Source organism: uncultured Maribacter sp., from assembly GCF_963975365.1.
In the GTDB taxonomy this organism is placed as follows: domain Bacteria; phylum Bacteroidota; class Bacteroidia; order Flavobacteriales; family Flavobacteriaceae; genus Maribacter.
In genome coordinates, this window is the sequence record NZ_CAXBGF010000001.1 from 1 (window position 1) to 115343 (window position 115343).

At 36.4% G+C, this 115343-nt stretch carries 104 protein-coding genes (1 of these 104 running past the window's edge); 56 read left to right on the forward strand and 48 right to left on the reverse strand.

What is annotated here, in order from left to right; translation table 11 throughout:
- Positions 1–128: 128 nt before the first annotated feature.
- The 23 genes from AACZ49_RS00005 (at position 129) to AACZ49_RS00115 (ending at position 22488) form a co-directional block, all read left to right on the forward strand.
- Positions 129–587, forward strand: coding sequence for an AraC family transcriptional regulator (locus AACZ49_RS00005; protein ID WP_339650350.1), 459 nt, complete (start codon positions 129–131; stop codon positions 585–587).
- Positions 588–792: 205 nt separating this feature from the next.
- Positions 793–1560, forward strand: coding sequence for a 3-hydroxyacyl-CoA dehydrogenase (locus AACZ49_RS00010; protein ID WP_339650352.1), 768 nt, complete (start codon positions 793–795; stop codon positions 1558–1560).
- A 6-nt stretch (positions 1561–1566) separates the two neighbouring features.
- Positions 1567–2343 carry a crotonase/enoyl-CoA hydratase family protein gene (locus AACZ49_RS00015; protein WP_339650354.1) on the forward strand — a complete coding sequence of 259 codons (777 nt, stop codon included), beginning with the start codon at positions 1567–1569 and terminating at the stop codon, positions 2341–2343.
- A 17-nt stretch (positions 2344–2360) separates the two neighbouring features.
- On the forward strand, positions 2361–2891 hold the full coding sequence (locus AACZ49_RS00020; RefSeq protein WP_339650355.1) for a DUF3237 domain-containing protein: 531 nt from the start codon (positions 2361–2363) through the stop codon (positions 2889–2891).
- A 12-nt stretch (positions 2892–2903) separates the two neighbouring features.
- A complete protein-coding gene (locus AACZ49_RS00025; RefSeq protein WP_339650356.1) occupies positions 2904–4748 on the forward strand; it encodes a feruloyl-CoA synthase in 1845 nt (614 codons plus the stop codon).
- A gap of 6 nt (positions 4749–4754) precedes the next feature.
- The gene (locus tag AACZ49_RS00030) at positions 4755–6053 is read left to right on the forward strand and encodes an MFS transporter (RefSeq protein WP_339650357.1); all 1299 of its coding nucleotides are present in this window, start codon (positions 4755–4757) and stop codon (positions 6051–6053) included.
- A 117-nt stretch (positions 6054–6170) separates the two neighbouring features.
- A complete protein-coding gene (locus AACZ49_RS00035; protein ID WP_339650359.1) occupies positions 6171–7061 on the forward strand; it encodes an amidohydrolase family protein in 891 nt (296 codons plus the stop codon).
- 5 nt (positions 7062–7066) lie between these two features.
- Positions 7067–7603, forward strand: a complete 537-nt coding sequence (locus AACZ49_RS00040) for a DUF3237 domain-containing protein (protein ID WP_339650361.1) — start codon at positions 7067–7069, stop codon at positions 7601–7603.
- Between the two features lie 20 nt (positions 7604–7623).
- Positions 7624–8736, forward strand: a complete 1113-nt coding sequence (locus AACZ49_RS00045) for a hypothetical protein (RefSeq protein ID WP_339650363.1) — start codon at positions 7624–7626, stop codon at positions 8734–8736.
- Positions 8737–8750: 14 nt separating this feature from the next.
- Positions 8751–9740, forward strand: a complete 990-nt coding sequence (locus AACZ49_RS00050; RefSeq protein ID WP_339650365.1) for an alcohol dehydrogenase catalytic domain-containing protein — start codon at positions 8751–8753, stop codon at positions 9738–9740.
- A 10-nt stretch (positions 9741–9750) separates the two neighbouring features.
- Positions 9751–10818: a Rieske 2Fe-2S domain-containing protein gene (locus AACZ49_RS00055; protein ID WP_339650367.1), complete on the forward strand. Its 1068-nt coding sequence runs from the start codon at positions 9751–9753 to the stop codon at positions 10816–10818.
- Positions 10818–11798 (forward strand): PDR/VanB family oxidoreductase, encoded by a 981-nt coding sequence (locus AACZ49_RS00060; protein WP_339650369.1) that lies wholly within the window; start codon positions 10818–10820, stop codon positions 11796–11798. The genes AACZ49_RS00055 and AACZ49_RS00060 overlap by 1 nt, the downstream gene beginning before the upstream one ends.
- A gap of 30 nt (positions 11799–11828) precedes the next feature.
- A complete protein-coding gene (locus tag AACZ49_RS00065; protein ID WP_339650370.1) occupies positions 11829–13148 on the forward strand; it encodes an MFS transporter in 1320 nt (439 codons plus the stop codon).
- Between the two features lie 26 nt (positions 13149–13174).
- On the forward strand, positions 13175–13456 hold the full coding sequence (locus tag AACZ49_RS00070) for a chorismate mutase (RefSeq protein WP_339650372.1): 282 nt from the start codon (positions 13175–13177) through the stop codon (positions 13454–13456).
- Positions 13457–13668: 212 nt separating this feature from the next.
- Positions 13669–14625: an NAD(P)-dependent alcohol dehydrogenase gene (locus AACZ49_RS00075; protein ID WP_339650373.1), complete on the forward strand. Its 957-nt coding sequence runs from the start codon at positions 13669–13671 to the stop codon at positions 14623–14625.
- A gap of 239 nt (positions 14626–14864) precedes the next feature.
- A complete protein-coding gene (locus tag AACZ49_RS00080; RefSeq protein WP_339650374.1) occupies positions 14865–15812 on the forward strand; it encodes a restriction endonuclease in 948 nt (315 codons plus the stop codon).
- Between the two features lie 56 nt (positions 15813–15868).
- The gene (locus tag AACZ49_RS00085; RefSeq protein ID WP_339650376.1) at positions 15869–16348 is read left to right on the forward strand and encodes a DUF3592 domain-containing protein; all 480 of its coding nucleotides are present in this window, start codon (positions 15869–15871) and stop codon (positions 16346–16348) included.
- A gap of 187 nt (positions 16349–16535) precedes the next feature.
- The gene (locus AACZ49_RS00090) at positions 16536–17606 is read left to right on the forward strand and encodes a two-component regulator propeller domain-containing protein (protein WP_339650378.1); all 1071 of its coding nucleotides are present in this window, start codon (positions 16536–16538) and stop codon (positions 17604–17606) included.
- A 210-nt stretch (positions 17607–17816) separates the two neighbouring features.
- Positions 17817–18257: a hypothetical protein gene (locus tag AACZ49_RS00095; protein WP_339650379.1), complete on the forward strand. Its 441-nt coding sequence runs from the start codon at positions 17817–17819 to the stop codon at positions 18255–18257.
- 389 nt (positions 18258–18646) lie between these two features.
- On the forward strand, positions 18647–20137 hold the full coding sequence (locus AACZ49_RS00100; protein ID WP_339651425.1) for a GMC family oxidoreductase: 1491 nt from the start codon (positions 18647–18649) through the stop codon (positions 20135–20137).
- Positions 20127–21227 (forward strand): Gfo/Idh/MocA family oxidoreductase, encoded by a 1101-nt coding sequence (locus AACZ49_RS00105; protein ID WP_339650381.1) that lies wholly within the window; start codon positions 20127–20129, stop codon positions 21225–21227. The genes AACZ49_RS00100 and AACZ49_RS00105 overlap by 11 nt, the downstream gene beginning before the upstream one ends.
- Positions 21209–21781, forward strand: coding sequence for a gluconate 2-dehydrogenase subunit 3 family protein (locus AACZ49_RS00110; RefSeq protein ID WP_339650383.1), 573 nt, complete (start codon positions 21209–21211; stop codon positions 21779–21781). The genes AACZ49_RS00105 and AACZ49_RS00110 overlap by 19 nt, the downstream gene beginning before the upstream one ends.
- Entirely contained in the window at positions 21772–22488 is a 717-nt protein-coding gene (locus AACZ49_RS00115) for a galactosamine-6-phosphate isomerase (protein WP_339650384.1), read from the forward strand. Before AACZ49_RS00110 ends, AACZ49_RS00115 begins: the two co-directional genes overlap by 10 nt.
- Positions 22489–22622: 134 nt before the next feature.
- Here AACZ49_RS00115 and AACZ49_RS00120 read toward each other — a convergent pair whose 3' ends face one another.
- Positions 22623–23492, reverse strand: a complete 870-nt coding sequence (locus AACZ49_RS00120; protein WP_339650386.1) for a helix-turn-helix domain-containing protein — start codon at positions 23490–23492, stop codon at positions 22623–22625.
- A 205-nt stretch (positions 23493–23697) separates the two neighbouring features.
- Between AACZ49_RS00120 and pcaH the strand changes: the two genes are divergently transcribed.
- From pcaH to pcaF, 7 genes are read left to right on the forward strand one after another with little or no spacing between them, the layout of a single operon-like run.
- Positions 23698–24405 (forward strand): protocatechuate 3,4-dioxygenase subunit beta, encoded by a 708-nt coding sequence (pcaH, locus tag AACZ49_RS00125; protein ID WP_339650387.1) that lies wholly within the window; start codon positions 23698–23700, stop codon positions 24403–24405.
- Between the two features lie 6 nt (positions 24406–24411).
- Positions 24412–24954 (forward strand): protocatechuate 3,4-dioxygenase subunit alpha, encoded by a 543-nt coding sequence (gene pcaG, locus AACZ49_RS00130; RefSeq protein ID WP_339650388.1) that lies wholly within the window; start codon positions 24412–24414, stop codon positions 24952–24954.
- A 14-nt stretch (positions 24955–24968) separates the two neighbouring features.
- Positions 24969–26279, forward strand: a complete 1311-nt coding sequence (pcaB, locus tag AACZ49_RS00135) for a 3-carboxy-cis,cis-muconate cycloisomerase (RefSeq protein WP_339650390.1) — start codon at positions 24969–24971, stop codon at positions 26277–26279.
- A 3-nt stretch (positions 26280–26282) separates the two neighbouring features.
- On the forward strand, positions 26283–27413 hold the full coding sequence (gene pcaD / locus AACZ49_RS00140) for a 3-oxoadipate enol-lactonase (RefSeq protein WP_339650392.1): 1131 nt from the start codon (positions 26283–26285) through the stop codon (positions 27411–27413).
- 4 nt (positions 27414–27417) lie between these two features.
- A complete protein-coding gene (locus AACZ49_RS00145; protein ID WP_339650393.1) occupies positions 27418–28611 on the forward strand; it encodes a 4-hydroxybenzoate 3-monooxygenase in 1194 nt (397 codons plus the stop codon).
- A 9-nt stretch (positions 28612–28620) separates the two neighbouring features.
- Positions 28621–29967, forward strand: coding sequence for a 3-oxoacid CoA-transferase (locus AACZ49_RS00150; protein ID WP_339650395.1), 1347 nt, complete (start codon positions 28621–28623; stop codon positions 29965–29967).
- Between the two features lie 4 nt (positions 29968–29971).
- Complete coding sequence (gene pcaF / locus AACZ49_RS00155) at positions 29972–31177, forward strand: 3-oxoadipyl-CoA thiolase (protein ID WP_339650397.1); 1206 nt, start codon at positions 29972–29974, stop codon at positions 31175–31177.
- A gap of 57 nt (positions 31178–31234) precedes the next feature.
- Here pcaF and AACZ49_RS00160 read toward each other — a convergent pair whose 3' ends face one another.
- The gene (locus AACZ49_RS00160; RefSeq protein WP_339650399.1) at positions 31235–32551 is read right to left on the reverse strand and encodes a sugar porter family MFS transporter; all 1317 of its coding nucleotides are present in this window, start codon (positions 32549–32551) and stop codon (positions 31235–31237) included.
- Positions 32552–32668: 117 nt separating this feature from the next.
- Here AACZ49_RS00160 and AACZ49_RS00165 point away from each other — a divergent pair, with 117 nt between their 5' ends.
- Positions 32669–33379 carry an SDR family oxidoreductase gene (locus AACZ49_RS00165; protein ID WP_339650400.1) on the forward strand — a complete coding sequence of 237 codons (711 nt, stop codon included), beginning with the start codon at positions 32669–32671 and terminating at the stop codon, positions 33377–33379.
- A 3-nt stretch (positions 33380–33382) separates the two neighbouring features.
- On the opposite strand, the gene AACZ49_RS00170 is transcribed toward AACZ49_RS00165, so the two are convergent.
- The 4 genes from AACZ49_RS00170 to AACZ49_RS00185 all read right to left on the reverse strand — a co-directional run bounded on the left by AACZ49_RS00170 (position 33383) and on the right by AACZ49_RS00185 (position 41947).
- Positions 33383–36124, reverse strand: coding sequence for a PD-(D/E)XK nuclease family protein (locus AACZ49_RS00170; RefSeq protein WP_339650401.1), 2742 nt, complete (start codon positions 36122–36124; stop codon positions 33383–33385).
- Positions 36125–36194: 70 nt separating this feature from the next.
- The gene (locus AACZ49_RS00175; RefSeq protein WP_339650403.1) at positions 36195–37538 is read right to left on the reverse strand and encodes an OmpA family protein; all 1344 of its coding nucleotides are present in this window, start codon (positions 37536–37538) and stop codon (positions 36195–36197) included.
- A gap of 113 nt (positions 37539–37651) precedes the next feature.
- Entirely contained in the window at positions 37652–38845 is a 1194-nt protein-coding gene (gene kbl / locus AACZ49_RS00180; protein WP_339650405.1) for a glycine C-acetyltransferase, read from the reverse strand.
- A 6-nt stretch (positions 38846–38851) separates the two neighbouring features.
- Positions 38852–41947, reverse strand: a complete 3096-nt coding sequence (locus AACZ49_RS00185) for a UvrD-helicase domain-containing protein (RefSeq protein WP_339650407.1) — start codon at positions 41945–41947, stop codon at positions 38852–38854.
- A 119-nt stretch (positions 41948–42066) separates the two neighbouring features.
- Between AACZ49_RS00185 and AACZ49_RS00190 the strand changes: the two genes are divergently transcribed.
- Positions 42067–42675: a superoxide dismutase gene (locus tag AACZ49_RS00190; protein WP_339650409.1), complete on the forward strand. Its 609-nt coding sequence runs from the start codon at positions 42067–42069 to the stop codon at positions 42673–42675.
- 1057 nt (positions 42676–43732) lie between these two features.
- Here the strand turns inward: AACZ49_RS00190 and AACZ49_RS00195 are convergent.
- Positions 43733–45631 carry an amidophosphoribosyltransferase gene (locus AACZ49_RS00195; RefSeq protein ID WP_339650410.1) on the reverse strand — a complete coding sequence of 633 codons (1899 nt, stop codon included), beginning with the start codon at positions 45629–45631 and terminating at the stop codon, positions 43733–43735.
- Positions 45632–45676: 45 nt separating this feature from the next.
- Complete coding sequence (locus AACZ49_RS00200; RefSeq protein ID WP_339650411.1) at positions 45677–46603, reverse strand: PfkB family carbohydrate kinase; 927 nt, start codon at positions 46601–46603, stop codon at positions 45677–45679.
- A 280-nt stretch (positions 46604–46883) separates the two neighbouring features.
- Here AACZ49_RS00200 and AACZ49_RS00205 point away from each other — a divergent pair, with 280 nt between their 5' ends.
- Positions 46884–48578: a hypothetical protein gene (locus AACZ49_RS00205; RefSeq protein ID WP_339650412.1), complete on the forward strand. Its 1695-nt coding sequence runs from the start codon at positions 46884–46886 to the stop codon at positions 48576–48578.
- Positions 48579–48592: 14 nt separating this feature from the next.
- A complete protein-coding gene (locus AACZ49_RS00210; protein WP_339650414.1) occupies positions 48593–49039 on the forward strand; it encodes a hypothetical protein in 447 nt (148 codons plus the stop codon).
- A gap of 169 nt (positions 49040–49208) precedes the next feature.
- Here the strand turns inward: AACZ49_RS00210 and AACZ49_RS00215 are convergent, their stop codons facing one another.
- Together AACZ49_RS00215 and AACZ49_RS00220 are read right to left on the reverse strand one after the other, a co-directional pair.
- Entirely contained in the window at positions 49209–49844 is a 636-nt protein-coding gene (locus tag AACZ49_RS00215; protein WP_339650416.1) for a ribonuclease H family protein, read from the reverse strand.
- Entirely contained in the window at positions 49844–50419 is a 576-nt protein-coding gene (locus tag AACZ49_RS00220) for a phosphoribosylglycinamide formyltransferase (protein ID WP_339650418.1), read from the reverse strand. The genes AACZ49_RS00215 and AACZ49_RS00220 overlap by 1 nt, the downstream gene beginning before the upstream one ends.
- Positions 50420–50710: 291 nt before the next feature.
- On the opposite strand from AACZ49_RS00220, the gene AACZ49_RS00225 reads away from it, so the two are divergent.
- The 5 genes from AACZ49_RS00225 (at position 50711) to pyk (ending at position 55072) form a co-directional block, all read left to right on the forward strand.
- The gene (locus AACZ49_RS00225; protein WP_008269813.1) at positions 50711–50944 is read left to right on the forward strand and encodes an acyl carrier protein; all 234 of its coding nucleotides are present in this window, start codon (positions 50711–50713) and stop codon (positions 50942–50944) included.
- Between the two features lie 108 nt (positions 50945–51052).
- Positions 51053–52303: a beta-ketoacyl-ACP synthase II gene (gene fabF / locus AACZ49_RS00230; protein ID WP_339650419.1), complete on the forward strand. Its 1251-nt coding sequence runs from the start codon at positions 51053–51055 to the stop codon at positions 52301–52303.
- Between the two features lie 9 nt (positions 52304–52312).
- Complete coding sequence (rnc, locus tag AACZ49_RS00235; protein WP_339650420.1) at positions 52313–53047, forward strand: ribonuclease III; 735 nt, start codon at positions 52313–52315, stop codon at positions 53045–53047.
- 115 nt (positions 53048–53162) lie between these two features.
- Complete coding sequence (locus AACZ49_RS00240) at positions 53163–53627, forward strand: IPExxxVDY family protein (protein WP_339650422.1); 465 nt, start codon at positions 53163–53165, stop codon at positions 53625–53627.
- 2 nt (positions 53628–53629) lie between these two features.
- Entirely contained in the window at positions 53630–55072 is a 1443-nt protein-coding gene (gene pyk / locus AACZ49_RS00245; protein WP_339650424.1) for a pyruvate kinase, read from the forward strand.
- Positions 55073–55145: 73 nt separating this feature from the next.
- Here the strand turns inward: pyk and AACZ49_RS00250 are convergent, their stop codons facing one another.
- From AACZ49_RS00250 to dinB, 6 genes are all read right to left on the reverse strand, one after another.
- Positions 55146–55670, reverse strand: coding sequence for a PAS domain-containing protein (locus tag AACZ49_RS00250; RefSeq protein WP_339650426.1), 525 nt, complete (start codon positions 55668–55670; stop codon positions 55146–55148).
- Between the two features lie 300 nt (positions 55671–55970).
- Complete coding sequence (locus AACZ49_RS00255) at positions 55971–57422, reverse strand: TolC family protein (RefSeq protein WP_339650428.1); 1452 nt, start codon at positions 57420–57422, stop codon at positions 55971–55973.
- Positions 57415–60657: an efflux RND transporter permease subunit gene (locus AACZ49_RS00260; RefSeq protein WP_339650430.1), complete on the reverse strand. Its 3243-nt coding sequence runs from the start codon at positions 60655–60657 to the stop codon at positions 57415–57417. The genes AACZ49_RS00255 and AACZ49_RS00260 overlap by 8 nt, the downstream gene beginning before the upstream one ends.
- A 22-nt stretch (positions 60658–60679) precedes the next feature.
- Positions 60680–61765, reverse strand: a complete 1086-nt coding sequence (locus AACZ49_RS00265) for an efflux RND transporter periplasmic adaptor subunit (protein ID WP_339650432.1) — start codon at positions 61763–61765, stop codon at positions 60680–60682.
- A gap of 135 nt (positions 61766–61900) precedes the next feature.
- Positions 61901–62314, reverse strand: coding sequence for a hypothetical protein (locus tag AACZ49_RS00270; RefSeq protein ID WP_339650433.1), 414 nt, complete (start codon positions 62312–62314; stop codon positions 61901–61903).
- Positions 62315–62423: 109 nt separating this feature from the next.
- Complete coding sequence (gene dinB, locus AACZ49_RS00275; RefSeq protein ID WP_339650434.1) at positions 62424–63527, reverse strand: DNA polymerase IV; 1104 nt, start codon at positions 63525–63527, stop codon at positions 62424–62426.
- A gap of 52 nt (positions 63528–63579) precedes the next feature.
- On the opposite strand from dinB, the gene AACZ49_RS00280 reads away from it, so the two are divergent.
- The gene (locus AACZ49_RS00280; RefSeq protein WP_339651426.1) at positions 63580–64047 is read left to right on the forward strand and encodes a CYTH domain-containing protein; all 468 of its coding nucleotides are present in this window, start codon (positions 63580–63582) and stop codon (positions 64045–64047) included.
- A gap of 170 nt (positions 64048–64217) precedes the next feature.
- Here the strand turns inward: AACZ49_RS00280 and AACZ49_RS00285 are convergent, their stop codons facing one another.
- The 18 genes from AACZ49_RS00285 to AACZ49_RS00370 form a co-directional block, all read right to left on the reverse strand.
- Positions 64218–65621, reverse strand: a complete 1404-nt coding sequence (locus tag AACZ49_RS00285) for a TolC family protein (protein WP_339650435.1) — start codon at positions 65619–65621, stop codon at positions 64218–64220.
- Positions 65622–65628: 7 nt separating this feature from the next.
- Positions 65629–68775, reverse strand: a complete 3147-nt coding sequence (locus AACZ49_RS00290) for an efflux RND transporter permease subunit (protein ID WP_339650436.1) — start codon at positions 68773–68775, stop codon at positions 65629–65631.
- Positions 68776–68812: 37 nt separating this feature from the next.
- A complete protein-coding gene (locus AACZ49_RS00295) occupies positions 68813–69898 on the reverse strand; it encodes an efflux RND transporter periplasmic adaptor subunit (RefSeq protein WP_339650438.1) in 1086 nt (361 codons plus the stop codon).
- An 89-nt stretch (positions 69899–69987) separates the two neighbouring features.
- Complete coding sequence (locus tag AACZ49_RS00300; RefSeq protein ID WP_339650439.1) at positions 69988–70470, reverse strand: transcriptional regulator; 483 nt, start codon at positions 70468–70470, stop codon at positions 69988–69990.
- Positions 70471–70711: 241 nt separating this feature from the next.
- Positions 70712–71107: a hypothetical protein gene (locus AACZ49_RS00305; RefSeq protein ID WP_339650441.1), complete on the reverse strand. Its 396-nt coding sequence runs from the start codon at positions 71105–71107 to the stop codon at positions 70712–70714.
- 9 nt (positions 71108–71116) lie between these two features.
- Entirely contained in the window at positions 71117–72136 is a 1020-nt protein-coding gene (pheS, locus tag AACZ49_RS00310; protein WP_339650443.1) for a phenylalanine--tRNA ligase subunit alpha, read from the reverse strand.
- 133 nt (positions 72137–72269) lie between these two features.
- The gene (locus tag AACZ49_RS00315) at positions 72270–72896 is read right to left on the reverse strand and encodes a carbonic anhydrase (RefSeq protein WP_339650445.1); all 627 of its coding nucleotides are present in this window, start codon (positions 72894–72896) and stop codon (positions 72270–72272) included.
- 80 nt (positions 72897–72976) lie between these two features.
- Positions 72977–73603 carry a carbonic anhydrase family protein gene (locus AACZ49_RS00320; RefSeq protein ID WP_339650447.1) on the reverse strand — a complete coding sequence of 209 codons (627 nt, stop codon included), beginning with the start codon at positions 73601–73603 and terminating at the stop codon, positions 72977–72979.
- Between the two features lie 73 nt (positions 73604–73676).
- A complete protein-coding gene (locus AACZ49_RS00325) occupies positions 73677–75269 on the reverse strand; it encodes a SulP family inorganic anion transporter (RefSeq protein ID WP_339650448.1) in 1593 nt (530 codons plus the stop codon).
- Between the two features lie 70 nt (positions 75270–75339).
- On the reverse strand, positions 75340–75636 hold the full coding sequence (locus AACZ49_RS00330; RefSeq protein WP_339650449.1) for a hypothetical protein: 297 nt from the start codon (positions 75634–75636) through the stop codon (positions 75340–75342).
- Positions 75637–75693: 57 nt separating this feature from the next.
- Complete coding sequence (locus AACZ49_RS00335; RefSeq protein ID WP_339650450.1) at positions 75694–76455, reverse strand: tetratricopeptide repeat protein; 762 nt, start codon at positions 76453–76455, stop codon at positions 75694–75696.
- Positions 76456–76457: 2 nt separating this feature from the next.
- Entirely contained in the window at positions 76458–78182 is a 1725-nt protein-coding gene (locus AACZ49_RS00340) for a BatD family protein (protein WP_339651428.1), read from the reverse strand.
- A 59-nt stretch (positions 78183–78241) separates the two neighbouring features.
- Positions 78242–79102, reverse strand: a complete 861-nt coding sequence (locus AACZ49_RS00345) for a tetratricopeptide repeat protein (protein WP_339650451.1) — start codon at positions 79100–79102, stop codon at positions 78242–78244.
- On the reverse strand, positions 79083–80129 hold the full coding sequence (locus tag AACZ49_RS00350) for a VWA domain-containing protein (protein ID WP_339650453.1): 1047 nt from the start codon (positions 80127–80129) through the stop codon (positions 79083–79085). Before AACZ49_RS00350 ends, AACZ49_RS00345 begins: the two co-directional genes overlap by 20 nt.
- A gap of 1 nt (position 80130) precedes the next feature.
- On the reverse strand, positions 80131–81129 hold the full coding sequence (locus AACZ49_RS00355) for a VWA domain-containing protein (protein ID WP_339650454.1): 999 nt from the start codon (positions 81127–81129) through the stop codon (positions 80131–80133).
- Positions 81130–82737: a hypothetical protein gene (locus AACZ49_RS00360; protein WP_339650455.1), complete on the reverse strand. Its 1608-nt coding sequence runs from the start codon at positions 82735–82737 to the stop codon at positions 81130–81132.
- A gap of 59 nt (positions 82738–82796) precedes the next feature.
- Positions 82797–83663, reverse strand: a complete 867-nt coding sequence (locus tag AACZ49_RS00365) for a DUF58 domain-containing protein (RefSeq protein ID WP_339650456.1) — start codon at positions 83661–83663, stop codon at positions 82797–82799.
- 100 nt (positions 83664–83763) lie between these two features.
- A complete protein-coding gene (locus tag AACZ49_RS00370; protein ID WP_339650458.1) occupies positions 83764–84765 on the reverse strand; it encodes a MoxR family ATPase in 1002 nt (333 codons plus the stop codon).
- Positions 84766–84924: 159 nt separating this feature from the next.
- On the opposite strand from AACZ49_RS00370, the gene AACZ49_RS00375 reads away from it, so the two are divergent.
- The 3 genes from AACZ49_RS00375 to AACZ49_RS00385 are packed head-to-tail and all read left to right on the forward strand — an operon-like array spanning position 84925 to position 87745.
- Entirely contained in the window at positions 84925–85800 is an 876-nt protein-coding gene (locus AACZ49_RS00375; RefSeq protein ID WP_339650460.1) for an aldo/keto reductase, read from the forward strand.
- A gap of 12 nt (positions 85801–85812) precedes the next feature.
- Entirely contained in the window at positions 85813–86565 is a 753-nt protein-coding gene (locus AACZ49_RS00380) for an SDR family NAD(P)-dependent oxidoreductase (protein WP_339650462.1), read from the forward strand.
- A gap of 43 nt (positions 86566–86608) precedes the next feature.
- Positions 86609–87745, forward strand: coding sequence for an ATP-binding protein (locus AACZ49_RS00385; protein WP_339650464.1), 1137 nt, complete (start codon positions 86609–86611; stop codon positions 87743–87745).
- Here AACZ49_RS00385 and AACZ49_RS00390 read toward each other — a convergent pair.
- Both AACZ49_RS00390 and AACZ49_RS00395 read right to left on the reverse strand, forming a co-directional pair.
- On the reverse strand, positions 87742–89682 hold the full coding sequence (locus AACZ49_RS00390; protein WP_339650466.1) for an alpha-amylase family protein: 1941 nt from the start codon (positions 89680–89682) through the stop codon (positions 87742–87744). The two genes, AACZ49_RS00385 and AACZ49_RS00390, sit on opposite strands and share 4 nt — an antisense overlap.
- A 1-nt stretch (position 89683) precedes the next feature.
- Positions 89684–90628 (reverse strand): carbohydrate kinase, encoded by a 945-nt coding sequence (locus tag AACZ49_RS00395; RefSeq protein ID WP_339650468.1) that lies wholly within the window; start codon positions 90626–90628, stop codon positions 89684–89686.
- 183 nt (positions 90629–90811) lie between these two features.
- On the opposite strand from AACZ49_RS00395, the gene AACZ49_RS00400 reads away from it, so the two are divergent.
- The 4 genes from AACZ49_RS00400 to AACZ49_RS00415 all read left to right on the forward strand — a co-directional run bounded on the left by AACZ49_RS00400 (position 90812) and on the right by AACZ49_RS00415 (position 94863).
- Positions 90812–91945 carry an SPFH domain-containing protein gene (locus tag AACZ49_RS00400; protein WP_339650469.1) on the forward strand — a complete coding sequence of 378 codons (1134 nt, stop codon included), beginning with the start codon at positions 90812–90814 and terminating at the stop codon, positions 91943–91945.
- Between the two features lie 41 nt (positions 91946–91986).
- A complete protein-coding gene (locus AACZ49_RS00405; protein ID WP_339650471.1) occupies positions 91987–93069 on the forward strand; it encodes a DNA helicase PriA in 1083 nt (360 codons plus the stop codon).
- Positions 93066–93800, forward strand: coding sequence for a metallophosphoesterase family protein (locus AACZ49_RS00410; protein WP_339650473.1), 735 nt, complete (start codon positions 93066–93068; stop codon positions 93798–93800). Before AACZ49_RS00405 ends, AACZ49_RS00410 begins: the two co-directional genes overlap by 4 nt.
- A gap of 64 nt (positions 93801–93864) precedes the next feature.
- Positions 93865–94863: an acyl-ACP desaturase gene (locus AACZ49_RS00415; protein ID WP_339650475.1), complete on the forward strand. Its 999-nt coding sequence runs from the start codon at positions 93865–93867 to the stop codon at positions 94861–94863.
- Between the two features lie 51 nt (positions 94864–94914).
- On the opposite strand, the gene AACZ49_RS00420 is transcribed toward AACZ49_RS00415, so the two are convergent.
- The 8 genes from AACZ49_RS00420 to AACZ49_RS00455 all read right to left on the reverse strand — a co-directional run bounded on the left by AACZ49_RS00420 (position 94915) and on the right by AACZ49_RS00455 (position 101038).
- Positions 94915–95514 carry a hypothetical protein gene (locus AACZ49_RS00420; RefSeq protein WP_339650477.1) on the reverse strand — a complete coding sequence of 200 codons (600 nt, stop codon included), beginning with the start codon at positions 95512–95514 and terminating at the stop codon, positions 94915–94917.
- 154 nt (positions 95515–95668) lie between these two features.
- Positions 95669–95827, reverse strand: coding sequence for a hypothetical protein (locus tag AACZ49_RS00425; RefSeq protein WP_339650478.1), 159 nt, complete (start codon positions 95825–95827; stop codon positions 95669–95671).
- A 575-nt stretch (positions 95828–96402) separates the two neighbouring features.
- The gene (locus AACZ49_RS00430) at positions 96403–97956 is read right to left on the reverse strand and encodes an aldehyde dehydrogenase family protein (protein ID WP_339650479.1); all 1554 of its coding nucleotides are present in this window, start codon (positions 97954–97956) and stop codon (positions 96403–96405) included.
- A 78-nt stretch (positions 97957–98034) separates the two neighbouring features.
- The gene (locus tag AACZ49_RS00435; RefSeq protein WP_339650481.1) at positions 98035–98409 is read right to left on the reverse strand and encodes a DUF1304 domain-containing protein; all 375 of its coding nucleotides are present in this window, start codon (positions 98407–98409) and stop codon (positions 98035–98037) included.
- Positions 98406–98948 carry a 3-hydroxyanthranilate 3,4-dioxygenase gene (locus AACZ49_RS00440; protein ID WP_339650482.1) on the reverse strand — a complete coding sequence of 181 codons (543 nt, stop codon included), beginning with the start codon at positions 98946–98948 and terminating at the stop codon, positions 98406–98408. The genes AACZ49_RS00435 and AACZ49_RS00440 overlap by 4 nt, the downstream gene beginning before the upstream one ends.
- A gap of 110 nt (positions 98949–99058) precedes the next feature.
- On the reverse strand, positions 99059–99565 hold the full coding sequence (locus AACZ49_RS00445) for a CAP domain-containing protein (RefSeq protein ID WP_339650483.1): 507 nt from the start codon (positions 99563–99565) through the stop codon (positions 99059–99061).
- A gap of 286 nt (positions 99566–99851) precedes the next feature.
- A complete protein-coding gene (locus AACZ49_RS00450; protein WP_339650484.1) occupies positions 99852–100331 on the reverse strand; it encodes a CAP domain-containing protein in 480 nt (159 codons plus the stop codon).
- Positions 100332–100513: 182 nt separating this feature from the next.
- Positions 100514–101038, reverse strand: coding sequence for a CvpA family protein (locus AACZ49_RS00455; RefSeq protein ID WP_339650485.1), 525 nt, complete (start codon positions 101036–101038; stop codon positions 100514–100516).
- An 82-nt stretch (positions 101039–101120) separates the two neighbouring features.
- Between AACZ49_RS00455 and AACZ49_RS00460 the strand changes: the two genes are divergently transcribed.
- From AACZ49_RS00460 to AACZ49_RS00470, 3 genes are all read left to right on the forward strand, one after another.
- On the forward strand, positions 101121–101477 hold the full coding sequence (locus tag AACZ49_RS00460) for a hypothetical protein (RefSeq protein WP_339650486.1): 357 nt from the start codon (positions 101121–101123) through the stop codon (positions 101475–101477).
- Positions 101478–101647: 170 nt separating this feature from the next.
- A complete protein-coding gene (gene glpK / locus AACZ49_RS00465; RefSeq protein ID WP_339650488.1) occupies positions 101648–103135 on the forward strand; it encodes a glycerol kinase GlpK in 1488 nt (495 codons plus the stop codon).
- 156 nt (positions 103136–103291) lie between these two features.
- Positions 103292–104959 (forward strand): glycerol-3-phosphate dehydrogenase/oxidase, encoded by a 1668-nt coding sequence (locus AACZ49_RS00470; RefSeq protein WP_339650490.1) that lies wholly within the window; start codon positions 103292–103294, stop codon positions 104957–104959.
- On the opposite strand, the gene AACZ49_RS00475 is transcribed toward AACZ49_RS00470, so the two are convergent.
- The gene (locus AACZ49_RS00475) at positions 104956–105957 is read right to left on the reverse strand and encodes an NAD(P)H-dependent glycerol-3-phosphate dehydrogenase (RefSeq protein ID WP_339650492.1); all 1002 of its coding nucleotides are present in this window, start codon (positions 105955–105957) and stop codon (positions 104956–104958) included. The two genes, AACZ49_RS00470 and AACZ49_RS00475, sit on opposite strands and share 4 nt — an antisense overlap.
- Positions 105958–106066: 109 nt before the next feature.
- Here AACZ49_RS00475 and AACZ49_RS00480 point away from each other — a divergent pair, with 109 nt between their 5' ends.
- Positions 106067–106981: a nicotinic acid mononucleotide adenyltransferase gene (locus AACZ49_RS00480; protein ID WP_339650494.1), complete on the forward strand. Its 915-nt coding sequence runs from the start codon at positions 106067–106069 to the stop codon at positions 106979–106981.
- A 60-nt stretch (positions 106982–107041) separates the two neighbouring features.
- On the opposite strand, the gene AACZ49_RS00485 is transcribed toward AACZ49_RS00480, so the two are convergent.
- Positions 107042–107731, reverse strand: a complete 690-nt coding sequence (locus AACZ49_RS00485; RefSeq protein WP_339650496.1) for a hypothetical protein — start codon at positions 107729–107731, stop codon at positions 107042–107044.
- 85 nt (positions 107732–107816) lie between these two features.
- On the opposite strand from AACZ49_RS00485, the gene AACZ49_RS00490 reads away from it, so the two are divergent.
- Positions 107817–108878, forward strand: coding sequence for a hypothetical protein (locus AACZ49_RS00490; protein ID WP_339650498.1), 1062 nt, complete (start codon positions 107817–107819; stop codon positions 108876–108878).
- 9 nt (positions 108879–108887) lie between these two features.
- Here the strand turns inward: AACZ49_RS00490 and pafA are convergent, their stop codons facing one another.
- Positions 108888–110582, reverse strand: a complete 1695-nt coding sequence (gene pafA, locus AACZ49_RS00495; RefSeq protein ID WP_339650500.1) for an alkaline phosphatase PafA — start codon at positions 110580–110582, stop codon at positions 108888–108890.
- Between the two features lie 63 nt (positions 110583–110645).
- Positions 110646–111500, reverse strand: coding sequence for an AraC family transcriptional regulator (locus tag AACZ49_RS00500; RefSeq protein WP_339650501.1), 855 nt, complete (start codon positions 111498–111500; stop codon positions 110646–110648).
- 142 nt (positions 111501–111642) lie between these two features.
- Between AACZ49_RS00500 and AACZ49_RS00505 the strand changes: the two genes are divergently transcribed.
- The 4 genes from AACZ49_RS00505 to AACZ49_RS00520 all read left to right on the forward strand — a co-directional run.
- Positions 111643–112617, forward strand: a complete 975-nt coding sequence (locus AACZ49_RS00505) for a phytanoyl-CoA dioxygenase family protein (protein WP_339650503.1) — start codon at positions 111643–111645, stop codon at positions 112615–112617.
- 51 nt (positions 112618–112668) lie between these two features.
- On the forward strand, positions 112669–114348 hold the full coding sequence (locus tag AACZ49_RS00510) for a sodium:solute symporter (RefSeq protein WP_339650505.1): 1680 nt from the start codon (positions 112669–112671) through the stop codon (positions 114346–114348).
- 15 nt (positions 114349–114363) lie between these two features.
- Positions 114364–115158 (forward strand): SDR family oxidoreductase, encoded by a 795-nt coding sequence (locus AACZ49_RS00515; protein WP_339650507.1) that lies wholly within the window; start codon positions 114364–114366, stop codon positions 115156–115158.
- Between the two features lie 142 nt (positions 115159–115300).
- Positions 115301–115343, forward strand: the beginning of a protein-coding gene (locus AACZ49_RS00520; protein WP_339650509.1) for a Dabb family protein. Its footprint extends 281 nt past the window's final position; only the first 43 of its 324 coding nucleotides appear in the window; it begins with the start codon at positions 115301–115303; the stop codon falls past the right edge of the window.

The following is a 115343-nucleotide window of genomic DNA, read 5'->3' on the forward strand; positions in this document are numbered from 1 at the left end:
ATAGGCTGGTGATTGCCAATATTACGGGATTATGATACTAAACGGATAATCAGTAAGATTTTTCATTTTTCTCCATTACGGCAAGTCCTTTGTATAAAATTTTAAACGCAGCGCCCATCTTAAAAATCTTGGGGATTTTAGAACAGGAGTATAAGCTAGGCGAAAAGGATCGTTTTGAATTGATTCCTTTTTACTTGATTACCATGTTTATCGAAATAAATAAGCAATCCATGGTATCGGTCTTAAATAAGAAGAATCGAAAAGCCGCTAACCGTATCACGGAAAAATACCTGAATGCCTTGCAACAATTTGTGAACGAGAAAAAGACCGTTGCAGAATATGCGGCCTATTTAGCTATTTCTAAAAATCATTTACATAAATGTGTAAAGGCGGTTACCGGTAAGTCGGCACATAACTTACTAACAGAAATGCGCATTTTGGAGGCTAAGGTTTTGCTGAAACAAAGCAACTTATCCGTTGGCGAAATTGCCTTTAAAAGCGGAAATATGGACCAAAGTGATTTTTCCAGGTTTTTTAAAACCTGGACGGGAATGACTCCTACAGCGTATCGTAAAATAGAAAATTGATTGATTTTGCATAAAATTGGATACGATTTACCTAATAATCCTTTTAACTTTTTATTTTCTTTACCATAATAATTGAAGTTTTAAATTATAGTATTCATAACAGAGTAATTGAATATGTAGTAATTTGTCATATTCAAAGATTATTGGATTTCAATTATAGGCAGGTATACTTTTTTAAATAGATGATCTAATCCAAATTAAATAGATGGATATAAAGGATAAAGTATTTTTAATTAGTGGAGGCGCTTCCGGCTTAGGTTTGGCCACTGCAGAATTAATAGTAGCGAATAAAGGCTTTGTAGTGTTGTTGGATATCAATGAAGAAATAGGTAAAGCTGTTGCTAAAGACCTAGGTAGCCAAGCTTTGTTTGCAGCTACGGATGTCACCAATGAAGAGCAGGTTAATAAAGCGATAGATGCCGGTGTTAATGCATTTGGCACAATACATGGCGTAATCTGTTGTGCCGGTATCGGTCCTGCGCATCGTGTACTGGGAAAAGAAGGATTGCATTCCCTCTCTAGCTTCTCAAAGGTAGTTCAAGTAAATCTTATAGGTTCTTTTAACGTTTTACGTTTGGCCGCAAATGTAATGCAGGGTAATACCCCCGGTGAAAGTGGTGAACGTGGCATTATTATTACAACGGCCTCGGTCGCAGCCTTTGATGGCCAAATTGGGCAAGCGGCCTATTCGGCATCAAAGGGCGGCATTGTTTCCATGACCTTGCCCATTGCCCGGGAATTTGCCCGTTTCGGCATTCGGGTGATGACAATTGCCCCAGGTATTTTTGAAACTCCAATGTTAATGGGCCTGCCCGAAGATGCAAAAATATCCTTAGGCGCTCAAGTACCTTTTCCTTCTCGTTTGGGAAGACCTAATGAATATGCTTCTTTGGCCAAACATATCATTGAAAACCAAATGCTTAATGGTGAAGTCATTCGTCTAGACGGGGCTATACGGATGGCCGCAAAATAAAAATTTATGAAAAACAACTATACCAATTTATTGGTCAATGCCGATGGTGCAATACTTACTATCGCACTGAACAGGGAAAAGAAACGTAATGCCATAAATACGGAAACCATAGAAGAATTGGAACATGTATTTATACATATGCCAAATACCATAAAAAGTGTAATCATCTATGGTAAAGGAAATCATTTCTGTGCGGGTCTGGATTTATCGGACCTAAAAGAAACCAATTCTACAGAAGGCGTTTTTCATTCCAGAAAATGGCACAGGGCCTTAGATCAGATACAGAATAGTCCGGCTCCAGTAATCGCACTTCTTAACGGTGCCTGTGTAGGTGGCGGATTGGAACTGGCAAGTGCTTGTCATATTCGTGTTGCCGAACGAACAACTTTTTATGCCTTGCCAGAAGGGCAAAGGGGCATCTTTGTTGGTGGCGGTGGCTCGGTTCGCATTCCAAGACTGATCGGGGTGGCGCGCATGACGGATATGATGCTTACGGGCAGGGTCTATAAAGCAGATGAGGGTTATTTGGTAGGGTTTTCACAATATGTTGAAAAAGATGGTTTAGGCATGGAAAAAGCATTGGAACTCGCAAACAAAATTAGTGGTAACGCGCCAATGACCAATTATGCCCTTACAAATGTATTACCCAGAATTGTTGAAGGCGGACAAGATGTTGGCCTCATGTTGGAGTCTATGACCAGTGCAATTTCCCAAGATGCCCCAGAGGCAAAACAAAGATTAAAGGACTTTTTGGAAGGAAGGGCCAAAAAAGTTGGAGAATAATTTTAGCAAACAACACCATGAAGACTTTTTTTAATGTATTGACTTTTTTATTTGTTTTGAGCTGTCTACAGATAGCTGCTCAGAGCAAAGTACCAGAACCCGAATTGGAATTTCTATTTGAGGAGAACGTTCTCCTAGAACCTGCTATAGAAGTAGGTAATACAACCTATGGCAATCGCCGTATCATTAATATTGTTGGGGGCACTTTTGAAGGACCTAAACTTAAAGGTAAAATACTTTCTGGTGGTGCAGATTGGCAGACCGTTCGTGAAGACGGCACAGCAGATTTGGTAGCACAGTACACCTTACAGACAGATGATGGTGCACTTATTTATATCGTAAATAAAGGTATTCGGCACGCTTCCCCAGATATTTTGGCACGCATGAAAAAAGGTGAGTTTGTAGACCCCAGTGAGTATTATATGCGAACTGCGGCCACCTTTGAAACTTCGCACGAAAAATATAAGTGGTTGAACAAAATCATTGCAGTTGCCAGTGGAGCACGTTTGGAAACCGAAGTTGTTATTCGTTTTTACCAAGTAAATTAGAAGGTGTAAAACATGATACCTACTACTACAACCAATTACTTAAAAATAGATACCCTTCCCATTGACATTCAAAAACGAACGGGAAAGGACAATGCCATTTATTTAAAATCGAATATTCCTTTGGGGTCGCATCCCAATAAAATTACCGAATGTTTAGCCTATTGGGCACAAAATATTCCTGAAACCGTTTTCTTGGCACAACGGGGGAAAAATGGGAGTTGGATAACATTGACATATTTAGAGGCCTGGCAAAAAATTCAGCATATAGGTCAGTTTATAGTAGACAGTGGAGCTTCAAAAGAAAGACCCATCGCCATACTTTCTGGCAACAGTCTGGAACATGGTCTTTTTGCCTTGGCCGCAATGCATGTAGGCATTCCCTATGCTCCTATCAGCCCGGCCTATGCTTTAAAATCTACTGATTATGCCAAGCTGAAACACTGCATAGACTTCTTGACGCCCGGTCTAATCTTTGTTCAGGATATAGCTCTTTTTTCAGAAGCTCTACAGGCACTTTCAACAAATACGCCTATAATTACGGTAAAAAATGGCTCTGCCAATACCATTTCCTTTGCTTCGGTCCTAGAAACCCAAGTAACGAAAGAAGTGGAAAATGCCCATAATTTGATAAACCCCGATACCATTGCAAAAGTATTGTTCACCTCTGGGTCTACAGGATTACCAAAAGGAGTCATCAATACACACAAGAACATGACCACCAATTGGCAGCAGATTACGCAAACCTTTCCTTTTTTTAAAAATGGCGGTTTACAGCTCATGGATTGGCTTCCATGGAACCACACTTTCGGCGGGAATCATAATTTTGGATTAACACTTTATAATGGCGGCAGTTTATACATTGACGAAGGTAACCCGACACCAAGAGGAATTGAAGTAACCATTAAAAACCTGCAAGATTTTGCGCCAACGGTATACTTTAACGTGCCAAAAGGTTTTGAAGAATTAATAAGTTGTTTAAAAAAGGATAAAGCGTTACGAACGTTGTTTTTTTCTCGATTAAAAATGTTCTTCTATGCCGGTGCAAGCATGTCGCAACATATATGGAATGGCCTGGAGGAACTTTCCTTAAAAACTACCGGAAAGAAATTGTTGATAGCATCTGGTTTGGGTATGACGGAAGCGAGTCCATCTGCCATGTTCAATACACGATATGGTAGCATTTCTGGACTGTTGGGTGTCCCCGTGCCTGGTTTAGAGGTGAAACTTATTCCGGATGGGGATAAATTGGAAGCCCGTTTTAAAGGGGCCAACCTAACCCCCGGGTATTGGCGAAATGCTGAAGCAACCGCAAAGGCATTTGATGAAGAAGGATTTTATAAAACGGGTGATGCTCTAAAATTTATAAATAACGATGATCCAAACGAAGGAATGCTCTTTGATGGTAGAATTGCGGAAGACTTTAAATTAAGCTCGGGTACTTGGGTAAGTGTAGGCGTTTTGCGCTCTAAACTTATTACGGCGGGTAACGGAATGATACGGGACGTTGTAATTACGGGTCATGATAAGGATTATTTATGTGCCATACTATTTCCAGATGTCAACCATTGTTACAATTTAATGGGTTGTACAACAGAGACGGATTTAACGGCTTTACTTAACCATTCTATCATCATAAATGAAGTTCAAAATATATTGAATGCCTTGGGTAAGGAAAGAACGGGAAGTTCCACCTTCATTAAAAGAGCGTTTTTGGCCGATTTTGAGCTCTCTATCGATAAAGGGGAAATAACGGATAAAGGTTCCATCAATCAACGAAGTATCCTATCCAACAGAAAAACAATTGTAGAAAAATTATACTCGGACACCCTGCAAGAAGGGGTTCTTGAAACTAAATAGCCACTTATGCAACCGAAAATTAAAGATTTGATCGACCAAAGTGCCATGTCCAAATTGCAGTACACCACAATTTTGGTTTGTTTTCTAATGAATATTTTAGACGGTATGGACGTGCTGGTCATATCCTACTGTGCCCCTGCAATTGCAAAATCTTGGAGCGTAGGACCAGAGGCTTTGGGTATCGTTTTCAGTTCTGGTTTAGCAGGGATGACCATCGGTGCATTGTTTCTGGCACCTTTCGCGGATCACATGGGACGTAAAAAAATGATCCTGTTAAGTGCCTTGCTTATGGGTACCAGTATTATCTTAACCGCGTGGACCAACACGGTTCCTCAATTAATTTTATTGCGTTTTTTAAGCGGTATAGGCATTGGCAGTATGTTGGCCAGTACCGCAGCGTTAACGGCAGAATTTACACCGAACAAAACAAAGGATTTTTGGGTAAGTTTCGTTATCTCCGGCTATCCGGTTGGTGCGGTTTTATCTGGTTTGGTAGCGGCTTCGGTTGTACCGGCAAGTGGTTGGCAAACCATGTTCAAATTGGCAGGCCTGGCTTCTTTTGTGACCATTCCATTAATTTTGTTCTTCCTGTCGGAATCCATCGATTTTTATCTCAACAAACAGCCGGCTATGGCTTTGGAAAAAGCGAACAGCATTCTTAAAAAGATGAAATTGGCAGAATTGGCGCAACTCCCCGAAAGAATTTCAAAAGGTTCTGGCATACCGGTAAGCAAATTATTGAACTCCACATTTAAACGCTCCACTATACAATTATGGACGGCCTTATTTTTGGCCTTCGCCTGTTTGTATTTTTTGACGAGCTGGATTCCAAAATTGGCACAAACCACGGGTTTATCGCTGTCCTTAGCTATTTATGCTGGTACCGTTTTTAATGTCGGCGCATTTTTTGGAATCATTGTTCAAGGGTATTTCTCCTCTAAATTCGGACTTAAAAAGACGATTGCCGTTTTCTTGGTACTAACAGCGGTTTTAATGGTTGTCTTTAAATGGTTTATCGGGTCCGATTGGCTACTTTTTGTATTTGCACTCTTGGGCTTTACCCTACAAGGTGGTTTTGTTGGGCTGTATGCCGTTGCGGCAAGAATGTACCCGACGGAATTCAGGACAACCGGATTAGGTTGGGCCATTGGTATGGGACGTTTGGGTGGCGTTATTGGGCCAGCGGTCGGCGGCGTTTTAATTGGAATGGGTTTTTTAATGGCATCGACCTTTATGATTTTTGCCGTACCCATATTCTTTGCAGGAATAGTGACTTTTTATCTGTCATCCAAAGAGATTTCATAAGCTTAAATCAGTTTAAGTAGGGGTAAATGAAAGATCCCAATAAGTTTAAAGAAAGTAAAAGAGAATAAAGAATAACAGCGCACAGCGAATAGCAAACGAAAAACGAACACTACTACAATGATAGATATTGATAAAATAAGGGCTATAGATGTACATACCCATGCGGAGCGTTCCTGTTGCCAGCCCCATGATGATTTTAGACCCGAATTTGATGAGGCTTTTGCCAAGTATTTTAAGACCGATGAGCGACCTACCATACAAGAAACGGCCGATTATTACCGTGCCCAAAATATGGCTTTCGTTATGTTCTGTATCGATTCTGAGCATGAAGTCGGTAAGAAAAGAATTCCCAATGAGGAAGTTGCAGAAGGCGCCATGGCAAACCCCGATGTCATGATCGCTTTCGCAAGCATCGACCCACATAAAGGTAGGATGGGTGCACGCGAAGCGCGTAATCTTATCGAGAATTATGGCGTAAAGGGCTTTAAATTCCATCCAACCGTACAAGGGTTTTACCCAAATGACCGTATGGCCTATCATTTGTATGAGGTTATTGCGGAATATAAATTGCCCATGTTGTTCCATTCCGGGCACTCCGGATATGGTTCGGGTGTGCGCGGCGGCGGCGGTTTGCGATTGGAATATTCCAACCCGATGCACTTGGATGATGTGGCCATAGATTTTCCGGATAACCCCATTATAATCGCGCACCCTAGTTTTCCATGGCAAGACGAAGCATTGTCCGTGGCCATGCACAAGCCTAATGTGTATATCGATTTAAGTGGCTGGTCACCTAAATATTTCCCAAAACAACTGGTGCAATATGCCAATACGTTGCTAAAAAAGAGAATGTTGTTCGGTACCGATTTTCCTTTGATCACCCCAGAACGCTGGCTAAAGGATTTTGAGGAAGCCGGTTTTAAGGATGAAGTAAAGCAACTCATTTTAAAGGAAAACGCGATTGATATGTTGGGACTACGAAAAAAAGATAATACGAAAAAAAGATAAATAATATGAAAAATAAGCCATTATCACTTTTGCTTTTACTGGTCGTATTTTTTATGAACTGGGCTATTGCCCAAGAATATGAGCAACCTGATCTGGAATTTGTATGCGAGTTAAAAGTAACGACAAGCGACAGCTTTGTGGTAGGCAATACACCATATGGCGAACGTCGAATTATCCCTATAACCGGAGGAACATTTAAGGGCCCAAAATTACAGGGCACCGTATTGGCCGGTGGCGCCGATTATCAATTTGTAAATGCAGAAGATACCCGCACAGAAATTGAAGCTATTTATAGTATCAAAACAGATGATGGTATCTTTATTCATATCAGAAATGAAGGTGTTGTTTATAAAGATCCGGCAGTAGCAGAACAATTAAAAAATGGCGAGACAATAGATTGGAACCGAATTTATTTTAGGGCGGCCCCAAAATTTAATGCGCCGATAGATAGCCCGTACAACTGGATGAACAATGCTATTTTTGTTTGTAAAGGGGTGCCCACAAAAGAGTATGTTTCTATTCAAGTTTGGAAAGTTTTATAAGAATCGTTTAAATATCGAAAATGAAAAAGATCTTATTGTTTTTATTGGTGTCTTCCACTATTTGGTCACAGACTCCTGTTCAAGAAGAATCAGGTACCATTGATGGTGCGGCATTTAAAATTTTTATTCCGGATAATTGGAATAAAGGTTTGGTCATGTACGCACATGGATATGCCTTTATGGGTTCGCCTTTACAGAGCGAAAATCCCGAATTTGTAAAAAATATGAACGTCTTTTTAAGTCAAGGCTATGCCGTTGCAGCATCCGATTATGCGTACCAAGGTTTTGCCTTGTCGCAGGGTGTTGATGATACCGAGGCTTTACGTATCTATTTCATCGAAAAATACGGTCAGCCAAAGCAGACCATTATGGCCGGGCATTCTATGGGCGGTGGTATTACCTTGGCCACATTAGAGAATTTTGGCAAAAACTACCAAGGCGGTTTGGCCTTATGTCCGCTCTCTAGCAGGCCCTATTTACAATGCCGAAAGGAGTTTGATATGTATGCCACGTTCAATGGCCTGTTTCCAAATGTAATTACAAGCCTAACGGATATATTCGATTTAGAAAAACCGTACACGGCCCAGGATAGCCGCAAAATGGTTTCTAGGGCACAAGAAATTACCAAGGCCATAGTTACCAAAGATTCACTTTTAGGTGTGGCTTTTGCAAACCGATTTAATCTAAAATTCCAGGATTTGCCATTTTCGTTGTTCTTTAATGAAAATGTGTTGCGCGACCTGGCTCAAAAAGCGGGTGGTAATCCTTTTGACAATACCAATACGGTCTATAACGGTTTCCCAAATGATTGGGAGGTAAACCAAAAAGCGGAACGTGTAGCGGCCACCGTAGATGCCAATCTACTTTTTGAAAAATACGACCGAACAGGCGATATCAATGCACCGGTGGTTTTAATGCATACCATTTACGATCAATTGATCCCTCTTCAATATGGCGTTACCAATTTTGAGAATATGGTCATCAATAAGGATAAAACGGAATTTTTATCCGTACGATATACCAAGGGCCAAGGGCATTGCCAATTTACCCCGGAAGAAACCCAACAGGCGTTGGTAAGTTTATTAAAGTGGCTAGAAACAGGAGAAAAGCCTGCGCCTGGTGCTGTTGAATAAGTAAACTGATTTAAATGAACGCTGCATTTTTAGAAACACCGAAAACCATACAACAAAAGACGGTATCCACTCCAGATCCTGTGAAAGGAGAAGTGCGTGTAAAAATGCGACAAGTAGGTATCTGTGGTTCTGATGTACATCTGTTCTTGGGCCATAGGACACTTGAAAAACCTACGATAATTGGTCATGAAGGCTTAGGGGAAATAGATGCCGTTGGTAATGGGGTTCCTACCAATAGAATTGGCGAACGAGTGGTCATAGAACCCAATATCCCTTGCGGTGCATGTGCTTTCTGCACTTCTGCCCGTGGTTCTATTTGTCCCAACAAACGCACAATCGGGCTAACAGAAGCCGGTTGTTTTGCGGAATATGTAGTATTACCATCCCAATTTGCTTGGGCCATTTCTAAAAAGGTGTCAGATGACGATGCCGTTACCATTGAACCCATGGCCGCGGGTGTCCATGCCTTACAGGTATCATCGGCAAAACCGGGAAGTACCATTGCGGTTATCGGTCTGGGGGCCATCGGTCTATTATTGACCCATCTTGCCATTGCAAAGGGCTATAAAGTTTGTGTGTCGGATATCAATACCGATAAAATGAAATTGGCGGAATCGATGGGCGCTTTGCCAGCGGTCGGTCAAAATTTAAGTCAGATTTGGAAAGAAAATAACGTAGTCTCTATTTTTGAATGTGCCGGGGTGGCGACAACGGTCACCATGGCCGCTAAAAATGCCCCAAGAGGTTCAGAAATAATTCTTTTGGGACTGTCCGGTGATAAGGCCGAAATAGAACCGTTGCGATTGGTGCGGGAAGGTATCCGAATTTTACCTTCCTTGATCTATGACCATCCGCAAGATTTTAAAGAAACGATAGCACTGATCACCTCAAAAACAATTCAACCTAGTTGTATTATTTCAAAATATATGCCCTTGTCCAGCTTACAGTCCGCTATGGAACTCGCTGCGGAGGGCAATCAAACAAAAATTGTAATCAACATATAACACGAACACCATGTCAGCTCAAAAAACAACTTTTACCATGAACGAGTCTTTTCCCATGAATGCATGGTATGCTGCGGCCTGGGATGTGGAATTGAAACATAAGTTGCTTGCGAGAACCATTTGCAATAAGCCTTTGGTATTGTTTCGTAAAAAGGATGGTACGGCAGTTGCCCTAGAAGATGCCTGTTGGCATCGTTTATTGCCTTTGTCCAAAGGAAGCTTACGAGGAGATACCGTAGTGTGCGGCTACCATGGTTTGGAATATAATAGTGATGGCAGGTGCTCGTACATGCCGTCACAGGAAACCATCAATCCTTCTGCATGTGTACGTTCGTATCCCGTTATTCAGAAATACCGATTTATTTGGGTGTGGATGGGCGACCCCGCTTTGGCGGACGAAGCCAAAATACCGGATATGCATTGGAACGACGATCCGGAGTGGGCGGGCGATGGTAAATTGATAGAAGCCAAATGCAATTACCGATTGATCGTTGATAATTTAATGGACCTCACGCACGAGACATTTGTGCACTCCGAAAGTATTGGGGACAGAAATGTGGCCGAAGCTCCATTCGATGTACATTACGATGCACATACGGCAACCGTAATCCGTTGGATGAAGGGCATAGACCCGCCTCCATTTTGGCATGGTCAAATGAACAAAAAAATGAAGTACGACGGTTTGGTAGACCGGTGGCAGATCATAAAATTTCAAGCACCGGCAACCGTGAATATTGATGTCGGCGTAGCCATTGCTGATACGGGCGCTCCGGAAGGGGACCGCTCACAAGGGGTAAATGGGTATGTGTTGAATACCATGACCCCATCTACCAACCAGACCTGTTACTACTTTTGGGCCTTTGTCAGGAACTATAATTTAAAAGATCAAAGCAATACCACTGAACTTGTAAATGGTGTAACCGGTATTTTTGCCCAGGACGAGGAAATATTGGAGGCACAACAACAGGCCATAAACAGAAATCCAAATCGTGAATTTTATAATTTGAATATTGATGCGGGTGCCATGTGGGCCAGACGATTGACCGATAAAATGGTAGCTAAAGAAAACAACGGATAATGCGGTTTAGAAATACTTGGGAAGACGCTACAGTTATACACACAGAACAGGTTGCAGCCAATGTGATGCAAATTCAGATTGCACCCAATGGCGGCACCGAAAGATTTTCTGTAGGCTCACATATAGACGTATCGGTATTGATCAATGGTCATCCAGAGATAAGAAGCTATTCGTTAGTTGGGCAATATAGAACTAGTTCACCGTATAAAATTGCCGTTAAAAGATTGCCTGCCAGTCGTGGGGGTTCTGAATATATGTGGCGCTTGAAAGAGGGTAACAAATTGCGAATTTCTCAACCTACCAATCATTTTGAACTTAATTTTACTGCCCCAGATTATTTGCTGATCGCAGGGGGAATAGGTATTACACCCATTTTAGGTATGGCCAAGCAACTGGCGGCCCAAGCCAGTAGAAAGGTTCAGATGCTCTATTTGGGGGTGTCCAAAAAAGAGATGCCTTATGTAGAGGAGTTAAAAAATCTATTAAAAGATAGACTAACAATTCATTATAGCGATGAGCAAGGCCTGTATGACACCGCGCAAATATTAAAACTTGTAAATGATCAAACACTGGTATATCTCTGTGGACCTTTAGGACTCATGAACGCGGTAAGAAAAACGTGGGAAGAAAGTTCTTTTGACAACCAAAATTTACGTTTTGAGACCTTTGGTGCTTCGGGTCTATTTGCCCCACAGGCATTCACGTTAAACATACCCCGTTTTCAGAAAGAACTTCAGGTAAAAAAAAATCAAACCATTTTAAGCGCTCTGGAAGAATCAGGAATCGAGGTGATGTACGATTGCAAAAAAGGGGAATGTGGCCTGTGTCAAATAGATATTATATCCTATACCGGAGCTATTGATCACCGTGATTTCTTCTTTACAGAAGAAGAAAAAGGGGAGAATAAAAAAATGTGCGCCTGTGTAAGTCGGGTCGCAAACGGAAATCTAACCATTGATACCGCTTATCGCGGAAAATAAAAAAACCAAAATCCAACCAAAACACCAAACATGCAACTAAGAAAATTAATAGATACCACCCCCATGTCCGGTTACCAGATCATGGTAGTCTTCCTATGTTTTGTATTGAATATGAACGATGGCATGGATGTGCTGGTAGTCTCTTATACCGGGCCGGAAATTATTTCGGAGTGGGGCCTTACTAAAAGTGAAATGGGATGGATCTTTAGTATGGGACTTATCGGGATGACCTTGGGCAGTTTTTTTCTGGCTCCTTTTGGTGATAAAATTGGGCGTCGAAAACTCTTTATCATTGCATTGATCTTAAATACGGTCGGTATGCTGAGCTGTTACTATGTTTCATCGTACACACAAATGTTGGTGCTTCGGGTACTTACCGGCATAGGAATTGGAGGAATACTTCCTACCATGGCGGCCATAACGTCTGAATATTCCAATAATGCTTCCCGCGATTTTAATGTAGGTCTTATTCAAGGCGGTTGGCCTTTAGGCGCTATACTTACGGGAATTTTCGCAGCTTGGGCGGTACCGGAATTTGGGTGGCGTTTCGCCTATTTGTTTGCCGGTTCTATTTCCTTGGTCATGCTGTTGGCGGTTTACTTTTTAATGCCGGAATCCATCGATTTTTTAGCCAATAAAAAGGACGAAAACAAAATGACGGACATTAAGAAATTACTCGTTCGCATGCAGAAAGGGGAACATATTGCTACCGTAACGCTAGACCCACAAACCGAAAATGAACCGGAACATTCCAGAAACATCTATCTTAAAAAGGTACTCTCCGTTGAGTTGAAACCTTCTACGTTACGACTCTGGGGCGCAATTTTCTTTGGCTTCCTAACCCTGTACACCCTAATGAGTTGGGTTCCAAGCATAGCCAAAGATTCGGGCATGCCTTTTGAAATGGCCACCTATGCAGGTATGATGTTGAATTTGGGTGCATTATTGGGTGTTTTGGCCATGAGCTATTTCGCTAATAAAGTAGGGCCTAAAAAAACCATTTTGGTCTTCTTGCTTACGGCGTTCTTGATCATGTTGGTGTATGCCAATGTGGGGCTTACATATGTCATTATGTTCATATTGATTTTCTGTATCGGCTTTTTTGTGCAAGGGGGGTTCAATACCTTATTCCCAATTGCAACAAGAGTCTATTCGGCAAAAATTAGGTCTACAGGGGTAGGTTTGGCCATGGGCATCGGTAGGTTCGGTGCCATTTTGGGGCCTTTGCTATTTGGGGTTTTGTCAGATTGGCAATTGTCTATAGAAACCTTGTTTACTATCTTTTCGGTGCCGTTGTTGATTGCGGCGGTATTGGCCTATTCTATACCTTCAAAGAATCTGGATCTATAAATTAGTTGCTCTAAAATGTTATGGATATGAATTCACCGTTTATGCAAGACCAACGAAAAACCATTGATGCCATCGACGTTAAAATCCTAGAATTGCTAGGAAAACGTATGCGATGTTCACATGCCATTGGCCATTACAAGAAGCAGCAGAATTTGCCCATTGTACAAGGACAACGCTGGCAAGAGTTGTTAGCGGCCCGTATAGCACAAGGAAAGGAAGAAGGTTTATCCGAAGCTTATATTGGTACTATTTTACACACCATACATGACGAATCGGTTCGGGTACAAAAGCAGATCGTAGAAGGTTGATCTGTGGTAAAAAACCAAATGCATCGGCTCTAATTAAAAGTAACTCCACGTATCATTCAAATTAAAACGGGGTACTGTTTTATAGTAAGATTACCGGCGTACTAGCGTTCTTTGGCATAAACTTTACATAGGTAGGCTATTGCTTTTTGTAACAAATTCCCTTAAGTTACGTCCCATATTTACGTACCATACATCATTAATAATTGCAGGATATGAAAGCAGCCCTACGTAGAACATATGGCTCGCCAAGCCGAATAACATTAGAAAATATTAAAAGACCAGAACCAAAGGACAACGAGGTTTTAATACAGGTACATGCTACCACGGTCAATAGAACAGATTGTGCCAACCTAACGGCAAAACCGTTTATTATGCGGTTTATTTTGGGATTGTTTACCCCACGTAAAAAAATTATGGGAACCGATTTCGCTGGTGAGGTGGTTGCATTGGGCAGCCATATTAAATCTTCAAAAATTGGGGATAGGGTTGTCGGTTTTGTGGACATAGGCGCTGCGTCTCAAGCGGAATATGTGGTATCGGCAGAAGATGAAGTATTTCCAATCCCTGAAAATATCGATTATAAAGAAGCGGCAGCCAGTATAGAAGGCGCCCATTATGCCTACACCTTTATTCATAAAACGAATATACAACCGGGGCACAACATTCTAATCAATGGGGCAACCGGTGCCATAGGCTCTGCACTTTTGCAATTCGTACGGCAATATGATGTAAAAATAACGGCCACTTGTAACACAAAAAATAGGAGGTTGATAGAAAACCTGGGAGCCGATAAAATTTACGATTATACCAAAGAAGATTTTACGACCGATACGGAGAAGTATGATTTTATTTTTGATACGGTAGGCAAAAGCACCTTTGGGAAATGTAAGCCCTTATTGACCAACAAAGGCGTGTATATTTCCTCGGAGTTGGGACCATATGCCCAAAATATTTTTTATGCGATTTTTACCTCAAAGACAAGAAAAAGTGTAGTGTTTCCCATACCGTACAACAAGAAAATAACGCTACCCTATATATGCGATTTGTTGAAGAAGGGTGTTTTTACACCGGTTATTGACAAAACCTATACGCTTTATACTATTGCCCAAGCTTACGAATATGTACTTAAGGGCGAGAAAACAGGCAATGTGGTTATTACGATGTTGTGAGGAATTTTAATGTAATTCTTTTGCTTTTTTAAAAAACCGCCAAAAATTACGGAAAACCGTACTACCCTTCTTGTAAGTATTTCTATCTTGTGCAGTACAATTACAAAGCACTCCCCCTACCTTTTTAATTTAGAACAAAACAACTAGTAGATTACGTTTAGCCACCGATATTTGGTGATATAGGTAATTATACATATATCCGTACGTTGGCATTCATTTAAAAAACACAAATTGCAAATATGAATTTAACACCAAAAGAATTTGAACTACTTCTTTGTGAATTTAGCAGACAGGATTTACCAAAAAACTTTACAGTAGAACATGACATTAAAGACATTGGTGAGGAAAGTGAAAATCAAAGACAGATTGACACTAAAATTAAAGGAAAATTGGGCGTTTCAGATATCTTAATATGTGGCGAAGCAAAAAATTGGAATAAAGCAGTAGGAAGTGAAACAATAGACGGATTAGTCGGGAAATATCTATCTGGAGAAATTAGAGCGAATAAAGTTATAATATTTTCAAATCAAGGTTATACTGAACCAGCAATAAAAAGAGCCAAACAGATTGGAATTGAATTAATACAGCCTAAAGAATTAGGTATCCCAATAAAAAATATACCACATATTATCGGAGTTGGATATTTAGGACAGATGATGATTACGACAACTCATAAAAGTCCTCAACAAAATCTAATGGCTATAAATCCAGATGATTATATTATAATAAAAGGAGATGAACGGATTTCCTTTCAACAGAATATATTTAGGCTGATAAAATCAAAGTTGAGAAAAATAAGAGATAAAAGTATATACACTAATTATTCAGAATTTGAATTGATTGATAATAATGTGTTATATGAGCTAAAACAAAAACCTGGATATAAATACAATGCAGATTTAGAAATAAAAGTTTCAATGAAATGGATTTACTTTTATGAGTTTTTATCATCGGGAATATTACACCATTTAAACAGTAATGAAGATAAATTTGTTAACCTACAAAAGAGCAATGAAACACATTTACAGAATGTACTAATGTCACCAACTAAACAAGATTTTGGGGATAGAGGACAATGTATAAAGGAAGTTGTAGAAAAAAATACTGCATACACTTTTAATATGTGTTTGGTTGACCCAGACAGAAACAAAACACATCCACAAGAACCATTGTTTAGTTTAGTATAGAACGAAATGCCAAAACCGCAAAAGTTCATTCATTCAAAAACAAGACTACGATTAAAATGATAAAATCGACCAAAAACTACATAGTTATTTTCCTCATAACTTTTGCAATAAGCTGGTTATGTACAATCTTTTATTTTGACAAAAATGAATTCGATATTGAATTCAGGGAAAAAGCAATGACTACTGCAGAAATATTTAATTTTGGTACACAGGAAGTTGTTGAGGAATATAATGACGGAAGGAGTGTTAATGCATATGACATTGATTATATAGAATATTCCTATTTTGTGAATGGAAAAAATTATAAATACGGAAGTGAACATTTTCCAAAAGAACTTTCTATTGGCGACGAAATTGAAATAGAATATGTAAAAAGCAATCCGGCAAGTAGTAGATTAAAAGGTTTAAAACAGTACAGATTTAATTTTTTCATAAGAAATTTAATGATGGTGAGTATTTTTTCATTCTTAATTATGTTAGGTGCTTTTTATGTTTTTGACATCTTCAATAATAGGGATACTGGGTGGAGACATTAAATATAATAAAAGATAAAATCAACGCTAAAAAAAACGAAATGCCAACACCATATATAAGCTATGGCTTGGTCAGCACTCACTTGGAAAATCCTTCGGATTTTCCAAAGCCAGTTTTTATCAGGAAAGGTCTGTGCCGAGACACGCCACAGCTCATATACATAACCGTTAGCTGCAACCAAAAAACGAAATGATACCATTAATAAAAAATATATTTATAACGATTTTGGCTGCGTCTTTTATTTCTTGTAACGGACAAGTAAAAAAGGAAAAGCAATCTCTCCAGGCTGAGAAAGTTTCAGAAACGGTCAAAATACCGATTCCTGAGAATGGATTTTCAAATGCCTATCTCGACAAAGACGGTACTATTTGGTTTAGCAGTAATGGCGGTGGTATATATCATTATAATGGAAAAGCATTTAAAAACTATACCGAAGAAAACGGAATAAGCAGTAACCAAGTCTATTCCATTACCTCCGACGATAAAAATAATATGTGGTTCGGAACTCAAAACGGTTTAACCAAATACGACAGAAAACAGTTTAAAAATATTCCTTTACCATACCAAGACACCACAACAGGTTGGATTAGTACTGTTTACCCCACTCTAAGCCCGAATGCTGCACATTCTTTAGCAACAGATAATAACAATAACTTATGGATTGGTACCGCTGGTTATGGTGCATATAAATACGATGGGAAAAACTTCAAATCCTATTTAATAGAAATAGGCAAAAAACAAGAAGACAGTTTATATCACAATTGGATACCATTTATTAGAAAGGACAACAAAGGAAATATGTGGTTTGCTTCAATGACTCACGGAGGAGTCAATCAATTCGATGGTAAAAAGTTTACTCAATTTTCAATTAAAGATGGATTAAGTGACAGCCAAGTTAGAACCATTTACTCTGACCAATCTGGAAAAATATGGATAGGCTTCAATGGAAATAGAAATAGTGGGTTAACCGTATATGATGGCAAGTCATTTAAAACTTATTCAGAAGCAGATGGTCTTTGTAATAAAAGAGTAAGAGCCATTTACGAAGCCAAAAATGGTAATCTTTGGCTTGGAGCACAATTTGGGAATTTATGTATTTTTAATGGCGAAAAATTTTCTGAGTTTAACTATAACGAACAAACTTTTTCTGATGTGTTTTTTATAATAGGTGATTTAAAAGACAACATTTGGTTTGGAGGGGCAAATGGAATTTGGAAATATGACGGAGAAATGGTAACTGAAATGACAACGAACGAATAATAAAATGGCAGCAGTTAACAATGTTATAAAAAATAGGCGAAATAGTAGTAAAATAAAAGCTTTTGGCTCGTATCAAACTTTGTTCTTAACCGAATGTTTAGAGCTTCGAAATCGCCTACTTTTCATATACGAACCGTTACCAATTTAAATCTTTATTAAAGTAACATTAAAGCCTCTAATTCGTCAATAGGTTCACCCAACCCCTTTAAGATGCAATTCGTAACTTCCATTAAACGCATTTTTCGTCCTTCCGAAAAACACAAGGGTATTTGGCCCATAAAAATTTATGTGCTTAAACTATTTTTCTTTCTCATGTTCGTGTTCGTTGCCAAAGACGCTTGGGCAGAATTAATTAGCCATAAAGGCGATTTGAACGTGGAAGTAGCCATTGCTTGGTGCTCCATAGCTGCCTATACCACCTTATCCGGTCTGGGAATTTTCCACACCTTAAAAATGTTACCGATACTGCTCTTTATGCTTTTATACAAAGGCCTTTTTCTATTTTTCGTGGCCTATCCGTTATGGAGTTCGGGCACCTTAGAAGGCAGCGAAGCGGAAGGTTGGGCCCAAATTTTTATCTTGATCGGTATCCCAATTCTCTTTACACCTTGGAAATATGTTTTTAATACGTTTGTTTTAGGAAAAGACTAGGTTCATTTCTTTTAAAATTAGAGGTTAGAAGAAAATTAAGAATTCTCACGAACAACAATCACCAATAACCAAAAATTTTGGTCTTCGCATTTTCCATGGAAATGAGTATATTCATAGGAGGTAAAAACCAACACCTTCCCTAATGTTTATAAAACCCCCTTGGCCCTATGAAAACAACCGATACCATTTTTGATGCCATCGTAATAGGTTCGGGCATTTCAGGAGGATGGGCCGCCAAAGAGTTATGTGAAAAAGGTTTAAAGACCTTGGTGCTGGAACGGGGAAGGGAGGTAAAACACCCTGTAGACTACCCCACCGCAACCAAGGATATCTGGGAATTTAAGTACCGTGGGGAAATGGGCCGTGACTATAAGGAGGCCAACCCCATTATGTGCAAAACAGCCGGTCTGGATGCATCCAACGCCCATTTTTTTATTGAGGACAAAGATCAGCCCTATGTACAGGAAAAACCGTTCGATTGGTTCAGGGGCTACCAAGTTGGGGGCAAATCGCTTACATGGGGCCGCGCTTGCCACAGGTGGAGCCAACATGAATTTGATGCCCCTAAGAAATTAGGGTATGGTATGGACTGGCCCATAGATTATAAAACGGTGGCGCCTTGGTATTCCCATGTAGAAAAATTCGTAGGCGTTTGCGGCAATAAAGATGGTTTGGAGGCCATGCCAGATGGCGAATTTCTGCCACCGTTCGAGTTCAGTTGCGTGGAAAAGGCAATGCAGGAACGCATACGGGAACATTATCCGGATAGGCACATGGTGCATGCAAGATGGGCCCACCTTACACAGCCCACCGAGTTGCATTTGCAACAAGGGCGCGGTAAATGCCAGGCCCGTAACCTGTGCATGCGGGGCTGCCCTTATGGCGGCTACTTTAGCTCGGTTTCTTCTACCCTGCCCTGGGCCGATAAGACAGGGAATATGACCTTACGACCATTTTCAGTAGTACATTCCATTATGTACGATGAAAATAGCGGGCAGGCTTCCGGTGTAAAAGTCATTGATGCCGAAACCAAGGAGGTGATAGAATTTAAGGCCAAGATTATTTTTTTGAATGCTTCGGCCTTGAATACGAATATGATCTTGCTCAATTCAAAATCGGAACGTTTTCCAAACGGACTAGGTAACGATAATGGGCTTTTGGGCAAGTATATCGGTTTTCATCTGTACCGGGGCAGTGCATCGGCAAAAATGCCCGGATTCTTGGATGGCTATGTATTTGGCAGAAATCCTACCGACCCCATTATTGCCAATTACCGGAATTTAGGAAAAAAGGAAATGGATTATGTTGGCGGATTTACCACCTATTGCGGGGCCTACAGAGCACGTAAATCGAGCTTACCAAAAGGAGAAGTGCAATTAGGGGCTCCTTTTAAAAAGGCATTGACCGAAGCGGGCGATTGGCACATTTATATGTACATGCAGGGCGAGACCATCCCAAAGGCCACGAACCGCGTGTACCTAAGCAAAACCGAAAAGGATCCTTGGGGTATTCCACAATTGGTGACCGATGTAAGTTATGACGATAACGATGAAAAGATGATTGCCGATTTTTTGAGTGAAAGCAAGGCGATGCTAGAAAAAATAGGGGGTACCAATGTGGAAGTGCGTGACAATAAAAACTGGAACCCTGGACGTGACATTCACGAAATGGGCGGTGTACGAATGGGCAACAATCCGGAAACCTCACTTTTGAACGAATGGAACCAACTGCATTTATGCCCCAATGTTTTTGTTACCGATGGCGCTTGTATGACCAGTACGGGATATCAAAGTCCGTCTATCCTATACATGGCCCTCACGGCACGTGCAGCAAACTTTGCGGCAGAAGAATTTAAAAACGGAAAATTTGATGAAAAATAACATCATGGAACAGAAAGTTGGGGTAGGTATAATTGGTTCGCAATTTATTTCGTCCATTCACGTGGAATCTTTAAAACAGGTGCCAGAAGCGGTGATCGTTGCCGTAATGTCTCCCACACCTGGCAACGCAAAACAATTTGCCGAAACCCATAATATCCCAAAGTATTTTACCCAATTGGAAGATATGCTTGCTTTGGAGGAGGTGCACATGGTGGTGGTTGGCGCGCCCAATTACCTTCACTGCGATATTACCCTGAAAGCGGCGAAGGCCGGTAAACATATTGTGGTAGAAAAACCCTTATGCCTTAATATGGCCGAAGCGGACCAAATGATCGCTGCTTGCAAGGAGGCCGAAGTTAAATTGATGTATGCCGAAGAGCTATGTTTTACACCAAAGTATGTACGCCTTAAAGGTCTTTTGGATTCCGGTTCTTTGGGCGACCCCATCATTTTTAAGCAATCCGAAAAGCATGATGGCCCACATTCGGATCATTTTTGGGATGTAGAACGTTCGGGAGGAGGGGTTACCATGGACATGGGTTGCCATGCCATTCAATTTTTTAGATGGTTGAATGCGAATAACCCGGTGGTTTCTGTCTATGCACATATGTCCACCACGGTGCATCGTCATAGAACAAAAGGAGACGACAATGCCATTTTGATATTGGAGTTTGAAAATGGGGTAACGGCAATTGCCGAGGAAAGTTGGACCAAATTGGGAGGTATGGACGATAGGGCGGAGATTCACGGCTCGGAAGGTGTGGCCTATGCCGATGTGCTTCAGGGAAATTCCATACAAACCTATAGTAATAAAGGTATTGGCTATGCCGTGGAAAAAGCGGGCAATACCATTGGTTGGAGTTTTGTAATGTACGAGGAGCTTTGGAACTATGGATTTCCACAAGAAATGGCCCATTTTGTAGATTGCGTGCGGTATGACAAACAACCTTTGGTTACCGGGGAAGATGGCAAAATGGTGTTACAGATCATACAGGCCGCATATGAATCCGCAGGAACGGGAAAAAAGATAAAATTGCCTTTTAATACTACGATCGATAGACCTTATAAATTATGGAAACCTCAAAATTAAACCTCAACAGGAGACAGGCGGTAAAGATGACGGCGACCCTATTAGGGGTCGGTATTATCGGCGCCGATTTTTTTCTTTCGGGCTGTGCGCGTAAAGCAACGAAAATTGAGGGTATTACCGAATCAGTTATTAATTTGTTGGATGAGGTTGGTGAAACCATTTTGCCCGAAACTCCCGATTCCCTAGGTGCAAAAGCGGCACAAATTGGGCTGTTCATAAAGGCCATTGTAGAGGATTGTTATTCACCAGCGGAACAGCATATTTTCATCACCGGAATTAATACACTCGAAGAACGAGCTATGGACCAATACAACACGATTTTTGTGGATTTACCCGCAGAAACAAAATTGGAATTATTGTCGGTTATTGATGTGGAAGCATCCAAAAATGAAGCGGAAACACCAATACATTATTTTTCCATGATGAAACAATTGACGCTTTGGGGCTATTTTAGTTCGGAAATTGGCGCTACCCAGGCATTGCGATACAATAAGGTTCCCCAAGAATTCAAGGGCTGTATACCCTATAAAGAAGGCGACAAAGCATGGGTGTAAAACGATATTACTGCGAGGATTATGAAGCTATGTCGCAAAAAGCGGCCGACCTATTTTTAAGGATACTGGAGCGCAATAGAAAACAAATGGTATGCACCGCTACGGGTGCTTCGCCAACGGGAATGTATCGTTCTTTGGCCGAGGAACGGGAAGCAGAACTGGAATTATTTTCGAAGACACATATTGTCCCTTTGGATGAGTGGCTGGGACTTCCCGAAAACAGTGAGTCATCTTGCCATTTTTATTTACAGAAGCATGTGGTTTCCCCATGGGGAATAGCTCCTAACTGTTATCACGCAATAGACGTTTCAATTCCTTCAAATGAGGTGTGTAAAAAAATTGACGCCATGCTGCAGAACCATGGGCCATTGGATATATGTGTCTTGGGAATAGGGAAAAATGGACATCTTGGCTTAAATGAACCAGCGGATAAATTACAAGCTCATTGCCATATTGCACAACTTAGTGAAATGTCCAAAAACCACAACATGCTACAAAATATGGAAGCGAACCCAAACCAAGGAATTACTTTGGGTATGGCAGATATTTTGTGTTCTAAGGCCATTATCCTTTTATTAACGGGAAAGGGCAAAAAAGAAACGATAGACCAGTTTTTAACGGGACAAATTACTACCGAACTTCCCGCCTCTTTTCTATGGCTCCATCCAAACGTACATTGCTTTATAGATAAGGATAGTATAATCTAATGGGCTTTATATAAATAATATATACAACTAAATCCAATAGCAAAAAGGGAACAGCCAGATACGAATAACCGTCATGTTGAGCGCAGTTGGATTACAAAATCTATCAACCATCAACCATCTATCAAACAACAATTCTACCCCTTCCGAAACTCTCCCGGTGCTACGCCTACCCTCTTTTTAAAAAGGCGACTAAAATATCCAGGGTCGTTGAAATTGAGAAAATAGGCCACTTCGGCAATCGAATATGAGGTATTCAACAAGTATTTTTTGGCTTCATTGATCGTGAAATCCTGTACCACTTTTAAGGCAGAAGTACGGGTTACCGAATGGCATACGCGGTTAAGGTGGGTTTGGGTAATTCCCATGGCATCTGCAAATTTCTTTATGGAAGGCAGGTTTTGGGCGTGCTGCCGTATCAGCTCTTGAAACTGCTGAAAATAGGCAAGGTTGCGATTATTGGATAGTAACGCATCTGAGGTATTTCTAAATTTCTCTCGGTACAGTTCTAGGTACAGCAACTCAAAATACGTTTTTAGCGCCAATAGTTTTTCGGGGGCCTCTTCAAAGATTTCTTTTTGGATCTTGGTTTTCCAATACGTAAATTCTGCAAACATGTCCGTATTGTCCGCAAAAGGAAAGCAATACAACAGGTTGCTTTGCTGTTTAATGGGTGCTTTATCTTTTAACAGGGTATCGTAAAATGAAACGGAAAGGGTAATGACATCGCCCGTAATATGGGGCTCAAAATGAAAACCGTGCAATACATTGGCCGGGACGGTGATGACACAGGGCGAAATAAGTTCTAAGCGTTTACCTTCCGAAAATAAAATTCCACTCCCGGCCTCAATGATGAACAATTGTACCAAGTCCGTATGAATATGTTCTTCAATTTCCCATTCATAGATTTTACTGCGGTCCGCTAAGGGTTCTATATGTATAAAATCGGTTACTAGGGGCAATTGTTGTTCCCCATAGAGACCTTGATAGCGTAGTAAATCGTTCATAAATGTGTATTTAAAACAGGTATTTACTTACATCTAATTTTATTTAAACAACTGAAAAATAATAATTTATGATATAAATTCATGATATATTTGAAGTTAAATATAGTTATTATGTTTATTTTGTCCTATTAATTATTTAAAACGTCCAATCTAGCGTTTCCGTATTTCCCTATTTTCGGTGGCCCGTACTAATACAGTGTTAAACATGAGTGCTTCGACCAACAGTAAATTTGATATGGAGGTGCAACCGCCCTATCTGCATGAACCTTATAAATCAACCATCTTAAGGGCACCTTCACAGCCTTTAATTGTACCTAAAAAGAAAGAAATCACCTTATCGGGTCCACTTTTTAAAGAGTTTAAATTGGGTGCATTGGATCATGACCTTACCAAAAATTCGGTAAAGGATGGTGAACCTATAGGAGAGCGTATTGTGGTACATGGTACGGTAACCAATGAAAAAGGGCAGCCGTTACCCTATACATTAATTGAATTATGGCAGGCGAATTCCGCAGGAAGGTATGTGCATAAAGTAGATCAGCACAATGCGCCCTTAGACCCTAACTTTTTGGGCACGGGCCGTTGCATGACCGATGCTCAGGGGAAGTACAAGTTTTATTCGATAAAACCAGGAGCTTACCCATGGGGAAACCACCCAAATGCTTGGCGGCCAAACCATATTCATTTTTCATTGTTCGGCGGCGATATTGCTAGTAGGCTGATTACCCAAATGTATTTTCCGGGCGACCCATTGTTTGCCTATGACCCAATATTTAAGGCCGTACCACCAAAAGGTAGGGATTTATTAATATCGGAATTCGACCGCTCCATAACCGAACCCAATTTTGCACTTGGATATCGATTTGATATCGTATTACGCGGAAAAAATACAACCCCCTTCGAAAATCTGTAAACGACCATGAAGACATCAGAATTAAAAAAACAGACCCCTTCACAGACCATAGGACCCTATTTTGCCTACGGACTTACACCGCAACAATACGGCTATAATTTTGAAAGCTGGGTAGATAATGACATGACCAAAGGGGTACATGGCGCGGAAACCATTACGATAACGGGAACCGTCTATGACGGCAAGCATATACCTATCGATGATGCCATGATAGAACTTTGGCAAGAGGATGGCGATCATAAATTGTTCGGGCGATATGGAACGGGTACGGAAGAAGGAAATCTATTTAAATTTAAGACGATTAAGCCTAAGTCGGTTAACGGGCAGGCACCTTTTATACATGTAATATTGTTTATGCGTGGGCAATTATTACATTCCTATACCCGCATCTATTTTGCAGATGAGCAAACCTTGAATATTACCGATGAAGTTTTAAACGGTGTTGCAGACGAAAGAAAACAAACCCTAATCGCAAAGCAGAATGGGAACGGTTATACATTTGATATTCACATGCAGGGACCGAAGGAAACCGTTTTCTTTTCCCTATAATAACATTAGAACCTATGTCGCTCTATTCCAAAACCTTTTATGCCAGTGAACTGTACGAACTGTTTTCGGATAGAACGGCTATTGCCAAATTGTTGCAAGTAGAAGCCGCATTGGCCTTGGCACAGGCCAAAATTGGTATTGTACCCAGCGCGGCGGCAAGGATTATCTCAGATTGCTGTGTGGTTGAGGCTATAGACAGCAACGCCTTAAAGAACGATGTGGTGCTGGGCGGTAATGTGGCCATCCCCTTGGTAAAGCAATTGACCAAGGTCATCAAGAACCGCGATTTTGAAGCGTCTAAATATGTGCATCTAGGGGCAACGAGCCAAGATATCATCGATACGGCCACCATACTCACCATGAAGGAATATGTGGGTTGGTTGGAAGAAAAACTAACAGCCTTACAAGACGCCTTGGTAACACTGACCAAAGAACATGTACATACCCTAATGATGGGCAGAACATTGTTGCAACAGGCAAAACCGATGACGTTCGGTCTAAAATCGGCCGGATGGTTAGAGGGTATTTCTAGAAATAAAACGAGATTGGGCGAATTAAAAAAGCGTTTATTCTGTATTCAGTTGGGTGGTGCGGTAGGTAGCGGCAATGCCAATATTACCAGCGAGGTTCAAGTAGAATTTGCCAAAATTCTTGATTTGAACCCGTCATTTCCATGGCAATCGCAGCGCGATTCGTTGGCGGAATTCGCTTCTTTTTTAGGGGTGTTGTCCGGTTCTTTGGGTAAAATAGCAAAAGATATCTCCCTGTTGATGCAGACAGAAGTGGCTGAAGTTTTTGAAGGTGCCGCCGAAGGTAAAGGAGGGTCCAGTACCATGCCCCATAAACGAAACCCAGTAGGCTGTGCCCTCATATTGAGCAATACCACACGAACGCCAGGTTTGGTGGCTACCATATTGGCTTCCATGCCACAGGAACAGGAACGTTCTGCCGGACTCTGGCATGCCGAATGGGAAACGCTCTCAACACTGATGAACCTTACCGGTGGATCTATGGAAAAGGCGGTCGATCTGATTACAAATTTAGAGGTGGATAAAGAACGGATGCTTCAAAACATTGAAATTACCAATGGATTGATCTATGCCGAAAAAGTATCGCTGTACTTATCAAAATCCCTCGGAAAAATGCAGGCGCATGAATCCGTTAAAAAAGCATGTACCATCGCTATGCAACAACAAAAACACTTAAAAGAGGTGGTATTGGAAATGCATCCGCAACTAAAAAACAATAATGAACTGTTCGAGCCCAAAAATGCCATCGGTAATAGTGTGGCATGGGTAGAACACGTTTTAAAATCTTATTCGTAATACATGAAGACCAATTATAAAATTCAGGGTACACCCAACAGTCCCGTTTTGGTATTTTCCAATTCATTAGGGGCAACTATGGCTATGTGGGACGAATTGGTGCCTTACCTCTTGCCTTATTTTAGAGTATTGCAGTACGATACCCGAGGGCATGGTTTAAGTGAAACCACCGAAGGTGAATATAACGTGGCAATGCTTGGGCAAGATGTTATTGACCTTTTGGACGATTTACACCTGGAAAAGGTCTACTTCTGCGGGTTGTCCTTGGGTGGACTGATCGGGCAGTGGTTGGGCATAAACCATCCGGAACGATTGCACAAGTTGGTGATCAGCAATACCGATTCCAAAATAGGCACTGCAGATGGATGGAACGGTCGTATACATACAATTTCCGAAGAAGGAATGTCCGCCATTGTAGCAAGCACGATGGTAAAATGGTTTACCGATGAATTTAGAACCGACAATCCATCCCGCTTAGCGGAAATGACTACCATGTTTTTAAACAATAATCCGGAAGGCTATACTTCTTGTTGTGCCGTAGTTCGCGATGCCGATTTTAGGGCCGATCTAAAAAGCATTTCCGTAGAAACATTGATCATTACAGGAGATGAGGATGAAGTGACCACTAGAGCACAGGCAGAAATTATGCAGCAAGAAATACCGAATGCCATAATAAAGGTTTTTCACGCCAGACATTTACCCAGTACGGAACGTCCAAAAGACTATGTGGAAAGCCTCATTGATTTTCTAATTGGCACGAGCACTTTTGACCGCGGTATGCACGTAAGAAGAACTGTTCTAGGCGATACCCATGTAGACCGTGCCAATGGCACTAAAAATGTATTCAACGAAGATTTTCAAGAATTTATATCCAATTACGCATGGGGCGAAATTTGGACACGCCCAGGATTAACAAAACACAGTAGAAGCATGATTACACTGGCCATGCTGATTGCCCTAAACCGAAAATCGGAGTTTAAAATGCATGTGAAAGCTGCATTCAATAATGGATTAAGTGTTTTCGAACTTAAGGAATTGATTATGCAATCGGGAATATACTGCGGACTGCCCGCAGCAAACGAGGCATTGCATACCGCACAAGAAGTTATTCATGAACTAGGAATCGAATTGTAACGACATGATTAAGATTAAAACACAAGTAGGAATTATTGGCGCAGGACCGGCCGGATTAACTTTAGCGCATTGGTTAAAAAAGAACGGTATCAGTTCCGTAATTATAGAGTTAAGAAGTAGGGAATATGTAGAGGGACGTGTACGAGCAGGACTTTTGGAACAGAACACCGTTGATATCATCAATGATATGGGATTAGGTGAGCGCATGCAAAAAGAAGGCATTACCCACGACGGGGTATATCTAAGTTTTGACCAAGAACGTATACATGTGCCGTTTGCCGAACTGACGGGTGGAAGGCAAATAACCATTTACGGACAACAAGAAGTAGTGAAAGACCTCACGGATGCTTGGTTAGAGGACGGACAACAACTTTATTTTGAAGCAGGGGCTACCAAAATAACGAATTTTGATACGGACAATCCTCAAATACATTTTACGCAAAATGGTGAAGAAGGTATTATTTCTTGTGATTTTGTGGCTGCCTGTGACGGATTTCACGGAATTGGTCGTAAAACTATGCCGAAGGAAAGTTACCAGTCCTATGATATCACCTACCCATTCAGTTGGTTGGGTATTCTGGCAAATGTGGCACCCTCTACGGATGAGTTGATCTATGCCTATCATGAAAACGGCTTTGCGTTACACAGTCTTCGCTCAGAGACTGTAAGCAGATTATACCTGCAAGTGGATAATGATGAAAACATGGAAAATTGGCCAGATGAGCGTATTTGGGAGGAACTGTCCGTGAGATTGGGAACCGAGGGATGGAACTTAAAATCCGGTCCTATATTCGATAAGAGCATTACCCCAATGCGAAGCCACATGATCGATAATCTACAATATGGACGTTTATTTTTAGCCGGCGATGCAGGGCATATCGTTCCCCCAACTGGTGGTAAGGGTTTAAATCTGGCCGTAGCGGACATTAAACATTTGGTAGACGGTATCGTGGATTTTTACAAGCACAATAGTTTTGGGCAATTGGATAATTATACCAAAATGGCCTTGAGGAGAATTTGGCGGGCACAGGATTTTTCCAACTATATGACCCAGCTGTTCCACAAACAAGAAGCCCACGGCTCCTATTCCTATAAATTGCAGAAAGCAAAATTCAACTACATCAAAATGTCCAAAGCATATAAAACCACAATCGCTGAAAATTATGTGGGATTGCCCTTTGAGACGTATGACTTTTAATAATTAAAAATGAAGAAGGTTCCAGTAATAAGTGCGGCAGAAGCGGCAAGATTGGTAAAAGATGGTGATGTCATCTTAGGTGGTGGATTTGGAATGACAGGCAACCCCGTGAACATTATACACGAATTGGCCAAAACCGATACCAAAGAGTTAACCTTTGTGGCAAACAATGTAGGCGAGCCCAATATGGGTGGGGGTCGTTTATTGAACAACGGCCAGTTAAAAAAAATGATCGGGTCTTTTTTCACCTCGAACAGGGAAGCGGTTTTGGCGGCACAAGAAGGTCGTGTGGAATATGAACTGTTACCGCAAGGGACTTTGGCCGAGGCCATACGGGCCGGTGGCGCTGGTATTGGCGGATTTTTTACCCCCACATCGGCAGGAACCCAAATTGCGGATGGTAGGGAAACCAAAATCATCAACGGCAGGGAACAGGTTTTTATAGAGGGAATTCGTGGTCATGTAGCATTTATAAGGGCTTGGAAAGCGGATACGGCCGGAAACCTTCAATATAGAATGACCGAGCAAAATTTTAATAGGGCCATGGCAACGGCGGCAGACATTGTGGTTGCAGAAGTACAGGAAATTGTGCCTGTCGGCGAAATAGATCCAAACCAAATTCATACCCCTGGTTGCTTTGTAGATTATTTGGTAGAACGTAAATTAACGGAAGAGGATTTGGGCTCATCGGCATCTGTAGGATCTAGTAAGGTCATTGACGAAAAACGTATGAATATGGCCAAACGAGCCTTTGCCGAATTGGAACAAGGTGATGTGGTAAATTTGGGTATCGGGATACCAACTTTGGTAGCTGATCTTATACAACCGGAAGACGGAATTATTTTACATACCGAAAACGGAATGCTTGGTGTTGGCCCAGAACCAAAAGATGGTGGTGGGGCAATGTTTTATCCTGTAAATGCAGGTAAAGTTCCGGTTACTGCATTACCCGGTAGTAGTTATTTTGATAGCACCGATAGTTTTGCCATGATTCGTGGCGGTCATATTGATGTAGCCATTATGGGTGGATTAGAAGTGGATGAACAGGGAAATTTGGCGAATTGGGCCGTACCCGGAAAACCACTTTTAGGCGTTGGTGGGGCAATGGATTTAGCATCCGGGGCAAAAAAATTAATAATTACCTTGCAGCATACCGATCGTGAGGGAGCCTCAAAAGTGGTTAAAAAATGTACTTTGCCCATTACCGATTTTAAGTGTGTGGATATGCTGATTACCGAATTGGCTGTCTTTAAATTCATTAAAGGTCAATTAACATTAATTGAAATATTACCTGGTAGTTCTATAGCGGAAGTACGGGAAAAAACCGAAGCAAAATTTGTGGAACAATTAGCATAGCACTATGAAAGAAGCATATATCGTTGACGCCATACGTACACCCATAGGAAGTTTTAGAGGGGCTTTGTCGCCCGTTAGGGCAGATGATTTGGCCGCTATTCCTATAAAGGCATTGTTGGACATATACCCCAACTTGCCAAAAGAGGCCATTGATGATGTAATTCTAGGATGCCATAACCAAGCCGGGGAAGACAATAGAAATGTTGCCCGTATGGCATTATTGCTAGCGGGCCTACCCTATTCCGTACCTGGTGAAACCATAAATAGATTATGCTCTTCGGGCATGTCGGCCATAATTCACGCCAATAGGGCAATTAAAGCCGGTGATGGCGATGTTTTTATTTCCGGAGGGATGGAACACATGACTCGTGGACCATTAGTGGTTTCAAAACCTTCTGCAGCATTTGGCAATGATTCTAAAATGGAAGATTCCAGTTTCGGATGGCGTTTTGTGAACAAAAAATTACATGATTTATATGGTACGGATGCCATGGGGATTACCGCAGAGAATTTGGCGGAAATGTTCAGCATCAGTAGGGAAGACCAAGATTTGTTTGCCTATAATTCTCAAATGAAAGCTGTTAAAGCGCAACAAAACGGAATACTAGCGGAAGAAATTTGTCCAGTAGAAATTCCACAGCGAAAAGGTGAATCGATTATCGTTGATCAAGATGAATTTATAAGACCCGATACCACTCTTGAGAAATTAGCCAGCTTACGTACGGTTTTCAAAAAAGAGGGTACAGTTACGGCAGGCAATGCTTCGGGATTAAACGATGGAGCGGCGGCCATGTTGATTGTTTCAGAAGAAGCATTAAATCACTATGGCTTAACACCAAAGGCACGCATCATAACTTCGGCCGTGGTTGGCGTTGAGCCTAAAATTATGGGCATAGGTCCGGTGTATGCCACCAGAAAAGCACTGGCCAAAGCAGGATTGACCATAGGCGATATGGATGTTTTAGAATTTAACGAAGCTTTTTCCGCACAGGCTTTAGCCTGTACACGTGAACTAGGGTTGGCAGACAATGACCCAAGAATAAACCCTAATGGCGGTGCAATTGCTTTAGGCCATCCATTGGGAATGTCAGGAACTAGAATCGTACAAGCCGCTACAAATCAATTACTACGCAGCAATGGCACCTATGGCCTGGCGACCATGTGCGTTGGAGTGGGAATGGGCTATGCAATGATTATTGAAAGGATGTAAAAAAATAAAGCGCGTAAATTATTTAGTAATTGGCTTACTGTATACGCGCATCTTGTTCTATTTCTTAATCAGTTTTTTGCTAAGTTCTTCCAACGAAACTCCTTTTGTTTCCGGCATCATAAAATGCACCCATAATAGTTGCAATACCATCATAAATGCAAAGAATAGGAAAACTGTTCCTGCACCAATCGTGGAAAATAAGAAAGGTACAGCTGCCGGTATCGCTGCAGCTAAGATCCAATGTACGGAACAACCGAATGCTTGTCCGCTACCGCGAAGGTGGTTGGGAAATATTTCTGAAATAAATACCCAAATCACACTTCCTTGACCTATGGCATGAGCTGCTATAAATAAGAATAAAAAGATGGGAACAGCCATACCTTCCCACTGAAAAAAGAAAGCACATGCAACAAGCGACAGGGAAACAATATAACCTACGGAGCCTATATACATTAATTGTTTACGCCCTAATCGGTCAATTAAATTGATTCCTAAAAGAGTAAATAACATATTTGTTACTCCAATACCCACACTACTTAAAAGTGCCGTGCTCTCGCCTAGGCCCGCTTCTTCAAAAATACGGGGAGCATAATATAAAAATGCATTGATTCCAGATACTTGGTTAAAAAAGGCAATTAAAAAGGCAAGGATCAATGGAAAGCGATACTTTTTCATGAAAATAGATTCTCCGCTTACTGTATTTTTATCGTCTTGCTGTATTGATTCAATCTCTTTATCAATATCTCCATCTGGGTCAATAAGCTTAAGAACCTTACGTGCCTCATCAATTCTACCTTTAATAATCAACCATCTCGGACTTTTAGGTACTGTAAGTACAAAAAGTGTATATATAATTGCAGGAATACCTTCAACACCGACCATCCATCTCCATGAATTTTCACCTAAACCACTAAGCATATAATTGGAAAGGAAGGCTATAAGTATACCGAAAACTAAGCTAAACTGATAGAAACCGACCAATTTACCTCTTTTTTCCGCTGGTGAAATTTCAGAGATATACGCAGGAGCGGCAATGGTTGAGACACCAACACCAATACCACCTATAAACCTAAAAATTGCAAAAGTAATCGGATCATTCGATAAAGCGGAGCCTATAGCAGATACGCTAAAAAGTATACCAATCCAAATTAAAGTATTTTTTCTACCATATTTGTTGGTAGGATAACCGGCAAACAAGGCACCAAGTACGGTTCCCCATAATGCACTAGAAATAACAACCCAACCATGAAAAGAATCTGAACTGTGCCATAATGCTTGTAATTGTTTATCTGCACCGGAAATTACGACAGTATCAAAACCAAATAAGAAACCCGCTAATGCTACAGTAATAGACCAAATTAATATTCTGTTCATTTCTAAAATTTATGTTAATGTTAAATATAATAAATCGAATCGATTAAATCTTATTCTTTATCAACAACAATAAAATACTTTAAATGGTAACTTGTATTGATATTTAGAAATAAAAAAATGAAAGATTTAAAAAATAAGGTGGTTTATATTACTGGAGGTACTAAAGGAATAGGTTTCGGTGTAGCAAAAACATTGCTTAACAAAGGTATGAGAGTCGCTATAAGTGGAAGAACAAAGGGGAGTGTTGATAAAGCTTTAAAGGAATTCAACAATGATTCGGTTTTAGGAATTGTTTCTGATGTTTCTAAAATGGAGGATGAAAAGAAGGCAGTTTCTAAAATTGTAGATACTTGGGGCCAGTTAGATGCTGTTCTAGCGAATGCAGGAGTGGGTAATTTTGCACCTGTAGATGAAATGAGCGAGAAGGATTGGCATCAAATGATAGATACCAATTTAAATGGAGCTTTCCACACTCTAAAAGCTTCTGTAGAGCAATTAAAGAAATCAAAAGGATATTATATAACGCTAGCGAGTTTAGCGGGCACTAATTTCTTCGCAAACGGAGCGGGTTATAATGCATCTAAATTTGGTGTTGTAGGTTTTACCCAAGCCGCTATGTTGGACTTAAGAAAATATGATATTAAGGTATCTACGATTATGCCTGGTTCTGTAGCTTCTCATTTTAATAATCATGAGCCAGATGAAAGTGATGCATGGAAAATTCAACCAGAGGATATTGGGGAGTTGGTGTTAGATTTATTAAAAATGAATCCAAGAACACTGCCTAGTAAAATAGAGGTTAGACCTACTAGACCTGACAAAAAATAATTGTTACACCTCTTTTTCTATAAACGGAATATCAGGATTACAAATTTCTGTAATTAGTTGTCCAAGAATCTGTTCGAATTCAGAAATCACTTCTTTAGTAATAATGTGATTTTTGGCTCCTCGGGCAGATTCCTTTTGTGCAAAAAGTAATGTGCCTTCCGCGAAATTTTTTAATGAAATAATTCCTGCTTGTATCGATAAATGCTCTGAAGGATATGTTTTAAAAAACATTAATCCGTAACACAGTAATTGAAAGGCTTTACTGTACTGGTATTCCCCAGATAATGTCTCCCAGTCCATTATTTCTACATTCCTTCGTTCTACTTTACCTGTTTTGTAATCTATAATGCGGGTAATTCCATCAAACTCATCTACACGATCCAATTTTCCTTTTATCTTTATGGGAAAATCAAGTCCGTTTATATGAAACGGAATTTCTAAGGATTGTTCTAAAGCAATAATTTTTATTTTGTGATTAGCTATTAGTGCTATTTCGGCGTCAATAAATGTTTGAATGTATTTAAGGATAACGTGAAATGAAATATAATTCTTTCCAGAGCTAATATTCCCCTCTTTGTAGGTCTTTTCAAAGTTGTGTGATACTATTTGTGGGATATTCTTTTTAATGCCATTTAAAAGCGCAACAGTAAGATTTTTTCCAACTAATGGAGTATAAAGTTCTTCTAAGCTGTCATGTACAATGGTGCCAAATGTATTAGGCGCAAGAGTTTCCTCTACTTGTAAAACATCGTTAATGTTCAATAGGTTTTGTTTGTAGAAATCTATTGGGTTTCTAATGTAGTTGCTTAAAGAACTGGGTGAAAAGCCTTTATTTGCCTTTTCTTGAATTAAGGTAATTAGGCTTTTCGATTTAGAAATTGTTTCATTTTCTCTAGTAACCGACTGTATTTTTGGGGTAGCGATATACTCTTTGATATCGGTTCTATTTTCATCGGTTAGTAGTTGTGTAATCAACCTGCTTTTTTCACCACCCTCTAAAGCATCAGGTTCGGTGTTGTATACAATATAAATGTTCTTAGCTCTCTGAAGTAATCTGTAAAAATGGTAGGTATACACCGCATCTTTTTCTTTATACGTAGGTAATCCATTTTTAATTTTAAGATCAAAAGGGATAAACGAATTATTAGATTTACCAGAGGGTAAGACACCTTCGTTAACCGAGGTAATAATAATAGTTTCAAAATCTAGAAGTCTACTTTCTAACATTCCCATAATTTGAATACCTTCTATAGGATTACCTTGAAAGTCTAAAGTTTCGGTAGTTAATAGCTGCTTAAAAAGATGCTTAAAACTTTTGAGATTATTTATATAAGAAAAATTAGTGCATAAATCTTTAAGCTGATTGAATAACGTATAAAATCTATATAATTGTTCTAATAATAGAGCGTTTTCCTTAACTACGTCTATAGTTCTAATAGATTCAACAAGTACCAAAAAGTTATCAATTAAGGTATTTGGATTGTTGTTGGTATCCTTAAACAATAATGATAAAATGGCATTTGTTGGGATTAAATTTTCAATTTGAGAACTGGAGATATAAGACCAGTTATTTGTTTTTATTTTCGTTATTAATGCCTCGGCAGACACTTTGTTTGTATCAAAAAGTAATACAGCATAAGAATGCGTGAGTAAGTTTAATAGGTTTTTGTAAAACCACCCTTTCTCGGTTTTTTGTTCATGGAAGTCTATGAGATTTGTGAAAAAACTTGCTAATGGAGTTGATTCTAGTTTTTGGCCCATAGTAATATTAGTAGCCGGAATATTTTCAGGAATTGAATTTAATAAAGGGTTTAATAATTCTTCATTGCCCAATACAATAGCTGAATTCGTAAGCGCTTCTGGATGTTCATTTTGAAGTTTATAAAGTAAATCACCTACGTAGTTCACTTGCGATATATTCTTAGGCACGCCAATAATTTCAATATGCTTCTCAGTAGTATAGTAATTGGATGGTCCTTTAAGATTTTTACCTTTAAGAACTCCCCAAGTATTTTGGTAGTTTCTAATAAAATAGCCAGCATCGTGAATGGTGTCTTGCAAAAAGGAGGGATCTATATCCCAATAAATAGTTGCCCCTGTTTTTTCGAGAATGGTTTGGATAAGGATACTTTCTGCGCTGTTTAAGGCATTAAAACCAAGAAATATATGCTTCTTGGTAATGTTTGAAATATAGCTAGGTAATTGCTCAACAGAAGCTCGGTATATAAGCCCTTGATGACCTAGCCCTTGTTTAATTAAGTTGGCATTGAATAAGCTATAGATTTCTTCTAAATACTTCCAAAAATGAAGATAATTTTCGATCATTTCGGATTTTCCCGTATTCAAAGACCAATGGTTGATTTCTTGTATTGCCTCTATGTTTCTATATAACTTGGAAGCATCTACTAAATATCTATCTACTTCATTAAAATCTTGTAATAATATTTGGCCCCATTTTAAAAATGAATCAAATGATTCTTTATCATAATCACCAACACATAAATATGCATTATAGAGTTCAAAAAGCTGTGTGGTAGTATTAGCAGTAACCAAGTTGGAAACCTTTTCAATAAAGTCTTCAATACTATATATTTCTGGCGTGATTACCGTTTTAGTAATCGTATTAGATAATATCTTCTTTAGAAATACACCGGCACGTTTACTGGGTAAAATATAAATAACTTTACCAGTGTCTGGATTTTTACTAATAACATCTTTGATTACGTCTTCTATAAAGCTCTGCATATAGTAAAAATAAAAAAGCTCCGCTATATGCGGAGCTTTTGTTAATTAAAAACACTTAGGTTAGTCTAACTTATTTTACTAAGTTGATTTCTACCCTTCTGTTTTGAGCTCTACCAGCTCTTGTATTATTGGTAGCCATTGGCTTAGATTCACCATAACCAACTGCAGATAATCTAAACTCTTCTATTCCTTTGTCAACTAAGAATTCTTTTACAGAAAGAGCTCTTGACTCAGAAAGACTTTGGTTTAATTTTTCGCTACCTACGCTATCAGTATGACCTTCAACAGTAAACTTAGCGTTAGGGTATTCTTTAAGGATTGTGATAATGTCAACCATTACAGAAGTAGACTCAGCTTTGATAGAAGATTTACCAGTATCAAATAAGATAGTTCTAGCGTAATCATTCAATTGCTTTTGTACTTCTTCAGTTACTTCAGGACAACCAGCGTTAGCTACTGTACCAGCAACCTCAGGACATTGATCATCTTTATCAAGTACACCATCTCCGTCAGTATCAGGCCAAGGACAACCTTTGTTTTCAGCAGGACCAGCTTCAGAAGGACATGCGTCATCTTTATCAGCAACACCATCGCTATCAGCATCAGGACAACCAGCTAATGCAGGAAGACCAGCTTCGTTTGGACAAGCATCATCTTTATCAGCAACACCATCGCCATCAGCATCAGGACAACCGTTCATTTCTTTCGAACCAGCTTCGTTAGGACAAGCATCTTTGCTATCTTCGATTCCATCACCATCAGCATCAGGACAACCGTTGAATGCTTCAAGACCAGCAACTTCAGGACAAGCATCATCTTTGTCGTAAACACCATCACCGTCAGTATCAGTACCACCAAACTTAACTGAAATACCAGCTAAGTGTTGGAGATGTTTTACACCGTAATCTTCAAAAGCATGCTTGTAATTAGATTGTAATGTAAGACCTACATTTTCTGAAAACCAAATGTTGAATCCAATACCACCATTTGCAGTTCCAGCTCCGATTTCATCAACCCAAGTATAACCACCACCAATCTCAATGAAAGGATCAATTACCGTTGTTCTTTTGATTAAATCATATTTTATTGTACCATCTATAGCATAATGAGATAAATCATCAACGCTAACGTCACCTAATTTACTGATTTTGTTAAGAGAACCTCTTGCTCCAATAGAGAAGCCGTCTCCTATACTCTTAGATACTCCTACATAAGAAATAGAAGGTAAAATATTCCAGTGGTCGTTCACATTAAAGAATTCATTACCGAAAGAACTTACATCCCCAGTAGGATATACGTCAATGGCATTAACCCCGAATTGTATTTGCCAAGGGTTATTCTCGTCTTGCGCTTGTATGCTGTTGATACCTACCACAAGTAGGGCAACAACCAATAATTTGCTAAGATGTTTCATTTTCAAATTTTTAAGTTTAAGTGTTTATTAGAGACAAATGTAACTTGTTAAATATTATTAACAAAATCAATTTCCTATTTTTTTTTACGCATTTAATAGATTAAAAAGCACATTTAAATAATTTTCAGTTCTTTGCCAACTTCGGTAAATGCTTTAATTGCAGTGTCTATATGCTCCTTTGAATGGGCTGCTGAAAGTTGAACTCTTATTCGTGCTTTACCTTTTGGTACTACAGGATAGAAAAAACCGATAACATAAATTCCCTTTTCAAGTAACCTATTTGCCATTTCTTGTGATAATTTAGCATCATATAGCATTACAGGAACAATCGCAGAGTCTCCATCTACGATATCGAAGCCTGCTTCTTTTATGCCTTTTTTGAAGTATTCTGTATTTTCTTGAAGTTTATCACGTAGTGATGTATCGTTTTCTAACATATCAAACACCTTTATAGACGCACCAACAATGGCTGGAGCCAATGAGTTAGAAAATAGATAAGGTCTGGAACGCTGTCTTAGTAGCGTGATAATTTCTTTTTTACCGGTAGTATATCCACCCATTGCCCCACCTAAAGCTTTACCTAAGGTGCCGGTGATGATGTCTATTCTACCCATAACACCTTTTTCTTCTAGGGTCCCTTTTCCTTTTTCACCAATGAAACCTGCCGCATGACATTCATCTATCATAACCAATGCGTCGTACTTATCGGCCAAATCACAAATCTTATCTAATGGAGCTACGATACCGTCCATAGAAAATACACCATCAGTTACGATGATTTTAAATCTAGCTCCGTCTTCATTCGCTTTTATAAGTTGCTCCTCTAGATCTTTCATATCGCTATTTGCATATCTATATCGTTTAGCTTTACATAAGCGTACACCATCTATAATAGAAGCATGGTTTAGTGAATCTGAAATTATGGCATCTTCCGCAGATAGTAATGGCTCAAAAACACCACCATTTGCATCAAAAGCCGCTGCATATAATATCGTATCTTCAGTTTCGTAGAAATGCGCTATTTTTTTTTCGAGGGTTTTATGAATATCCTGTGTGCCACAAATAAATCTAACTGAAGACATACCAAAACCATGGGTGTCCATAGCATCTTTAGCGGCTTGGATAACATCTGGGTGTGATGAAAGCCCTAAGTAGTTATTCGCACAAAAGTTAATAACCTCTTGTCCCGTGTTAATTTTTATAACGGCATCTTGTGGGGAAACGATAATTCTTTCTTCTTTAAAAAGACCGTCATTTTTAATAGACTCAATTTCTTGCTCTAAGTATTCTTTAATTTTTCCGTACATAATTACTTATATATATTCTAATTGTATTTCTGTATTAATATACACAATGATTTTTTGGTCTATTATATAACCCATATTTGAAAAGCTCTCGGCATATGTATTCAGTTGATTGTGATAGTTAGCATTTTGTTCGCCTGTTTTATAGTCAATTATGGTAGCATGATTATTTTTAAGTACAACTCTGTCTGGTCTTTGAATAGTTCCATTGGGCATTAATAAATCTCGTTCGTTCAGCACTTCAAAACCTGTTTCGTAAAAATGATTTAAATCTTGATGGTAAATAACTCTTTTAACGATAGCTTTTATTTTTTGCTTTTCCTGATCTTTGATGAATCCTTTTTGAAGTGCCATTTGAAGCGCTTTTTCTAAATCAGCCGTTGTGTAAATAGCCCCTAAAACAGCATGAATAACATTACCTTGATTGATAGCATCATCTAAACCTTCATCCCATAAAATACCTGCCATTGCTAGAATTTTAAAATCAGGGCGATCTTTGTTGGTATATATATAGGGTATGTTTTTTTGAGTAGTATTTGAGGAACGTTTTGTTTCCATACTTTTAAATTCTCCAAAATCATATTCAACTTTATCTTGCTCATATAATCCTTTACTTTTTAAAAAATGAATAAATAAGCCTGAATAATAGTTTGGGTTATGGTCACCTTTTCTATCAAGATTATTTGAGCTTATAATGAATAAAGCGTTTACAGCTCTAGTTAGTGCAACGTATAAAAGATTGAATGCATCTAATTGTAGCTTCTGATGGTCAAGGGAATAAAGCAATGATTCAATTTCGCCATATTGCTGTACTTCTTGTTTTTTGTTAATGAGTACTTCTGTAAATCCAAGAAATTCATCTTGGTCTACCGGTAACCAAAGTTTTGGGTCAATTTCTTCAAATACATTAGAATTAGCATATGGGAATATTACAACAGGAAACTCCAAACCTTTAGATTTATGAATGGTCATAATTTGTACAGAGTCTAAATTCTCTGGAGTGCTAATACTAGACGTTTTTCCTTTTTTATCCCAATAATCTAGAAACGATTGCATGTCTGAACCATATTTTTGCTCAACATCGAAAACCAAATCCATAAATGCAGATAAATGGGCATCTGAATTCGGTATAAGGTCAAATGTTTTAATGGCATATGCTAGTCCGTCAAAAACAGAGGTCTGTCGTAATTTTGAGGCGTCAAAACCATATTGTTCTAATAGATGGGTGTCAAGATTATTTATATTTTCATAGATATATGCATGTTTGTCCTCTTTTTCCTTAGATAGAAAGTTCAGTATCTCGTATTGTATTTCCTGTTCTTTCGGTTGAACCATATATCGTATAAGCTGTACCAGAAAAATGGCTTTAGGGCTCCCACTTAATAACAAAGAATCTGAAGATACTACAGGTATTTTGTTTTGCATCAGAAAATCTGCCAATAGTAGTCCGTGTTTCTTTTTTCTTATAATGACACATATGTCATTATAAGAATATCCTTGAGCTAAACATTTATGGATAGCGGCCAAGGTTTCTAGTGAATATTGTTCATCATTCTCTTCGGGCAATAAAGTTAAGTTTACATAGCCGCCTTCTTTTAGGTTGACTTCTTGCTGATTACCAGTTTTAAAAAACTCTTGATACAATGTGTTTTCTAAAAAAGGACTTATGCTTTGAAAAAAGCTATTGTTGAAATTGATGATTTCTGCATAACTTCTATAGTTTTTTGGCAGCGTTACTAGCTCCGATTGTATGGTAAACGGATGGTTTTGATGTGTTGCCAATTCGAGAAATTGTTCTGCCTTGCCACCACGCCATCTGTAGATGGCTTGCTTAGGGTCACCTACTAAAAATAGTGATCCTGTATTGCCCAATTCGTCTTCCCCTTCCATGGCATTACCGATTAATGGAATAAGGTTTTCCCATTGCATCTGAGAAGTATCTTGAAATTCATCTATAAAGTAGTGCCTGTATTTTTCCCCTAGTCGTTCATAAATGAAAGGCGCAGGTTGATCTTTAATCTCTTTGGCGATTAAGCTATTAAATTCAGAAATTGATAACTGGTCTTTTTCTTCCTGAATTATTTTCAATTCTTTTCGAATGGCGTTTAATAATGCAAAAGGAACAATGTTTCTATTGATATTGGAGAAGAGTCCTCTTTTATAAATCAGCTGCTTTATATTTTGATAATATTGAAGCAATTGGGGAGCAAGTTCTGTGGGAGGGTTTTTGATGGTAGCTTTTAGTATTTTACCCTCGATAAGATTTTCTTCAAGCTTATTATTATAGAGTGATGTAGGGTTAAAATAACCATTCTTTATTTTTATAAAATGATTGGGTAAAGTCTCCCTGGGAAAGTCCTTGAATTCAACACCGTGATCGATTATAGTATCTAGTGAGGCGGAGGCAAGTTCAATAATTTTTTTCTCTATTGTTTTTATTTGGGTCTTTAGATGACTTTGTAGTTTTAAGAAATCTCCGAGCTCTACATCCTTCAAGTGTTTAAGATGTTCTTCGTTATTTTCGTCGAATATAAGCTTACCAATTTTTAATAAGTCAAAGCCAATATCCCAACTTCTATCATCTTCTATTTTTTCAATGGCAAAATCTAAAAGCACTTTTGTAAATTCAGGATCTTCACCAGCTTTGCCTATGACTCTTTCGACAGCTTCTTGTAATAATAGGTCAACATCTAATACAACTTCAAAATTTTGCGGAATTTTCAAGTCCTTTGCAAAAGTTCGTATAAGCCTATGTGTAAATTTATCAATGGTAGAAATATCAAAAAAAGCGTAATTGTGCAGTATTTGTTTTAATCTAAGTTTGCTTAAAGAAGGTAGGTCTTTAATAGTAAACAGGGTTTCATTGATTATGTCATTAAATAAAGGCGAAGCTTCTTCAATAGACTTAGTTGTAGAAAACTCGTAAAGGCTATTTAAAATACGATGCTTCATCTCATTTACCGCTTTGTTGGTAAATGTTATTGCCAAGATTTTTCTAAAACTTTGTGGAGATGCTAGTATGATTTTTAAGTATACTTTGGCAAGAGCATAGGTTTTGCCTGATCCTGCAGAAGCATTATATATGGTAAAAGAATTACTGGACACCGATTTTTACTGCAAATTAAGGATTCCAGTACAGTTCTTAACAAATTATTAGATGAATATATATGTTAAAACTCGTAACTTTGAAATACAATTAATATTAATTTAAAAACAAACAAATTATGGCTTTTCAACTACCGAAATTGCCTTACGCATATGATGCACTTGAGCCACATATAGATGCGAGGACAATGGAAATACATCATACAAAACATCATAACGGATATATCACTAAATTAAATGCCGCTATAGAAGGTACTGATCTTGAAGGAAAATCAATTGAAGATATCTTAACTGGTTTAGATATGAATAATGCAGCTGTTAGAAATAACGGTGGGGGTTTTTATAACCATTCATTATTCTGGACAATTTTATCACCAAACGGTGGAGGTAAGCCAAGTGGCGAACTTGCCAAGGCTATGGATAGTGCTTTTGGTTCATTCGAGGCTTTTAAGGATAAGTTTACTACTTCAGCAGGGACTAGATTTGGTTCCGGTTGGGCATGGTTATGTGTTCATAAAGGAGGCAAAGTAGAAGTATGTTCTACACCTAATCAAGATAACTCACTTATGCCTGGTGTAGGTTGTGGTGGACACCCCATTTTAGGTTTAGATGTATGGGAGCATGCTTACTATCTTCATTATCAAAATAGAAGACCTGATTATATTGAAGCATTTTTCAACATCATTAATTGGGATGAAGTGTCAAAACTTTATGCTAGCAACAAATAATATTTAGAAACGAAAGCGCCTTACGGCTTTTGTAGGAAACCACTTAATAAATAATTTTAAGTGGTTTTTTTGGTTTAAAATAGAAAAGGGCGGAGAAGTCTCCACCCTTTTCATCCCAAATCTTACCATAAACTTAACCTACTTATGCTATGGCGGGACTAAATTACTGGTATTGAGTAAATAAAAAAAGAAATTTTAAGAAAAAAATAACTTTAATTTAGTAAAACTTGAATTTCAGGAGGTTTTTAAGATATCTTATATGTGGATAGTTAACCCGATTGATAAAATAAAAAGATAAAGCATAACTCTGTCTCCTCCTCCCCCCAAATCTTACCATGACCTTAACCTATTTATGATTTGCCTCTGCTAATATATAGGTGGTTGGTGTTTTTAGGCATGTTAACCATTGAACTTTCTGAACAATGATTGTAATACTATTTGGTTTTTATTGAATATCCTGTTTAAAGAAAAGAAGCTACTCAGGCGTAAAATAAAAAGACGGAGCATAGCCCCGTCTTTTCCCCAAATCTTACCATGAACTTAACCTACTTATGCTATGGTCTTCCAAATATATGTGTAGTTTAGGTTTTAGGGAAAGCTTTCCGTTCAACGCCCCGAACATTGGTTGTAATACTACTATTGTATTCTTTTCAATTGATTTTTTCTAAAAATGGTGCAAAATAAAAAGACGGAACATAGCCCCGTCTTTTCCCCAAATCTTACCATGAACTTAACCTACTTATGCTATGGTTCTTCAAAAGTAATGCTGTATATGAAGATTGTAAAAGGTATTGGTTATACTTCCAGTAATAACGTTTAAAGGACAAATAAGTGTAATTTTTTGAAAGAATGCTGTTTGTTTTAGGAAAGGGTATTCAATAAAAAAGGTGGAGAAACCTCCACCTTTTTTGCCCCAAATCTTACCATGAACTTAACCTACTTATGCTATGGTAGCCCTAAAAGTAAAGCCGGTTAGTTCAATTCGACTATTCTATCGGTTAAATACATTTTTTGACGATGAAATACATAATATTTATGTATTTCATCGAAGTTTTATTTAATATGCTCTTTCGTTATTTCCTTCATAAAAATTAATGAAAGCTTTGTTTACAACTCTATTTCCGCCTGGGGTAGGGTAGTTTCCGGTAAAATACCAATCTCCTAAATTTTTAGGGCAAGCCTCGTGTAAGCTAGAAATTGTCTGATAGATTATAGTTACCTCAGCTTTAATACCTTCCGGACTTAATAACTCTCCAATTTTCTTTGAAATCTGTTTCGCAGAAAATGGCGTGTAGAAATCCTTTACATAATTTACTACATCTTTGTCCTTAGTCTGTACTTGGGTCAAACATTTTTTATAAATCTCTTCTACAATATGCATAGAGTTATTGTCTTCATGTAATGCTAATGCGGCTTTGAAGGCAATAAAGTCCTCTAATTTAGCCATATCAATACCATAGCAATCTGGGTATCTGATTTGTGGTGCAGAAGAGACAACAATAATTTTCTTAGGTGATAAACGATCTAAAATTCTAAGAATACTTTTCTTTAGGGTAGTACCCCTTACGATACTATCATCTATGATTACTAGGTTATCGCCTTCTTTGACAGAACCATAAGATATGTCATACACATGGGCAACAAGATCGTCTCTACTACTGTCTTGTGTTATAAAGGTTCGTAGTTTGGCATCCTTAATGGCTACCTTTTCAATTCGAGGTCGAACTTCTAAAATTTCATGTAATTGTTCACCAGTTATATTTGGGCCTAATGCTAGTATTTGTTCTTCTTTTTTCTTGTTCAAATAGTTTTGTGCCTCTTTTACCATTCCGTAAAAAGAAGTTTCAGCTGTATTTGGTATATATGAGAATACTGTATTCTTGATATCTTCATCTATAGCTTCTAGAATTTGAGGAAAAACCAATTTACCTAAGGCTTTTCTTTCTTGATAAATTTCTTTATCACTACCTCTAGAGAAATAGATGCGTTCAAAAGAACATGCTTTTCGTTCTTTCGGCTCTAGAATTTGTTTAATAGCACTAGTTCCATTTTTCTTAATGATAATAGCGGCGCCTGGATCAAGCTCCTTTACCTCTTCGTAAGGCACATTAAATACGGTTTGTATAGCAGGTCTTTCTGAAGCAACAACAACAACTTCATCGTCCTTATAATAGTAAGCAGGTCTAATTCCGCTTGGGTCACGTAACACAAAAGCATCACCGTGACCTAACAAACCGGCCATAGCATAACCACCGTCAAAATTTTTTGCGGCCCTTCTTAATATTTTATAAACCTTTAAACGTTCGGCAATGATAGGGGAAGCCTGTTGTTTTGTATGGCCTTCTTTTTTTATTTGCTTGTATAATTTGGCAACTGCATCATCTAAAAAATGGCCAATTTTTTCCATTACGGTAACGGTATCCGCCATTTCTTTGGGATGTTGCCCCAGCTGAATTAAATTGTCGAACAGTTCATGTACGTTGGTCATGTTGAAATTACCTGCAACAATTAGGTTACGGTGCATCCAATTGTTTTGTCTTAAAAAGGGGTGAACGCTTTCTATGCTGTTTTTACCAAAAGTTCCGTAACGTACGTGACCAAGTAGTAATTCGCCTATATAGGGAATATGTTTTTTCTGAAGCGCAACATTGTCTTCGTATTCAGGATGTTCTTTTAACTCTTTGTTAATGCGATCATTAATTTGAGCAAAAATGTCCTGAATAGGTTGCTGCTCACACGAACGAACACGACTCATGTATCGTTCACCTGCTTTTACATCTAATTTAATACTTGCGAAACCTGCACCGTCTTGACCTCGATTGTGCTGTTTCTCCATCATTAAATACATTTTATTTACACCATAAAATGCTGTACCATACTTTTCCTTGTAATACTCTAATGGCTTTAATAGTCGTATTACAGAAATGCCACATTCATGCTTAATAGCGTCACTCATTACTTTTTGGTATTAAAAAAACCCCAATAATTTAGGGCTAGGGGTTTATTGTAATTCAATATCAAACTGGGTCAGTCTTTTAAACTGATGCAGTCTTTCTGAAATCTCCTTGTGATTTAACTTAAGCATTCTCTCTGCGCCAAATTTTTCAACACTGAAAGAAGCAAGGTTAGACCCATGTATAACAGCCTTTTTCATGTTTTCAAAAGAACTATTCTCACTGGCTGCTAAATATCCTGCAAATCCTCCAGCGAATGTATCACCAGCTCCAGTAGGGTCGAAAACTTCCTCTAAAGGTAGTGCAGGAGCAAAGAAGATTTGGTCTTCATGAAATAATAAAGCACCATGTTCTCCTTTTTTAATAACTACATATTTAGGGCCCATTGTAAAAATCATTTGAGCTGCCTTAACCAAAGAATACTCTCCGGTCAATTGTCTAGCTTCCTCATCATTGATGGTTAAAACGTCTATATGTTTAATGACCTCCATTAAATCATTTAAAGCATTGTCCATCCAAAAATTCATAGTGTCCAAGATGATAAGCTTTGGTCGTTTTTTCATTTGATTAATTACACCCTGTTGAACAATTGGGTGAAGATTTCCTAACATAACTACATCGGCATCATTATAATCTTCTGGAACAACAGGATTAAAGTCTGCTAAAGTATTTAATTCGGTTACTAAGGTGTCCCGTGTATTTAAATCATTATGATATAAACCTTTCCAGAAGAAAGTTTTACCTCCTTTTACAATTTCTAAGGCAGATATATCGATTTTTCTATCGGTTAATAAGTCTAAATATTCTTGAGGAAAATCATCACCAACTACAGATATAATGGCCGAATCTACATCGAACTGTGAAGCTGCCAAACCTATAAAGGTGGCGGCACCACCCAATATCTTATCTGTTTTGCCAAACGGTGTTTCAATGGCATCAAAAGCGACAGTTCCTACAATTAAAAGTTTGCCCATAAAAATGTAAAAAATTTAAGCTGCAAATATACGGATTTGAAGGGCGAATTAAAATGGTTTAACGATTACTGAAAGGAATATTTGATAAAAGTGAGTTTGGTAATTTTATCAAAGGTTAAATGGAAATATTGAAATGGTCAAAAATAAGCAGTTGGTTGTCGATAAAAGTACACGCTTTATCAAAAAAATAGAATAACCTCCATTATTGTAAGGGTTTTGTGTGTGTGGGGGTAGCCTAATTATTTTTCTAATTTAAAGTCGTAACCATTTATTTTTTGAAATGAAAAAACCAACTGTTTTTAATTATTTGTTTGTATTTATACTATTGTCAATTTTTAGTTGTGAAAAAGAAGTAGAAGAAAATAAAATAGATTATATCAATTCAATTCTTATTAAAAGTAACCTAAGTTCTAGTATAGTAAACTTAGAAGATATACCAGAAATAACTGATTTTATTGCTAATGTATCAGGAGTAGACGTTTTCGAAAAAAAGGGTAAAGAAAAGCGTGATATAATTTTTTCAAAATTGAATATAACTAAGGTTAGTGACTCATTAGGTAAGGTAAATTACTCAATACCGTTTATTTATGATGACTCACCTGAAAACATATTTTACAATTTGATTGTACCTTTAAATTCAAAAGGAAAGCCTATGACTCCATTTGTTCTACAGTATAAAATGGATGAAAATTATATAGAACAGTATGAGAATAATGGCAGACGTTTCGAGGATTTTACTGGCGAGATAGGATTATTATCTCATAAGGACTTTTTTAAGGGCGCTAATCCTTTTGGGATGGTTTGTGAGACAAGATATGACCAATATGGGGATCCTATACCATGTGACATTGCCGTTGTAGCCCCTTCGGGAGGTGGTGGCGCAGCACAAACTGGTGGTGGGGATCCTAGTTCTACCGGAGGAACTTCACCTTTTGATTCAGGATCTGGTAATTGCACTTGGTATATGGAGGCCACTTGCTCATGTCATGGTGAATTGGTTGGGGTTCATGACCACACTGAACCTGCATTGATTATTGATTGTAGTAATAGTGGGGTGAATAAGTCAACGCTATCTTCTAAGGGCGAATGTGACTCCTGTTATTCTACAGGTGCTTCAGGAGCTGTCCTTTATCCCAAATCCGTTTTAAAGTTGGAGGGTCTTATGAATTATAACCTTACAAATGAAGAGTTAAGCTTTCTTTCAAATTATAGCGTACTTGCCAAAAGCTTGGTTCAATTATTTATCACTTATAATATTACAACTTCTGATATAGACTTGTTAAAAAGAGGATTGAATGTTGTTATGACTGGCAATGGTGGTATCGATTTTAATCATATTCTTAATAACAGAACTTCATTGGACTTAGATGCGGCGAATGATTTAAATAATAATAGTCCTGGAGGTTATGACACTAATGAATATGATGATTTCAATTCCCAGCAAGTTTGGCCTTCTATAGGTCCAATAATTCCTGTGAATGACTTTATAGGATGGAATCACCCGGGAGTAACAAAGAATTGTATGGATTATGCCAAGGCTCAAATAGCGAAAAAAGGATATTCAATATCAAATTATGGTGTTAGTAGTCAAACAATACAAGTTTATAAAGCATCAAATGGTTCTAATACAGTGGAAATGCGCAGAGCCTTGAGCTATTTATCGTATGCATTACAAAATGATATTCCAGTAATAGTTGGTGTAGATACACATGCAGGTAGTCCAAATCCTCTAACAGATAATACAACGGATCATTTCGTTGTAATTGTTGGTATGGGACAGGATAATAAGGGTAAATTTTTTCTTTTTTACGATAATGCATCAGGCTTAAAGCCTTATTCTGATTATGGAGCTAGTAATCAAAATAAATTATATTATGATTCAACCAATGATATTTTGACCGGCACCTCAAATACACCCTTTAGTCTTGACGCAGAATATCCATATATTGTAACAATGATTAGAAAAAGTAAATAAAAAAACTAAACGAAATGCGTTATATTTTAATTTTATTATTTGTTTTAAATAACAATTTATCCTTCGGTCAAAAAACTTCAGATATTACTATTATTAGTAATAATAAAAACTATCAATCTTCTATTTTATTGGGGCCCAAGGTAGATGTTATAAAATCTTTAAATAAGATTGTAATAGAGATTGGTCAAATTAGTTTAGGAAAGTATTATGACAGTAGCATTTCTGATTTTCTAGAAGTGGATTCAGATATTCTAAATACTGCTTTAGAATTCACTTTAAAATCCAATAAAAGAATAGTCTATTCTTATCCAGTAAATCCAAAATCCTTTGATTTTGTTGATTTTGACAATAAATTTATTAATGTAAAATGTGTTGAAATCTGTTTTACAACTTATGAGACAAATACGATTCCAATAATTGTAGTTGAAAGTATTTCACCAATACTAAATGGTTGTTATTAATAGAGTCATTGACTATAAAGGATTCAGTTTATAAGAATTAATTTTTTTGTTTTCTGGGTCCTTATTAAAGCTTAGGATATATAATATAGAACGAGTTTTTTTATAAAGTAAGACTATTTTGAAAAAATAAATAGTTTACTTTTTTTCACAAAAAAGGATTAATTCCATATCATTTTCTTCCAAAATCGGCAGGTATTTCACCCCAAGCCTTTGTTTCCCATTTTACAATGACTGTAGTGTATTGATTTTTTTTAAGCCAATCTACAGCTCTACGTATTAGTTCGAACAAATCTTTGTTTTTAGCGGATTCTGCCAGTTTGGTATTGCAGTTTTTTTTACGAACCCAGCTCATCGCCGTTCTCGAATCGGTATAAATAATACGGTCACTATTACGTTCCTTTAAGAATGCTAGACCATGAACAATAGCTAAAAATTCACCAATGTTGTTAGTACCTTGGGGAAATGGCCCTTGTCTGAATAGTTTTTTGCCAGTTTTGGTGTCTACCCCTTGGTATTCCATAACCCCAGGGTTGCCACTAGATGCGGCATCAACTGAAATAGAATTATAGTTGGGCAGGCCAATTTTTAATAGTTCTTCTTTTGATAGTGTCGATACTGTTTTCTTCTTTCCTTTATAATCAGCATAATTTCCGTTATAGGCTTTCTGTGCAACATCAAAAGATTCAAAAGATTTGTATTCTGCGCCTGCATAACCGGTAATAGCAGCTTTGCATTCTTTCCATGAATTATAAATACCTGGTTTTTTCCCTTTCCAGACTACATAATATTTTTCTTTTTTTGCCATTACATTTTAGATAATAAATCTTCAATGATTTTGGGAAAAAAATCATATTCTAGCTGATGTACTTTTGAAGCAATATCTTCGGCAGTATCGTTTCTTTCAATAATTGTTTTTGCTTGATGAATGATTGCGCCTTCATCGTAATTAGCATTTACATAATGTATGGTAATACCAGTTTCTAATTCTTTATTTTCTTTTACGGCATTATGAACATTCATGCCATACATACCTTTGCCTCCATATTTTGGCAATAGGGCAGGGTGTATGTTCACGATTTTATTGGGAAAGGCATCGGTGATCGCTTCAGGAATTTTCCATAAAAAACCGGCTAAAACTATAAGATCTGGTTTAAGGGATTGAAGCATATTTAGAATAAAATCGCTTTTAGAGAAGGCCTGACGGTTAAAAAAAAGAGCATTTAAACCTAGTCTATTACAGCGTTCTATGACTTTGGCATCGCTTTTGTTAGTTAGTACACAGGATATTGTAACGTCCTTACTGAATTTAAAATAGTTGGCAATGTTTTCAACATTAGACCCAGAACCTGAGGCAAAAAGAATAATTTGTTTGGTTTTCAATAGAAATAGTCTTTTAAAGAGGGCAATCAATGAATTAAGTTCGGTATTTGAGAAGTGAATAGTAAGCAAGACAGAAAATAGAAAAAAACGTATATTATTTATAGTTCTAATTAACTCCCCTTTTTACAAAACCTTTTTTCAACGTTACAGGAACAAAATATTAATGTGGTAAAATTACTGCACTTGTATTTAATTTTATTAAATTACAATACATTTTAACGACAATTAGTGTAATTAAACCAAAGTTTTTTATTTTTGCCAACAATTTAAATTTTTAAAACAAATATTATTATGTCAGACATTGCATCAAGAGTTAAAGCTATCATCGTTGATAAATTAGGAGTTGATGAAAACGAAGTGGTAACCGAAGCTAGCTTTACTAACGATTTAGGCGCAGATTCATTGGATACAGTTGAGTTGATAATGGAGTTCGAAAAAGAATTTGATATTCAAATTCCAGACGACCAAGCCGAAAATATCGCAACTGTTGGTCAAGCCATCAGCTATATAGAAGAAGCGAAGTAAAATCATGTATTCTTAAATAGAATTCAAATTATCCATGTGGTAAATGCTCCGCATGGATAATTTTTTTTAATTTACGCTTGGTTTAGATTTAAACAAATAAGAAGTTAAATGCAGTTAAAGCGAGTTGTAGTTACAGGTTTGGGGGCGCTTACGCCAATAGGAAATAATATTGAAGAATATTGGAATGCGCTGATTAGCGGTAAAAGCGGATCGGCACCTATTACATATTACGATACAGAAAAATTCAAGGTAAAATTTGCTTGCGAATTAAAGAATTACAATACAGAAGACCATTTTGATAGAAAAGAAGGTCGAAAGTTGGATAGATTTGCGCAGTATGCGTTAGTTTCTTCCGATGAGGCTATTCTTGATTCTAAATTAGATTTAGAAAAAATAGATAAGTTTCGTGTTGGAGTTATTTGGGGAGCAGGTATTGGAGGTTTAGAAACCTTTCAAAATGAAGTTATGAATTTTGCGAATGGAGATGGTACACCCAGGTTCAATCCATTCTTTATACCAAAAATGATAGCAGATATTGCTCCGGGAAACATATCCATTAAGCATGGTTTTATGGGGCCAAATTACACCACTGTTTCTGCATGTGCCTCTTCGGCAAATGCAATGATAGATGCCTTAAACTATATTCGATTGGGTCATTGCGATGTAATCGTAACGGGAGGTAGTGAAGCTGCGGTTACTATTGCGGGTATGGGCGGTTTTGGTGCAATGCACGCATTGTCTACTAGAAATGAAAGTCCTGAGTCTGCTTCAAGACCTTTTGATGCAACCCGAGATGGTTTTGTTTTAGGGGAAGGTGCAGGCGCATTGGTTCTAGAAGAATATGAACATGCAATAGCCAGAGGTGCTAAAATCTATGCAGAGGTAGCAGGTGGCGGAATGTCAAGTGATGCTTATCATATGACGGCTCCCCACCCAGATGGTATTGGTGTGGTTAGGGTAATGGAAAATTGCCTAAGAGATGCCGGTATGTCCATAGAAGATGTTGACGCCATTAATACTCATGGTACTTCTACACCACTTGGTGATGTAGCAGAATTAAAAGCGATTACCAAAGTATTTGGTGAACATGCAAAAAAGATAAATATTAATTCTACCAAATCAATGACGGGTCATTTGCTAGGTGCTGCAGGGGCGATTGAGGCGATTGCTTCAATTTTGTCTATGGAGCATGGTATTGTGCCACCTACAATAAACCACACTACGGTTGATGAAAATATAGATCCTAGTTTAAACCTTACATTGAACAAGGCGCAGAAACGAGATGTGAAAGTTGCCATGAGCAATACGTTCGGTTTTGGAGGACATAATGCCTGTGTAGTCTTTAAAAAATTAGATTAATTTAATTTTATGCATTTTCCCACAAACTTATTTAATTCCCATCCTAAAGAGGATGGGGATTTTTTTTTGGGGGTCACTAAAATTTTAGGATTTAAACCCAAAACATTATCCTTCTATAAGAAGGCCTTTTTACATCGATCTATGAATAAAAAGGATGAAAAGGGAAATGCTATGAATTATGAACGTTTAGAATTCTTAGGCGATTCTATGTTGGGTACCTTAATTTCTAAGCATCTTTATAATGAAGTCCCCGAGGGTGATGAGGGTTATCTTACCAAAATGCGTTCTAAAATAGTAAGTAGAGAACATCTTAATGAACTTGGTAAAGATTTAGGGCTTATTAATTTTGTAGAAAGTAGAATTCCTAAATCGAATTTCGGCCAAAACATTCATGGTAATGTTTTTGAAGCTCTTGTAGGTGCGATCTATTTAGATAGAGGTTACGACTACTGCGAAAAGTTTATTAAAAAGAGGGTGATTGAGCCCTATGTAGATATTGAGCAATTAGAGGGCAGGGTTATAAGTTATAAGAGTTTAGTTATTGAGTGGTGTCAAAAGCAAAAGAAAACTTTTGATTTCGATGTTTATGAAGACACAGGAAATGATGTATTAAAACATTTTGCCGTTAAACTTTCTATTGGAGGTAATGTAGTGGCAAAAGCTAGGGCAACTTCAAAGAAGAAGGCAGAAGAGAGAGCTTCAAAAAGAGCATTCTTTGCACTTCAAGACAAGATGGAGAATTAATCTTCAGTAAAAATTGTAAAATGCTAACATTTTAATAACTATTATAATGTTTATATCAATTTATGATACTAGGCTTTAAAGCTTATTAGTTTTATATTTACGCTTTTCTTGGAGTATGGCAGCTATTTATAAAATAAACGATGATTTTTATGATGAATCTTTTATACTAATAGCTTTACATACTACTTTAGACGATTACGCTTTAGTCTATGGGTTGAATAAAAGTTTAAAAGCAAAATTTGTAAGAGCAAGAAAGGATTTTAATCTTGCTGAAAATAAATCATTTCCAATTTTTGAATGGGATGATGAATTTCATGACATATATTGGGTGTTAGTTGCAAACCACGGAAGTGAACATGAACTTATCCCCAATAATGATTTATTCCAAAACGAAACAATATCTAATAAACCAAGGCTTATACGTGAATATAAGGATGTTGATTATTTATTAAAAATAGAAACGGAGAAGGAGTACGATACAAGTTTGTTGATTAAAAATATACTTATGATGCCAAGAATTATGGCAGCATATGAAATAAGTACAGAAAAACTAAAATCGAAGAACAATTTAATATTTTAAAAATGCCAACTGTAAAAAAGACGAAAATTGTAGCCACATTAGGGCCTGCAACTAGCAAGAAAGAGGTACTCAGGAGCATGATCAATGCAGGAGTAGATGTTTTCAGAATAAATTTTTCTCACGCCGATTATGATGATGTAGCCGAGCGCGTTAAGATGATACGTGAATTAAACGAAGAATTGGATACAAATACATCCATTTTAGCAGATTTACAAGGACCTAAATTACGCGTAGGTGTAATGACAGGTGATGTTGTAGTTAGTCCTGGTGATGAAATAACATTTGTTACAGGGAAACCTTTTGAGGGTACTGCTGATAGAGTTTACATGAACTACAAAGAATTTCCTAGAGACGTTAAGGCTGGGGAACGAATTCTATTGGATGATGGAAAACTAATGTTTGAGGTAGTTAAAACCAATGGAACAGATGAGGTTTTAGCTAAGGTTATACAAGGCGGGCCACTTAAATCTAAAAAAGGTGTAAATCTACCAAACACAAATATCTCATTACCGGCACTAACACCAAAGGATATTAAGGATGCCGAATTTGCAATCAGTTTAGAAGTGGATTGGATTGCTCTTTCGTTTGTTCGTTTCAGTCAAGATTTGATTGATCTTCAGAATATTATCAATAAACATTCTGCGCATAAAATTCCAATTATAGCAAAAATTGAAAAGCCAGAGGCGGTTGAGAATATCGATAAAATTGTAGCCTATTGTGATGGTCTTATGGTTGCTCGTGGAGATTTAGGTGTTGAAGTTCCTGCACATGAAGTTCCTTTAATTCAGAAACAATTGGTATTACGTGCCAAAAAAGCTAGGATTCCTGTAATTATTGCAACACAAATGATGGAAACCATGATTACTAGTCTTACACCTACTAGGGCAGAAGTAAATGATGTTGCTAATTCAGTTATGGATGGTGCAGATGCTGTAATGTTATCTGGTGAAACTTCAGTAGGTAATTATCCTGTTGAGGTAATTGAGAAAATGTCTAGTATTTTACAAAGTGTTGAAGGTTCAGATTTAATTCATGTTCCTCATGATCCACCACATGTTCGTACAAAAAGATTTATAACAAAATCTATTTGTTACCATGCAGCATTAATGGCAAATGAAATAAAGGCAAAGGCAATCTCTACATTGACCAATAGTGGATATACCGCTTTTCAAATTTCAGCATGGAGACCTAGTGCTCACATACTTGTATTTACGTCGAATAAAAGAATTCTTACTCAATTGAACCTTTTATGGGGAGTAAAGGCTTTTTATTATGATAAGGATGTTTCTACTGATGAAACGATTGAAGATGTAAACCGTATGGCATTTAAAAAAGGATTCCTAGAAGTTGGCGATATGTTAATCAGTCTAGCGGCGATGCCTATGAAAGATAAAGGTATGGTTAATACACTAAGAGTGTCAGAGATAGAATCTAGGGATATTTAGTCGTTCTATAGAAATAAATAAAAAAAGGGGTCACTGAAAAGTGATTCCTTTTTTTATTTGACTTGTAATTTCTTTAAGCAACTTCCTTCTCAAAGGCAATGAAATTAACCACCTTTCCTTTTTGGTCAAAAATTGGGTGACCTTGTATCCAACAATTATAGGTAGAACCATCTTTACGATAATTAACCAAGGTAACTTCAAAAGGCTTATTTGCCTTAACCGCTTCAGAGACTATTTTAAGAGTAGATTTTGAAGTTTTGCTACCTTGAAATATTTTAGGTTTTTTACCTAAAATTTCATTTGGGTGATATTGATTCATCGCCCAAATATTTTTAGTAGCAAAAACAATATTTAAATTAGTATCGGTTACCACCACTACGTTTTTATTGACCTTCAATTTCTCATCTAATACCTCAGTATCTATATTCCAAGAATTTGATGATCCTAAACTCATAAGAGAGCTCATGTCCTCTTCAGATTTATAGATACTTGCAACATTTTCAGCGTAAAAATCCCATGAAAGGACAGGCAAAACAAAATAATTTAAGCTTTTTCTAAACTTGACTACGGCGTTGTCGTAATCTTTTAAATCTATCATGCAATTTAGCTTAGAGTAATAAATAAATTTTCTTTTTCACAGCAATTTGTTACAAAGCTATAAAAACGTACAAAGCAACAATAATGTTAAGAGATGATTAACACAAATGTTTAATATAACGTCCCTAATAATACAAATTACAATTAAAAAGTTGAACATAAATTCAATGAAAATAGTTTAATTTATGGGACTTACTTAAGTTAAATTGGTTTATTTAGGTTATAATTTTTTTATAAATAAACCCTAATAGAATTTCTCTTATAGGGTTTGTGTCTTAATTAAAAAGTTGGTAAAGGTTTTTCAATTCCATCCACCACCTAAAGCTTGGTAAACATCTATCCTTGCCATTAATTGGTCTTTTTTAGTTTCCACCAGTTCCATTTTTGATTCTAATGCTTCACGTTGCGTTAACAACACTTCAATATATTCAATTCTTGCAGATTGAAATAATCGAGTAGACAAATCAATAGATTCTGTCAATGCCTGCACTTGGTTTTCCTTTAAATCATAACTCTTTTTAAGGTTTTCCATTTTAGAAAGCTGGTTCACAACTTCAATATAGCCTTTCAAAATCGCTTTTTCAAATTCAAAAACAGCTTGTGCTTGTTTTGCATTAGCAGTATTATAGTTTGCTTTTATTGCATTTCTGTTGATTAGAGTCCCCACGATATCACCAATAGCACTGTATATAAGCGATTCAGGAGCAGCCGTTAAATACTTCGGATTGAAAGCCTGTAATCCAATGCCAGCTTTTATGCCTATACTAGGATAAAAATTTGCTCTAGCGACTTTGATATTAAGCTTGGCTGCTTCCAATTCATATTCCGCTTGTCTAATATCAGGTCTATTTTGCAGTAACTGTGAAGGTACTCCCGAGTAAATGGTGTCCATCTGAGTTTCAATAAAACCTGCTGAATTACGAGCAATATGTTGAGGTTGACGCCCAATTAAAAAATTGAGTTTGTTTTCCATTTCAACAATTTCTTGTTGTACCTCAAACTTATGGCTTTGGTTTTTCAACACCTCTGCTTCGAACCTTTTTACAGCAAGTTCGGTAGCACGTGCAGCTTCTTTTTGCAACCGAACCATTTTAAGGGCATTTCCTTGTAATTCAAGGTTTTGCTCAATGAAGGCTAACTGATTATCTAGGGCTAAAAGCTCATAATAAGAATCTGCAATTTCAGCAATTATTCTAGTTACCATAAAATTCTTACCCTCAATACTTGAAAGGTATTCTAGAACGGCTGCTTTTTTAGAATTACGCAGTTTTTTCCAGATATCAAGCTCCCATGAGGCAAAAATTCCTGCAAAGTAATCTGTTAGTGGCTCAGGAAATTCTTCCCCTTCCTTTATTTCCAGATTTTTTTCAACAGCGCCATTACGGGTGTACTCACCAACTTTTTCAACCTCGGCTCCTGCGCCATAAGTAATAAAAGGTAAGTATTCTCCTTTTCTAGCTTTAACTTCATTCTGAGCTACATCAATTTGTTTCAACATGATGTTCAACTCTTGGTTATTAACCAATGCTGTATCAATAAGCTGTACTAAATTATCATCCTTGAAAAAATCTTTCCACTGAATGATTGCACTGTTAGTCGTATTAGTCGATTGTTGCGCATACTGCGACGGTAGGTTTTTATTTTCTTGTTTAAGTTCTTTTGTAGGAACACAAGAGTAAAAAACACTAACGCTTTGTATTAGCACCAAAAGCAGTTTACTACGCTTCATAAAGAATTTTATACTATTAATCATTGTTTTCTCTTTTGGTTAGTTTTTTAATCATTGACTTTAATTCTTTGATCGCTTGTTTGGTCTTGCTATCTCCTTCACTAGCTCTCATGAATTCTTCAGAAATAGGCTCGAATGATTCATCTTTAATAAGACTACGTCCTTCGGCAAGTTTTGCAAATACATAGTAGAGTCCAGGAATTACTATAACCCCGAAAATTGTACCGATAAGCATACCGCCAAGAGCAGAACCACCAATAGTTCGGTTACCTATGGCACCGGCACCTGATGCAACTATTAAAGGAATTAATCCTGCAATAAATGCAAACGATGTCATTAAAATTGGCCTGAACCTTGCTCTAGACCCTTCTATTGCAGCTTCTAAAACAGTTGCACCTTGTCTTTGTTTTTGAACCGCAAACTCTACAATTAAAACCGCATTTTTACCTAAAAGACCTACGAGCATAATTACACCAATTTGGGCATAAACGTCGTTTGCCAATCCCGTCATTTTTAATAGTAAGAATGAACCAAATATACCTGCTGGTAAAGAAAGTATTACAGCGAATGGTAGTAGAAAGCTTTCGTATTGGGCGGCAAGCACGAAATAAACGAATATCAATACCACGATAAAAATGTATAATGATTCGCTACCTCTGTTGGCCTCGTCATACGATAAACCTTCCCATGCAATATCATAACCTCTAGGTAAGGTTTCTTTGGCTACTTCTTTAATAGCGTTAATGGCATCACCAGTTGTAAAACCAGTAGCTGGTAATCCATTAATAGCAGCAGAATTATAAAGGTTGTACCTAGTGATTTCATTTGGTCCCAGTTTCTTCTCCATAGACATGAATGCTGAATAAGGCACCATTTCACCTTCTTCATTCTTTACGAACAACTTTTCTAAATCTGAAGGCAATGCTCTGTATTCAGGTGCAGCCTGCGTATACACTTTAAAGAATCTACCAAAACGAATAAAACCTTGTTCGTAGGTACTACCTATTAAAATATTTAGGTTTTCCATTGCCTTACCGATGCTAACACCTTTTTGCATGGCAATCTTATTATTTATTTTCAATTCGTATTGAGGATAATTAGCAGAGTAAAAAGTAAATAAACCTGTTAATTCTTCGCGCTCGCCTAGAGCTTTCATGAAATCGTTATTGATTTTTTCGAATACATGATAGTCGGTGTTCTCAGTTTTATCTAGTAGACGCATAGAAAATCCGCCAGAAGAACCAAAACCAGGTACTGCGGGAGGTTCAAAATATTCGATTACAGCCCCTAAATCCTTCGTTTCCTCTTCAAGCTCTTCCATAATTTCGTGTACAGAGAGTTCACGTTCGCCCCATGGTTTAAGGTTTATTAAACAAGTACCAGCGTTAGAGCCCCTTCCTTCTGTCATGATTTCATAACCGGCCAATGAGGAAACTGATTCCACACCTTCCATTTCTTCGCAAATTTTCTGCAATTTTCTTGCAACATCATTGGTACGTTCTAGCGTTGCACCTGGGGGTGTTTGAATAATCGCATAAATCATACCTTGATCTTCGTTGGGTATAAATCCAGCAGGAAGTGATTCATTGGTAAAGAATATAGCTAAGCAGAAAGCGATTAGAAGTCCAAAGGTTACCACTCTTCTCGCTACTATTTTATTTAAAAGCTTTACATAACTTCCTGTAAGGCGCTCAAATCCTTTGTTAAACCAGTCAATGAATTTATCGATGGGAGATTTACGTTTTGGCTTACCATGATTGTTTTTCAACATCATAGCACAAAGAACAGGGGTAAGAGTCAAGGCAACGATAGCTGAGATTATGATTGATCCTGCCATAGTTATTGAAAACTGCCTATAGAAAACCCCAACAGGGCCAGACATAAATGAAATGGGAATAAATACCGAAACCATTACCAAGGTTATCGCGACGATGGCACCACCAATTTCACCCAAAACTTCAGAAGAGGCTTTGTATGGAGATAGGTTTTCTTCTTCCATTTTTACGTGCACGGCCTCCACGACGACAATTGCGTTATCTACAACAATACCAATAGCCAATACCAATGCGAATAGGGTAATTAGGTTAATTGATAACCCGAACATCTGCATTACAAAGAACGATCCGATTAAAGAAACAGGTACCGCTATAATAGGTATTAGCGTAGAGCGCCAATCTCCTAAAAAGAGAAATACAACTATTGCCACAAGAATAAAAGCATCTCTAAGTGTATGCAAAACCTTTTCGATAGAGGCATCTAAAAAGTTCGACACATCATAACTTACTTGATATTCTAATCCAGGAGGGAGGTCTACTTTTAATTCTTCTAATTTAACTTTTACGGCATCGATAACATCCTTGCCATTACTACCTACAGTCTGTTTTAGAATCATAGAAGCGGAAGGATGCCCATCTAAATTAGAGTAAATATCAAAAAATTCACTACCCAATTCAACCTCGGCTACATCCTTCAATTTTAGAATTTCACCTTCATCGTTTGCTCTAACGATAATGTTTTCATACTGTTCAGGCTCATTATATCTGCCTTCATAGGTAAGTACATATTCTAATGATTGAGACTTTTTACCAGAACTACCACCTAATCTTCCTGGTCTTGCGATTATGCTTTGTTCTTGCATAGCCTCCATCACTTCTTCGGCAGAAACATTATAGGCGCGCATACGGTCAGGTTTTAGCCAAACACGCATGGCATATTTTCGGCTTCCTAATATCTGGGCACTTGCAATACCATCAATTCGTTGAATCTCAGGAACGATTTTAGTATACGCATAGTTATATAGAAAAAGCTCATTATCGTCTTCATTATTACTATACAGGTTTACGTACATTAACATACTAGGTTGTACAGGAGTAATTACAACACCTTCCATCTGTACCAATTCTGGTAAGTTGGGCATTACTTGGTCTACTCTAGTTTTTACCCTTACAACTGCCTGGTCAGGATCTGTGCCAGGCTCAAAAATGATACGTAATGTTCCTTCTCCAGCACTTGTAGCATCTGAAGCAACATATCGCATTCCTTGTACACCGTTAATAGCGGTTTCTAAGGGAATAATGGTTGAATTTATAAGCACGTCTGCACTTGCGCCTGGATAAGCGATGAAAATATTCACCGTTGTAGGGGCAATTTCAGGAAACTGGGATATTGGTAATTGTTTAATTGCCAATAACCCTGTAAAAACTATAATTACCGAAATAACAATAGCCAATACTGGTCTATGTATAAATCTTTTGAACATATCTTAATGTATTTGGATATTGTTATTCTGTGTATAGGTCTAAACTTGACAGCACTTTCTTAGGTGATACAAATTCAGATTCTATCTTTTGATTATCTTTAACCATACGTATACCGTCAAGAATAATTCTATCCTTTTCAGTTAGGCCTTTGATTACAACGAATAAGTTGGGCATTTCTGCTCCAATGAAGATTTCACGTTGTTTTACTACATTGTCTTTGTCAACAACAAATACGAATTTTTTATCTAAAATCTCGAAAGTTGCCTTTTGAGGAATAATCAATGCGTCTTTTAAAGGAACCGTCATAAGAATACTGCCAGTTTCACCGTGTCTTAGTATTTTGTCAGGATTTGGAAAAGTTGCCCTAAATGCGATGTTGCCTGTTGTATTATCGAATTCACCTTCTATAGTTTCAACGATACCTATTTGATTAAATGGCTTATTGTTGGCCATTAAAAGCCCAACCTCTTTTTTGGTGTCTTTGTCAGTACTGATGATATAATCTAAGTACTCAGCTTCTGGCACATTGAAATAAACCCACATTTTAGAGTTATCGGATAAGGTGGTCAATAATTCGCCCTCATCTAATAGACTTCCTTCTCGTACATGTAAGTGGTCCATAATACCATCAAATGGCGCACGAATATTTGTAAACCCTAAATGGGTTTGTGCTAAGGCAACCTCTGCATTCGCTTTGTCAAAACTTGCTTTGGCCATGGCCAACTCATTTTTTGATACAACATTACCATCTAATAATAACTGAGTATTTTGTAGCTCAATTTCTGCAACTTTCGCTTCTGCTCTTGCTTTTTGTAAATCTGCCTCGTAAATGTTGGGCATAATGTTGAACATCTGCTGGCCCTTTTTAACGAATTGGCCTTCATCAACATGAATTTGTTTTAAATAGCCCCTTTCAAGAGCCCTTACTTCAATATGCCGAATAGAGTGTATTTGGCTTACGTAATCTTTGGTTATTGATGTATCCTTTTTAAAAGGGCTTGTAACTAGGAATTTGGCATGTTCTTCCTTTTTCTCTTTTTTTGATTCGCAGCTTGTATACAAAAACAAGGCACACACTGAGGCGAACAGGAGAGTTCTCTTGGTCATAATTTTTAAATTAAAATTGATTGTTACTTTTAGTTTATAGAAATGCGAAAACGCATGAATTGTTGGGTATTAGAAATACTTATCTAACTAACCCAAATGAAGTAGTTTAGGGCAAAAGTTAATTGCCCAATTAAATTATAATCGAAATACTTGAAATAAGACGAAGCGCTTATTTACATAAAAGAAGTGGCTTGATAGTGTTTCAAAGCTATTTCTACTTTCAAAGTAAGTAAATAGGAACAGTAGAGATAAAAGATAAAATGATGCTGAAGCGTAGGTTACTTCTTCTCCTTTTTTAAAAGAAGAAGATTCACTTTCTTCTTCTTCGATTTTAGCAGCTTCTAGCTCTAAAACTTTATTAGAGTGGTCTATAGCGCCAGCTATGGTTGCCGTATTTTGGCTGGTTGGTGAGCCAATAACTATAGGGAACTGGTGTTCAGTAAGGTGTAATGAAAATTCCCCTGAATTGATGTTAGCAAATAGAGGGCTGTATACACTAGATATAAGTATACAAATAGAAAGAAGAAACTTAAAAAAACTCTTTTTCATTTAAGAGGTCAAAATTATTCTAGTGAAATGGTCTGTACAAGTAAAAGCAGTTAATTTTTGTTAATATTTGTAATTTTTAGATAAAAGTGCTCAATTGAGGGTTGAATACTCAGAAATCGAACTTTAATTGCACCAATATTGCTTTATTATCAATCTTTTTAATAGCCTTATTATCAGTATTTAAGTTGGTAAGTGAAATACCCAAGAGGCGAACTGAGTTTTGCAACTCTTCTTGATATAATAATTCTTTTGCAGTTTCTAATATTAGCGTTTTATCAGCAATAAAATAGGGTATTGTTTTGCTTCTAGTGTTTAGTGTGAAATCACTATATTTTATTTTAAGTGTAATAGTTTTACCAGCAATAGTACCTTTTTTAAGTCTTTTTTCAAGCTCTTCTGCAATATGCTCTAAACGCTCTAACATGAAAATTTCACTGCTTAAGTTTTCATTGAACGTACGTTCAGCACCTACAGATTTCGGAATACGATGGGGTTTAACTTCACTCGTATGAATTCCTCTAACCACATTATAATAGTAGCTACCACTTTTTCCAAATTTTTCTACCAAGAATGCAATGGGTTTAGTCTTTAGGTCGCTACCCGTAAAAATGCCAGATTGATACATTTTTTCTGCAGTAACTTTACCTACGCCATAAAATTTACGAATATCAAGAGCTTCTAAAAATGAAATTACTTCTTCAGGGTTAACTGTTTTTTGTCCGTTCGGCTTATTAATATCACTAGCTACTTTAGCAATGAATTTATTTATAGATATTCCTGCGGATGCATTTAATCCTGTTTCTTCCAGAATGCGTTGTCGAATTTCAGTAGCTAATAAAGTAGCCGAAGGATTCCCTTTTTTATTAATCGTAACATCTAGGTAAGCTTCATCTAGGGATAAAGGCTCTACTAAATCAGTATACTCGAAAAAGATGGACCTAATTTTTTTGGAGATCTCCTTATACCGCTCAAATCTTGGTTTTACAAATGTAATATGCGGACAGTTTTTTTTAGCCAAATAACCGCTCATGGCACTTCGCACACCGAATTTACGGGCTTCGTAATTTGCAGCAGAAACAACACCTCTCTTTTCGCTACCGCCTACAGCCAGTGGCTTCCCTTTTAAATCAGGATTATCCAGTTCTTCAACCGATGCATAAAATGCATCCATGTCGACGTGAATAATTTTCCGCAAAGGCATTTCATTGGGCATAAGCAAATTTAAGACTTATCTTAGTTTAAGGATAGTAGATGTAACTAATGATATGATGGAAATTGAGCGTAAATTTTTAGTAAAATCAGATATTTATAAATCTTTGGCAAGGTCTAAAACACGAATAGTTCAAGGGTTTTTAAATACCGATGCCAACAGAACGGTTAGAATACGAATAAAAGGGGATTTAGGATTTATTACCGTAAAAGGCAAATCTAATGAGGCGGGTACGTCTAGATTTGAATGGGAAAAAGAGATTTCTGTTGAAGACGCCGATAATTTGCTGGCGTTATGTGAAAAAGGAATTTTAGAGAAATGTAGATATGAAATTGTATCAGGAAATCATGTGTATGAAGTTGATGAATTCTATGGTGATAATGAAGGATTAACTGTCGCTGAAATAGAATTGAATTCTGAAAATGAAAGGTTTCAAAAACCTGATTGGTTAGGTGAGGAAGTTACAGGTGATGTTAAATATTATAATTCTCAATTAAGTAAAAAGCCTTTTAAGGCATGGTAGATATTTATTTTTTAAGGGTTTAATTGTCACGTTTTCAAAGTATACATAATCCTAAATTATTGGTAGTTTGCTGCCCATTCACTAAAAAGGGGAAGTCTTATTTTTTTAGTTCTTTTAGTCTCACCCTTTGTAAATTCAGTCTTTTCCTTGCATGTATCGTTTACTAATTTCTATTGCCATCCACCCCCAAGAGAACGGTATAGTTCTACCGTAGCAGACAATTGGGTGAATTTATTATTAATTAAGTTAAGTTCTGCGTTTAAAGAATTTTCTCTGGCAGTTAAAAGGTCTAAATACGTTAGGTACCCGTTATTCAATAATTCTTCAGAATTACTTTCCGCTCTTTTTAATGCTGCCACTTGTTTAGCTATAAAAACTTCTTTCTCAACCGAGTTGTTGTAATCATATAAAGCTTCGGATACTTCTTTTCCAGCAGTTAAAAGTGCTTTTTTAAAACTTAATAAAGATTGCTCTTGTTGTGCTTTAGCTACTTCATAGGCAGTTCTTATTTTTCTTCCATTTAAAATTGGTTGCGTAAGTCCGCCAACAAGATTGGCGAAAATAGAGCTCGAATCTAACCAGTTATCAAGCTCCAAACTTTGAAGTCCGCCTTGTGCTGAAAGTTTAATAGATGGGTAAAAGTTACTTCTAGCAACATTTGTCATTTCAAAACTATTGACTAAGCTATATTCTGCTTGCATAATATCTGGTCTATTTCGAAGTAAAAGGGCCGGCACGCCAAGTTTCATTTCATTTGCTAATGACTGTTCATTTAATAGATTACGAGTATACGATTTCGGTTGTTCACCCAATAAAAGACTAAAGGTGTTCTCTGTTTTATAAAGGGAGTTTTTAAGGTCTAATAATAGACCTTGCGCGCTATAGAGCTGTGCGGCAGTTTGGTCTACAGCAACCTGGTTGGCTTGCCCAGCTTCTTTAAGAGCAGTAATAGTCTCTACACTTTTAGAACGGTTTTCTATTGTTTCCTCTGTTATCGAAATCTGTTTGTCTAAAGCTAATATTTGGTAATAGGTAATGGCAATTTGTGCCACTAGCCTTGTTTTTACTGCTTTGTGAGCTGCTACAGTTTGTAGGTAATTTGCATCACTTGCTCGTTCAGTGCTTCTAATTTTGCCCCAAATATCTGCTTCCCAAGAAACATTACCTGAAGTTTCATATTGATTAAAAGGCCGTGTAAAGAAACTTCCAAATTGCCCATTTTCACTAGTTCTTGCCGTTCTTGTTGCGGTAGAAGTTCCATTTATGGTAGGTAAATACCCTGCCTTACCCTGTTTAACATATGCCTTAGCAGCTGCAATATTTTGTAAAGCGATACGAATATCTAGGTTGTTGTCAAGTCCCCTTTGTATATGCGTTTTTAAATGTGAATCAGTAAAAAGGTCTTTGTAAGAGACTGTTGCAAATGATATACTGTCTTGTGGCAAATTATCTGTTCTATAAAGACTTTCAATGTCAACCACTGGTCGCTTATAGGTTTTTGCTGTAAAACAAGATGACAGCAAAAGCGGAAGTACGGCTACCAATAAAAGTTTATTAGTTATGAATTTGTTCATGATTTTTCTAATTCTTTGATTCTTCAATAGTTTCTTGTGGGGCACCAGTAATGCGCTCTTGTAAAGTTTGGAAAAAGATATATAATACGGGAATTACAAATACCCCGAATATGGTACCTATTAGCATACCACCAACGGCGCTCATACCAATAGACCTATTGCCTATAGCACCAATACCTGTCGATAATGCTAATGGCATTAAACCAAAAATAAAAGCAAATGAAGTCATCAAAATAGGTCGAAGACGGGCCTTTGCGCCATCTAAGGCCGAATCTAGTATAGACATACCATGCTTTCTACGTTGAAGGGCAAACTCCACAATAAGAATAGCATTCTTAGAAAGTAGACCAATTAACATGATTAAAGCAATCTGAAAGTATATGTTGTTTTCAAGTCCTGCCAAGTTTATGAATGCTATAGCACCCAAAATACCTATGGGTAATGAAAGAATTATGGCAAAAGGTAAAATATACGACTCGTACTGGGCACTTAATAAGAAGTATACAAATACCAAACTCAGTATAAATATGATGATAGTCTGGCTACCTGCACTGTTTTCTTCTTTAGTAAGCCCCGAATATTCGTAAGTGTAATTAGTAGGTAAAACCTGAGCGGTAACTTCTTCAATTGCTTTTATGGCATCACCGGTAGAGTAACCAGGGTTCATGGCACCGTTAATTTTGACTGAACTTAAAAGGTTGAATCTACTAACGATTTCTGGTCCATAGATCTTCTTTAATGAAACAAACTGTGACACAGCAACCGATTCACCATTTCCGTTAGTCACAAAAATATGATTAAGCGATTGTTCATTCGCCCTATCTTTAGGTTTTGACTGAATCATAACGCGATATTGCTTTCCAAATTTGTTAAAGTCGGTAGTATACAATCCTCCATAGTACCCTTGCATTGCGCTGAAAACATCTGTAACCGCTAAGCCAGCAGTTTTAGTTTTTTCAACATCTACCTGAACTTCATATTGTGGGAAGTTTGGGTTGAATTGAGTTATGGCGTATTGTACCTCAGGTCTGGCATTTAATGCAGCCAATAATTCATTTGTGGTTTTGCCCACAGTTTGCCAATCATCAGCGTCTTTACTCTGTAGGTTCATTTCAAAACCTGTAGAGTTACCAAAACCTTGAATACTAGGTGGAGTAAAGAAGAACGCTTTTGCATCTTTTAAACCTGCAGTTTTACCGAAAAGACTACCCACTACTGCATCTACAGATTGTGATGGATCTGTTCTTTCGTTCCAGTTTTTAAGTTTAAGTACAGAGAAGGCATAAGAACCACCATTTACCCTATTTAATAAACTAAAACCTGTAATATTCATTCTAGCTTCTATAATATCCATTGAGTCATATATAGAATCAATTTTCTTTACTGTTAGTTGCGTTTGTTCTAACGTCGTACCTGGTGGTAAACTAATATCGGCAAAAACAAGACCCCTATCCTCATTAGGGATAAAGCCAGCAGGTGTTGTCTTAAATAGTAAAACGGTAATTCCAGTTATAATTATTAGTGATACTATGGTAATCCATTTTCTTTTTGTAATGAATTTTAGGGACCCAACATATTTGTTGGTAATAGCATTAAAACCAATGTTGAAAGCAGAAAAGAATCGTTTTGTAAGGCTTTTTTTATCTACTTCGGATGAATTGTGTGGCTTTAAGAAAAGTGCTGCCAAAGCAGGACTCAAGGTCAATGCGTTTACTGCCGAAATAAGAATAGCAATTGCTAGAGTGATACCAAATTGTTGGTAGAAAACTCCTGAAGAACCACTAATAAATGAAACTGGGATAAACACTGCTGACATTACCAAGGTAATCGATATGATGGCTCCAGAAATCTCAGACATTGCCGATTTGGTAGCAGTTTTTGCATTCGTTGCACCTTCTTCCATCTTAGCATGAACCGCTTCTACTACTACAATGGCATCATCAACCACAATACCGATAGCCAGTATCATAGCGAAAAGTGTTAACATGTTAATGGAGTAACCAAATAAGGAGAGAAAGAAGAATGTGCCTATAATCGCAACAGGTACTGCAATGGCTGGAATTAAAGTGGATCTAAAATCTTGTAGAAATAAGAAAACCACAATGAATACCAATAGGAATGCTTCAATAAGGGTTTGAACAACATGACCGATAGAAGCATCCAAAAAATCTTTAGTGTTATAAGGAATCACATAATCCATTCCTTTTGGAAAATCTTGTTTGCTATCTTTTAAGATGGTTTGAATGGAATTTATTATATCATTGGCATTAGAACCCGAAGTTTGAAATATACCAACAGCGGTACCGGGTTTACCCATACCTTCGTTTTTAGTACCGTAATTAAAGGCACCCAATTCAACTTCCGCAACATCTTTAAGCCGTAAAAACTGGCCATTTTCTTGAGCTCTAATGATAATACCCTCGTATTCTTTTTCTTCTGAAAGACGTCCCTTATATTTTAACACGTATTCATAGACACCATCTGCATTTTCACCGATTTTACCGGTAGCCGCCTCTAGGTTTTGTTCTCTAAGTGCATTTTGAATATCTGATGGCATGAGGTTATAAGATGCCATTTTATCTGGGTTCAACCATATTCTCATAGAGTAATCCTTGGCACCAAAAACTGTAACGTTGCCAACCCCTTTTATACGTTGCAATTTAGGTACTAAGTTGATTCTTGCGTAGTTTTCAACAAAGGTGGCGTCGTAATTTTCATTGTCAGAAAACAATGAAAAGAACATAAGTGCACTAGTTTGCGATTTCTGGGTGGTTACGCCAGTTTGTACTACAGCTTGGGGTAAAATACTATTAGCACGAGCCACTCTGTTTTGCACGTTTACGGCCGCAATATCTGGGTTTGTACCTAGTTCAAAAAATACGTTTATGGTAGCGGCACCGTCGTTACTCGCGTTAGAAGTCATGTATAGCATGCCTTCAACACCATTAATCTGTTCTTCAAGTGGAGTAACAACACTATTAAGTACGGTCTCTGCATTTGCTCCTGTGTATGTAGCCGTTACCTGTACTGTAGGAGGTGCAATTTCAGGGTATTGTTCAATAGGTAGTGTCGTTAAACCTAAAATACCTAGAATAACGATGATAATTGATATCACCGTAGAAAGTACGGGACGATCTATAAATTTTTGAAACATTATTCTCTATTTATCTATTAGGATGAATTTCGTATTCTTATTTGACCGGACTAATGATCATTCCGTCTTTAATTTTAGTTACACCCTCAAGAACAATAGTGGTTCCATCACTAATTCCTTTTTCAACGATATAGCCTTTTTGCGTATTCGCGACTATTTTAATGGGCATAGTGGTCACACTGTTGTCATCTTTTAGAACATAAACTAATTTCTTTCCTTGAAGATCTACTGTGGCTACTTGAGGAATTTCATATGCACCTGCATAAATGGTAGGAATTTTAATTTTTCCAGTACTACCACTACTTAATAAATTGCTTTTATTGTCAAAATCGGCTCTTACAGTAACACTGCCTGTTGTACTGTTTATGATGTTATTTATCATTACAATCTTACCAGGCTCAGCATATTCTTCACCATTAATCATAACTAGCGTAACTTTTGGAGCCTTTTCAATATCCATATGGTTTTTATCATCCTTAGGCATAGACTCTTTTAACTTTAAAAGCTCTTTTTCGTTTAAAGAAAAGTAGGCACGTACCTCGCTTATATCAGAAACTGTAGTTAATGGCTTGCCCATAGAAGAACTCACCAAAGCACCTATTTTAAAAGGGATTTCACCAATATACCCATCAACCGGACTTGTAATACGAGCGTAGGCAATATTCGAGGCAACGCTCTGGTAACTTGCCTTAGCTTGCTCAAGTTTAGCATTTGCAGTCTCCAGTTGTACGTCACTAATAATACCTTTTTCAACTAGCGGCTTAAGTTTGCGCACCTCAACTTCTGCAATATTTACTGATGCCTTTGCAGCATTAGCATCTTGATTTAAAGTTTGAGTTTCTAATTTGAATAGGAGTTGACCTTTTTCGATTTTTTGACCTTCTTCTACATATACTTCTTGTACAAATCCAGATACTTTTGGCCATATTTCTACATTTTGTTTGCCTTCTAGTGTAGTTGAAAATTCAGTAAAGACAGTGAGATCTTGTTTTTTTAATTCACCTACTTTTAAACTTGGTGGAGGTGGCAGAGCAACTTCTTGCGCGGGTTTTTCTGATGTTTCAAAGCAGGAACTTAAAAGTAGGGAAGCACTTATTATTCCTATAATTGATAATTTTTTCATTTTAGACGTATATTATTTGTTTTAATTTATTGACAGGGCCTTGTTATTTCGGAATGTTCGGTATAAAACGAACTTTTTTGTTAAAAAAATTATTCTTCTTGTTTTTTTAATTCAGCAATGGTTGTTTTAAGGGTTGCTGTCATTTCTTTTAAACATTTGGTATATACGGTTTTTTTATTTTTGTTTTCCTTATATTTTTCTGGTCGAAATTGCTCATTATACTCGGTAAGCTTATGTAGCATATTACTTTCCCTTTCGAGTTGTTTTAATGATCGATCAAGCTTCTTAATAAAGAAAGTATTTTTTTCAGCAATTTTAAAATAACGTTTACGATCACCAGATTTTGTAAAATATTTTACGAAATCCATTTGTAATAAAAGGTTTAACGAAGTCGAAATAGAACTTTTACTAGCACCTCTTTTAAGAAGACAATCTTCAAAAGTTAGTCCGTCTTCATCTGTCAGTACCAAGTTTGCAAATATTCTAGCGGCCAATGGTGGAATATCGTACTCAGTTTCAAAATGAACACCAAGTTCTTCTATTAACTTGTTTTTTATCTCTTCTTTACTCATTATTTTAGGAATGAAGTAGTAAAGGTAATATTAGTTCGGAAGCAAACAAACTAAAAGAACCTAAATTTTCTTTAAGAGCGTTAAAATTTTGTTAGTATATTTTTGAGCCTAAGATTTGTTGCTAAAATTAGCGATTGGCATATTTCTTCAAGTATAAAACGTTCTTGGTGTTTAATGAGATTTTACAATTGAGGGTTCTTTGAAAACTTAGAATCTAATAAAAATGTATTTAAAGTGCAGTTTATTTAGCGTAGATTCCTTCCTTATCCATAATAGGAATGGAAACAAGATCACTTTCTTTTACACTATTTTGTTCGAAAAGAAACCGTTTTTCATATAACTTGTTGTCTGCGTAATAGGTGACGTAAAATTCATTGTTTAATGCAAGAACATCCTCTTGCACTACCTCAATCTTCTTATACGATTTACCCTCTACCTTACCAATAGCATGTCTCATAATAGAGGTTTTGCGGTCGCCTTCATATCCTTTTGAAACAATCATTGTCAATTCTATGGGGTTAACTCGGCTGTTAATGATATAAGCATTCCAGTCCTTGTCCAAAAATTCTTCGTTCCATTCACGAATAATGGCTACATAAACATCCTTGACAACAGGTATTTCAATATCTTTTTTCACAACTTTCTATTACAGAGCGCTTCTAAATTGTTCTAGAAAACGTAAATCATTTTCACTCAATAATCGTATATCTGAAATTTGATGTAACAAAAGGGCTATACGGTCAATGCCCATACCAAATGCAAAGCCTGAATATATTTCTGGGTCGATACCACAATTTTTAAGCACATTAGGGTCTACCATACCGCACCCCATAATTTCTAACCAACCAGTGCCTTTAGTCATTTTATAATCGGTCTCGGTTTCTAAGCCCCAATAAACATCAACCTCTGCACTGGGTTCCGTGAACGGAAAATAAGATGGTCTAAGTCTAATTTTAGATTTTCCGAATAGTTCGGTAGTGAAATATTGTAGCGTCTGTTTTAAATCGGCAAAAGAAACATCCTTATCAATATACAAGCCTTCTACTTGGTGAAAGAAACAATGTGATCTTGCTGAAATTGCTTCATTTCTATAAACTCTACCTGGAGATATAGTACGAATAGGAGGTTTGTTGTTTTCCATATATCGTACTTGAACCGATGAGGTATGCGTACGTAACAGAATATCTGGATCTGTCTGAACAAAGAAAGTATCTTGCATATCACGTGCCGGATGATATTCTGGCAAATTTAATGCGGTAAAATTATGCCAATCATCTTCAATTTCCGGACCTTCTGATACGTTGAACCCTATCCTTGAAAAAATATCGATTATCTGATTTTTTACAATAGAAATAGGATGTCTTGAGCCAATTTGAATTGGGTTTCCTGGTCGAGATAAATCACCAAACACCTTTTCATCAGAGTTTTTGTTCTCTAATGTTTCTTTTAACGCTTCTACTTTTTCGGTTGCAGCCTGCTTTAATTCGTTTATCGTTTGACCGAATTCTTTTTTCTGTTCATTTGGAACATTTTTGAATTCAGCAAAAAAGTCGTTTAAAATTCCTTTCTTACCTAAATATTTAATTCTAAACGATTCTACATCTGCTAAATTATCAGTTGTAAAAGCATTCACCTGAGAAATCCGTTCCTTTATTTTATCAATCATGTTATGCTACTAAAAAAGCAAATTTATAACATTTACCACAGTAAGTCCTGTTTTTTTATGGGTTTGATTAGGGGCTTGGTTTATAATATTTAATGGAATGTAAGTACTTAGGAAACAAAATAACCTACATGTATCAATCTAAATGGTATATTTCCATGATATCATGTAATATTCCCTCAAAGTCTATTTTTAGATCGACTAGTTTGCCGGTATGAACGTCAAACACCCAGCCATGAACTTTTAGCTCACGGTCTCTATAGGCTTTTTGTACTACAGCAGTCTTTATCAAGTTTACACATTGTTCTTGAACGTTCAATTCTACCAACCGATCATATTTCGTTTCTTCATCCTTAATTGCATTCAACTCCTCTTTATGAAGTCGGTAGACATCACGTATACAACGTAACCAAGGGTTTAGAAGACCAAGGTCTGCAGATTGCATAGCGGCTTTTACGCCACCACAGGCATAATGGCCACAAACCACAATATGATTCACTTTTAAATGTTCTACCGCATATTCCACAACAGACATAGAATTTAGGTCTATATTGATGACCATATTCGCTATGTTCCTATGAACGAAAACCTCACCAGGTTTAAGACCCATAAGCTCTTCTGCGGTTACTCGACTATCAGAACATCCTATATATAATAGCTCTGGGTTTTGTCCTTTACCCAGTTCTTCAAAATAATTTGATTCCGTATGAAGCTTTTTCTGGATCCAAACTTTATTATTTTCAAATACGTGGGTTAAATCCATAACATTGTATTAAGTATTTATTGGGTAGAAAGATAGTTTATAAAACTATTAATAGTCAATAATCTATTTATGAGTTCAAATTAATAGAAAGTCACTTCACCGTTTGAAATATCATACATGGCGCCCACAATCATCACTTCACCTTTTTCTTCCATTTCGGCTAAAACTCGGCTACGCTCCCTTATATTTTCTATGGTAATCTCAACATTTTTTGCAGATACCGCATCCACGAATTCTAGGTTTTGAGAGTTTCTTAAACGTTCATCCTTAGGTTCTTTCACAGCTGCTACTGCAGGCTCTATTTTGTTGATCAATGCAGTTAGGTTTCCTAAACGTGCATGGTCACAAGCACCTTTTATAGCGCCACAGCTGGTGTGTCCTAATACGACTACTAGTTTTGTTCCAGCTAGTTTACAGCCAAACTCCATACTTCCTAAGATATCTTCGTTTACGAAATTACCTGCAATCCTTATACTGAAAATATCGCCAAGACCTTGATCAAAAACCAACTCTGCAGAAACCCGTGAATCGATACAGCTTAAAATTGTTGCAAATGGGAATTGCCCATCACTCGTATCATTTACCTGTTCTAAAAGATTACGGTTCGCTTTTAAATTATTTTGAAACCTTTGATTTCCTTCCTTTAAAAACTGCAATGACTTTTCTGGGGTCATCGTAGCTTGTGTTTCTTTAGTATGTGCTTTCATAATTTTTTTACTTTTAGTGCTTTGTTGTTAGAATAAGAGGACCAATTTTATTTCTTTTGATCGGCATCAATTTTCAACTTAAGCTTTTTTCTGATTTGGGTCTTTTTTCAAAAAATTCAATATAACTAGAAGGGTTTTCAACTGCACCTCGTTTAGAAATTAGCTTTATATCAATATTTCTTTCCTTAGCTTTAAGCGAAAAGTCTTCTAAAATTTCGATAATATCATAATCTAAATAGCGTGTATTTAGTAAGTTCAATTCCAAATAGGTATCTCTGGGTAAACTATCCAGTTCTTTCAAAATAGCCCCTTTGTTAAAGAATGTCACCTCTTCTGCAAGGGTCATTTTTATTCTGTGCTTTCCATCACTTTTATCTTCAATATGTAGAAAGTGCGAGTTTTGATAACTTTTAATCATTATAACTAAAATGCCTACGGCTAAGCCCAATAAAATACCCATAAGCATATCGGTAAAAACCAAACCAAGAACGGTTACGATAAACGGTAGAAATTGTTTCCAACCTAATTGATACATTTTTTTGAATAGGGAAGGTTTTGCCAATTTGAACCCAACTACAAAAAGTATAGCCGCCAATACAGATAGTGGAATCATATTAAGTAGTGTCGGTATTAGGATTACGGAAATAAGCAATAGAAAACCGTGAATAATGGCCGATAATTTACTTCTACCTCCAGATTGAATATTCGCAGAACTACGCACTATAACTTGGGTAATTGGTAAACCACCTATTAAACCTGAAATAATATTACCGGTGCCTTGAGCTAATAATTCCCTATTGGTGGGGGTTACATTTTTATGTGGATCCAATTTATCGGTAGCTTCAACACAAAGCAGTGTTTCGAGACTGGCCACCAATGCCATGGTAAAGGCGGTAACCCAAACTTGAGGGTTGGTGATGGCGCTGAAATTTGGAAAACTGAACTGTGCGAGAAATGAAGAAATTCCTTCAGGTACCGGTACACTAACCATATGGTCTTTAGATATGGATAGTACTTCATGATCTTTGGTCATGATATAATAAACAATACCAACAACTACCGCAACAACGGGACCTTGAATCAATTGAAATATTTTCCCTTTTTTAGAAAGTACATTACTCCATAAAATTAGAATTCCTAAACCTATTATCGCTATTAATGTAGCTCCCGGGCTAATATTATTTATGGTATTTAAGATTTCAGTGAAGGTGTTTTGTCCATCTACCTGAAAAAATGCCCAATCTCCTTCCGGATCAGAATCATATCCGAAAAAGTGAGGAATTTGTTTTAATATGATAATAATACCAATACCTGTCAACATTCCTTTGATAACGGAAGATGGAAAATAATATCCTATAATACCTGCTTTTAGAATACCAAAAATAATTTGAATTATACCCGCCAAAACGACTGCTACCAAAAAATTTTCATACCCACCAAGAGATCCAATAGCAACAAGAACAATAGCAGCTAAACCTGCAGCGGGTCCACTTACACCAATTTTGGATCCACTTAAGGCACCTACAACAATACCACCTACAATACCAGCAATTACTCCTGAAAATAATGGGGCGCCACTAGCAAGCGCAATTCCCAAACACAAGGGTAGGGCTACAAAAAATACAACAATACTCGCTGGAAAATCACTTTTTAAATGTTTGAACATATAATGTATAAATAATGTCTTATATAAATTTATAAGACAGATTAGTTAATTAAAAAAAATAAATAAACTACTAAGCTAAATGTTCAGGAGGGGGGGAAAGTATTTCGAATGAAAGATTGAAACTCCCTAAAATGGGAACGTTATTCACCGATAATTTTTTAACTATTGGGATTAAGGCAAAGTCAAGAAAATTTTCCTTAACATATTTTTCCTCACCCATTGATTTTTTGCTTGACTCTTGTTGTTCCTCTTCATTGAGGTTAGTCACGATTATAGGATTTTCAATATCGCATAATGTTATTATGCTAGGTGCAGTAACTGCAAAAAGCCAAAGTAGTAAAATAGTAATGCGTGCTAGAAATATCATGTTCTAAAATCGTTGACGAAGATAATATTCTAACGTTTAAATACTGTTAACAAATTTCTAAAAATCCTTTAACAATTTCAACTCATTTTTTTGAATCCATCCTGTTTTACCATCTGCCAGCTTTATTTTATTCCATTCATCTAATTGATCTAGAACGTTCACTTTAGTGCCGGCATGTATCACAAATATCTGTTGACTGCTAGCATTAGGTTCTGATTTTATGGAGCTTTCTTCTGCAAAAATTATAGCAGGTTGTAAATCTTTAAAATCCCTTCGCTGTATATATGCAAAAACAATTGCAATGATACATATGAATAAGGCAAGTATACTGCCAATGAATGACCATCGTTTAGCAATAGATAAGTTAGCATAATAAAAAAGGATATACAGAAGAACAAATAGGAACATGAAGGCAATAGCAATATAAGCCCATTGGTCGAATGTTAATTTACCCGTTATACTTTTGTATAGTTTAGACAATCCAGTTTCAGGCATTGTATCAATGGCATCGAGTGTCATATTCTGAGCATAGCTAAGATTGGTTTTTACTTCTTCATCATCAGGTGATAACAATAATGCCTTCTCGTAATAATAAATGCTCTCAGCTATTTTGTTAAGCTTATAAAATGAGTTGCCCAAATTGTAATACACTGCAGTTGAGTGCTCACCATTATCTAGAATATCGGTGTATAATTCAATAGCTTTTTCATATTCGCCAGAATTATATGCAGTTGTAGCCTCGTCGAACAATTTATTATTCTGCCCATTGCACAATAGAACTGTAAAGAGGCTAAAAAATATAGCTAGATTTTTGAACATGCTTATAATTGTTTATCCATTTGGGAAATTACCTCGCTTGCCGTTTCATAATCGGCCTGCATTTGCACATCGGAAAAAGGACTATATCTTGCCGCTTCACAATTTTCTAATAATGCAATAAAGCCTTGTATTGTACCTTTTTCTATTTCTTTTTTATGTAATAATTCGACAATTTTATCTTTACTGAAATCAGAAGTCTCGATCTTTAATTTTGCTTTCAGATAATTATGTAGAGCTCTTTCTAAAGCAACATAGAAAGAGTCTTTATTGCCTAGTTCTTTCTTAGCTGCAGAAAGGTATTTTCTAGCTAATTTATTCGCTCTTCTTATTTTATTGCCAGCCACATCGCTAGCAAGGGCATCTTTTTTCTTTCTAAATACAATGGCCAATGGAATTAATAAAAGTGGACATAATAACCAAAGATAGAATGACGTGGAGCCGAAAAAATAAGATATTGATTTAGTCGTTAGATTTGGGGTCAGCTTTATGAAATTAAACTGATTTTTACTGGCAATAACAGTTTGTTTTAAACTATTTGTGGAAACTGACGAATTGATATCTGCACTTAACGGACCCTCTAAGACGTTAATAACAATTTCATCTGAAGTTAGTGTTGTATATTTTTCGGTTGTTGGATTAAAAAAGCTAAAACTTAACGGTGCAATTGGGTATTTGCCCCTAAATGAGGGTACAATAGTGTATTGATTACTAACCTTGCCTTGCATACCGGCCAATGTAGTTCTAACTCCTTCGGTAAATTCTGGCTCATAGACTTCTAACGCACTTGGTAGTTCAAGTTCAGGAAGTTTAAATAGCTTAAGGTTTCCTTTTCCGGTTACTTCAACGGTTGCTTGTAAAGATTCGGTTGCGTTTAAACTATTCTTAGTAGTTGTAACGGCAAAATCAAAATCGCCTACTGCTCCATTGAAATTAGATGGTTGGTTAGCCAATGGTAATGGCTTTACGTTAATAGTTCTATTACCAGCAGATACCGTTTTATTGGTTTGGGCATACATTCTTTGTCCAAAAAAGTCACGTCTTCCTGTTGGCACATCTACGGTAACATCTAACGAAAGAGGTTCAATATCCAATTCTCCAGATTTTTGAGGATAGAGTACTACACGTTTTAAAATTACATATCTGTAAGGCTTGCCCTTATAGGTCCCATTTTGGGCACTTAAAGCTGAAACTTTAATGTCTTGACTCCAGAAATTATTATAGGTAGGATTATCTAAAGGTTGATAATTCGATACGCTAATATTCGGACTCACATATAATTTATAGATGACCGTAATAGCTTCGTTCAAAAATGGATCGGTCTTAGAAATTTCTGCAACTAAATGTAAGTTTTCATCAGCCACATCATCTACGGTCATTTGATCACTAGGTTTATCCACTGCTGAGGTTACCTCTACTTCGCTTGCAAGCGATTTATAGGTTTCGCCACCAATGACAATTGTGGCCTGCTTAATGGTGAATTTACCTTTTGCGGTTGGTGAAAGTGTGTAAGAGTAAGATTTAGAATAACTTCTTACTCCATTGATCCATGAAGAGCTGATTGACTGTGATGGCCCCATAATTACTTTAAAGCCTGAGAAATCTGGTGGATTAAAATTGTCGCCATCACGGTTCATTACAAAGTCTACCCTAAGTCTTTCATTTAAACCAAGCTTAGGTTTGCTCAGTTTCATTTCAAAAGTTACGGCATCATTACCTTGTGCCATCATCAAAAATGATGATAGAAATACCGTTAGTACTAACGTAAGTTTAGTTATAGCCTTAAAGTCTACCAATCTTTTTCGTTTTTAATTTTAGCACCTTTTACTTTCTTGGCATCAATTTTATCTTGAACCTTTTTCTCTGCATTTTGCATAGCTCTTAACAGGTTTTCAACCTGTTGTTTCGAAAGTTGATTAGGTCTAGGCTGCTGTTGTTCCTGTTGATTGTCGCCTTGCTCAGGCTTTTTCTTTTGATCTTCCTTATTATCGCCTTCACCTTCCTTGTTCTCGTCTTTTTTCTCTTCGTTCTTGTCACCTTCATCACCCTTGTCACCTTCGTCTCCTTTATCCTTCTTATCCTCGTTGTCTCCCTCGTCTTTTTTATCCTGGTCTTTATTTTCGTCCTGGTTCTCTTTATCCTTATCGTCTTGATTTTGTTTTTTCTCTTCTTCGTCTTTTTTCAAAAGTTCTTTTGCCAAGGCAAGGTTGTATCTTGTTTCTTCATCTGAAGGGTCATTTCTTAAAGCTTCTTTGTAGGCTTCTACTGCTTTAGCGTAATCTTTGCGCTTCATAAATACATTTCCCATATTATGATAAGCCTTGTGCTTTCCCTCCTTTGATGTTGATGCTTCTCCAGCCTCTTTAAATCTGCCAAAAGCTTCATTATACGTTTCATTGGAATAATAGGCATTTCCTAAATTATATGGGGCTACGCTATTATCTGGACTCTTTGATATTGCCTTTCTATAATCAACTTCGGCAGCGATAAAATTATCTTCGGACAATGCTTTATTGCCGTCCCAGGTTAGGTTGGTTGAAGACCTTAATGCCTTTTCTTTTTCTTTCCCGTCAGCTTCTTGTGCAAAAGAAGAGAAGCACACAAAAGCTGATAAAAATACTATGCCTATTTTATTCATGTCTTTTCTCATTGAACAAATTAAGTTTCTTTAACCACTTGGTCTTACGGTCCAATATAAAAATATCTAAAAAGAGAAGCAACAATGCTGCTCCAATAAACCATTGAAACTGGTCCTTATATTCTGCGAACTGCTTGGCTTCAAATTCCTTTTTATCCATTTGTAACAATTCATTTTTAATAAATTCTACAGCTTCATCTGTATTTGAGCCATCAATATACTCACCATTGCCTTCGCTTGCAATATCGATAAGAACCTCTTTATTTAGTTTTGTAATCACGGTTTCACCTTCACTGTCTTTTTTTAGACTTTCTAATATTCCGTTTCTTTTAATTGGTATAGGGGCGCCTTTTTCTTTCCCTACTCCAATAGTATAAATAGTGATGCCTTCATCAATAGCATCTTCTACCGCATCTAATGTAGAACCTTCGGAATGGTCCTCGCCATCAGAAATAATGAACAATACCCGATTGGTTTGTTCGGCATCATCATAATAGGTAGTTGCAAGTTCAATGGCTTGGTCGATGGCCGTACCTTGTGACGTAAGCATATCGGTATTCATACCCTGCAAGAACATCTTTGCAGCACTATAATCTGTAGTTATGGGTAATTGAGGATAAGACTGACCTGCGTAAGCTATTATGCCAATACGGTCGCTGGCCAATTGATTTATAATTTCTGAAACTAATCTTTTTGCTTTTTCAATTCTATTTGGTGCAATATCTTCAGCAAGCATACTTTTAGAAACATCCACAGCAAAAACAATATCTACCCCTTCTCTTTTTACGGTTTCTAATTTTGTGCCAATCTTAGGGTTCACTAGACCAACAATTAAAGATGCCAATCCAAGAATTAATACCATAAGCTTTATTACAGCCTTGTTAGAAGAACGATTAGGCGTCAATCTTTTTAATAGCTCGGTGTTCGCAAATTTCTTTCTTGTTTTCTTCTTCCACACTAAAACCAACAGAAACAGTGCCACTATCACCGGTATGATAATGAGCAAGTAGAAATATATTTTTTCGTCTAACTGTACCATATTATACAAAACTTCTAAATAGCGTATTTCTTAAAATCCATTCTACTAATAGGAGCGCGCCTGCCAATAAAACCCATGGTCTAAATTTCTCTTCGTATCGGTAATATTTGAATTCTTCTATCTCCGTTTTTTCCAGTTTATTGATTTCGTCGTAGATTTCTTCTAAAGATTCGTTATCGGTAGCTCTAAAATATCTACCACCAGTAGCCAGCGCTATATCTTTTAATAAATCTTCATCTATTTCAACTTGGCGCATACCATACCTAAAAGAGCCGTCCGCATTATATGCAATAGGAGAAAGGGCATTGCCATTTGTTCCTAAGCCAATAGTGTAGGTCTTAATGCCGAATTCAATAGCCAGGTCTGATGCCGTTTGTGGTTCTATAAAACCTGAATTATTGACTCCATCGGTTAATAAAATAATGATTTTACTTTTTGCAGTACTTTCTTTTAAACGGTTGACAGAAGTGGCTAATCCCATACCAATGGCCGTACCATCTTCCAATTGGCCGTATGTGATTTCAGAAAGGGCATTTAGTACAATTGATTTGTCGGTGGTAACCGGTGTTTTAGTATAACCTTCTCCCGCGTAAACCACAAGTCCGATACGGTCATTTGGTCTTTTCTTGATAAAATCTGCCGCAACATCTTTAAGTGCTGATAACCTGTTTGGCTTTAGGTCTCGTGCTAGCATACTAGAAGACACATCAATAGCCATAACAATATCGATACCTTTAGTTGTTTTCGTTCTAGTAGAAATATCTTCAGTTTGTGGCCTTGCCAATGCAACAATAATGGCGCCAAGTGCCAAAAGTCTTAATAAAAAAAGGCCTGGTTTTAATTTAGGCAAAATGGTTTTATAACTAAAACCTTTTGTACTAGAAATGCGAAGCGAAGCAGTCTCTTCTTTTTGTTTAAAGATATACCACACTATAGCTATTGGCAGTACTAAAAACAGCCAAAAGAAATCTGGATTTGCAAATGATATATTCTCTAACATTTATGATTCTGTTTTAACTTCTACCGATGCCAAAATTCGGTCTACTATTTCTTGGGCATAAGTATCATCTTCTAGCCACGTGAGGATAACATACTGCTGGAAACCTTTTCCGCCAAAAAGCAGTACGGTGTATTTCCCATCTATTAATTCTTTTGATTCGGGTATTAAAAACTCTCCACTACCAAAAACTTTCACTCCCTTAACTCCACTAATAGTAGAAAATTCCTCTTGTTTGGTGATAATATTTTTAGCGCCTTGCCCTTCGAAATTAGATAATATTTGTTCTATCGTTTTATCAAAATCGGGTTCAGCGTCCTGTTGATTAAGTGTTATTGAAGTTGTACCTGCTGTAAATAGGCCAATAGCGCTCGTATATCCAAATGCTTGTATGTCTGCAATTGCTGCTTTTGCTTCTAGTGGCAGTTTAACTTCTTGTCGCACTAAAACCTGTGGTGTCTCTAATTGTACTGGTGGGAAACCGTAACTGCTGCGTATCCATTCACCTTCTAATAACTCTTTAGTTGGATGTCCAAAAACAGAATCTTTTAAATAGCCAAAGCCATATTTTACACCAGCTATAGTGGTGCCTATAAGAATAATGGCTACAATAGAAACAATGGCAACCATTATCTTTTTCTTTTTCGCCTTACGTTTAAGTTCCTCTTGGTATTCAGCTTGCTCTAATAATTCTTCTTCGGTAGGCTCTGGCAGGGCGTCATGGGTTTTAACCACAATTTGCTCTACCATCTTTCTATCTTGCTCTGCTACTAAAGTCGAAGGCTTATTTTTAGCAAATTTCACTAAATCGGCCGTTTGTAATATTTGTTGAAATTGTTTAATGGTGTCATCGTCCAATTTTAACTCCCCCGCATCTTTTAATAGCTCTAATTTTTCAATTAACTGACCTGTAGTACTTTCTAAAGCGGTTACATGTGCATCTTCCTCTAAATAAGAACGAACAATAGAAGTAAGCTCAGAGTAATATTGTTTATACTCGTCTTGAATTAAATATTTAGAATTTTCTAAACGTTTTAGTTCTAATAACGCTCTATCATAAGGTGGCAAAAGAGCTACTTTCTCCTCTTCTGTTAATGGTTTTTTGCGCAATAGGAACCAGTAGAAAAGTGCTCCAAATACAAGAAGGGCCAAAATGCCAATGAGTATATATTTCCAAAATTCGATATTGCTTTTCTCAACATTAATCAGCGGTTTAATATCGTACATTTTTTGATTCAAAGTATCTACAGGAATAGTAGCTACATTAATCAACATAGAATCGGTCATGAAACCCATTCCGTTTATTTCAATTCGTTGAGAGGGTAATTTATATGCCCCAGAATCGAATTGAGTAAGTGCGTATATTTTTTGTAATGTTAAACGGTCTTTTTTTCTGGTTGTATCCGTTGCAAACGCTTCCACAGTTTCTAATGGAGAAAAAGTTTGCCCTTCAGGAAAAATAACTGTTGACGTGGTGTCAATTTCAACGGTTACTGTCCAATGTACCTGTTCACCTATTTTAATATATGTGGTGTCTATTTCAGTGCTTACAGTGGGTCTCTCTTGAGCAAAACCTTGAATTATGAAAAGAATAAATACGAACATAGGCATGCTTCGCCGTAAATTTGAAATGCCTTTTTTAGTTATACACGTATTATACATCATTTGTATCAACCTCTTCTTTTAAAGTAACCCAATAACTTTTTTACATAACTTTCGTCAACCCTACAATCTAATGTTCCACAGCCAGATTTTGTAAACGATTCTTTAAAATACGTAACCCGTTCTCTATGAAATTCTGCATAGGCATTTCGCACTTTTTTAGATTGGGTATTTACCAATTGTAATTTTCCGGTTTCAGCATCTTCAACTTGTATCATACCTAGATTAGGTATTGACTCTTCACGTTCATCGAAGACTCGAATTCCTGTTAGGTCATGTTTACTACCTGTAATTTTCAGTGTTTTTTCATACCCATCATCAATAAAATCAGAAAGCACAAAAACTATAGCTTTCTTTTTCATTACGCTGCTCAAGAATTTCAATGCTTGTGCAATATCCGTTTTATTGCTTTTAGGTTTAAATTCTAACAGCTCACGTATAATGCGTAAAGCGTGTGTTTTACCTTTTTTTGGTGGTATAAATAGTTCAATCTGATCAGAGAATAAAATGATGCCAACTTTATCATTATTCTTTAAAGCACTAAATGCTAAAGTTGCCGATATTTCGGTAACAATTTCGTTTTTAAATTGATTGGTAGTTCCAAAAAGTTCTGAACCACTTATATCGACCAAGAGCATCATGGTGAGTTCTCGTTCTTCTTCAAAAACCTTTATGAAAGGTTCATTGTAACGAGCGGTAACGTTCCAGTCAATGTTTCTAACATCGTCACCAAATTGATACTGACGTACTTCACTAAATGTCATACCCCTACCTTTAAAGGTGGAGTGATATTCCCCACCAAATATATGGTCAGATAGACGTCGCGTCTTTATCTCTATTTTCCGTACTTTTTTGAGTAGCTCTTTGGTATCCATTTTGTTTTTAAAACAGGAGTTGACTTTTTAGAAATCAGCATTGAAAATTATGCAATTGAAATAGAATTGTCAATCACGAACTGATTACTGCAAGATAACTTTATGGTACTTCTATCTCGTTTACGATTTTATTTATAATATCTACAGAGGTGATATTTTCGGCTTCTGCCTCATAAGTAATTCCAATTCTATGCCTAAGAACATCATGTACAATGGCACGTACATCTTCTGGAACTACATAACCTCTTCTTTTAATAAAAGCATAACATTTGGCGGCAATACCTAAGTTGATGCTTCCCCTTGGTGAAGCGCCAAAACTAATTAGAGGTTTTAAGCTTTCTAAATTATATTTTTCTGGATATCTAGTCGCGAAAACAATATCAAGAATATATTTTTCAATTTTCTCATCCATATATACTTCGCGAACAGCCTTTTGTGCACTTAATATCTGTTCTATGGATACTACGGCATTTACCGTTTCATAATTGCCTAATAAATTCTGACGCATTATCAATTGTTCCTCGTTGATTTTCGGATAATCGATAACTGTCTTCAGCATAAAACGGTCAACTTGCGCTTCAGGAAGTGGGTATGTTCCTTCTTGCTCTACCGGGTTTTGAGTAGCCATTACCAAAAAGGGCTTGTCCAAAATAAAAGTCTCGTCACCAATCGTCACTTGCTTTTCTTGCATCGCCTCTAAAAGAGCAGATTGCACCTTTGCAGGAGCACGGTTTATTTCATCGGCTAAAACAAAATTTGCGAAAATAGGACCCTTCTTTATGGAAAAGTCGTTCAACTTCATGTTATAGATCATTGTTCCTACAACATCGGCAGGTAATAGATCTGGAGTGAATTGTATTCTGCTAAAACTTCCTTTAACTGCTTTTGAAAGGGTGTTGATCGCTAATGTCTTCGCTAAGCCAGGAACACCTTCCAATAAAATATGTCCTTGTCCTAAGAGACCAATTAATAATCGTTCGACCATATATTTCTGGCCTACAATTACTTTATTCATTTCAAGCATCAATAAATCGATAAAAGCACTTTCTTGAGCTATTTTCTCATTTACGGCACTAATGTCAATTGAGGTATTTTCTTCCATTTAAAACTATATATTATTGATTGTTAACGCTTCTAATTTTAACAGGCATGCAAATTGAAAATTTATTCAGTCAGTAGCTGTTAATGATAGGTTAAAAAATGCGAAAACCCCTTATTTTTATGAAGCTTTTAAGGGAATTCTTTTTAAATTCATTAACCTATGAACAATACATTGAAATATTCGAGAATAATCGCCGGTACTATGACTTGGGGAAAATGGGGAAAACAACACTCCACCAAAGAAATGATTGAGCTAATGAATTATTGCTTAGAAAACAATATCACGACATTCGATCATGCAGATATTTATGGCGATTATACCACTGAACAACAATTCGGAAAAGCATTTGCAGAAAGCGCTATTAACAGAGAAAATATTCAAATTATAAGTAAATGCGGAATTCAGTTCGATGCTGAAGGACGAGCCAATAAAGTAAAGCATTACGATTATAGCAAAGAATATATCATTTCGTCGGTAGAAAGGTCATTAAAAATGCTACGGACTGAATATTTGGATCTACTCTTATTACATAGGCCTAGTCCATTAATGAACCCTGTGGAAATAGCAGAGGCTATTAATATATTAAAGAAAGAGGGGAAAATCAAACAATTTGGTGTGTCGAATTTTACGCCTTCACAGATTAAGCTAATGGAAAAAGAAACTAGGGTCGATGCGAATCAAGTAGAATATTCACTATCATCTAATGAGGTAATGAATAATGGGACTTTAGATGATTGTATGGTTCATGATAGGCTCGCAATGAGTTGGAGTCCGTTAGGTAATTATTTTAAGAAAAAATCGCAAGCGAACAAGAGGATTAAGAATGTTCTAAACGATTTAATTAAGAAATATAATGCAACCGAAGACCAATTATTATTAGCTTGGATTTTAAAACACCCATCAAAGATTCATCCTGTGGTCGGTACTGCAACGCAGAAAAGATTGAAAATGGCTATGGAAGCTGTTAACATTGAAATGGAATTGCAAGATTGGTTTATATTATTAGAAGCAAACGAAGGATATGAAGTTGCTTAATTTAAAACAAAAATGAAAAAAATAGCATTTATAACAGGAGCTACTAGCGGAATTGGTAAGGCTACAGCGATTAATTTTGCCTTCAACGGTATAGATTTAGTTTTGTGTGGGAGACGTCAAGAAAGATTAGATGCTCTAAAAGAAGAACTGGGTAAAGAGGTGAACGTACACACCTTAAATTTTGATATTCGAGATAAAGAATCGGTAATGGAATCGATAGCATCACTGCCAAAAGAGTTTGCTAAAATCGATATTTTAATCAATAATGCGGGAAACGCCCATGGGTTAGATACTATACAAGAAGGTAGTGTTGAGGATTGGGATGCCATGCTAGATATTAACGTGAAAGGTTTGTTGTATGTCTCTAAAGCTTTGATCCCACAAATGGTAGAACGAAAATCTGGACATATTATAAATATTGGATCCACTGCAGGTAAAGAGGTTTACCCCAAAGGGAATGTCTATTGTGCAAGTAAGCATGCTGTAGATGCTATAAACCAAGGAATGCGAATAGATTTGAACCCTTATGGGATACGTGTGGGTGCTGTAAACCCTGGCCTTGTGGAAACCGAATTCAGTAATGTTCGATTTAAGGGCGATGAAGATAGGGCGGAAAATGTGTATAAAGGTTTTCAGCCACTAAAACCAGAAGATATAGCAGATATAATTCACTTTGTAGTCACAAGGCCCTATTATGTAAATATTGCCGACTTGGTCGTTATGCCCACTGCTCAGGCTTCTTCAACTATAGTAAATAAATCTTAGTTTTTTTAAATTCAACAAACGATAAAAGTCAAACACCTATAAAATGATTAACAAACGCTTATTGGTAAAAAACTTACTCGCACATAACGACGAGAATAGTTTTTACGATAAAAAGCGCTTCATTAATATTGGGGAAAAGGAAGGTAAAGCAAAATTTTTAAAACATGTTTGTGCATTGGCCAATAGTAACCCTACGAACAATTCATTTATTGTTTTGGGTGTTGAAGATGAGGATAACAAAATAGTAGGTGTAGATTTTTTTGATGATAGTAAGATTCAAAATTTGGTCAATGCTTATTTAAATAATCCTCCTCTTATATCTTATGAGAATATTCCATTTCCAAACTTACCAGAAGGTAAGGTCGTGGGTCTGGTTACCATTAGGTCTATTGGAAAATTATGTTCATTAAGAAAGAATATTTGGAAGTATTATGGTGGTTCGGTTTTCTTTCGAGAGGGCAGCATTAGTTTACCAAAAGCCTACGATATTGAGCTTAAGAGCACTAATGTCGAAGCTGTGGCCACTATTGAACAACATGCCAAGAATAATATTGAGCTCACTTTAGATGGTGTAATTGACTTTCTAAACTTTCGCCACAAAGATTTAGAAAGTGATTATAAAGTATTTAAGGAACAATTTGTAGTCTGTTGGGCAGGCAATAGAAAAGTAGTTAACGGCGAAACGTATTATTATAGAGTAGATATTGAATTGATCAATGAACAAGTGAAATTGTTCTATTCAAACTTAGATGAGGTTAAAATAAGTATTGATGATAATTCTTTTACTATAATAGAGTTTGTTGAGTTAGGACTAGGGGCTAAGCAAAAATATTACCCTTTAGAAAAAGTAGTCATCAATTTTAGTGAGAACGGCACCTATCAAATTAATAGCGATTTGCTTTTTAACCCACCAAAACATAATCGAAAAAAACTCGAAGAAATAATTAAAAACAACAATGCTTTAGTTGCAAAAGCCAAGAGTGGAATAGCTTTGGAACCTAATGAGGTTAAAAGCCTAATTTATCTTGCAGATACCTATCTGATTTGTTATTTAAATGGTTTTGAGGAAGCTAAAGATCAAATGGAAAAGGCTAGGCAAATCTTAAAGCCCAACTATCCTAATATAAATGCATCGTTCAAAGAGGCGCTTCGGGTGCTTAGAAAGGTTAAGTATAGTTAGATATTCTTAATCCAGAGCTGTTGAAAAGGTTTCAGGGGCAATTCATTATGAATAAGTTCAAAGGAATTTCCTGTTAGTAAATCAATGGAGTTCTTACCAGTGTGAATTCCGATTGAAAGTAACCAGCCAATATCTAATGTTTCGGTAACCTCATTGAAATTAGATAATACCCAAATGCTTTCGGTTCCATTTGTTCTTTGATAAGCAAAAATATGTTGGTTAAGGCAGCCATGTATTTTTACATCATTTAAATCTTGAAAAATGACATGTTCTTTTCTCAAGTGAATCATTTTTTTTAAACCCTGATAAATAATCGAAGACGGACTATCTTCGATTTTTTTCAATTCAGAAACAACATCCCAATTGTGCATAGGTCTATTGACCCAGCGATTGTCATTTACATGGTCATCGTTTTGCTCGTAAGCATAGTCATTTAATGTGCCAATTTCATCACCGGCATATATCATAGGTATTCCACCATAGGTCAAAATGATGCCATGCATCATAAGAATTTTAGCGATCGCATAATCGATGATATTCATATTTTTCAGTTTCAATGCGGTTTCCAGTCCTAACAAAGAAGCTGCACTACCCGTAATTCTACCATCTCCGTTTTTGGGATTGTACATGAACATTAGCCCTTTTGCTGGTGACCATTCTAATTTACCAGTATAATAACTTAGTATAAATTGTTTATGGGCCGTAGGGTCTGAACCTATCGATCGCACAAAATCATCATCATAACCAAGTCCTATATCATCATGGCAACGTATATAATTTATCCAAGTAGCATCGTTCGGTTTATTAGGAATTTCTGTCAAGCTCATTAGCATTAAAGAGGCTTTTTTGGTAGCAATTGAATTCCATAATAATGCCATTAAAGAGGCATTGTAGGCAACCTCACATTCATTGCCTTCTGTAATATTTTCACCAAAATATTTAATAATATTTCTAGGCGCAACAATAGCTTCTGCCAATAGAATAACCCCTGGGGCGATTACTTGTAGGCACATTCTAAAGAGTGAAATAAGTGTATGGGCTTCTGGTAGGTTTTGAGAAAGTGTGCCTAATTTTTTCCATAAAAATGCAAGTGCGTCAAAACGGATAACATCTACCCCTAAATTAGCCAAGGACATTAAATTGCCTAACATTTCAATAAACACTTCAGGATTTCTATAGTTTAAATCCCATTGATAATTATTGAAACAGGTCATTACCCATTTTTCCATTTCCTCATTGTAGGTGAAATTACCTGGTGCCGACTGAGGGAATATTTCCGGTAATGTTTTCTCGAACTCATCTGGTATAAGGCGATCAGAATAAGTGTAATAATAATTTTGATGATGTAGGCTTCCATTTTTTGCTTTCTGAGCCCATTCAAATTGATCGGAGGTATGGTTAACGACAAAATCTAGCATTAAGAATATTTTTTTCTCCCTAGCTTTTTTAGTCAAAGCAAGAAAGTCATCCTTAGTACCATATTTGCTATCAATTTCATGATAGCTATTTACCGCATAACCACCATCATTTTCCCCAGAAGGTCGAGTAGTAATTGGCATTAAGTGCAGAAAATTGATGCCAAGATTTTCAAAGTAGGGCAACTTCTCTTTTAGACCGTTAATGTCTTTATTAAAACGATCTACATATAACTGCATACCCACCATTTTCTCACTTTGATACCAGTTTCCAGAATTTAAACGTTCAATGTCCTGCTGTTTTAATTCAGAAGGTCGTTCTTTATAAAGATGGTTTAATTGATCTAAAAGCTTAAAAAAATATTCTTTATGTTCAGTGTCTTTGTATAAAGAAAAAAACTGTGTCTTAATAAGAGTAAGATTGGTTGACAATCTTTGGTCGTATAAAGATTTTAGGGGTAACGCGCCTTTTTTTGTTTGACTTTTTGAGGCCAATAAGCGGTGTAGTTCAGCTTGGTTCATTTTAAGAATCTAATTGTTGTAATGTAGGTAACGATTCAATGGCACCAAAATTAGTGGTGGTGATAGCACCGGCTTTGTTCGCCCTAGCTACCATATTGGTAAGGATGCTTTCATCTGCCAATAATGCATCGATACTAGAATGTTTGGCAATTTGTTGCAATAGACATCCAATAAATGCATCGCCCGCACCAGTAGTGTCTTTTGGAGTTACTTTAATACTGGGTATAGTTTTTTGAAATTTTTTGGTACTTAACCATGTTCCTTCACTACCAAGTGTAATAACGATAATTTCAGTGCCTATTTCATGAAGCACTTTACAAGCTTCTTTTACATCTTCTTTGCCCGACAGAAGTTGAGCTTCTTCTAAACTAAATTTACACAAATGTGATTTTTCAATGAAAGATTCACATTTACGTTTAAAACTATCAACTTTATTTTTCCACAGGTCTACTCTATAATTTGGATCAAAACTGATAAAAGCATTTTTGGTTAGTCCATCAAATAAATACCTACTGTAGGCATCCTCTAATGGGCCTCCTAAAAGAGCGGTAGCAGCACCAAAATGTATGATGTTGTTTTTGAAATAAGATTTATGAGACGAATCATAGGTAAGTTCTCTATCTGCACCACGGCTAAAAACAAAATCACGTTCACCATCTTCATCCAACGAAACAAAGGCTAAGGTGGTAAATGTGTCAGATTTTTGTGCTAACGAAATATCCACTTTTTCATCTTCTAAAATTCGTAATAAAAAGGTGCCAAACGGATCGTTGCCTACACAGCCAATAAATACACTGTCACCTCCTAGTTTACTAATGGCGCACGATACGTTTGCAGGAGCGCCACCCGCTTTTTTTGTAAATTCCTTCGCTTTTGTTAAATCTTTACCTTGGTTTTCAGCAACAAAATCAATTAGCAATTCGCCAATGCAAAATATCTTTTTCATAGATATAAATGAAAATTAGAAGGTCTAAGTTAATTAGAATTTGTTGCTACTACCTAAATAATCTTAAGGAATTATTAAATTTTGGTAGTAACAGATTATTTTTTAGAATTAAAACGCATCTTTTTTTGGGTCTGAGGATGAAATCCATATCTTGAATTACATATTTAAAAAAATATTCTGACCATGAGCATATTTGACGAAATTAAACAAAAACTAAGTCACGAATTTATTGATATAATCGAATGGCTAGATATTAATAATGAAACCATTGTTCATCGTTTTGAACGTTATCAAAATGAAATTAAGAATAATGCGCAGTTAATTGTTCGCGAGGGGCAAACGGCAGTATTTATTAATGAAGGGCAATTGGCAGATGTTTTTAAACCGGGAACATATACCTTAAATACAAATAACCTTCCTATTCTAACTACTTTAAAAGGGTGGAAATACGGATTTGACAGTCCATTTAAAGCTGAGGTTTATTTTGTAAATACCCGCTTGTTTACAGAAGAGAAATGGGGAACCAAAAACCCAATTTTGTTAAGCGACGACAGGTTTGGTTTAGTTGAGATAAGAGCTTTTGGAACCTATAGTTTTAGGATTAATGATCCAGGTAAATTTATAATAGATGTAGTAGGCACCGATGGTAATTTCACTAATTATGAAATTAATGAACACTTAAAAAGTTTAATTGTTACTCGCTTTACCGATACAGTTGGTGAGGCTAATTTACCGATTGAATTGTATGCGGCAAATACCAGTGAGCTTTCAGAAACGTGCCAAGTGGTAATGCAGCCCGAGTTTAATAGAGTTGGCATTGAGTTAGAGAAATTCTACATCGAAAATGTATCGATGCCGGAAGAATTGAAAAAAGAAATTTTTGAATATAGCCGGTTAAATAAGTTGGATATGGCCAAATTAGCACAATTTAAAGCTGCGAAAGCGATGGAATTGGCTGCTAAAAATGAAGGTGGTACAGCGGGTGCAGGCATGGGTATTGGAATGGGTTTCGTATTGGCACAACAAATGGGAAGTATGATGGGTCAGCCAGGTGCGCAACCATTCGGCGGTCAAGCAATACAGACACAAGCTCCACCACCGGTTCCTTTACAGGTAAGTTATTTTTATGCAGTTAACGGCCATCAATCTGGTCCTGTTTCTTTTGAAAAACTAAAAGAACTTTTTGCTAGTAGAATAATCAATAGAGATTCTTTAATTTGGAAACAAGGTATGGCCAGTTGGGCGGAGTTAAAAGAAATAGAGGAACTAAAATCGTTTTTAGGAGGTAATACTCCGCCACCATTACCAAAAGCATAAAAGCAGAAAAACACACTCTTTAAGCATAAGGGGTAAGGACTATGGACGATATTCAAAAATCGGAATATAAAAAAGCATGCCCCAATTGTGGCGCCGAGTTAAAATTTAAACCAGGCTCACATCAGCTTACGTGTGAATATTGCGGCTATGAAGAATTCATTGAACAATCTAAAAGTAGTTTCGAGGAGCTTGAATTAGAACACTACTTAAAAATTGTTGGTGAGAATGCATATACAGAAACTATTGAGCTCTTACATTGTAAAAATTGTGGAGCCAATCAGCATGTAGAGGAAAATTATAAATCGCTTAACTGTGTATATTGTGGAGAGCCATTAATTCGTGAAGACATTGAAAAAGAAGGATGGATTTTACCTGGAGCATTAGTGCCTTTTCAACTCAATTCAAATAAAGCTCATTCTATTTTTAAAGATTGGGTAAGTAAAATATGGTTTGCCCCAGATAACCTTAAAAAGGCTGCTCTTGATCCAGATGGATTGCAGGGACTTTATTTGCCTTACTGGACTTTTGATGCAAACCTATTCGCCTCTTATCAAGGTCAACGTGGCGATTATTATTATGAGACTCAAACTTATAATAGTGATAAGGGTAAACGCACAAGACAGGTTAGAAAAACTAAATGGACCTATGCTTCTGGTAATGTTGAAGGTTTTATAGATGATATTTTAATAAACGCTTCTGAGAAAAAGAGAAAAGAAATTCCAGCTAAAGTTGCATTTTGGAACTTGAGAGATTTAGTTGTTTTTAATTCAAAATATCTATCGGGTTTTGTAACAGAAAAATATTCCGTTTCATTAAAAGAGGGACATCATAAATCTTTTCAAGAGGCTAAGAATATTGCTTATAATTGGATTCGGAGCGATATTGGAGGCGATACCCAACGAATAGCCAATGCGGATATTAAATTATCGGATGAAAAATTCAAACATATTTTGCTTCCAATTTACCTAAGTTCATATAGATATGACGGTAAGGAATTTAACTTCTATATTAATGGACAAACAGGTGTTTTAAGTGGGAATAGGCCATATTCTTTTTGGAAAATTTTCTTTTTAGTGCTTTTTATTCTTGCGGTCATAGCAGTATTTGCGATTTTTGCTAAATGAGTTTAAAAAGAACGCTAGTCGTAGGTGATATCCATTCCGGATTACAGGCTTTGAAACAAGTACTTCAAAAAGCGGCTGTTACAGAAAATGATACTCTTGTGTTTTTAGGAGATTATATTGATGGATGGAGTGAGGCCGTTGAAACCATAAATTATCTAATACAGCTTAGGGAAGAATATAATTGCGTATTTCTAAGAGGTAACCATGATGAACTTTGTTATGAATGGTTGACAGGTGCGGGCAACAACCCAACTTGGTTTATGCATGGTGGTGAAGCAACTGTAAATTCTTATGCCAATATTACTGAAGAAGCCAAATGTATGCATCTAAAGTTTTATGAAAGCTTAGAGAATTATCATCTAGATTCAGAAAACAGGTTGTTTTTACATGCTGGTTTTACTAATTTAAAAGGAATAGAATTCGAATATTTCAAGAAGACTTTTTATTGGGATCGTACCCTATGGGAATTGGCACTTTCATTAAATAAAGAATTAGATAAAGAGCATATACATTATCCTAAAAGGCTTAAAAATTACTCAGAGATTTATATTGGGCATACCCCAGTAACGCGAATTGGAAAGACTACGCCGCAAAATGCTGCAAATGTTTGGAATATTGATACAGGAGCAGCCTTTAAAGGTCCATTAACGGTGTTTGATATAAGCACTAAAAGATATTGGCAAAGCAATCCTGTTTATACGTTTTATCCCAATGAAAATGGCAGAAACTGAGAAAACCATTAACTTTACATAAAAAGGAGTTGTTTTATTAACGAACTTTAATAAAAATAATATTATGCCGATTAAGAATATAAGATTGGAAGTGATGCAGGCATTAGAGCCACAGGTGGAGGGTTTTATGAAATCTTTCCTTATAAAGCCTGAAGATATATGGCAGCCAACAGACTTTTTGCCTAATTCTGAAAAAGATACTTTTTTGCAGGAAGTAAAAGAACTACGAGAAGAATCTAAAGATTTAGGATATGATTTCTGGGTTACCATGGTTGCGGATACAATAACAGAGGAGGCATTGCCAACCTATGAATCTTGGTTGATGGATGTAGTTGGTATTGACCAACATGGTGATCATAAAACTAATGGTTGGGCTAAATGGGTTCGCGCTTGGACTGCAGAAGAAAATAGACATGGAGATGTATTAAATAAATATCTTTACTTATCTGGAAGGGTAAATATGAGAGAAGTAGAATTAACCACTCAACATTTAATTTCAGATGGTTTTGATATAGGTACTGATCGTGACCCATATAAAAACTTTGTTTATACCTCATTTCAAGAATTGGCAACCAACATTTCGCATAAGCGTGTTGGTCAAATGGCCAAGAAAAAAGGGAATGTACTTTTAGGTAAAATGTGTACTATAATTGCGGGTGATGAAATGAGACATCATTTGGCGTATAGAGAATTTGTGAAGACCATTTTTAGTGAAGACCCTTCAGGTATGATGATTGCTTTTGCAGAAATGATGAAGAAAAAAATTGTAATGCCCGCTCATTTTTTACGAGAATCAGGTGGAACGATTGGTTCAGCATTTGAAAATTTCTCTAATTGTGCACAGCGTTTAGGGGTGTATACAGCACAAGATTATGTTGACATTTTGAGCAAATTGAATGCTTTCTGGGAATTAGACGGAATACGTTCATTGAATGAAGAAGCTGAGAAAGCACGTGATTATTTAATTAAGCTACCTGAAAGATTGGAAAGAATTGCAGAACGAATGAAGTTTCCACAAGATCAATACCATTTTAAATGGGTTGAAGCAAACGGAGCATTATAAAATAAAAAAATCCCGATCAGTTATGATTGGGATTTTTTTGTGTATACAATATTACAATTTACCGTGTTTGTGCTCATCTTGCCATTTGGCCAATTCTTCCCATTTGCCTTCATAGCACATTTTAGACTGCATTGGCCAAGAAGCTGGATCGTGAATTTTATATCTGGTTCCACCGGTATCCAATATCTTTTGACAATCGGCAAGACTTGTTTCAGAAAGCGCTTTCCATGTTTTTATGCCATGATCTTTAAACATGCCTTCAATTTTAGGACCAATGCCTTCTACTAGTTTTAAATCATCTTGCTTAATGTTCTTTCCAAATGCAGCCTTTGCAGCAGAGGCATCAAAGGCGATAGTATTACTTGTCTTAGCACTAGCAGCGAAAGAGGCGGCAGAAGCGCCAGTATTTGTACTTGTGGCACTAGGGGCTACCGGGGTAGGTTTTACAACTTTACTAGCAGCAATAACTTTTTGGTTACAAGTATCTAAATCAGTTTTTAACTTACTGTTGCTTGCTTTAAGGTTTGATATTTCTATGGAATTATCTATTACTTTAGAAGATCTTTTGCCAATAAGATAGCCTAATACACCACAGATGATTCCAACTAAAACCGGTAATACCCAGCACCAATTTATATTTTCTAAATTCATGTTTTACTTATTTATAAGATTAGTTTATGTTTTAATTTAAAGTAATTAGGGTTCTTTTGTTTTATCTCTGTCTTCTTCTGTGTCATTATTTGTAATTGGTTCTGTTTGGCCTATAGATATTGACACTATTTTATCTGAAACAATCCATTATCCATTAGCTAATCTTTTGCAAAATCTGCGCGGTATTGTCCCAATTTCTTACTTGTTCTGTGGTAGTTGATGCACCGCATTCGCTACAACAGGTTATGTAAAAGAATGTGAAAGCTACAATGGTAATCAACATCAATAATAAATTGGTTGTTGTTTTTGTCATTGTAAAATTTGTTTAGTATTTATGGTACAATGTATTAAAAAATCTTAAAACATTACGACCTAATTACCTTACAGTCAACGATTATGTGAATTTCCAAATATACTTAAATGTATGCCAACTATACAATCATATTGTTAGCTGGCGAAAATTGTAGGGTATAGAACAAATTTTATTTGCAATTTTAGGTGAATATTTAAATAGGTATACTTCTCCCCACAACGTTAGGGCATTGAGTATACACTTTAGAGTTTTGAGTTAGTTGGTTTAAAAATCCTGTGGACTTTAATGAATACAGGATTTTTTTTATGCCTAAAATTCACCAGACAAGAATTCCGATTATACAATATTTAGGTATAGCTGTACAACTCTTGAAAGAATGAACAGGATATTTTGGTAGTTTAATGCTGAGGATAATACACTATACCAATGAAAAGAAAAATAAAAGGTATAATAAATTTCCTTTGCATGTTTGTAATATTAGGCATTCAAACCCTATTACACGGCAGCTGGTCTAACGAATCATCGAATGGAAAAACAGCCTAACGTGTAAACATGCAAAGGAAATAATATTTAAGTTATAAATCGAATTTTATACCTTGGGCTAATGGTAGCTCAGTGGTATAGTTAATTGTATTGGTCTGTCTTCTCATATAAACTTTCCAAGCATCTGAACCACTTTCTCGGCCACCACCGGTTTCCTTTTCACCGCCAAAGGCTCCGCCAATTTCTGCACCTGAAGTACCGATATTAACATTCGCTATTCCACAATCACTTCCCCAAGCAGAAAGAAACTGTTCTGCATCGCGAAGATTATTGGTCATTATTGCTGATGATAGACCCTGAACAACACCATTTTGTATAGCTATGGCATTTTCAACGTCGCCAGAGTATTTTAAAAGATATAAAACAGGAGCAAAAGTTTCGTGTTGTACAATTTCAAAATTGTTCTTCGCTTCTGCAATAGCTGGTTTTACATAGCAGCCACTCTCATACCCTTTTCCTTCCAATACACCACCCTCTACAATTAGTTTACCACCTTCAGCAACTACTTTTTCTAATGCTTTTTTATACTGTACTACAGCATCTGTATCTATTAACGGACCTACATGATTGTTTTCGTCCAATGGGTTTCCAATTCTTAATTGTTGGTACGCAGCAACTATTGCTTCTTTTACTTTACTATACATTGATTCATGAATAATTAATCTACGGGTCGAAGTACAACGTTGACCAGCAGTACCTACAGCACCAAATACAGCACCAATGACGGTCATTTTTAAATCAGCATCTGGAGTTACAATAATGGCATTGTTTCCACCAAGTTCTAATAATGATTTACCAAGACGAGCTGCTACCGCTTGTGCAACAATTTTTCCCATACGAATAGAACCGGTGGCAGATACTAAAGGAATTCTTCTATCTTGTGTCATTAGTTCGCCAACTTTATAGTTACCATTAATTAGACAAGAAATACCTTCTTGTAAATCATTAGCTTTAAGAACTGAAGAAGCAATATTTTGACAGGCAATACCACATAGTGGTGTTTTTTCTGATGGTTTCCAAACACAAACATCACCACAAATCCAAGCTAATGCTGTATTCCAGGCCCAAACGGCCACTGGAAAATTAAATGCAGAAATTATACCCACTACACCTAAAGAATGATATTGTTCGTACATTCTATGGCCAGGCCTCTCAGAGTGCATGGTTAGCCCGTGTAATTGTCGAGATAGACCAACAGCGAAATCACAGATATCTATCATTTCTTGAACTTCACCTAAACCTTCTTGATAACTCTTACCCATTTCAAAGGAAACTAGCTTGCCTAATGGTTCTTTTAGCTCCCTTAGTTTGTCTCCAAATTGTCTTACAATTTCACCACGTAACGGTGCCGGTTTTGTTCTCCATTCTTTAAAAGCAACGGTAGCTGTACTCATTACTTTTTCATAATCGGCTTTGGTGGTTGTTTTCACTTTAGCTATTAACGAACCGTCTACTGGGGAGTATGATGAAATGATATCTCCTGATGAAAAATTATTGGAACCTGTTGAAGTACCTTCATTAACATCCTTGATACCTAATTTTTTTAGGGCATCATGTATTCCAAAATCTGTTGCTATTTTTGACATTTTATAACTTTTTATACGTTTTCTGTTAGATATATTACAAAAATACGAAGAATATTATGCTTTATGCGAACCTAATGCCTACAATGAAAATTTTATGATACTCCAAAGTACGATTCCTATTAATGAGGGAATACTCTGAATATAGAAAATCTTTTTAGTGACCGAAATGGCACCATACAATCCTGCTACGAAAACGCAGCCCAAAAAGAAGAGGGCAACGTTACCTGACCAAACGGAGTCGTTAATCAATAAAGACCAAATTAAACCTGCGGCTAAAAATCCGTTGTAAAGCCCTTGGTTAGCGGCCATTTGTTTTGTAGGTTCAAACAAATCTTGAGGAAAATTTTTAAATACTTTTCTTCCTCTTGTTGTCCATGAAAACATTTCCATCCAAAGAATATAAATATGCATCAATACTACAAATATGGTAATTATTTTGGCTGCTAATATCATTCGTCTTTTGCAATAAAGCGTTCATCTATAGGCATTACTGTGCCGCAGTTATCACAGGTTCTTAATTCTTTAGAACTATAGAAGTGTTTGAAATGTGATAAAAAATCTTTCTCAATATCATTGAGGGTGAAATAAGCTTCATATAATTTGTGGTTGCAATTATCACAAAACCATAATAACCCGTCATCAACGTTCATATGTGCTCTCTTACGCTCAATGACCAAGCCTATAGATCCTTTATTCCGTACAGGAGAATGTGGCACTTTCGCAGGGTGTAGATACATATCCCCTGGCCCTAATTTCATTGTTTTCTTTTGACCGTCTTCTTGAATATGAACTTCTATATTTCCTTCTAACTGGTAAAAAAGTTCTTCTGTTTCGTTATAATGATAATCTTTTCTAGCATTTGGCCCAGCTACTATCATTACTATATAATCGCCTGAATCTTTGTAAAGATTTTTATTGCCTACAGGGGGTTTAAGCAGCGCTCTGTTATCTTCAATCCATTTGTTTAGATTGAATGGTGCTTTAATACTCATCTAATTAATTTTAGCTGAAAGTTAAATAAACCGATGGCTCTCACCTAAAAAAATTAAGCATAAAAAATGCCTTTGAATAACAAAGGCATATAATAATAAGTTATAATTGACTATCTAAAGAATATCTGGGTAAAGTAAAGGTCACCATTACTATTTGGTTTTATGCTTATAGCTGTATAATCATAATCACCTTCAAGATTTTTTCGATGGCCTGGGCTATCCAACCATGCTTCGAAAGCAGCTTCTAAAGTATCATAGTTTCTAGCTACATTTTCTGCTACAAAAACGGCTCCTGTTCTTTTCGAAATATTTTCTGCTCGTTCATCAAATTTTTCATGACTTGTATTTTCCTTTTCAATCATGTAATCGGTATGAAGACCTGCATAATAATATGTAGTGCTTTCAAACTCCATTTCATTTAAACCAATACTAGATCTATAGTTATTGATCATTTCAAAAAGTTCTGTTTCAATAGTATTATGAGCGTCAGAAGAAATTAAGGTAACTTTAGATGTTAAGTCATCAGAACTTTCTTCGTAACCTGCAAAATTTTCGTAATTAGAACAAGATGATAAAAATGTAATGATTAATACTAATGTAGGTAATGCTAATCTCATGCTGGGAAACATTTTTTATTATTAATATTTCAAAAGTAAACCTAGGAGTTATTTATTGAAGAATAATATCTATAGGTGTGCTGAAATCATCGTTAAGCTGCCAAATAAGTGTCTATGAGCTGTTATAGATAAAATACACTTGGAGTTTCATCGTGAAAAAACGCATTTAATATGATTTTTCCCACTTAATCCTTGAAACAAAACACATTAACCTAGTTCGGTTAAAATGACAATGCTAAACGTGGTCATTTTTCAGTTTATAAACTGAATTTGGGATTAACTATGCTTATTGCTTATAAAAAAGTTGGGTAAAATAGTAATTACCTTGTTTATCCTTCTTGACACTAATACCGGTATGCGTAAAATCGCCTTCCATTGTTTTCTTATGACTACTACTCGTGTACCAACCTTCAAAAGCATCTATTGCCGATACATAATCTTTGGCTACATTTTCCGCTACCATTTTAACTTCAACTTCAGAGTTTATATTAGTAGCTCTAGAGCTAAAATTATCGTGGCTAATACTGCCTTTAGCAATCATATAATCGGTATGAATGTTGGCGTATTTATAGGCTATATTACTAAATACAAGAGTATTAGTGTTTAAAGTTAACCTGTGTTCATTTACAATGTCCAATAGGTCCTGCTCTATAGTTATAACATTTTCTGCTTCTACAATGGTCGTATCTTCAAGAGAATCGCTTGTACAAGAATTAAGAAAAAGCAATAAAAAGACAGGGACCGCATAAAGCAATCTCATTTTCATATAGTGTCTCTTTTTTGTAGCCTTTAGGCTTAGCGCAGTAGGTAAATAAGACGAGAGCGTTCTAAGTTCTCTATCGAAAGGGGTATCGATAGAGTAATATTATTAAAAAAATATATGCAGTCTAAAAACAATAAAGATTATTCGATGAAGTGTGTAAAAAGTTAGATTAGTGTATTATTCGATTATATTGAAATAGGATCATTTAAAGACTCCTTTGGTAGCATTTCAGTCTTAAGAACGTTTTCAAAAATTAAGGCCCCTATATCCTTAATAGGTTGATATAAAATAGATTGCCTTTTTGTTTCGTCTTCCAGTAGGTTAAATGTATTGTCCATTCTATCAAAAAAAATGAAGACAGCACCCAAAATAATTGCAACCTTTAAGATGCCAAAAATGCCTCCTGCAAATTTATTTAATAGACCTAACATGGCAATATTTGCAACTTTTGTTAATAGTTTACCCGCCAAGTGAACGATTATTATGATAAGTACAAAGGTGATTATAAATGCAATAATACTCATATTATGTTCATCCCATTCTAAGTGTTCAGATAAATAATTTCCTGTGATGTACGAAAAATGAATAGCTCCATAAATACCTGCAATTAATGCAACTATAGAGGCTATTTCCATAAAAAGACCATTTTTTAGACCTTTCCATAAGCCCCAAATTAAAGGTATTCCAAGAAGTATATCTAAAAGCCCCATTCGTGAAGTGTTTTAACAAATATAGAACTTTGATTTGTACCTTTGAAATGTCTAAAGATAAGTACAGCAAGACATAAATAATATGGCAAGGGATATACAATTAAAAGAACGATGGGATTATTTGGTCGAAAAGCTTTCTATAAAGTTTTCGGATGGAGACCCTTTAGAATTAGATGCAATTATATATTTGGTAGGAGTTCAAGAATTAGGACAATACCATAAAAAATATAAGAAAGATGACAAACTAGATTTAATGCATATTGCTATCTGTAGACTATTAGAACCTTACGGGTTTTATGAGTTTAGTTATTTTGATGAAGATGGATGGCCACATTACACCTTCAACGAAGAATTACCTCCTTTAAAGGCTGGCGAGCAAACTGTTCTTATGAAAGAGGCTATTGTAGGTTACTTTTTAGAAAAAGAGTTTATAAAATAAAACCGTAGCCTTTGTTGGCCATTAATTCCCCCGCTATAGGGCCTAGTAATTTTTTTTCATTTAGATTTCAGATTCCTGAAGTGGATTATTTTATCCTTTCATCGGTTTAATTATTTCCTTTTTGAAATAGCTTTTAAATCCGCTATATTTAGAAAAATAACTACACTCAAATGTCAAGGCAATTTATTATATCATTAGATCAAGGAACTACAAGCTCTAGGGCCTTATTGGTAGACCATGCAGGTGCTATTAAAGGAATGGTTCAGAAGGAGTTCAAACAAATTTTTCCAAAATCTGGATGGGTAGAACACGACCCTAAGGAAATATTATCCTCGCAAATGGAAGTTTTGCAAGAACTGTTAAAAAAGGAAAAGGTTAAACCCTCAGAAATACTGGGTATAGGGATAACCAACCAAAGGGAAACTACAGTGGTTTGGGATAAAAATTCTGGAGAGCCAGTCTATAATGCGATTGTTTGGCAAGATAAACGGACAGCTGATATTTGTGAACATCTTAAAAAAATTGGACTTACTGAGCATGTTAAGAAAACGACTGGGCTGGTAATAGATTCTTATTTTTCGGGTACTAAGGTTAAATGGATTTTAGATAACGTAGAAGGCGCAAAGAAGAAAGCTGAAGCGGGAGATTTATTAATGGGGACCATAGATACTTGGTTGGTCTGGAATATGACGAAAGATCATAACCATTATACAGATTATACGAATGCATCTCGAACAATGATTTATGACATTGTTAATTTAAAATGGGACGATAAGATGTTGAAAGCGTTGAGCATTCCTAAAGGGATGCTTCCAGAGGTAAAACCATCGGCAGCTGATTTTGGTAATTTTGAATATGAGGGTGTTAAAATACCTATTGCTGGTATAGCGGGTGATCAACAAGCGGCGCTTTTTGGCCAAGGTTGTTTTAAAAAAGGCTCAGCAAAAAATACTTATGGTACAGGTTGTTTTATGTTGATGAACACAGGAGAAGAACCGCAATTTTCAAATAACGGCCTTTTGACAACGATTGCCTACGGTTTAGATGGTAAGGTGAATTATGCATTGGAAGGGAGTGTTTTTATAGCAGGCGCTGCTATACAATGGTTAAGAGATGGTTTAGAACTAATAGAAGATGCTAAAGAATCTGAAGATTTAGCTAATTCAATTCAAGGTGAGAATCCTGTTTATGTAGTTCCTGCATTTGCGGGTCTTGGCGCTCCATATTGGGATATGTATGCCAGGGGTGCAATCTTTGGATTGACACGTGATACGGGAAAAGCGCATATTGCTAAGGCGACATTAGAATCACTTGCTTATCAGACCAAGGATATTTTAAAAGCTATGGAGGATGATTCGGGTATTCAGTTAAAAAATCTTCGCGTAGATGGTGGTGCATGTGCTAATAATCACTTAATGCAATTTCAGGCTGATATTTTAGATTCTGAAGTTCATAGACCAGAGATTATAGAATCAACAGCAATGGGTGCTGCTTTTTTAGCAGGTATTCAAGTTGGTTTTTGGAAACAGTCTGATATTGATGAAAACAGACCAATGAACCGAATTTTCAAACCTACTTTTGATCGGGTGAAAAGAAAACGATTGTATAAAAAGTGGCAAAAAGCCGTTGAGCGTTGTAAAGGTTGGGAAGAAGATTGATTCTCAAACATTTAAATTTTACAATTAAATAATTTTATTAAGCAAAAATTAGTGAAATGCTACTCCTATCTTTGATGTTGAATCTGGGTTTGTTACTATTTAATAGTCTATTTATTTAGTAAAAACTTTCCTTAATAATTAAATAAACATCTACTGATGAAAAACATAAAATTCACCAATTTAGAACGTCAAAAAACAATCGATTCCTTGGAAGGGGAAATATTTGATTTAGTAGTAATTGGAGGAGGAATAACAGGTGGGGGTATAGCTTTAGATGCTGCATCTCGCGGTTTGAAAATTGCCTTGCTAGAAAAAGGTGATTTCGCTTCGGGTACAAGTAGTAAGTCTACAAAATTAATACATGGTGGTCTTCGCTATTTAAAGCAGTTTGATTTTTGGTTGGTTAAAGAAGTTGGTTCTGAACGTGCTATTGTACACAAACTAGCTCCACATTTGGTGCTGCCCGAAAAAATGTTGTTACCCTTAATTGAAAATGGTTCATATGGTAAATGGCTTACTTCAATTGGTCTTAAGGTGTATGATATTTTGGCGCAAGTAACAGGAGACGATAAACGGAAAATGTTAGAAAAGAAAGAGGCCATGAAATTGGAGCCTCTTTTGCCAAAGAAAATTCTGAACGGCGCAGGTTACTATGCAGAATATAGAACAGATGATGCCCGTTTAACCATTGAGAATATTAAAACAAGTTTACTTTTCGGTGCTCAAGCTTTGAATTATGCTAAGGTAAATGAGTTTATATATGATAAGGATAAGGTTGCAGGTGTAAAGGCTACTGATGAAACTACAGGTAGAGAATTTATCATAAAATCTAAGTTTGTAATCAGTGCAGCTGGTCCTTGGGTTGATGAATTAAGAAGTTTGAATAATTCAAAAAAGGGAAAGCAATTGCATCTTACCAAAGGTGTGCACTTAGTTTTTCCTTATGAGAAACTTCCAGTAAAACAATCTTGTTATTTCGATATACCAGATGGTCGAATGATGTTTGCTATTCCAAGAGGTAAGATTACGTATGTGGGTACCACGGACACCAATTATAATGATAGTAAGGAAAATGTACGTACCGACTTAGCAGATGCTATTTATTTGATTTCTGCTGTAAATAATATGTTTCCAGACATTAATTTAGAGCTGGAAGATATTGTTTCATCATGGGCAGGTCTACGCCCATTAATACACGAGGAAGGCAAATCTGCCTCTGAATTGTCTAGAAAAGATGAAATTTTTGTTTCTGATACTGGATTAATCAGTATTGCTGGCGGTAAATTAACTGGCTATAGAAAAATGGCTGAACGTGTAGTTGATCGCATTGCTAAAAAAATGGAAGAGGAGTATGATACAAAATTAAAGGATTGTTATACAGAAAAGATTTTCCTTTGCGGAAATGATGATTTCAAAAAGTTCAAACACGTAAAAAAATACATCGCTGAAATTTACGAAAGAATAAAAGGGGATAAGTTTACTGAACATGACGCTTGGTTTTTAGTCACCAATTATGGTAAACAAACAGAGATAATTTTAGATAATTACTCAAAAATTGTTGAGAAAGACAAATATGTCCGCTTGGCAAAAGCAGAACTTGCTTTTGGTATCGATTATGAAATGGTGCAGAACCCTATGGATTTCTTTATACGAAGAACAGGAAGATTATATTTTGATATTGATAGTATTAGAACCCTTATGAAACCTATCCTAAAAGAATTCCAAAAGAGATTTGGAGTTTCTGATGAAATAGTTCAAAAGTGGAAAACTAATTTAGAAGTTGAATTAAAGGAACATTCAGATTTTTCGATTAATAGAGATTAATCTAGTTTATCCGTTAAATCAAGAAACACTTTCTTAGGATTTTTGTTTTCGTAAAGTACTTGATATACAGCATCAATAATTGGGGTTTTAACCTTTTTCTTGAAACCTTCTTTTATTGCATAAGCACTTTTTGCTGCATAATAACCTTCGGCAATCATGCTCATTTCCATTTGTGCACTTTTTACGGTATACCCTTTGCCAATCATATTTCCGAACATTCTATTTCTGCTAAAAATAGAATATCCGGTCACTAAAAGGTCTCCTAAATAGGCAGACTTGTTAATGTTTCGGTCAATATTGTGAATTCGCTTGGTGTAGCGTTTCATTTCCCGAATTGCATTGCTCATCAATACGCTTTGAAAATTATCGCCATAACCCAATCCGTGAGCGATACCAGCTGCTATGGCGTAAATATTTTTTAACATGGCAGCGTACTCTGTACCAATAATATCTTTACTGATATTGGTTTTAATATAGTTGCTCGATAAGTTTTTAGCAATTAATTGAGCCTTGTCCTTATCGGCACATGCAATAGTCAAATATGAAAGCCTTTCCATAGCAACTTCTTCAGCATGGCATGGTCCGGTTATAACCCCTATATTTTCAAAAGGAATTTTATAGATTTCATGAAAATGTTCGCCAACAATTAAACCAGATTCTGGCACTATACCCTTAATTGCAGAAAATATAATTTTATCTTTTAGAGGAGATTTAAGTTTTTTTAATTCGCTGACCAAAAATGCAGATGGAACTGCAAATATTAAAACATCCGCAAAATTTACGGCATCGTTAATATCATCTGTCAAGAATAATTGCTCAGTTTTAAATTCAACAGAAGTCAGATAATTTGGATTATGCTTTTGAGTTTTTATATGTTCTATAGCATCTGAATTACGCATGTACCAACCTACCATTTCTTGGTTGTTGGTCAACATCTTTACAATTGCCGTTGCCCAGCTACCACCACCTAATACTGCAAACTTCGTATCCTTTTCCATGGTACAAATTTACCAATAATTTGTGTGCTCATCATTAGCTATGTATCAGTGTTTTATAAATTTTGGCATGGTGATTGTTTCTGTGATAGTGATCTTTAAATAAAATCATATGAAAACAATAAAACTACTTACAGGGTATTTTCTTTTGGTCACACTAATGATTTCTTGTTATGCAGATATAATCATAGAAGATGATTTTATTGAAGAATCAGCTTTTAATACAGATCAAGTTTTACAGAGTTTTGATTTATGGTATATAGACATAAATGCGACTCAAGGTAATGGTGAGGTTCCTTTTTTACAAAGAGCTTTTACCGTTTCATTTGATAGAGGTGTGCTTTACGCCAATAATAATATCGTTGGAATAGGTAAAACGGGAGGCGGTTATGGTATAGATGTTGGAACATATGGCACATTAAGGGGTATTGTAGATATAGATCATGATGTTGATGGCCTTTGGGCTTTAGAAGTGTTCGCTATAAATAGAAATACAATAGAACTATATGATGCCAGAAGTGATACCTCTTATTTTCTAAAAGGATATCAAACAAATACATTCGACTATGATATGGTTTTCTATGATAACATTAATTACTTCATACAAGAGTATGATGCATGGGAGAAAATATACACGAGTGAAGCCGGTGCTTTAAATGATTTTGATAATGAGAATTATGTACAGTTTTTATCAAATTTTTTCAAATCGTCCTTAGACATGCCCGGTACAAATATTTCAAATTTAAAGTGGGATTTTGAAGGAGAATATGAAGTGTATGATGTGCATGGCGATAATACTTTAAAAGCCTTGACCTTAGACTATGATTTCTTTAGTGATGATTATTTTGAATTATACGTAATTAACGATAGTACCATAGAATTATATCACCCAGATAGTGGAACTACCTATGAATTTAGAGGTAGGGGTTATCAAGAATATTTAAAGTCTGGAAAAGGTGTTGAGATTAAAAAAAGAATTAAATCTTCGAACCCTACAATGAATGTAAAAAGGAAAAAGTTAAAATAGTTTTAGGTTAGTTGATTTGAAAAATGCCCTTTTTTTAAAGAAGGGCATTTTTTTTTAATCTTATCGTAAGACTTTGAAATAATTTAACTTAATATCATCTAATCCTTTTTCATCAAAAGGATATTCTAAATCATCTTGAATATTATAAAGTGAAATAAGAATAAACTCAGTAAGTATTACCACAAAATAAACAGCTATATGATTATAATTTTTTCCAATTTCTGATATAATAGTAGGCGCATAAATTAGCGGAAAAATGTATATAAAAACTTCACAGTAAGCCTTTAAGCTTACTGGGGTTCTATGTACATGAATACCATTCAAATTATCAATGGCCTCGTGTAAGTCACACAAATATTTAAACAGTTTATCCTTTAAACCTTTAGGGATAGTCTCTCTTCTAGAATGAATAAATTCATATATCTTGTCAACTTCCTCATCTAAATCTTTTATGCTGCTTTGTTGACTTTTAAGATGCAACAAAGTTTTATCCTCTATGTTTTCCAAAAGATGTTTTAAAATTGCCTCCTCCTCCTCTAATAAAGTACTGGTCGTAATAAAATAATACAGGGTTTTCATTGCACTACGGTACTGGCTTAAATGTTCCAATGCCTTTTCCCGCCTTCTAAAAGAACCTCTAATGGTAAATACTAAGGGGAAAATAATGGCAATACTTAGCAGGGTTAAATCAACTTTGAAGAAAATCTCAAAATGATAACAAAGAAAAACAGAGGCAAAGGAAATTACCATTACCAATAGCGTCTTGTAATTTAAGGAAGAGAGATAGCGTTTAATAACTTAATTTTTAATACTTTAAGTGTAAAGTTAATTGATTATGGGAAAGATGCAAACTAATTTAGGACTCCTTACTATTTGCGTTTTTTTATCTATGTTATGTTTTGGTCAAAAAGATAACAATAGCAAAAAGTTAGGTAAAGTCTCAAAACTATTTAGTACTGAAGATGTACTTGAAGTTCAAATGGCCTATAGTAATCGAGATCTTAAAAAACTCACCAATGATAGTACCTATATAGATGTGAATCTTACATATTTAGATAAAGACTCACTAAGTTCTTTACCTGTAAGGGTTCGGGCAAGAGGTAATTTTAGGAGAAAGAACTGTTATTTTTCACCGGTCAAAATGAGATTAAAAAAAGAATATACGAAAAAGACATTATTTAAAGGGAATAAGGAATTGAAATTGGTTCTGCCATGTTTAAAAGAGAAGAATGCCAACGATTATATCATAAAGGAGTTATTAGCGTATAAACTCTATGAGGTTGTTTCTCCTTATCATTTTAAGACCCGGCTTTTAGATTTTACTCTTAGCGAACCAAAAGGGGAAAAAGTACAAAAGCATAGAATTAGAGCTTTTTTTATTGAGGATATTGATGAATTGGAAGAGCGTTTTGGTGGTAAAACGATGAAAAGAAATGTACATCCGTTACAACAAGATTCATTAACCTCAATACGAAATAGTTTTTTTCAATATATGATTGGCAATACGGATTTCTCTACGGGCTACCAACATAATGAAAAGTTATTGTTTTTGAATGGTTATTCTATCCCCATACCTTATGATTTTGATATGTCTGGATTGTGCGATGTTAGTTATTCTGTTGTCTCTCAAATAGATGGCTTGGTGTTGCCATTAGAATCGGTGACACAACGCTTGTATAGAGGTTTTCAAAGGTCGGATACTACAATGGAATTAATAAGGGACGAATTTATGCAAAATCAGGAAAATATGATGGCAATAATTGAAGATCATAAGTCTTACTTTGAAGATGAAGCCGAATTTCAAAGAAGTGAAAAATATATTTTAGGGTTCTTCAATATTATATCGAATCCTGCCAAATTCAAATCAGAAATATTGGATAAAAGTAGGTTGAGATAAATATTAAAATTAGTTTTCAAAAAGCTCGGACAAGGGTTTTCCCTGTGAAGAACTTGGTAGGGGAATGTTTAGAAACATAGACAAGCTAGGGGCAATGTCTATTGGATTCACCGCTTTAACAGATTCACCGCTCTTAATACCTTTGCCAATCCAAATAAGGGGTACATGTGTATCATACGAATAACCAGACCCATGTACGGTGCCATTGACCATTTCAACATCAATATTGGGATTTGGATGGATTATGGTACCAGAGGAATAGCTTATTATTACATCACCAGATCTTTTTACATAATAACCATTTTGAATGGTTTTTCGTATTCCTTCCTCATAAACGTAGGTTTGAAGGTCATCTGCGGTAAGTGCAAAAGAAACTTCTGGTAAGGTCATTAAGTAATCTGCAGCCTCTTTTTGAATTATTGGTAAGGTTAACTTTTGTTCGTCAATAGTAACTTTATTTAAATACAAGTTATTGCCATTCACAGCAGTTATCCATGAGGCTTTCCCATACTTCGTATCTAAAAATGCTTCTAAGTTTCTTGCATCACTAGTAGTTCGTGCAATAGCAGCATCTAACTTGTGATTTTTTAAAAACGACACGTTTTCCATAGCTCCATGGTCTGCGGTAAGGAATAAGGTGTAGTTTTCCTTTCCTATTTTCGTGTCCAATGCCTTTAAAAGTGTAGCGATTTCGTTATCTAATCTTAAATAGATATCCTCCATCTCCACAGATTGTGGTCCAAAAGTATGCCCAATAACATCTGGCACAGAATAGCTAACATTCAAAAAATCGGTGTACTTATCTTTTCCTAATTTTTCTTCCTGTATTGCCGTAATGGCAAATTCTGTAAGTAAAGTGTTTCCTTTTGGGGAAATCCATAATAATTGAAATTCACTTCCCATATCTCTATACGTTTCTCTCATAGTCTTAAAATTGTAAGGAAATGTTGGGCTGATTTTTCCGCCTAGTGAAGGTTCATATGTAGTGTCGTCTGGCGTGCTTAATGTATATGTTTCAATTGGGTAAAGGGTATTCCAAGTTTCGTTTAAATAGGCGTCTGATTTCTCCTGTTGATTAAACTTATTGACCCAATTAGGTAGGGTTTCCATATAAAAACTACTGCTTACAAAATAGCCAGGGCTTGATTCCCAATCATGCCAATAAACACCATCTGCAGATTTTCCGCCTGGTAAAATAGCTCCCCTATCTTTGATGGATACGCTTATTACTTTTGATTTAAAATTGCTTATTTTTTTTAATTCATCAGTTATGGTTGATGCCATTAACTTATTGGGGGATACTCCATATGGGTTGTCCTTTGCAGCTCCAACTATTTTTTCTTGTTGATCAGACACATTTTCTTCTACTGAATTGGTTTCTCTGTCAAACCAAGAATTACCGATTATACCATGATAAGAAGGGGTGGTTCCGGTATAAATTGAAGCATGTCCTGGTGCAGTTTCCGCGGGAATATAATTAACATTTGCGTTTTTATAATTGAATCCATTGCGTATTAATCTTTTGAACCCATCTTCGCCATACCTTTCCTGATATTTATACAGATAGTCTGCTCTCATTTGATCAATAATAACTCCAACCACCAATTTAGGGTTTGAATCATCTTGTGCTTTGGTTTGAAAAAAAGACAAAGAAACCAATAGAATTGTGGATATCGATAAAAGTTTAAAAGATTTTTTTTGCATAAGATTTATTGTTTCTAGTTCGTTTGTTCCCAATCTTTTCAAAAACTTTCTGTATCTAATTATTTAGTTAATATTAGAGCGTAATCGTTTTCTAAATGCCGAAGGATTCTCACCTGTAACTTTCTTAAACGTTCTGTTGAAATAAGACAAACTTTCAAATCCGCATTCAAAGCATGTTTCACTAACATTTTTGCCAGTAAGTAACATACGTTTAGATTGGCTGATACGATATTGATTTAAAAACTCTATAAAAGTACTGCCTGTGGCTTTTTTAAAATAGCGGCAAAAAGCTGGTTTTGTCAAATTACAAAATTTTGCAACTTCATCTACAGAAATTTTACCTTGATATCGTTCATCGATTAAGGCGTAAATGTCACGAATACGGCTTTGCTCTTTTTTGCTATACCTATTTTTATAAGGCTTTTTATGTAATAGTTCAAACTCATTGCTTTGAGACAATCTTTTAAGAATACTCATGATGGCCATGAAATATTCAAAAGGTTTTAAAGTGTGAAGTTCTTTTAATAATTCGCCAACAACTCTTTTCGTTTCTCCATGAAATGCAAGTCCATATCTCGATAGGTCTAGTAACCGGTTCAGGCTTTGCAATTCTGGTATTGGCTCAACAAATGTGTTTTTAAATGAAGGTTTAATATGTAAGACTTCTTCTCTGTAAAAAGTCTTCACTCCGTAGTCAAAATTTAAGTGAGGAATGTTTGAACCTATAAGAACAAGGTCGGTTTCTTCATATTCAGAAATATGGTCGCCAACATGTCGTGTCCCACTTGCACCTTCTATATAGACCAACTCATATTCTGGGTGAAAATGCCAGTAAAAAAGATGACTCAATTTAGGGTCATGTAAAAGCCTAAACGGACTTTTACTTAATGGGTCAATGGTTTCTAGTTCAATTTTCATTGAATAAATGTAACAAAATTGCATATATGTAGATTACATTTTGGTGGATTAAAATCAATATTGTTCAAATAGTGGTCAATATTAAGGTGGTTCAAATATCTAATACTCAATAGTTTTGTCTAACAAGTTAAAATATCAAACCATGCAACAGACAAATATTAAAGTAGCGCAAGGAAATAATGCGCATAACGATATACCGGGAAATCCATCTACTGCGACAAGTAGCAAACAAAAATTGAATGATCGTTCTAATGGTCTCCCTTTAAGCGTGCTGAGTGAAGAGGATTGGCAATTTTGGGTAGAGAATGGTTACATAGTTATAAAAAGTGCTATATCTAAAGAACAAGCAAAACGTACAGCCGATTTTCTTTGGGAGTTTGATGAAAAGAGTCCGACAGATAAATCAACATGGTATGCCCCGCCACGTGCAGAGATGAAAATGAAAGAATTGACAGGAACAGGAATGGTTGAGGTGTATAACCATCAATATCTATGGAATAATAGACAGACGCAAAAAATATATGATGCCTTTGTAGATGTTTGGGGAACAGAAAAATTGTGGGTTACCATTGACCGGGCTAATCTTAATTTTCCATTACCACCCGGTGTCGATAAAAAAGGATTTATCCACTGGGATTATGATCCGGAAACTAAGCCACAAAATGTACAAGGTGTATTGGCGCTAGCTGATCAGGATGATGAGAATATGGGCGGGTTTCAATGTATACCTTGGTTATACCGTAATTATGATTCATGGAAACTAACACAGCCGGAAGATAGAGACCGTTTTCAACCTAGTTTGAATGGTTTACAAGACAAAATTATAAAGGTTAAAATGCAGGCAGGTGATTTGTTGATTTTCAACAGCACTGAGCCACATGGTATTCGCCCCAACAAATCGAAAGATAAGGTGCGTATAGCACAATACATTTCTATGATGCCAGCAGAGCCAGAAAATAAAGAACTTAAAAACTGGCGCATTAATTCATGGAAAAATAGGATTGCACCTGAGGGTTATGCATTTCCTGGAGATCCACGAAATTGGGAACAGACCAAATATGATACCGCTGAATTGAGTGATTTAGGGGAGCGTTTACTTGGTTTAAAAGACTGGTAGAATTTACAATACAGTTACAAAAGTCATACAACCAATCAAACCAAATATTTTATGTTTTCAACCTTAAGTTTTTTAGATATTGCCATTATAGTTATCTATTTTGGAATTATATTATGGATTGCCCATTGGGCGTCAAAAAACAAATCAGAATCAGGAGGCGCTGTTGATTATTTTTTAGCCGGAAGAAACTCAGGATGGTTGGTTATAGGAGCCTCACTTTTTGCTTCAAATATCGGATCAGAGATTATCTTAGGCGTTTCAGGAGCTGGGGCACGGGGTAATATGCCAATGGCCAACTTTGAAATTATAGCATCGCTGGTATTAATACTTTTAGGCTGGGTATTTGTTCCTTTTTATCTTCGAACGGGAGTATATACAATGCCCGAGTTTCTTGAAAAAAGGTATTCTAAGGCCTGCCGTAGTTATCTTTCGGTTATTTCGATTTTAGCTTATGTGATTACAAAAATTTCGTTAATCATATTTGCAGGGGCCTTGGTTTTTGAAACTATTGGAATCCCTTTTTGGACCGGCGCTATAATTACTGTAGTTGCAACTGGTTTCTACACGGTATTGGGCGGTCTAAAGGCTGTTATCTATACCGATATGGTACAAGCGTTTATATTATTAATTGGCACCATTGCGGTTACCGCATTCGGTTTATATGCTTTAGGTGGATGGGATCATATGATTGATGTTATTACTACTGCATCTGCCAAAGAAGGGAACCCACCTACAGAGCAGTTTTTTAATCTATGGAGACCCATGGTTGATACGGAATACCCTTGGACGGGTATGCTCTTCGGTGCTCCAATCTTAGGGGTTTGGTACTGGTGTACAGATCAATACATTGTGCAGCGTACACTCTCTGCAAAAGATATCAACAACGCAAGAAAGGGAGCCTTATTTGCTGGGTATTTGAAATTACTTCCTGTTTTTATATTTTTTATTCCGGGTGTGATCGCATATGCTTTATTGCAAGAAGGCGCTATTGATTTTTCAATGGAAAATGCAGATCAAGCTCTTCCTGCAATGATAAATGGATTTTTACCCTCAGGCTTGAAAGGTTTGGCCATAGCCGGACTATTGGCTGCATTAATGAGTTCGCTTTCATCTGCGTTTAATTCAAGTTCCACGTTATTGACAATCGATTTTTATCAAAAGTATAAGCCTATGGCTACTCAAAAAGATCTTGTTAGTTTTGGGCGTATTGCTACTGTTGTTTTAGTTATTGTAAGCCTTGGTTGGATTCCTTTTATGAAATCATTAATGGGTGGGGGTATTTTTCACTATCTACAAAGTGTGCAAGCCTATATCTCACCACCAATTGCTGCGGTTTTTCTCTTTGGATTATTTTATAAATGGATAAATGCAAAAGGAGCTATTGTGTCTTTATGGGTAGGATTTGCAATTGGAGTTTTTAGGCTAGTAGCAGAGTTTTTATGTAATGAAGGTACTATTCAAGTAAACGAAGGGTCTTTTTTAGGTGTATTTTTAGGTGTTAATTTCTTACACTTTGCACTATTCTTGTTCATTTTGTGTGCGGTGATATTAATGCTAGTAAGTAAAATGGGTCAGCCACAACCTGCTGCAATGTTAGAACTAGTAACATTTCAGAGGCGTTCAGAACGGCCAAAAGTTAAATGGTCTTCTGATGCAACGTTAACTGTAATTTTAATAGGTCTTGTACTTGTTTTATGGTGGTTGTTTAGTACATGGGGAATAGCGAAATAGAATAGATTAAAAAAAATGGATTTAAAAATACAAGGGAAAATAGCTTTCATAACAGGGTCAACTGCTGGTATAGGTTATGCTACGGCCAAAGCTTTAGCTAGAGAAGGGGCAAATGTTATTCTTAATGGTAGAACTAAAAGCAAACTGCAAGAAGCAGTACAAAAATTGCAAAGAGAATTTCCCAATAATACTATTTCAGGACTATGTATTGATTTCAGGAATACAAAGCAGATAGAAGAGCAATTGGGCAGACTTCCTGAGATTGATATTCTTGTCAATAATGTGGGTATCTATTCATCAGCGTCTTTCTTTGAAACGAATGATACAGATTGGCAGCAACAGTTTGAAGTCAATGTAATGAGTGGAGTACGCCTTTCTAAAAGAATACTACCCAAAATGTTGACTAAGAATTGGGGCCGTATCTTATTTGTTTCAAGTGAATGTGCCACTTTGGTACCTACAGATTTGATTCCCTATAGCATGACTAAAGCTGCAATTCTAGCTGTATCTAGAGGTTTAGCGCAACTCACTAAAGGGACTGGTGTAACTGTAAATACGATAATTCCGGGGTCTACTTTGTCTGAAGGAGCAGAGCAGTTCTTAGAAAATGCCGCTCAAAAAGAAGGAAAGACAAAAGCTCAAATTGAAACCTCTTTTTTTACCGATGTGAGAAACTCTTCACTATTGCAAAGATTTGCTAAGGTTGAGGAAATTGCAAATACGATTACCTACATGGCAAGTCCTCTTTCTTCTGCAACCAATGGTGCGGCTATTAAGGTAGATGGAGGTAGTATGGGGGGGATTCTTTAATTACCTCATTTTGAAGATTAATAATTTAAGATAGAAACATCTTAAAAAAAGGATGGTCATCTTTTTAATCATTGTTATTCTAGAGCTATACTATCAATATAATATTAATAAAGAAATTGAACTCCAAAAACAAACCAGTAAAATGAAAAAACTGAATAAAAACCTGTTAAGGCATATTGTGATTT

Excerpts from the sequence above, each read along its gene's own strand:
- AACZ49_RS00325 (WP_339650448.1), bottom strand. The coding sequence starts at position 75,269 with ATGTTCAAACATTTAAAAAGTGATTTTCCAGCGAGTATTGTTGTATTT.
- AACZ49_RS00045 (WP_339650363.1), top strand. The coding sequence starts at position 7,624 with ATGAAAAAGATCTTATTGTTTTTATTGGTGTCTTCCACTATTTGGTCA.
- pcaF (WP_339650397.1), top strand. The coding sequence starts at position 29,972 with ATGAAAGAAGCATATATCGTTGACGCCATACGTACACCCATAGGAAGT.
- dinB (WP_339650434.1), bottom strand. The coding sequence starts at position 63,527 with ATGCCCAATGAAATGCCTTTGCGGAAAATTATTCACGTCGACATGGAT.
- AACZ49_RS00100 (WP_339651425.1), top strand. The coding sequence starts at position 18,647 with ATGTGCAAAACAGCCGGTCTGGATGCATCCAACGCCCATTTTTTTATT.
- pcaG (WP_339650388.1), top strand. The coding sequence starts at position 24,412 with ATGAAGACATCAGAATTAAAAAAACAGACCCCTTCACAGACCATAGGA.
- AACZ49_RS00105 (WP_339650381.1), top strand. The coding sequence starts at position 20,127 with ATGAAAAATAACATCATGGAACAGAAAGTTGGGGTAGGTATAATTGGT.
- AACZ49_RS00110 (WP_339650383.1), top strand. The coding sequence starts at position 21,209 with ATGGAAACCTCAAAATTAAACCTCAACAGGAGACAGGCGGTAAAGATG.
- AACZ49_RS00420 (WP_339650477.1), bottom strand. The coding sequence starts at position 95,514 with ATGAATTTAGAAAATATAAATTGGTGCTGGGTATTACCGGTTTTAGTT.
- AACZ49_RS00355 (WP_339650454.1), bottom strand. The coding sequence starts at position 81,129 with ATGTTAGAGAATATATCATTTGCAAATCCAGATTTCTTTTGGCTGTTT.
- AACZ49_RS00435 (WP_339650481.1), bottom strand. The coding sequence starts at position 98,409 with ATGATATTAGCAGCCAAAATAATTACCATATTTGTAGTATTGATGCAT.
- AACZ49_RS00200 (WP_339650411.1), bottom strand. The coding sequence starts at position 46,603 with ATGGGCAAACTTTTAATTGTAGGAACTGTCGCTTTTGATGCCATTGAA.
- AACZ49_RS00315 (WP_339650445.1), bottom strand. The coding sequence starts at position 72,896 with ATGGATTTAACCCACGTATTTGAAAATAATAAAGTTTGGATCCAGAAA.
- AACZ49_RS00060 (WP_339650369.1), top strand. The coding sequence starts at position 10,818 with ATGCGGTTTAGAAATACTTGGGAAGACGCTACAGTTATACACACAGAA.
- AACZ49_RS00250 (WP_339650426.1), bottom strand. The coding sequence starts at position 55,670 with ATGATAGATTTAAAAGATTACGACAACGCCGTAGTCAAGTTTAGAAAA.
- AACZ49_RS00120 (WP_339650386.1), bottom strand. The coding sequence starts at position 23,492 with ATGAACGATTTACTACGCTATCAAGGTCTCTATGGGGAACAACAATTG.
- AACZ49_RS00015 (WP_339650354.1), top strand. The coding sequence starts at position 1,567 with ATGAAAAACAACTATACCAATTTATTGGTCAATGCCGATGGTGCAATA.
- AACZ49_RS00030 (WP_339650357.1), top strand. The coding sequence starts at position 4,755 with ATGCAACCGAAAATTAAAGATTTGATCGACCAAAGTGCCATGTCCAAA.
- AACZ49_RS00040 (WP_339650361.1), top strand. The coding sequence starts at position 7,067 with ATGAAAAATAAGCCATTATCACTTTTGCTTTTACTGGTCGTATTTTTT.
- AACZ49_RS00010 (WP_339650352.1), top strand. The coding sequence starts at position 793 with ATGGATATAAAGGATAAAGTATTTTTAATTAGTGGAGGCGCTTCCGGC.
- AACZ49_RS00065 (WP_339650370.1), top strand. The coding sequence starts at position 11,829 with ATGCAACTAAGAAAATTAATAGATACCACCCCCATGTCCGGTTACCAG.
- AACZ49_RS00405 (WP_339650471.1), top strand. The coding sequence starts at position 91,987 with ATGGACGATATTCAAAAATCGGAATATAAAAAAGCATGCCCCAATTGT.
- pcaD (WP_339650392.1), top strand. The coding sequence starts at position 26,283 with ATGAAGACCAATTATAAAATTCAGGGTACACCCAACAGTCCCGTTTTG.
- AACZ49_RS00175 (WP_339650403.1), bottom strand. The coding sequence starts at position 37,538 with ATGAAACATCTTAGCAAATTATTGGTTGTTGCCCTACTTGTGGTAGGT.
- AACZ49_RS00430 (WP_339650479.1), bottom strand. The coding sequence starts at position 97,956 with ATGTCAAAAATAGCAACAGATTTTGGAATACATGATGCCCTAAAAAAA.
- AACZ49_RS00150 (WP_339650395.1), top strand. The coding sequence starts at position 28,621 with ATGAAGAAGGTTCCAGTAATAAGTGCGGCAGAAGCGGCAAGATTGGTA.
- kbl (WP_339650405.1), bottom strand. The coding sequence starts at position 38,845 with ATGTACGGAAAAATTAAAGAATACTTAGAGCAAGAAATTGAGTCTATT.
- AACZ49_RS00515 (WP_339650507.1), top strand. The coding sequence starts at position 114,364 with ATGGATTTAAAAATACAAGGGAAAATAGCTTTCATAACAGGGTCAACT.
- AACZ49_RS00475 (WP_339650492.1), bottom strand. The coding sequence starts at position 105,957 with ATGGAAAAGGATACGAAGTTTGCAGTATTAGGTGGTGGTAGCTGGGCA.
- AACZ49_RS00285 (WP_339650435.1), bottom strand. The coding sequence starts at position 65,621 with ATGAACAAATTCATAACTAATAAACTTTTATTGGTAGCCGTACTTCCG.
- AACZ49_RS00480 (WP_339650494.1), top strand. The coding sequence starts at position 106,067 with ATGAAAACAATAAAACTACTTACAGGGTATTTTCTTTTGGTCACACTA.
- AACZ49_RS00395 (WP_339650468.1), bottom strand. The coding sequence starts at position 90,628 with ATGAAAAAGATATTTTGCATTGGCGAATTGCTAATTGATTTTGTTGCT.
- AACZ49_RS00340 (WP_339651428.1), bottom strand. The coding sequence starts at position 78,182 with ATGATGGCACAAGGTAATGATGCCGTAACTTTTGAAATGAAACTGAGC.
- AACZ49_RS00380 (WP_339650462.1), top strand. The coding sequence starts at position 85,813 with ATGAAAAAAATAGCATTTATAACAGGAGCTACTAGCGGAATTGGTAAG.
- AACZ49_RS00295 (WP_339650438.1), bottom strand. The coding sequence starts at position 69,898 with ATGAAAAAATTATCAATTATAGGAATAATAAGTGCTTCCCTACTTTTA.
- AACZ49_RS00090 (WP_339650378.1), top strand. The coding sequence starts at position 16,536 with ATGATACCATTAATAAAAAATATATTTATAACGATTTTGGCTGCGTCT.
- AACZ49_RS00500 (WP_339650501.1), bottom strand. The coding sequence starts at position 111,500 with ATGAAAATTGAACTAGAAACCATTGACCCATTAAGTAAAAGTCCGTTT.
- AACZ49_RS00440 (WP_339650482.1), bottom strand. The coding sequence starts at position 98,948 with ATGAGTATTAAAGCACCATTCAATCTAAACAAATGGATTGAAGATAAC.
- AACZ49_RS00335 (WP_339650450.1), bottom strand. The coding sequence starts at position 76,455 with ATGTTCAAAAATCTAGCTATATTTTTTAGCCTCTTTACAGTTCTATTG.
- AACZ49_RS00170 (WP_339650401.1), bottom strand. The coding sequence starts at position 36,124 with ATGCAGAGCTTTATAGAAGACGTAATCAAAGATGTTATTAGTAAAAAT.
- AACZ49_RS00075 (WP_339650373.1), top strand. The coding sequence starts at position 13,669 with ATGAAAGCAGCCCTACGTAGAACATATGGCTCGCCAAGCCGAATAACA.
- AACZ49_RS00020 (WP_339650355.1), top strand. The coding sequence starts at position 2,361 with ATGAAGACTTTTTTTAATGTATTGACTTTTTTATTTGTTTTGAGCTGT.
- AACZ49_RS00490 (WP_339650498.1), top strand. The coding sequence starts at position 107,817 with ATGGGAAAGATGCAAACTAATTTAGGACTCCTTACTATTTGCGTTTTT.
- pcaH (WP_339650387.1), top strand. The coding sequence starts at position 23,698 with ATGAGTGCTTCGACCAACAGTAAATTTGATATGGAGGTGCAACCGCCC.
- AACZ49_RS00370 (WP_339650458.1), bottom strand. The coding sequence starts at position 84,765 with ATGGAAGAAAATACCTCAATTGACATTAGTGCCGTAAATGAGAAAATA.
- AACZ49_RS00445 (WP_339650483.1), bottom strand. The coding sequence starts at position 99,565 with ATGAGATTAGCATTACCTACATTAGTATTAATCATTACATTTTTATCA.
- AACZ49_RS00320 (WP_339650447.1), bottom strand. The coding sequence starts at position 73,603 with ATGAAAGCACATACTAAAGAAACACAAGCTACGATGACCCCAGAAAAG.
- AACZ49_RS00225 (WP_008269813.1), top strand. The coding sequence starts at position 50,711 with ATGTCAGACATTGCATCAAGAGTTAAAGCTATCATCGTTGATAAATTA.
- AACZ49_RS00450 (WP_339650484.1), bottom strand. The coding sequence starts at position 100,331 with ATGAAAATGAGATTGCTTTATGCGGTCCCTGTCTTTTTATTGCTTTTT.
- AACZ49_RS00050 (WP_339650365.1), top strand. The coding sequence starts at position 8,751 with ATGAACGCTGCATTTTTAGAAACACCGAAAACCATACAACAAAAGACG.
- AACZ49_RS00190 (WP_339650409.1), top strand. The coding sequence starts at position 42,067 with ATGGCTTTTCAACTACCGAAATTGCCTTACGCATATGATGCACTTGAG.
- pheS (WP_339650443.1), bottom strand. The coding sequence starts at position 72,136 with ATGATTGATAAAATAAAGGAACGGATTTCTCAGGTGAATGCTTTTACA.
- AACZ49_RS00025 (WP_339650356.1), top strand. The coding sequence starts at position 2,904 with ATGATACCTACTACTACAACCAATTACTTAAAAATAGATACCCTTCCC.
- AACZ49_RS00290 (WP_339650436.1), bottom strand. The coding sequence starts at position 68,775 with ATGTTTCAAAAATTTATAGATCGTCCCGTACTTTCTACGGTGATATCA.
- AACZ49_RS00210 (WP_339650414.1), top strand. The coding sequence starts at position 48,593 with ATGCGTTATATTTTAATTTTATTATTTGTTTTAAATAACAATTTATCC.
- AACZ49_RS00085 (WP_339650376.1), top strand. The coding sequence starts at position 15,869 with ATGATAAAATCGACCAAAAACTACATAGTTATTTTCCTCATAACTTTT.
- AACZ49_RS00385 (WP_339650464.1), top strand. The coding sequence starts at position 86,609 with ATGATTAACAAACGCTTATTGGTAAAAAACTTACTCGCACATAACGAC.
- AACZ49_RS00195 (WP_339650410.1), bottom strand. The coding sequence starts at position 45,631 with ATGAGTGACGCTATTAAGCATGAATGTGGCATTTCTGTAATACGACTA.
- AACZ49_RS00460 (WP_339650486.1), top strand. The coding sequence starts at position 101,121 with ATGGCAAGGGATATACAATTAAAAGAACGATGGGATTATTTGGTCGAA.
- AACZ49_RS00055 (WP_339650367.1), top strand. The coding sequence starts at position 9,751 with ATGTCAGCTCAAAAAACAACTTTTACCATGAACGAGTCTTTTCCCATG.
- AACZ49_RS00070 (WP_339650372.1), top strand. The coding sequence starts at position 13,175 with ATGAATTCACCGTTTATGCAAGACCAACGAAAAACCATTGATGCCATC.
- AACZ49_RS00260 (WP_339650430.1), bottom strand. The coding sequence starts at position 60,657 with ATGTTCAAAAGATTTATACATAGACCAGTATTGGCTATTGTTATTTCG.
- AACZ49_RS00415 (WP_339650475.1), top strand. The coding sequence starts at position 93,865 with ATGCCGATTAAGAATATAAGATTGGAAGTGATGCAGGCATTAGAGCCA.
- AACZ49_RS00330 (WP_339650449.1), bottom strand. The coding sequence starts at position 75,636 with ATGATATTTCTAGCACGCATTACTATTTTACTACTTTGGCTTTTTGCA.
- AACZ49_RS00375 (WP_339650460.1), top strand. The coding sequence starts at position 84,925 with ATGAACAATACATTGAAATATTCGAGAATAATCGCCGGTACTATGACT.
- AACZ49_RS00205 (WP_339650412.1), top strand. The coding sequence starts at position 46,884 with ATGAAAAAACCAACTGTTTTTAATTATTTGTTTGTATTTATACTATTG.
- AACZ49_RS00080 (WP_339650374.1), top strand. The coding sequence starts at position 14,865 with ATGAATTTAACACCAAAAGAATTTGAACTACTTCTTTGTGAATTTAGC.
- pcaB (WP_339650390.1), top strand. The coding sequence starts at position 24,969 with ATGTCGCTCTATTCCAAAACCTTTTATGCCAGTGAACTGTACGAACTG.
- AACZ49_RS00360 (WP_339650455.1), bottom strand. The coding sequence starts at position 82,737 with ATGCCTATGTTCGTATTTATTCTTTTCATAATTCAAGGTTTTGCTCAA.
- AACZ49_RS00240 (WP_339650422.1), top strand. The coding sequence starts at position 53,163 with ATGGCAGCTATTTATAAAATAAACGATGATTTTTATGATGAATCTTTT.
- AACZ49_RS00035 (WP_339650359.1), top strand. The coding sequence starts at position 6,171 with ATGATAGATATTGATAAAATAAGGGCTATAGATGTACATACCCATGCG.
- AACZ49_RS00485 (WP_339650496.1), bottom strand. The coding sequence starts at position 107,731 with ATGGTAATTTCCTTTGCCTCTGTTTTTCTTTGTTATCATTTTGAGATT.
- pafA (WP_339650500.1), bottom strand. The coding sequence starts at position 110,582 with ATGCAAAAAAAATCTTTTAAACTTTTATCGATATCCACAATTCTATTG.
- AACZ49_RS00270 (WP_339650433.1), bottom strand. The coding sequence starts at position 62,314 with ATGAAAAAGAGTTTTTTTAAGTTTCTTCTTTCTATTTGTATACTTATA.
- AACZ49_RS00455 (WP_339650485.1), bottom strand. The coding sequence starts at position 101,038 with ATGGGGCTTTTAGATATACTTCTTGGAATACCTTTAATTTGGGGCTTA.
- fabF (WP_339650419.1), top strand. The coding sequence starts at position 51,053 with ATGCAGTTAAAGCGAGTTGTAGTTACAGGTTTGGGGGCGCTTACGCCA.
- AACZ49_RS00160 (WP_339650399.1), bottom strand. The coding sequence starts at position 32,551 with ATGAACAGAATATTAATTTGGTCTATTACTGTAGCATTAGCGGGTTTC.
- AACZ49_RS00470 (WP_339650490.1), top strand. The coding sequence starts at position 103,292 with ATGAAAAACATAAAATTCACCAATTTAGAACGTCAAAAAACAATCGAT.
- AACZ49_RS00280 (WP_339651426.1), top strand. The coding sequence starts at position 63,580 with ATGATGGAAATTGAGCGTAAATTTTTAGTAAAATCAGATATTTATAAA.
- AACZ49_RS00265 (WP_339650432.1), bottom strand. The coding sequence starts at position 61,765 with ATGACCAAGAGAACTCTCCTGTTCGCCTCAGTGTGTGCCTTGTTTTTG.
- AACZ49_RS00510 (WP_339650505.1), top strand. The coding sequence starts at position 112,669 with ATGTTTTCAACCTTAAGTTTTTTAGATATTGCCATTATAGTTATCTAT.
- AACZ49_RS00365 (WP_339650456.1), bottom strand. The coding sequence starts at position 83,663 with ATGGATACCAAAGAGCTACTCAAAAAAGTACGGAAAATAGAGATAAAG.
- AACZ49_RS00400 (WP_339650469.1), top strand. The coding sequence starts at position 90,812 with ATGAGCATATTTGACGAAATTAAACAAAAACTAAGTCACGAATTTATT.
- AACZ49_RS00300 (WP_339650439.1), bottom strand. The coding sequence starts at position 70,470 with ATGAGTAAAGAAGAGATAAAAAACAAGTTAATAGAAGAACTTGGTGTT.
- AACZ49_RS00095 (WP_339650379.1), top strand. The coding sequence starts at position 17,817 with ATGCAATTCGTAACTTCCATTAAACGCATTTTTCGTCCTTCCGAAAAA.
- AACZ49_RS00410 (WP_339650473.1), top strand. The coding sequence starts at position 93,066 with ATGAGTTTAAAAAGAACGCTAGTCGTAGGTGATATCCATTCCGGATTA.
- AACZ49_RS00425 (WP_339650478.1), bottom strand. The coding sequence starts at position 95,827 with ATGACAAAAACAACAACCAATTTATTATTGATGTTGATTACCATTGTA.
- AACZ49_RS00115 (WP_339650384.1), top strand. The coding sequence starts at position 21,772 with ATGGGTGTAAAACGATATTACTGCGAGGATTATGAAGCTATGTCGCAA.
- AACZ49_RS00390 (WP_339650466.1), bottom strand. The coding sequence starts at position 89,682 with ATGAACCAAGCTGAACTACACCGCTTATTGGCCTCAAAAAGTCAAACA.
- AACZ49_RS00350 (WP_339650453.1), bottom strand. The coding sequence starts at position 80,129 with ATGGTACAGTTAGACGAAAAAATATATTTCTACTTGCTCATTATCATA.
- AACZ49_RS00345 (WP_339650451.1), bottom strand. The coding sequence starts at position 79,102 with ATGAGAAAAGACATGAATAAAATAGGCATAGTATTTTTATCAGCTTTT.
- AACZ49_RS00505 (WP_339650503.1), top strand. The coding sequence starts at position 111,643 with ATGCAACAGACAAATATTAAAGTAGCGCAAGGAAATAATGCGCATAAC.
- AACZ49_RS00255 (WP_339650428.1), bottom strand. The coding sequence starts at position 57,422 with ATGATTAATAGTATAAAATTCTTTATGAAGCGTAGTAAACTGCTTTTG.
- glpK (WP_339650488.1), top strand. The coding sequence starts at position 101,648 with ATGTCAAGGCAATTTATTATATCATTAGATCAAGGAACTACAAGCTCT.
- AACZ49_RS00215 (WP_339650416.1), bottom strand. The coding sequence starts at position 49,844 with ATGGCAAAAAAAGAAAAATATTATGTAGTCTGGAAAGGGAAAAAACCA.
- pyk (WP_339650424.1), top strand. The coding sequence starts at position 53,630 with ATGCCAACTGTAAAAAAGACGAAAATTGTAGCCACATTAGGGCCTGCA.
- AACZ49_RS00145 (WP_339650393.1), top strand. The coding sequence starts at position 27,418 with ATGATTAAGATTAAAACACAAGTAGGAATTATTGGCGCAGGACCGGCC.
- rnc (WP_339650420.1), top strand. The coding sequence starts at position 52,313 with ATGCATTTTCCCACAAACTTATTTAATTCCCATCCTAAAGAGGATGGG.
- AACZ49_RS00165 (WP_339650400.1), top strand. The coding sequence starts at position 32,669 with ATGAAAGATTTAAAAAATAAGGTGGTTTATATTACTGGAGGTACTAAA.